General features: G+C 44.3%; 117 protein-coding genes and 11 pseudogenes (1 of these 128 cut by a window edge). 117 read left to right on the forward strand and 11 right to left on the reverse strand.

Annotation, left to right across the window (positions count from 1 at the left end; genetic code table 11):
* The first annotated feature begins 43 nt into the window (after positions 1-43).
* The 25 genes and pseudogenes from ACYQ2D_RS16505 to ACYQ2D_RS16625 all read left to right on the forward strand — a co-directional run bounded on the left by ACYQ2D_RS16505 (position 44) and on the right by ACYQ2D_RS16625 (position 24,553).
* Positions 44-511, forward strand: coding sequence for a DUF6075 family protein (locus ACYQ2D_RS16505; protein ID WP_459786274.1), 468 nt, complete (start codon positions 44-46; stop codon positions 509-511).
* On the forward strand, positions 498-662 hold the full coding sequence (locus tag ACYQ2D_RS16510; RefSeq protein WP_459786276.1) for a hypothetical protein: 165 nt from the start codon (positions 498-500) through the stop codon (positions 660-662). Before ACYQ2D_RS16505 ends, ACYQ2D_RS16510 begins: the two co-directional genes overlap by 14 nt.
* 17 nt (positions 663-679) lie before the next feature.
* Complete coding sequence (locus ACYQ2D_RS16515) at positions 680-1,456, forward strand: ParA family protein (RefSeq protein ID WP_459786277.1); 777 nt, start codon at positions 680-682, stop codon at positions 1,454-1,456.
* On the forward strand, positions 1,449-2,354 hold the full coding sequence (locus tag ACYQ2D_RS16520) for a ParB/RepB/Spo0J family partition protein (protein ID WP_459786278.1): 906 nt from the start codon (positions 1,449-1,451) through the stop codon (positions 2,352-2,354). Before ACYQ2D_RS16515 ends, ACYQ2D_RS16520 begins: the two co-directional genes overlap by 8 nt.
* Complete coding sequence (locus ACYQ2D_RS16525; protein WP_459786279.1) at positions 2,335-3,510, forward strand: replication initiator protein A; 1,176 nt, start codon at positions 2,335-2,337, stop codon at positions 3,508-3,510. The genes ACYQ2D_RS16520 and ACYQ2D_RS16525 overlap by 20 nt, the downstream gene beginning before the upstream one ends.
* 6 nt (positions 3,511-3,516) lie before the next feature.
* Positions 3,517-3,855 carry a DUF6050 family protein gene (locus ACYQ2D_RS16530; RefSeq protein WP_119201738.1) on the forward strand — a complete coding sequence of 113 codons (339 nt, stop codon included), beginning with the start codon at positions 3,517-3,519 and terminating at the stop codon, positions 3,853-3,855.
* A 110-nt stretch (positions 3,856-3,965) separates the two neighbouring features.
* Positions 3,966-4,322, forward strand: a complete 357-nt coding sequence (locus ACYQ2D_RS16535) for a helix-turn-helix domain-containing protein (protein ID WP_083864366.1) — start codon at positions 3,966-3,968, stop codon at positions 4,320-4,322.
* Between the two features lie 126 nt (positions 4,323-4,448).
* The gene (locus tag ACYQ2D_RS16540) at positions 4,449-4,598 is read left to right on the forward strand and encodes a hypothetical protein (RefSeq protein ID WP_004612798.1); all 150 of its coding nucleotides are present in this window, start codon (positions 4,449-4,451) and stop codon (positions 4,596-4,598) included.
* Between the two features lie 169 nt (positions 4,599-4,767).
* Positions 4,768-5,403 carry a sigma-70 family RNA polymerase sigma factor gene (locus ACYQ2D_RS16545; protein WP_459786280.1) on the forward strand — a complete coding sequence of 212 codons (636 nt, stop codon included), beginning with the start codon at positions 4,768-4,770 and terminating at the stop codon, positions 5,401-5,403.
* A gap of 3 nt (positions 5,404-5,406) precedes the next feature.
* Complete coding sequence (locus tag ACYQ2D_RS16550; protein ID WP_459786281.1) at positions 5,407-5,829, forward strand: sigma-70 family RNA polymerase sigma factor; 423 nt, start codon at positions 5,407-5,409, stop codon at positions 5,827-5,829.
* A 404-nt stretch (positions 5,830-6,233) separates the two neighbouring features.
* Positions 6,234-12,215 (forward strand): SpaA isopeptide-forming pilin-related protein, encoded by a 5,982-nt coding sequence (locus tag ACYQ2D_RS16555; RefSeq protein ID WP_459786282.1) that lies wholly within the window; start codon positions 6,234-6,236, stop codon positions 12,213-12,215.
* A gap of 102 nt (positions 12,216-12,317) precedes the next feature.
* Entirely contained in the window at positions 12,318-12,470 is a 153-nt protein-coding gene (locus ACYQ2D_RS16560; RefSeq protein ID WP_459786283.1) for a hypothetical protein, read from the forward strand.
* Positions 12,471-12,509: 39 nt separating this feature from the next.
* Positions 12,510-13,037, forward strand: a complete 528-nt coding sequence (locus ACYQ2D_RS16565; RefSeq protein ID WP_118049622.1) for a PcfB family protein — start codon at positions 12,510-12,512, stop codon at positions 13,035-13,037.
* Entirely contained in the window at positions 13,034-13,402 is a 369-nt protein-coding gene (locus ACYQ2D_RS16570; RefSeq protein WP_459786284.1) for a conjugal transfer protein TraG, read from the forward strand. The genes ACYQ2D_RS16565 and ACYQ2D_RS16570 overlap by 4 nt, the downstream gene beginning before the upstream one ends.
* A 47-nt stretch (positions 13,403-13,449) precedes the next feature.
* Positions 13,450-15,300 (forward strand): recombinase family protein, encoded by a 1,851-nt coding sequence (locus tag ACYQ2D_RS16575; protein WP_459786286.1) that lies wholly within the window; start codon positions 13,450-13,452, stop codon positions 15,298-15,300.
* A 79-nt stretch (positions 15,301-15,379) separates the two neighbouring features.
* Positions 15,380-15,571: a transposon-encoded TnpW family protein gene (locus ACYQ2D_RS16580; protein ID WP_006060444.1), complete on the forward strand. Its 192-nt coding sequence runs from the start codon at positions 15,380-15,382 to the stop codon at positions 15,569-15,571.
* A gap of 133 nt (positions 15,572-15,704) precedes the next feature.
* The gene (locus ACYQ2D_RS16585) at positions 15,705-16,001 is read left to right on the forward strand and encodes a hypothetical protein (RefSeq protein ID WP_008982217.1); all 297 of its coding nucleotides are present in this window, start codon (positions 15,705-15,707) and stop codon (positions 15,999-16,001) included.
* 79 nt (positions 16,002-16,080) lie between these two features.
* A complete protein-coding gene (locus ACYQ2D_RS16590; RefSeq protein WP_040219241.1) occupies positions 16,081-17,019 on the forward strand; it encodes a serine hydrolase in 939 nt (312 codons plus the stop codon).
* 150 nt (positions 17,020-17,169) lie between these two features.
* A complete protein-coding gene (locus ACYQ2D_RS16595; protein ID WP_008982219.1) occupies positions 17,170-17,463 on the forward strand; it encodes a DUF3847 domain-containing protein in 294 nt (97 codons plus the stop codon).
* Between the two features lie 233 nt (positions 17,464-17,696).
* Positions 17,697-19,211: a MobQ family relaxase gene (gene mobQ, locus ACYQ2D_RS16600; RefSeq protein WP_117579807.1), complete on the forward strand. Its 1,515-nt coding sequence runs from the start codon at positions 17,697-17,699 to the stop codon at positions 19,209-19,211.
* Between the two features lie 16 nt (positions 19,212-19,227).
* On the forward strand, positions 19,228-21,126 hold the full coding sequence (locus tag ACYQ2D_RS16605; protein WP_117579762.1) for an AAA family ATPase: 1,899 nt from the start codon (positions 19,228-19,230) through the stop codon (positions 21,124-21,126).
* Between the two features lie 85 nt (positions 21,127-21,211).
* Positions 21,212-21,886, forward strand: a pseudogene (locus ACYQ2D_RS16610) (type IV secretory system conjugative DNA transfer family protein); the annotation flags it as partial.
* Between the two features lie 90 nt (positions 21,887-21,976).
* A complete protein-coding gene (locus ACYQ2D_RS16615) occupies positions 21,977-23,857 on the forward strand; it encodes a recombinase family protein (RefSeq protein ID WP_195484142.1) in 1,881 nt (626 codons plus the stop codon).
* 26 nt (positions 23,858-23,883) lie between these two features.
* Positions 23,884-24,237 (forward strand): TnpV protein, encoded by a 354-nt coding sequence (locus ACYQ2D_RS16620; RefSeq protein ID WP_118004255.1) that lies wholly within the window; start codon positions 23,884-23,886, stop codon positions 24,235-24,237.
* Between the two features lie 16 nt (positions 24,238-24,253).
* Entirely contained in the window at positions 24,254-24,553 is a 300-nt protein-coding gene (locus ACYQ2D_RS16625) for a hypothetical protein (RefSeq protein WP_002596315.1), read from the forward strand.
* 27 nt (positions 24,554-24,580) lie between these two features.
* On the opposite strand, the gene ACYQ2D_RS16630 is transcribed toward ACYQ2D_RS16625, so the two are convergent.
* Positions 24,581-24,949 (reverse strand): helix-turn-helix transcriptional regulator, encoded by a 369-nt coding sequence (locus tag ACYQ2D_RS16630; RefSeq protein WP_005933665.1) that lies wholly within the window; start codon positions 24,947-24,949, stop codon positions 24,581-24,583.
* Positions 24,950-25,211: 262 nt separating this feature from the next.
* Between ACYQ2D_RS16630 and ACYQ2D_RS16635 the strand changes: the two genes are divergently transcribed.
* The 10 genes from ACYQ2D_RS16635 (at position 25,212) to mobQ (ACYQ2D_RS16680) (ending at position 32,561) form a co-directional block, all read left to right on the forward strand.
* On the forward strand, positions 25,212-25,733 hold the full coding sequence (locus ACYQ2D_RS16635) for an RNA polymerase sigma factor (protein ID WP_227219014.1): 522 nt from the start codon (positions 25,212-25,214) through the stop codon (positions 25,731-25,733).
* Positions 25,730-26,503, forward strand: a complete 774-nt coding sequence (locus ACYQ2D_RS16640) for a hypothetical protein (protein WP_016300379.1) — start codon at positions 25,730-25,732, stop codon at positions 26,501-26,503. Before ACYQ2D_RS16635 ends, ACYQ2D_RS16640 begins: the two co-directional genes overlap by 4 nt.
* Positions 26,488-27,363, forward strand: a complete 876-nt coding sequence (locus ACYQ2D_RS16645; RefSeq protein WP_117505414.1) for an ABC transporter ATP-binding protein — start codon at positions 26,488-26,490, stop codon at positions 27,361-27,363. The genes ACYQ2D_RS16640 and ACYQ2D_RS16645 overlap by 16 nt, the downstream gene beginning before the upstream one ends.
* Positions 27,356-28,462 carry a hypothetical protein gene (locus ACYQ2D_RS16650; protein WP_459786292.1) on the forward strand — a complete coding sequence of 369 codons (1,107 nt, stop codon included), beginning with the start codon at positions 27,356-27,358 and terminating at the stop codon, positions 28,460-28,462. The genes ACYQ2D_RS16645 and ACYQ2D_RS16650 overlap by 8 nt, the downstream gene beginning before the upstream one ends.
* Positions 28,463-28,467: 5 nt before the next feature.
* The gene (locus ACYQ2D_RS16655) at positions 28,468-28,641 is read left to right on the forward strand and encodes a cysteine-rich KTR domain-containing protein (RefSeq protein ID WP_081026450.1); all 174 of its coding nucleotides are present in this window, start codon (positions 28,468-28,470) and stop codon (positions 28,639-28,641) included.
* Between the two features lie 527 nt (positions 28,642-29,168).
* Positions 29,169-29,582 (forward strand): RNA polymerase sigma factor, encoded by a 414-nt coding sequence (locus ACYQ2D_RS16660; protein ID WP_007860240.1) that lies wholly within the window; start codon positions 29,169-29,171, stop codon positions 29,580-29,582.
* Between the two features lie 103 nt (positions 29,583-29,685).
* Positions 29,686-30,138, forward strand: coding sequence for an RNA polymerase subunit sigma-24 (locus ACYQ2D_RS16665; protein WP_117531886.1), 453 nt, complete (start codon positions 29,686-29,688; stop codon positions 30,136-30,138).
* 10 nt (positions 30,139-30,148) lie between these two features.
* The gene (locus ACYQ2D_RS16670; protein ID WP_117505410.1) at positions 30,149-30,610 is read left to right on the forward strand and encodes an RNA polymerase sigma factor; all 462 of its coding nucleotides are present in this window, start codon (positions 30,149-30,151) and stop codon (positions 30,608-30,610) included.
* A 28-nt stretch (positions 30,611-30,638) separates the two neighbouring features.
* Complete coding sequence (locus tag ACYQ2D_RS16675; RefSeq protein WP_014081144.1) at positions 30,639-30,929, forward strand: DUF3847 domain-containing protein; 291 nt, start codon at positions 30,639-30,641, stop codon at positions 30,927-30,929.
* Between the two features lie 186 nt (positions 30,930-31,115).
* Positions 31,116-32,561 (forward strand): MobQ family relaxase, encoded by a 1,446-nt coding sequence (mobQ, locus tag ACYQ2D_RS16680; RefSeq protein ID WP_459786294.1) that lies wholly within the window; start codon positions 31,116-31,118, stop codon positions 32,559-32,561.
* Positions 32,562-32,667: 106 nt separating this feature from the next.
* Here mobQ (ACYQ2D_RS16680) and ACYQ2D_RS16685 read toward each other — a convergent pair whose 3' ends face one another.
* Both ACYQ2D_RS16685 and ACYQ2D_RS16690 read right to left on the reverse strand, forming a co-directional pair.
* Entirely contained in the window at positions 32,668-32,958 is a 291-nt protein-coding gene (locus ACYQ2D_RS16685; protein ID WP_003509355.1) for a type II toxin-antitoxin system YafQ family toxin, read from the reverse strand.
* A complete protein-coding gene (locus tag ACYQ2D_RS16690) occupies positions 32,955-33,233 on the reverse strand; it encodes a type II toxin-antitoxin system RelB/DinJ family antitoxin (protein ID WP_117505406.1) in 279 nt (92 codons plus the stop codon). Before ACYQ2D_RS16690 ends, ACYQ2D_RS16685 begins: the two co-directional genes overlap by 4 nt.
* A gap of 126 nt (positions 33,234-33,359) precedes the next feature.
* Between ACYQ2D_RS16690 and ACYQ2D_RS16695 the strand changes: the two genes are divergently transcribed.
* The 24 genes and pseudogenes from ACYQ2D_RS16695 (at position 33,360) to ACYQ2D_RS16810 (ending at position 47,966) form a co-directional block, all read left to right on the forward strand.
* Positions 33,360-33,758: a cysteine-rich VLP domain-containing protein gene (locus ACYQ2D_RS16695; protein ID WP_117505404.1), complete on the forward strand. Its 399-nt coding sequence runs from the start codon at positions 33,360-33,362 to the stop codon at positions 33,756-33,758.
* Between the two features lie 113 nt (positions 33,759-33,871).
* Positions 33,872-34,606, forward strand: coding sequence for a phage replisome organizer N-terminal domain-containing protein (locus tag ACYQ2D_RS16700; protein ID WP_015528455.1), 735 nt, complete (start codon positions 33,872-33,874; stop codon positions 34,604-34,606).
* Positions 34,603-35,466 (forward strand): ATP-binding protein, encoded by an 864-nt coding sequence (locus ACYQ2D_RS16705; RefSeq protein WP_117531885.1) that lies wholly within the window; start codon positions 34,603-34,605, stop codon positions 35,464-35,466. The genes ACYQ2D_RS16700 and ACYQ2D_RS16705 overlap by 4 nt, the downstream gene beginning before the upstream one ends.
* Positions 35,467-35,529: 63 nt before the next feature.
* The gene (locus ACYQ2D_RS16710; RefSeq protein ID WP_425463782.1) at positions 35,530-35,703 is read left to right on the forward strand and encodes a transposon-encoded TnpW family protein; all 174 of its coding nucleotides are present in this window, start codon (positions 35,530-35,532) and stop codon (positions 35,701-35,703) included.
* A 77-nt stretch (positions 35,704-35,780) separates the two neighbouring features.
* Positions 35,781-36,146: a hypothetical protein gene (locus ACYQ2D_RS16715; RefSeq protein ID WP_050004289.1), complete on the forward strand. Its 366-nt coding sequence runs from the start codon at positions 35,781-35,783 to the stop codon at positions 36,144-36,146.
* An 86-nt stretch (positions 36,147-36,232) separates the two neighbouring features.
* Positions 36,233-37,120: pseudogene (locus ACYQ2D_RS16720) on the forward strand (VirD4-like conjugal transfer protein, CD1115 family); the annotation flags it as partial.
* Positions 37,121-37,255: 135 nt separating this feature from the next.
* Positions 37,256-37,396 carry a Maff2 family mobile element protein gene (locus ACYQ2D_RS16725; RefSeq protein WP_118031705.1) on the forward strand — a complete coding sequence of 47 codons (141 nt, stop codon included), beginning with the start codon at positions 37,256-37,258 and terminating at the stop codon, positions 37,394-37,396.
* A 214-nt stretch (positions 37,397-37,610) separates the two neighbouring features.
* On the forward strand, positions 37,611-38,276 hold the full coding sequence (locus tag ACYQ2D_RS16730; RefSeq protein ID WP_050540877.1) for a DUF2178 domain-containing protein: 666 nt from the start codon (positions 37,611-37,613) through the stop codon (positions 38,274-38,276).
* A gap of 2 nt (positions 38,277-38,278) precedes the next feature.
* Complete coding sequence (locus ACYQ2D_RS16735; RefSeq protein WP_032747079.1) at positions 38,279-38,479, forward strand: helix-turn-helix transcriptional regulator; 201 nt, start codon at positions 38,279-38,281, stop codon at positions 38,477-38,479.
* Between the two features lie 142 nt (positions 38,480-38,621).
* Positions 38,622-39,026: pseudogene (locus ACYQ2D_RS16740) on the forward strand (helix-turn-helix domain-containing protein); the annotation flags it as partial.
* A gap of 160 nt (positions 39,027-39,186) precedes the next feature.
* The gene (locus ACYQ2D_RS16745; protein WP_007054578.1) at positions 39,187-39,630 is read left to right on the forward strand and encodes an RNA polymerase sigma factor; all 444 of its coding nucleotides are present in this window, start codon (positions 39,187-39,189) and stop codon (positions 39,628-39,630) included.
* Complete coding sequence (locus ACYQ2D_RS16750) at positions 39,623-39,823, forward strand: helix-turn-helix domain-containing protein (protein WP_118300895.1); 201 nt, start codon at positions 39,623-39,625, stop codon at positions 39,821-39,823. Before ACYQ2D_RS16745 ends, ACYQ2D_RS16750 begins: the two co-directional genes overlap by 8 nt.
* A gap of 516 nt (positions 39,824-40,339) precedes the next feature.
* A complete protein-coding gene (locus ACYQ2D_RS16755; protein ID WP_459786298.1) occupies positions 40,340-40,738 on the forward strand; it encodes a plasmid mobilization protein in 399 nt (132 codons plus the stop codon).
* The gene (locus ACYQ2D_RS16760) at positions 40,710-42,332 is read left to right on the forward strand and encodes a relaxase/mobilization nuclease domain-containing protein (RefSeq protein WP_459786299.1); all 1,623 of its coding nucleotides are present in this window, start codon (positions 40,710-40,712) and stop codon (positions 42,330-42,332) included. The genes ACYQ2D_RS16755 and ACYQ2D_RS16760 overlap by 29 nt, the downstream gene beginning before the upstream one ends.
* Positions 42,333-42,516: 184 nt before the next feature.
* Positions 42,517-42,732, forward strand: a complete 216-nt coding sequence (locus tag ACYQ2D_RS16765; RefSeq protein ID WP_270249281.1) for a hypothetical protein — start codon at positions 42,517-42,519, stop codon at positions 42,730-42,732.
* Positions 42,722-43,462 carry a phage replisome organizer N-terminal domain-containing protein gene (locus tag ACYQ2D_RS16770; RefSeq protein ID WP_270249279.1) on the forward strand — a complete coding sequence of 247 codons (741 nt, stop codon included), beginning with the start codon at positions 42,722-42,724 and terminating at the stop codon, positions 43,460-43,462. Before ACYQ2D_RS16765 ends, ACYQ2D_RS16770 begins: the two co-directional genes overlap by 11 nt.
* Positions 43,459-44,298 carry an ATP-binding protein gene (locus ACYQ2D_RS16775; RefSeq protein ID WP_270249276.1) on the forward strand — a complete coding sequence of 280 codons (840 nt, stop codon included), beginning with the start codon at positions 43,459-43,461 and terminating at the stop codon, positions 44,296-44,298. The genes ACYQ2D_RS16770 and ACYQ2D_RS16775 overlap by 4 nt, the downstream gene beginning before the upstream one ends.
* A gap of 12 nt (positions 44,299-44,310) precedes the next feature.
* Complete coding sequence (locus ACYQ2D_RS16780; RefSeq protein ID WP_005946147.1) at positions 44,311-44,502, forward strand: transposon-encoded TnpW family protein; 192 nt, start codon at positions 44,311-44,313, stop codon at positions 44,500-44,502.
* 134 nt (positions 44,503-44,636) lie between these two features.
* A complete protein-coding gene (locus ACYQ2D_RS16785) occupies positions 44,637-46,247 on the forward strand; it encodes a recombinase family protein (protein ID WP_459786301.1) in 1,611 nt (536 codons plus the stop codon).
* A 21-nt stretch (positions 46,248-46,268) separates the two neighbouring features.
* Positions 46,269-46,367 (forward strand): annotated as a pseudogene (locus tag ACYQ2D_RS16790) (Maff2 family mobile element protein); the annotation flags it as partial.
* Between the two features lie 161 nt (positions 46,368-46,528).
* Complete coding sequence (locus ACYQ2D_RS16795) at positions 46,529-46,801, forward strand: helix-turn-helix domain-containing protein (protein ID WP_009274451.1); 273 nt, start codon at positions 46,529-46,531, stop codon at positions 46,799-46,801.
* On the forward strand, positions 46,761-47,138 hold the full coding sequence (locus ACYQ2D_RS16800) for a TnpV protein (RefSeq protein ID WP_009274452.1): 378 nt from the start codon (positions 46,761-46,763) through the stop codon (positions 47,136-47,138). The genes ACYQ2D_RS16795 and ACYQ2D_RS16800 overlap by 41 nt, the downstream gene beginning before the upstream one ends.
* A 55-nt stretch (positions 47,139-47,193) precedes the next feature.
* A complete protein-coding gene (locus ACYQ2D_RS16805; protein ID WP_117505909.1) occupies positions 47,194-47,607 on the forward strand; it encodes a DUF3795 domain-containing protein in 414 nt (137 codons plus the stop codon).
* Between the two features lie 53 nt (positions 47,608-47,660).
* Complete coding sequence (locus tag ACYQ2D_RS16810; RefSeq protein ID WP_021425049.1) at positions 47,661-47,966, forward strand: hypothetical protein; 306 nt, start codon at positions 47,661-47,663, stop codon at positions 47,964-47,966.
* Positions 47,967-48,059: 93 nt separating this feature from the next.
* Here the strand turns inward: ACYQ2D_RS16810 and ACYQ2D_RS16815 are convergent, their stop codons facing one another.
* Positions 48,060-48,866 (reverse strand): helix-turn-helix domain-containing protein, encoded by an 807-nt coding sequence (locus tag ACYQ2D_RS16815; protein WP_117534455.1) that lies wholly within the window; start codon positions 48,864-48,866, stop codon positions 48,060-48,062.
* 483 nt (positions 48,867-49,349) lie between these two features.
* On the opposite strand from ACYQ2D_RS16815, the gene ACYQ2D_RS16820 reads away from it, so the two are divergent.
* The 8 genes and pseudogenes from ACYQ2D_RS16820 to ACYQ2D_RS16855 all read left to right on the forward strand — a co-directional run.
* A complete protein-coding gene (locus tag ACYQ2D_RS16820) occupies positions 49,350-49,538 on the forward strand; it encodes a hypothetical protein (protein ID WP_003020302.1) in 189 nt (62 codons plus the stop codon).
* Positions 49,535-49,876, forward strand: coding sequence for a replication initiator protein A (locus ACYQ2D_RS16825; RefSeq protein WP_006873175.1), 342 nt, complete (start codon positions 49,535-49,537; stop codon positions 49,874-49,876). The genes ACYQ2D_RS16820 and ACYQ2D_RS16825 overlap by 4 nt, the downstream gene beginning before the upstream one ends.
* Positions 49,869-50,165 (forward strand): DUF3847 domain-containing protein, encoded by a 297-nt coding sequence (locus tag ACYQ2D_RS16830; protein WP_009323503.1) that lies wholly within the window; start codon positions 49,869-49,871, stop codon positions 50,163-50,165. The genes ACYQ2D_RS16825 and ACYQ2D_RS16830 overlap by 8 nt, the downstream gene beginning before the upstream one ends.
* 294 nt (positions 50,166-50,459) lie before the next feature.
* The gene (locus ACYQ2D_RS16835; protein ID WP_109258346.1) at positions 50,460-50,780 is read left to right on the forward strand and encodes a TfoX/Sxy family protein; all 321 of its coding nucleotides are present in this window, start codon (positions 50,460-50,462) and stop codon (positions 50,778-50,780) included.
* A gap of 31 nt (positions 50,781-50,811) precedes the next feature.
* On the forward strand, positions 50,812-51,330 hold the full coding sequence (locus tag ACYQ2D_RS16840) for a signal peptidase II (protein ID WP_109258347.1): 519 nt from the start codon (positions 50,812-50,814) through the stop codon (positions 51,328-51,330).
* A gap of 186 nt (positions 51,331-51,516) precedes the next feature.
* Positions 51,517-53,097 carry a MobQ family relaxase gene (mobQ, locus tag ACYQ2D_RS16845; protein WP_118392446.1) on the forward strand — a complete coding sequence of 527 codons (1,581 nt, stop codon included), beginning with the start codon at positions 51,517-51,519 and terminating at the stop codon, positions 53,095-53,097.
* Positions 53,098-53,162: 65 nt separating this feature from the next.
* The gene (locus ACYQ2D_RS16850) at positions 53,163-53,807 is read left to right on the forward strand and encodes a CHC2 zinc finger domain-containing protein (RefSeq protein ID WP_459786303.1); all 645 of its coding nucleotides are present in this window, start codon (positions 53,163-53,165) and stop codon (positions 53,805-53,807) included.
* Positions 53,776-54,477: pseudogene (locus ACYQ2D_RS16855) on the forward strand (VapE domain-containing protein); the annotation flags it as partial. The gene ACYQ2D_RS16850 and the pseudogene ACYQ2D_RS16855, both read left to right, overlap by 32 nt.
* A gap of 206 nt (positions 54,478-54,683) precedes the next feature.
* Here the strand turns inward: ACYQ2D_RS16855 and ACYQ2D_RS16860 are convergent.
* Positions 54,684-55,907 carry an IS256 family transposase gene (locus ACYQ2D_RS16860; protein ID WP_459785290.1) on the reverse strand — a complete coding sequence of 408 codons (1,224 nt, stop codon included), beginning with the start codon at positions 55,905-55,907 and terminating at the stop codon, positions 54,684-54,686.
* A 112-nt stretch (positions 55,908-56,019) separates the two neighbouring features.
* Between ACYQ2D_RS16860 and ACYQ2D_RS16865 the strand changes: the two are divergent.
* A pseudogene (locus ACYQ2D_RS16865) lies at positions 56,020-56,661 on the forward strand (VapE domain-containing protein); the annotation flags it as partial.
* Between the two features lie 28 nt (positions 56,662-56,689).
* Here ACYQ2D_RS16865 and ACYQ2D_RS16870 read toward each other — a convergent pair.
* On the reverse strand, positions 56,690-56,929 hold the full coding sequence (locus ACYQ2D_RS16870) for a hypothetical protein (RefSeq protein ID WP_021682886.1): 240 nt from the start codon (positions 56,927-56,929) through the stop codon (positions 56,690-56,692).
* Here ACYQ2D_RS16870 and ACYQ2D_RS16875 point away from each other — a divergent pair.
* The 37 genes and pseudogenes from ACYQ2D_RS16875 to ACYQ2D_RS17055 all read left to right on the forward strand — a co-directional run bounded on the left by ACYQ2D_RS16875 (position 56,903) and on the right by ACYQ2D_RS17055 (position 102,213).
* Positions 56,903-57,100: a hypothetical protein gene (locus ACYQ2D_RS16875; protein ID WP_054328110.1), complete on the forward strand. Its 198-nt coding sequence runs from the start codon at positions 56,903-56,905 to the stop codon at positions 57,098-57,100. The genes ACYQ2D_RS16870 and ACYQ2D_RS16875 overlap by 27 nt on opposite strands.
* Positions 57,101-58,771, forward strand: a complete 1,671-nt coding sequence (locus ACYQ2D_RS16880) for a recombinase family protein (RefSeq protein WP_459786304.1) — start codon at positions 57,101-57,103, stop codon at positions 58,769-58,771.
* Positions 58,772-58,860: 89 nt separating this feature from the next.
* Positions 58,861-58,944: pseudogene (locus ACYQ2D_RS16885) on the forward strand (Maff2 family mobile element protein); the annotation flags it as partial.
* Between the two features lie 23 nt (positions 58,945-58,967).
* Positions 58,968-59,837 (forward strand): VirB6/TrbL-like conjugal transfer protein, CD1112 family, encoded by an 870-nt coding sequence (locus tag ACYQ2D_RS16890; protein ID WP_004612759.1) that lies wholly within the window; start codon positions 58,968-58,970, stop codon positions 59,835-59,837.
* Between the two features lie 17 nt (positions 59,838-59,854).
* Positions 59,855-60,226 (forward strand): PrgI family protein, encoded by a 372-nt coding sequence (locus ACYQ2D_RS16895; RefSeq protein ID WP_459786306.1) that lies wholly within the window; start codon positions 59,855-59,857, stop codon positions 60,224-60,226.
* Positions 60,207-62,726: pseudogene (locus ACYQ2D_RS16900) on the forward strand (VirB4-like conjugal transfer ATPase, CD1110 family); the annotation flags it as partial. The gene ACYQ2D_RS16895 and the pseudogene ACYQ2D_RS16900, both read left to right, overlap by 20 nt.
* A 564-nt stretch (positions 62,727-63,290) precedes the next feature.
* Positions 63,291-65,081: a reverse transcriptase domain-containing protein gene (locus ACYQ2D_RS16905; RefSeq protein ID WP_009296951.1), complete on the forward strand. Its 1,791-nt coding sequence runs from the start codon at positions 63,291-63,293 to the stop codon at positions 65,079-65,081.
* A gap of 117 nt (positions 65,082-65,198) precedes the next feature.
* Positions 65,199-65,495, forward strand: a pseudogene (locus ACYQ2D_RS16910) (VirB4-like conjugal transfer ATPase, CD1110 family); the annotation flags it as partial.
* A gap of 94 nt (positions 65,496-65,589) precedes the next feature.
* Positions 65,590-65,901, forward strand: coding sequence for a hypothetical protein (locus tag ACYQ2D_RS16915; RefSeq protein WP_459786307.1), 312 nt, complete (start codon positions 65,590-65,592; stop codon positions 65,899-65,901).
* A gap of 32 nt (positions 65,902-65,933) precedes the next feature.
* Entirely contained in the window at positions 65,934-68,405 is a 2,472-nt protein-coding gene (locus ACYQ2D_RS16920) for a C40 family peptidase (protein ID WP_459786309.1), read from the forward strand.
* 17 nt (positions 68,406-68,422) lie between these two features.
* Positions 68,423-68,761 (forward strand): DUF4315 family protein, encoded by a 339-nt coding sequence (locus ACYQ2D_RS16925; RefSeq protein WP_117944175.1) that lies wholly within the window; start codon positions 68,423-68,425, stop codon positions 68,759-68,761.
* On the forward strand, positions 68,751-69,458 hold the full coding sequence (locus ACYQ2D_RS16930) for a CD1107 family mobile element protein (protein ID WP_118408428.1): 708 nt from the start codon (positions 68,751-68,753) through the stop codon (positions 69,456-69,458). The genes ACYQ2D_RS16925 and ACYQ2D_RS16930 overlap by 11 nt, the downstream gene beginning before the upstream one ends.
* Before the next feature lie 90 nt (positions 69,459-69,548).
* On the forward strand, positions 69,549-71,645 hold the full coding sequence (locus ACYQ2D_RS16935; protein ID WP_459786310.1) for a DNA topoisomerase 3: 2,097 nt from the start codon (positions 69,549-69,551) through the stop codon (positions 71,643-71,645).
* Positions 71,646-71,663: 18 nt separating this feature from the next.
* Positions 71,664-78,074, forward strand: coding sequence for a DEAD/DEAH box helicase family protein (locus tag ACYQ2D_RS16940; RefSeq protein ID WP_459786312.1), 6,411 nt, complete (start codon positions 71,664-71,666; stop codon positions 78,072-78,074).
* A 327-nt stretch (positions 78,075-78,401) separates the two neighbouring features.
* Positions 78,402-79,079 carry a response regulator transcription factor gene (locus tag ACYQ2D_RS16945; protein WP_055056588.1) on the forward strand — a complete coding sequence of 226 codons (678 nt, stop codon included), beginning with the start codon at positions 78,402-78,404 and terminating at the stop codon, positions 79,077-79,079.
* Positions 79,063-80,484 carry a HAMP domain-containing sensor histidine kinase gene (locus ACYQ2D_RS16950; RefSeq protein WP_118012914.1) on the forward strand — a complete coding sequence of 474 codons (1,422 nt, stop codon included), beginning with the start codon at positions 79,063-79,065 and terminating at the stop codon, positions 80,482-80,484. Before ACYQ2D_RS16945 ends, ACYQ2D_RS16950 begins: the two co-directional genes overlap by 17 nt.
* Positions 80,485-80,598: 114 nt before the next feature.
* On the forward strand, positions 80,599-81,159 hold the full coding sequence (locus ACYQ2D_RS16955) for a hypothetical protein (protein WP_055056590.1): 561 nt from the start codon (positions 80,599-80,601) through the stop codon (positions 81,157-81,159).
* Positions 81,156-82,370 carry an FtsX-like permease family protein gene (locus ACYQ2D_RS16960; RefSeq protein WP_055056591.1) on the forward strand — a complete coding sequence of 405 codons (1,215 nt, stop codon included), beginning with the start codon at positions 81,156-81,158 and terminating at the stop codon, positions 82,368-82,370. Before ACYQ2D_RS16955 ends, ACYQ2D_RS16960 begins: the two co-directional genes overlap by 4 nt.
* A 1-nt stretch (position 82,371) precedes the next feature.
* Positions 82,372-83,811, forward strand: coding sequence for an ABC transporter permease (locus tag ACYQ2D_RS16965; protein WP_055056592.1), 1,440 nt, complete (start codon positions 82,372-82,374; stop codon positions 83,809-83,811).
* A 45-nt stretch (positions 83,812-83,856) separates the two neighbouring features.
* Entirely contained in the window at positions 83,857-84,492 is a 636-nt protein-coding gene (locus tag ACYQ2D_RS16970; RefSeq protein WP_055056639.1) for an ABC transporter ATP-binding protein, read from the forward strand.
* A gap of 68 nt (positions 84,493-84,560) precedes the next feature.
* Complete coding sequence (locus tag ACYQ2D_RS16975) at positions 84,561-84,974, forward strand: winged helix-turn-helix domain-containing protein (protein WP_179979061.1); 414 nt, start codon at positions 84,561-84,563, stop codon at positions 84,972-84,974.
* 111 nt (positions 84,975-85,085) lie between these two features.
* Complete coding sequence (locus ACYQ2D_RS16980) at positions 85,086-85,244, forward strand: hypothetical protein (RefSeq protein ID WP_154108127.1); 159 nt, start codon at positions 85,086-85,088, stop codon at positions 85,242-85,244.
* Positions 85,245-85,253: 9 nt separating this feature from the next.
* The gene (locus tag ACYQ2D_RS16985; RefSeq protein ID WP_459786314.1) at positions 85,254-85,595 is read left to right on the forward strand and encodes a type II toxin-antitoxin system RelE/ParE family toxin; all 342 of its coding nucleotides are present in this window, start codon (positions 85,254-85,256) and stop codon (positions 85,593-85,595) included.
* Between the two features lie 219 nt (positions 85,596-85,814).
* A complete protein-coding gene (locus ACYQ2D_RS16990) occupies positions 85,815-86,771 on the forward strand; it encodes a hypothetical protein (RefSeq protein WP_055056594.1) in 957 nt (318 codons plus the stop codon).
* A 75-nt stretch (positions 86,772-86,846) separates the two neighbouring features.
* Complete coding sequence (locus tag ACYQ2D_RS16995) at positions 86,847-87,095, forward strand: hypothetical protein (protein ID WP_055056595.1); 249 nt, start codon at positions 86,847-86,849, stop codon at positions 87,093-87,095.
* Positions 87,076-87,366: a hypothetical protein gene (locus tag ACYQ2D_RS17000; RefSeq protein WP_055056596.1), complete on the forward strand. Its 291-nt coding sequence runs from the start codon at positions 87,076-87,078 to the stop codon at positions 87,364-87,366. The genes ACYQ2D_RS16995 and ACYQ2D_RS17000 overlap by 20 nt, the downstream gene beginning before the upstream one ends.
* A gap of 186 nt (positions 87,367-87,552) precedes the next feature.
* A complete protein-coding gene (locus ACYQ2D_RS17005; protein ID WP_070102271.1) occupies positions 87,553-87,960 on the forward strand; it encodes a hypothetical protein in 408 nt (135 codons plus the stop codon).
* A gap of 283 nt (positions 87,961-88,243) precedes the next feature.
* Positions 88,244-89,941, forward strand: a complete 1,698-nt coding sequence (locus tag ACYQ2D_RS17010) for a MobA/MobL family protein (protein ID WP_070102272.1) — start codon at positions 88,244-88,246, stop codon at positions 89,939-89,941.
* Positions 89,942-90,108: 167 nt separating this feature from the next.
* Entirely contained in the window at positions 90,109-90,273 is a 165-nt protein-coding gene (locus ACYQ2D_RS17015) for a hypothetical protein (RefSeq protein WP_155512691.1), read from the forward strand.
* Positions 90,270-90,455: a hypothetical protein gene (locus ACYQ2D_RS17020; RefSeq protein WP_055056597.1), complete on the forward strand. Its 186-nt coding sequence runs from the start codon at positions 90,270-90,272 to the stop codon at positions 90,453-90,455. Before ACYQ2D_RS17015 ends, ACYQ2D_RS17020 begins: the two co-directional genes overlap by 4 nt.
* Positions 90,394-92,019: a recombinase family protein gene (locus tag ACYQ2D_RS17025; protein ID WP_055056598.1), complete on the forward strand. Its 1,626-nt coding sequence runs from the start codon at positions 90,394-90,396 to the stop codon at positions 92,017-92,019. The genes ACYQ2D_RS17020 and ACYQ2D_RS17025 overlap by 62 nt, the downstream gene beginning before the upstream one ends.
* Positions 92,020-92,167: 148 nt before the next feature.
* The gene (locus tag ACYQ2D_RS17030; RefSeq protein ID WP_459786316.1) at positions 92,168-93,823 is read left to right on the forward strand and encodes a hypothetical protein; all 1,656 of its coding nucleotides are present in this window, start codon (positions 92,168-92,170) and stop codon (positions 93,821-93,823) included.
* Positions 93,824-93,880: 57 nt separating this feature from the next.
* The gene (locus ACYQ2D_RS17035; RefSeq protein WP_459786317.1) at positions 93,881-99,241 is read left to right on the forward strand and encodes a DUF3849 domain-containing protein; all 5,361 of its coding nucleotides are present in this window, start codon (positions 93,881-93,883) and stop codon (positions 99,239-99,241) included.
* Entirely contained in the window at positions 99,238-99,489 is a 252-nt protein-coding gene (locus tag ACYQ2D_RS17040) for a transposon-transfer assisting family protein (protein WP_459786318.1), read from the forward strand. The genes ACYQ2D_RS17035 and ACYQ2D_RS17040 overlap by 4 nt, the downstream gene beginning before the upstream one ends.
* Positions 99,486-100,406, forward strand: coding sequence for a YodL domain-containing protein (locus ACYQ2D_RS17045; protein WP_459786319.1), 921 nt, complete (start codon positions 99,486-99,488; stop codon positions 100,404-100,406). The genes ACYQ2D_RS17040 and ACYQ2D_RS17045 overlap by 4 nt, the downstream gene beginning before the upstream one ends.
* A gap of 147 nt (positions 100,407-100,553) precedes the next feature.
* On the forward strand, positions 100,554-101,912 hold the full coding sequence (locus ACYQ2D_RS17050) for a hypothetical protein (protein ID WP_459786320.1): 1,359 nt from the start codon (positions 100,554-100,556) through the stop codon (positions 101,910-101,912).
* Between the two features lie 106 nt (positions 101,913-102,018).
* Positions 102,019-102,213 (forward strand): hypothetical protein, encoded by a 195-nt coding sequence (locus ACYQ2D_RS17055; protein WP_459786322.1) that lies wholly within the window; start codon positions 102,019-102,021, stop codon positions 102,211-102,213.
* A gap of 104 nt (positions 102,214-102,317) precedes the next feature.
* On the opposite strand, the gene ACYQ2D_RS17060 is transcribed toward ACYQ2D_RS17055, so the two are convergent.
* Together ACYQ2D_RS17060 and ACYQ2D_RS17065 are read right to left on the reverse strand one after the other, a co-directional pair.
* Positions 102,318-103,226, reverse strand: coding sequence for a nucleotidyl transferase AbiEii/AbiGii toxin family protein (locus ACYQ2D_RS17060; protein ID WP_459786323.1), 909 nt, complete (start codon positions 103,224-103,226; stop codon positions 102,318-102,320).
* Positions 103,210-103,845, reverse strand: a complete 636-nt coding sequence (locus tag ACYQ2D_RS17065) for a DUF6088 family protein (RefSeq protein ID WP_118511700.1) — start codon at positions 103,843-103,845, stop codon at positions 103,210-103,212. Before ACYQ2D_RS17065 ends, ACYQ2D_RS17060 begins: the two co-directional genes overlap by 17 nt.
* A 250-nt stretch (positions 103,846-104,095) precedes the next feature.
* On the opposite strand from ACYQ2D_RS17065, the gene ACYQ2D_RS17070 reads away from it, so the two are divergent.
* Positions 104,096-105,052, forward strand: a complete 957-nt coding sequence (locus ACYQ2D_RS17070; RefSeq protein ID WP_459786324.1) for a hypothetical protein — start codon at positions 104,096-104,098, stop codon at positions 105,050-105,052.
* Positions 105,053-105,122: 70 nt separating this feature from the next.
* Positions 105,123-105,977 (forward strand): hypothetical protein, encoded by an 855-nt coding sequence (locus tag ACYQ2D_RS17075; RefSeq protein ID WP_459786325.1) that lies wholly within the window; start codon positions 105,123-105,125, stop codon positions 105,975-105,977.
* Between the two features lie 168 nt (positions 105,978-106,145).
* Here ACYQ2D_RS17075 and ACYQ2D_RS17080 read toward each other — a convergent pair whose 3' ends face one another.
* The 3 genes from ACYQ2D_RS17080 to ACYQ2D_RS17090 form a co-directional block, all read right to left on the reverse strand.
* Positions 106,146-106,355 (reverse strand): DUF6219 family protein, encoded by a 210-nt coding sequence (locus ACYQ2D_RS17080; RefSeq protein WP_459786326.1) that lies wholly within the window; start codon positions 106,353-106,355, stop codon positions 106,146-106,148.
* Positions 106,356-106,418: 63 nt separating this feature from the next.
* Positions 106,419-108,068, reverse strand: a complete 1,650-nt coding sequence (locus ACYQ2D_RS17085) for a relaxase/mobilization nuclease domain-containing protein (protein WP_459786327.1) — start codon at positions 108,066-108,068, stop codon at positions 106,419-106,421.
* Positions 108,055-108,432, reverse strand: a complete 378-nt coding sequence (locus ACYQ2D_RS17090) for a plasmid mobilization protein (protein WP_459786329.1) — start codon at positions 108,430-108,432, stop codon at positions 108,055-108,057. Before ACYQ2D_RS17090 ends, ACYQ2D_RS17085 begins: the two co-directional genes overlap by 14 nt.
* 600 nt (positions 108,433-109,032) lie before the next feature.
* On the opposite strand from ACYQ2D_RS17090, the gene ACYQ2D_RS17095 reads away from it, so the two are divergent.
* The 10 genes and pseudogenes from ACYQ2D_RS17095 to ACYQ2D_RS17140 all read left to right on the forward strand — a co-directional run.
* The gene (locus ACYQ2D_RS17095; protein WP_187558427.1) at positions 109,033-109,878 is read left to right on the forward strand and encodes a helix-turn-helix domain-containing protein; all 846 of its coding nucleotides are present in this window, start codon (positions 109,033-109,035) and stop codon (positions 109,876-109,878) included.
* A complete protein-coding gene (locus tag ACYQ2D_RS17100; protein ID WP_187558428.1) occupies positions 109,868-110,782 on the forward strand; it encodes a DMT family transporter in 915 nt (304 codons plus the stop codon). The genes ACYQ2D_RS17095 and ACYQ2D_RS17100 overlap by 11 nt, the downstream gene beginning before the upstream one ends.
* Positions 110,766-111,188, forward strand: coding sequence for a DUF2000 domain-containing protein (locus ACYQ2D_RS17105; RefSeq protein ID WP_118699244.1), 423 nt, complete (start codon positions 110,766-110,768; stop codon positions 111,186-111,188). Before ACYQ2D_RS17100 ends, ACYQ2D_RS17105 begins: the two co-directional genes overlap by 17 nt.
* Before the next feature lie 346 nt (positions 111,189-111,534).
* Positions 111,535-112,227, forward strand: coding sequence for a response regulator transcription factor (locus ACYQ2D_RS17110; protein ID WP_187558429.1), 693 nt, complete (start codon positions 111,535-111,537; stop codon positions 112,225-112,227).
* Positions 112,224-113,255, forward strand: coding sequence for a sensor histidine kinase (locus ACYQ2D_RS17115; RefSeq protein WP_459786330.1), 1,032 nt, complete (start codon positions 112,224-112,226; stop codon positions 113,253-113,255). Before ACYQ2D_RS17110 ends, ACYQ2D_RS17115 begins: the two co-directional genes overlap by 4 nt.
* Positions 113,256-113,267: 12 nt before the next feature.
* Positions 113,268-113,495 (forward strand): annotated as a pseudogene (locus ACYQ2D_RS17120) (ABC transporter ATP-binding protein); the annotation flags it as partial.
* A gap of 326 nt (positions 113,496-113,821) precedes the next feature.
* Positions 113,822-113,959: a hypothetical protein gene (locus ACYQ2D_RS17125; RefSeq protein WP_155512674.1), complete on the forward strand. Its 138-nt coding sequence runs from the start codon at positions 113,822-113,824 to the stop codon at positions 113,957-113,959.
* A gap of 4 nt (positions 113,960-113,963) precedes the next feature.
* A complete protein-coding gene (locus tag ACYQ2D_RS17130; protein WP_055056112.1) occupies positions 113,964-115,079 on the forward strand; it encodes a DUF6017 domain-containing protein in 1,116 nt (371 codons plus the stop codon).
* Between the two features lie 33 nt (positions 115,080-115,112).
* Positions 115,113-115,289: pseudogene (locus ACYQ2D_RS17135) on the forward strand (helix-turn-helix transcriptional regulator); the annotation flags it as partial.
* Positions 115,286-115,343 carry the start of a hypothetical protein gene (locus tag ACYQ2D_RS17140; protein ID WP_117689839.1) on the forward strand. It continues 485 nt past the right edge of the window, so 58 of the gene's 543 nt are visible here — the first part of the coding sequence; it begins with the start codon at positions 115,286-115,288; the stop codon falls past the right edge of the window. The pseudogene ACYQ2D_RS17135 and the gene ACYQ2D_RS17140, both read left to right, overlap by 4 nt.

The following is a 115,343-nucleotide window of genomic DNA, read 5'->3' on the forward strand; positions in this document are numbered from 1 at the left end:
ATCACTTTCAATCAAACATTTTATAATTAGGAGGTTTTGGTTTATGAAGAACACAGCGTTAAGAGCAGGAAATAGCAATTCCCGCACAATTACTTTCAAGAACAAGGAACACGAAAAATTTTATACGGAATATTTGGAGAAATGCAGATATCAGGATGTTTATCATAAGGCTTTGGTTTATTGCCTGGGTATCGACAGAGATACAAGAAACAATGTAGATAAGATTTATAATTTTAAAACTGGATGTGCGAAAACGGAATGCTTGCAGGAAGGATGGCAGACCAGTGGAAGTTTACGAATCGTCCGTATGGCATTTAATCTTTACTGCAATGGGACACCAAGTGTCGGAGATTATGAAGCAGCGGAAGAACAGTTAAAAGAGTGTCAGTATTATACCGTAGAAGATTTGTTTTGCTGCGGATATGCCCGGTATTTTTGGGAAGCCATTAAAATCCGTTATCCAGAGTATTGTTTTTACAAAGACTGGGAGGATATGTATGCTGAAAATTAGATTACAGGGTACTTTAAAGGATATTCAATGGTTCCGCAGTATTTTAGAAAAGCATAAGGAACTGGATGTCCTGGAAGTATCAGAGGCTTATGCAAATAAAGGAACAAGCAAATATTTTCGTGTTTATGTTGAAGTAGAAGAAAAAGAATAAATTGGAGGAAAGTATATATGTGTAAAGTAATTGCTATTGCAAATCAGAAAGGCGGAGTAGCCAAAACAACGACAACAATCAATCTGGGAGCCGGACTGGTGAAGTCAGGGAAAAAGGTAGTTCTGGTAGACGCAGATCCGCAGGGGCATTTGACAATGGGATTGGGATTTCCAAAGAATCTCAAGGTAACATTAAAGAGCATGATGGAAAACATCATCATGGGGCTGGAATTTGATCCGAAAGAAGCAGTTCTCCACCATGAAGAAGGTGTTGACCTGATTCCGTCCAATAAATTGCTTGCCGGAATGGATATGTCCTTATTTACAGTAGAGGACAGAGAAAAGGTATTGAAAGAGTATCTGGAACTGCTGAAGGATGAGTATGATTATATTCTGATTGACTGTATGCCATCACTGGGAATGTTGACGATCAATGCTTTAAGTGCAGCGGACAGTGTTCTGATTCCGGTGCAGCCACAATATTATGCGGCAGATGGACTCATGGAATTACTGAAAGTAGTTAAGGGAATCCATCAGAGGTTCAATCCAGATTTACAGATAGAAGGCATTTTATTTACAATGGATAATTGCCGTTACAATAATGCCAAGAGAAACAAACAGGCAATCAAAACTACATATGGAAATGATATTAAGATTTTTGAGCAGACGATTCCGAGAACAGAAAGCCTTGCAGAAACAGCATCGGAGGGTGTAAGTATCTTTGCTTATGATGGAAAAAGCAAAGGGGCAGACAGTTATCTGGAACTGGTTCAGGAGGTGTTGAAACATGCGTAGACCGAAAAAAGATATTCAGCTTACCTCTTATGATGAATTACTTGGATTAGACGAAACACCGGAAAAGAGTATGAACCAGGTTGTGGAAATAGATCTGGAAAAACTCTATCCCTTTAAAAATCATCCGTTTCATGTAAACGATGATGAAAAAATGGCTGAAACCGTAGAGAGTATTAAAACATACGGTGTTTTGACTCCGGCATTGGTAAGACCTCGATCAGAGGGCGGCTATGAAATGATTTCCGGGCATAGAAGGAAAAGGGGCTGTGAACTGTGTGGAAAGACTACATTGCCAGCTCTTGTCCGAAATTATACGGATGATGAAGCAGTCATTATTATGGTTGATTCCAATATTCAGCGTGAAAATCTACTGCCAAGTGAAAAAGCCCATGCCTATAAGATGAAATATGATGCAATGAAGCATCAGGGAAGTAAAGGCGAAAAATATACAGCAGATATGGTTGGGGAAGCTGCCGGGGACAGTGGAAGAACTGTACAGAGATATATCCGTCTGGCGGCATTATCCGATGCTCTGCTGGAATATGTGGACAATAATAAAATTCCTATGATTGTAGGAGAAAAGCTGTCTTATCTGAAACCAGAGGAACAGGAGTGGCTTCTGGAAGTGATTGCCAACAGCAGTATCTTTCCGACAAAGCAACAGGCAGAACAGTTGAAAGAATGCAGTGCAAACGGAAAATTAAACCAGAGTTATATCTATGCTGTTTTATTAAAAAAGGAAAGCAGTAAAATTAATGTGACGATCCCGGCAAAGAAAATCGGCAATTATTTTCCGGAGACATATTCTAAAGAACAGATAGAAGAAGTCATTTTCATGCTTTTGGATAGATGGAAAGAAAACAAAGAAGGAGTAGCAGATGCAGAAGATACAGTTTGATTATTTTACAGGGATGGAAGCAGAACAATACAGCTTTTATCGTGTCCCTAAAGTGCTGTTTACAGAATCCTGCTTTAAAACTCTTTCTTGTGAAGCAAAGGTATTATACGGTCTGATGCTGGACCGTATGAGCCTGAGCATTAAGAACAGGTGGCTGGATTCAGAGGACAGAGTATACATTATCTTCACTGTGGAAGAAATTGCAGAGCTGATGAACTGTGGAACCCAAAAGGCAGTGAAGCTGGTAAAAGAGCTGGACAGCAGTAATGGGATTGGACTGATTGAGAAGAAACGTCTGGGACTGGGAAAGCCTAATGTTATTTATGTGAAAAATTTTATGATCAGAGAAGTGCCAGACCAAAAGCCGACGGATAGCTGTGCAGATTTGCAATCTGAGCAGAAAAATCATAGAAAATGTGCAGATCTGCAATCTGAGCAGGGAAACCATGAAGAATGTGAAAATCTGCAATCAGAAGCTGAGAACAGGGAAAAAACAGGCACTTTTCTGAATTGTGAAAATCATCATTCAGGAGTAGTGAAATCCACAATTCAGGATTGTGTGGAATCACAATTACAGAATGGTGAAAATCACAATTCAGGAATGATGAAAACCACAAATCAAGAATTTCCAGAATCACAATTCCAAAATGGTGAAAATCATCATTCAAGAATAGTGGAAATCACAAAACCAGAATATCCGAAATCACAATCTAATAATACTGATATTAACAATACTGATATTAGTGAAACTGAGATAAATCAATCCTATCCAATCATATCAGGCAATCTGAAAAAGAAAAGGGATGTGATGGAGGAGATGCGGGCATATCGTGAAGTGATTCATGAAAACATAGATTATCAATATCATGCAAAAGAAGATGTGGATGAACTGGTAGAACTGATGATTGAAGTTATGATGATGCCGGAGGACAGTATGATTCGGATTGCAGGGACAGAAAAGCCAGTTGCTTTGGTGAAAAGCAGGTTTATGAAGCTGAACTATTCACATATCGAATATGTGCTGTTTTGCCTGAATCGAAATACAACCAAGGTTGGAAACATTAAAGCATATCTTCTGACTGCCCTGTATAATGCCCCGGCAACGATAAACAGCTATTATCAGGCAGAGGTTAATCACGATATGTATGGAGGATAAAGGAACATGAGAAATATGATAAAAAAAGTTATTGTGCCAACACTGGTGATTACTGTTTTGTTTGCAGTGCTGAGACCGCTTTGTATCCAGGATGGGAAGTGCAATTATTTATTGCTGTTGCTTCTGATGGGGATACCATTCGGAATTGGAAAAATGTGTGTCTGGATGGTTCCAAGAGGTTTTGATCTTGGAGGAACACTGGCAGTATGGACAATGAATTTTCTGATCGGAGGATTGATAGGAAGTGTCGTTCTTTTGGCAATGATTGGACAGGCAATCATTTATCTTAGTGTTTTCCTGCTCACAGTTATTACAGGAATACATAAAATACCGAGAATAAAATGAAATAGATCTTTTGAAAAGCAGCTAAGACAAAATTAGCTGCTTTTTTTTCTGGAAACTTTGCGACAAAATGTCGTAAAGTCGGGATAAATTGCAGGAAAGGAGACACCGTATTGAGCAATCGTGCAATTTCCACAGAACTTATTGAATTGGGAGAACGGATCAGAAAACGCAGGCAGGAAATGAAGTTGTCACAGGAATCTTTTGCGGAAAAAGCAGGTATCAGTGTCAATACGGTCAGCAGGATAGAAGGAGGGCAAACGGCAATGTCTGTTGAGATTTTCAGGAAGATGATTGAGATCCTGGAAACAGATGCCAATATCCTGATGGGAAAAGAGAGGGACGATGCAGAAAAAAGAAAGCAGTTTGAGGAAGTATTTTATCGTATTCAGAAGATGGAATGGAAAGAGCAGAAAATTATCATGCAGACAATAGATTCACTGATAGAAAGTTTTAATGAGTACAGGTGAAATTTCACCATATATGGGGTGTAAAACAAAAAAACTCCCCATATATGCTAAGGATAATAGTTTTTTGTGCTGTTAAAATAGCAAACAGAGAGAAAGAGACAGAAATAAGGAAGGGAGATAGGATTGATGACCAGACAAGAAAATTTAATCTATCGGAAGCAGTGTCCCTATGATGCAATGGGAGACTATTCTGTTTTAATGGAAAATGAAAAGAACATAAAAACGGAAAGAAATGCAAAGAAGTCTGACCGGGACATCAGACGGAAAATAAAATAGAGGATGCTGTAAATTAGCAGAAAGGGCAGTAAGGAAGTTTCAGGCTCTCGTTAAAAAAAACGGGTGTGCCGGAAGCTGTTTTTTACTGCCCTTTTGCCAGTAGATCAGTAATAATCCTATCTTTTCTGCTGATGGGCACCTGTTGCCAGCAGGCAGAAGGGTGGTAATTATGCTGACATTGCAGGAATTGAAACAGGTTGTAGGTAACAGGAAAGAAAAAAGAAAGGTTCCGTCCGCCAGGTATTTGAGAGAAAACGATGTGGCAGTTGTAAAGCATAGACTGATAGATGGTGCGGAAATTATTGCATATCAGACAGGATATGTTTTCTATTGTGCAGGTGATTATGGAACGGTTTTTCCTTTATTTACCTGTCGAGATTATGTATATGAAGCAGGAAGAAAAATAACAGTTGTTAAGGAAGATTTTTTTGATAATCAGCCCTGGTATGTGCGGTTGATATTAGAAGGTGAAGATCGGCTGTGCAGGAACAGGGAGGTACGAGAACATAATAATTGCATTTCATATAGCCATATTTCAGAAGGCTGGTGCGAATTGGTGGATAAAAGGCAGAATGTACTCGAAAAACTGATCATAGAAGAAGCTATTGGAGAATTCATGGATCTGCTGACTGACCGGCAGAGACAGGTGATCCATCAAATTTATTTTCAGCAGCGGACACAAAGAGAAGTGTCACGGGTGTTTGGAATTACAGAACCGGCAGTATCAAAATGTATTTCACAGGCAAAGCAGAAAATGAGAAGAAATGCAGGCAGACTGATCGGAGTGCTTCAGAAGGGAGAATAAAAGATGCGTGGTAAAAAACCAAAGGAAAGACAACGGTATGTGCTGCGTGTAAATGAAACTCTCATAGAAGTTACCAGAGACGTATATCTGGCATGGTACCAGTCAAGAAGAAAAGAAAGATACCAGCTTGAAAAAATGCAGAAAAATGGTGTGTGCGGAATAGAAAAAGTAGGGGAAACGAGTTACAACAGTTATTTGCATATATTATCACCAGAAGAAATAGTCATCAGGGTGTCAGAAATACAAGAGCTGCAGGAAGCACTGAAATATTTGTCTGAAGAAGAAATGGAATTGATAAGACTATTATTTTTTGAAGAGTACACAGTTAAAAAAACAGCACAGTATTTCGGGTGTTGTACAAAGACAATCAGAAACAGGAAAAACAAAGTATTGCAGAAACTAAAAAACAGGCTGGAAACTTTGTAAGTTTTTGCTGTTTCAAAAAAATTTCTAAAAAAATTTCAAACAGGTTAATTTTTGCCCTTTCACACATGCGGTTAGTGGAGGGGCAAATGTCTATTTTATCAAAATAATAAATTCCCTCTAAAAGTGAACCTTGACAATTTCATATCAGCAGCAAGAGGATACCTGAATTTCCCAGCTACGCATTTGGCGGCGGGTATTCGGTGGCAACGTGAAGGGCAATGGATGAGAGGCACCCTTGGCAGGAATGATTACGAATTACCTCTTGCGGCTTAATAGCTCAATCCTGTTTTTATTTAAAAGTCAATCTAAGACACAAGGGAGGTGGTTCCTATGATTGATTCATGCAGGTGTAAGCCTGAACGAAAGTGGAGTAAATTATCGAAGAAAGAGAGGACTCAGTCAAAATGAAAATGCGATTTAAAAGATTCTTGTCGGGATTTATGGCAGTTGCAACTTTGGCGTCTGTTATCGTTCAACCAGTCACGGTTTCTGCTTCTGAATTAGAACCAGAACCAATTTCATTTGAACAGCAATATCCGGAACTGCAGGATGTGCAGGATACTCTTGATAAAGATGAAATTGTGGAAGCAAAGGATATTGAGATTCCCTATGGAGAAGAATTTGAGGTGGAAGTCGATCTGTCCGGTATAGAGGGCGTGAATGAAAAAAAGGTGAAAGTTTTATTCCATGAAGCAAAGAGTGAAGCCGGTACAGATTTTGACGCACATACACAGGATACCTACAAAGCTGTCTATGCAGTAGAGCCAGTCAGCGGTCACCCAGCTTACAGAGTAAGCAGAAACATTACGGTAAAAGAGCCGGAAACAGAAGCACAGACAAAGAGTTCTTCTGAAAATACAGTTGGTGAAGGAAATGCCGGTGAAACAGAAGATTCCGGTAATGCGGAGGAAGATGCTGATTCGGACAGGGCAAAAGAGATTGTAACTGATCTTACAGGTGGACAGGAAGTAACAACAGATGAAGAATCTGGTCTGACTGTTTCAGAAGTAATGGATCAGGCAGAAAATGAAGGAATTGACTTGTATGAGATGGAGCCGGGTGAAACAGTGACATTTATGGCGGCAACAGGAAATGCAAGAAGTTCACAACAGGTTTCAGTGACAAGAGGTGCCGAATACCGATATGCGGATTATGGTTATGGAACTTATCTGACTTATCAGTATACCGTAAAATTTGGTAATGTGTCCGCCACAGCTTATTGTGTACAGCCGTCAAAACCGGGACCTGGCACAGGAACATATACAATCAATAAGGTTGGGGATGGTAAAGCACTGGCTAAAGTATGCTACTATGGCACAAAGGCTTCTGGCGATGATGGATTTTTTACAGAAGAAAATGGCTATGGAAACCTGAGTGCAGGAGCCAGATTTATTCTGCTACATCTTGCTGCGTCGTATGCGAATGGCAGTTCAGATGCTTTTTCTGGTGCAAACACTACTGCACAGAATCTTGCGAAAAAACTTTATAATTATTGTATTTCTCAGCCAGATATTCCGGATGTGGCAATGTCTTTTTCTGATGCGGATGTGACAGCCTATGTAGATGGCAACAGCCAGAGAACAAAAGAGATCACCTTTAAAGCAGATGAACTTCAGAGTATCACAATGAAACTCCCAAGTGGTGTGAAACTTCATAACGTGACAACCGGAAAGACAAGCAAAGCTGGTGAAGCAGTGGAAATCAGTGGTGGAACCAAGTTTTACTTATCTGCACCTCTTACACAGGTACAGGATGTCGCAGGAAGCTGGTCTGCAACGATGAAAGGCAGTGTAACAAAAGATTATTCTGCGTATAAGATCAGTACCGGATCTGGTTCACAGGACCTGGCACTGGTATTTGGTGAAGGTGTTGATGATGAAAAATATGTGGACTTCAAAGTAACATGGGTACAGTACGCAAGTGTTAAGGTGATTAAAAAAGATGCAAAAGCAGACGCAAAGCTGGCAGGTGCCGTGTTTGGTTTATACAGTGATGCAAACTGTACAAAGCTGATCACAAAGTTACCGGCAACCGATGCGAACGGAGAAGCGTCTGTACAGATCATTAAGACACAGGATACCGTATATCTGAAAGAGATTACAGCTCCGACAGGATACCGTATCAATGCAACGGCCTACAATGTAAAACTGGAAGTCAGCAAAACAACAACTGTGACTGTTCCGGATGAAGAACAGATGGGACAGCTGACTGTTTATAAAGAAGGTCAGGTTCTGACAGGTGCGGATGTCACCGAGAATGGAACAACATTCAAGTATGAGAAACGCAGACAGAAAGGTGCGATTTATGATGTGTATGCCGGGGCAGATATTAAAACTGCTTATGGTGCCAAGGTTTACAGCAAGGGTGAGCTGGTCAAAGAGAATCTGACAACAGACTCGAATGGGGCAGTCATTCTGAAAAACCTGCATCTTGGTACATATATCGTCAAAGAAAAACAGGCTCCGACAGGATTTTATAATGCCGGGGAAGAAAAGTCTGTCACTCTCTCTTATGCAGGACAGAATGTAGATGTTGTTTTTTCTGAGACAACCTTTACGAATGACAGACAGAAAGCAGAAGTGATTGTGACAAAGCAGGATAAGGATACAGAAAATCCTCTGGATGGAGGGATTTTTGGACTTTATGCAGCCAGTGACATTAAAAATGCAGATGGAACGGTTGTCGTAAAGAAAGGCACTCTGATTGAGAAAGTGACAACTGGCAATGATGGAACGGCGAAGTTTACCGCAGACCTTCCGCTGGGATTTTCCTATGATGTAAAGGAAGTACAGGCTCCGGAAGGCTATCTGAGAAATGCGGATGATGTGTATGCGTTTGCTTTTTCTTATACAAATGATAAGGAAGCAAAACTGACATTTAAGCATACCTTCAAAAACGAGCGTGTGACAGCAAAGATTTCCTTACAGAAACAGGACAAAGAAACAAAGAAGGCAGTTCCACAGGGAGATGCTACTTTAGAAAAGGCAGTCTATGGACTGTATGCCCGTGAAGATATTGTTCATCCGGATGGAGCAACTGGTGTGATCTACAAAGCAGGCGAGCAGGTTGCCACTCTCACAACAGATAAGAATGGACAGGCTTCCATAGATGGATTATACCTTGGTAATTACTATGTAAAAGAGATTACTCCGCCAACGGGTTACCTGGCAGATGAAGAAGAACATGATCTGGTCTGCAACTACGAGGGTGATCTTGTAGCGGAAGTGAAGCGTGACTGTCTGTCTCTGGAACAGGTGATAAAGCAGCCATTTGAGATTATCAAGGCAGCGAACAACGGAAAGACAGATGCCGATTTACTGAAAGGTGCAGGATTTACCGCTTATCTGGTATCATCCCTGACAGTAAAAGAAGATGGCAGTTATGACTTTGATTCTGCCAAGCCGGTAGTAATCGGAGAAAATGGTGTAACAGAGATCTTTACAGATGAGAAAGGGTATGCCCGCAGTATTGCGATTCCTTATGGAACCTACATCGTCCGTGAAACAACCACACCACATAATTATACTCCGGTCAATGATTTCATCGTACAGATTACAGAGAATCATCCGACTACACCGCAGGTATGGAGAGTGCTGCTTGACAAAGAGTTTGAAGCAAAGCTGAAGATCATCAAACAGGACGATGAGACAAAGAAAGCAGTGCTTCAGAAGAATACAGAGTTTAAGATTTTTAACCTGGATACAGAAAAGTATGTGGAACAGGTAACAACCTATCCGACGACGGTAAAACACAAATCTTATTTTACAGATGAGCAGGGATACTTAATCCTTCCACAGAATCTGAAAATTGGACATTACCGTATTGAGGAAGTGAACGCACCTTATGGATATACGCTCAATGAGAATTACTATGAGGTGAATGTAGATTCCAATACAGCATATCAGATGGACGGAACTTCCGGCGATGTGATCATCGAGATTGCATACGAGAATCATCCGGTTAAGGGAGAACTGAACATCGTAAAACAGGGTGAAGTCTTAAATGGTTACAAAGATGACTTTACTTATCAGAAAGAAACTCTGGAGGGAGCAGTCTTTGGGGTGTATGCTGCAGAAGATATTTATACAGCAGACTTCCAGAAAGATGATAACGGAAACCGTATCCTGGAGTATGCTTCCGGGACACTGGTAGGAACTGTTACCACGGATAAGGATGGAAAGGCACAGATCACAGACCTTCCACTTGGAACCTATAAGATTGTTGAAAAGACAGCACCAGAGGGCTTTGTGTTAAACGAAGAAGCACAGACAGTAACATTTGAATACAAAGACCAGAAAACACCAGTTATTGAGCATACAGCAACCTTTGAGAACGACCGTCAGAAAGTGAAAGTGTCCGTAGTAAAACAGGATGCAGAGACAGAAACGGTTGTGGCAGGTGCAGAGTTTGGCATCTATGCAAAAGAAGATATTCGGGCACATGAGGAAGTGATTGTGAAAGCAGATACCTTACTTGGAAAAGCAGTCAGTGGAGAAGATGGAAAGGCAGTGTTTGACATTGACCTTTCATTTGGTACTTACTATATCAAAGAACTTGCAGCTCCGGCAGGGTATGTCTCTTCTTTTGAGACTTTGGAAGTGACTGCCAAATATCAGGGACAGGATGTGAAAGTGGTAGAGCTGGAATCTGTATTTAAGAACCAGCCGACAAAAGTAACCTTTACGAAGTCCGATATTACGACAGGCGTGGAACTTTCCGGGGCAACGCTTACGGTGCTTGATAAGGATGGAAATGTGGTAGATACATGGAAGTCTGTAAAGGGTGAGGAACACTTGATTGAAAGACTCACAGCCGGGGAGACATATACTCTTCGTGAAGAAATGGCTCCTTATGGCTATCTGATGGCGGAAGAAGTTTCCTTTACGGTGGACGATACTGCCGAGATCCAGAAGGTAGAGATGAAAGATGCAGTGCCAACCGGAACACTTATCATCAATAAAAAAGGTGAGTTCTTGGAGAAAGTATCTGCACTGGATTCCATTGGCGGATGGATGAAGCATCTGTTTGAATATCTTTCCGGTTCCCTGAAAGAGGTAACTTTTGAGGTTTATGCCTTAGAAGATATAAAAGCAGCGGATGGCGAGAGTGAAGATTACTACAAGAAGGATACACTGGTAGCAACGATCACGACGGATGAAACAGGCGTGGCAAAACTGCCAGACCTTTCTCTTGGCAAATACTATGTCAAAGAGAAAGAGACAGCAAGTGGGTATGTCCTGGATGGAGAAACCCGTGAAGTGGATCTGACTTACCGTGACCAGAATACCGCAGTTGTTACTTATTCCGCTGACTGGCAGAACAAACGTCAGAGGGCAGAAGTGAACGTGTTAAAGAAAGAAAAAGATTCCGACCGTGTACTGGAAGGGGCTGTATTTGCCCTGTGCAATAAAGAAGATATTGTCAATGCAAAAGGCGATGTAATCCTGAAAGCGGATACGGTTATTGAGGAGCAGGCTACGGATAAGGAAGGAAAACTGACCTTTACGGCAGATCTGCCACTTGGCTATACCTACTATGTGAAAGAAACTTCCCCGGCACCGGGATTTGCGACAACAGACCAGGTACAGGAATTTACTTTTGAATATGGTGGTGCAGATAAGGAAACACTGTCTTATGCGTTTACTTTTGAAGATGAGCCGACAACCGTAGAGTTTACCAAAACATCTCTGACAGACGGAAAGGAGATTGAGGGAGCAAAACTAAAAGTCACAGATGAGAGTGGAAACACTGTGGATGAATGGACTTCCGGTAAAGAAGCACATATCATCAAAGAACTGACCGCTGGCAAGAAGTATACCATGACAGAAACACTTCCTGCGGACGGTTATGTGACAGCAGAGAGCATCACTTTTACGGTGGAAGATACCAGTGAAGTACAGAAAGTGGAAATGAAGGATGATGTGACAAAAGTGCAGATCTCCAAGACTGATATTTCCGGTAAGGAGCTGCCAGGAGCGAAACTGACAATTCTTGATAAAGATGGAAAGACCGTAGAAAGCTGGACATCTGAAGAAAAACCACACTACATTGAGATGCTTCCAATCGGGGAATATACTCTCCGTGAAGAAACTGCACCGAACGGTTATCTGGTTGCAGAGGATGTGAAGTTTACGGTCAAAGATACTGGAGAAATCCAGAAGGTTGTGATGAAGGATGAGGTGAAACCGGAGGAAACTCCAATAGAGACACCAACGGAAACACCAGAAACCACACCAACACCGGAGACGAAAACCACAGAAGAAACAAAGAAATCGACTTCACCAAAGACAGGAGATAATACTCCGATTCTGTTCTGGATTCTGCTTGCAGGGGCTGGAATGGCTGGTCTTGGTGGAACAGTGATTCTTCGCAAAAAGAAAAAATAAGAGATCATAGGATTTTTCAGTAATGGATGAGGGCATTTATGGACACAGGATTCATAGATGCCCTTTTGAAAAATTTCAAGAGATGTGAAGGGAGAAAAGAAGATGACAAAAACAGTATTGATCGTTGCTGCGGCTGCAGTATTTCTGGTATATGGATTTGTCCTTTGGTGCTGTATCAAAGTGGGGGCAGAATCAGAAAAAGGATATATGAAACTGGCAGAAAAGAGAGGAAAGGAGCAGCAATGTGATAAATGAGGATAAGACAGCAGTGAGAAAAGAAAGGGCGTGGTGTGATTGCAGGATGAAGTGAATGAGAAAACAGTCTCACTTTGTATCCGCTGTGGCAAGGTCACTGCCAACCTGCTGAAATCTGCCATGGTAAAGGCTCTTGCAAAGATGGAGCAGGAGAAAAAACAGCAGGGACAGAAAACAAACCAGAAACAGCTCCAGAAGGAAAAGGAGGATAAGACCTACAAGGGAAAACAGAGTCTTGATAAGCTGATGAAGCAGAATGTACAGCTGTCCAACATTGAAATCACAGATGGAAATATCAAGTCTTTTGAACAGGTAGCAAAGAAGTACAGCATTGATTTCAGTCTGAAAAAAGATGTGACTGCTGACCCGCCAAGATATTATGTGTTCTTTAAGGCAAGGGATGCCGATGTGATGACTGCCGCTTTTAAGGAATACACGGGCAAGTCTCTGAATAAGGACAAAAAACCATCTGTGAGGAAGAAGTTACAGCAGGCAATCACCAAATCGCTTGCAAAGCACAGAGAGCTGGAGAAAACAAAAGGAAAGGAGAAGGAGCCGTCATTATGAGCAGATTACAGAAGTTGCTTGGTGTAGGAAAAGGATACCTGGAGAGATTACCGCCGGTGGATGTACATAAGCTGCTTCGGATTGTTCTGATGAATCTTCCGTATATCGTGATCTTTTATGTGGGAAATAAGCTGGCATGGTTATATCAATACTGTGTGGGTGATTCCATGATAGAAAGACTGATGGTACTGGTCTTAAATTTCCAGATGGCATTTAGCAGGATTCTCCCAAGTATGCATAAAAATGAATTGCTGGTTGGGATTACTGGAGCCGTGGCAGTGAAGCTCATGGTCTACATGAAAGGAAAAAATGCCAAAAAGTTCCGGCAGGGAGTGGAGTATGGTTCGGCAAGATGGAGTGCATAATTTTAAGTGTAAATGACACATACATGGACGCACAGGAGGTTATGCACATGACTGATTATAGCAAAATTACAGCCCTTTACTCCCGCCTTTCCGTAGGCGACGAGGACAGGGACGGCGGCGAAAGCAACAGCATACAGAACCAAAAAATATTTTTGGAGAACTATGCCAGAGGGCAGCACCTGACCAATATCCGGCACTACATCGACGATGACGAAAGCGGCAGGTTTTTTGACCGTTCCGCCTACTCCCGCATGATGGACGATGTGGAAACCGGGAAAATCGGTGTCTGCATTATGAAAGACCTTACCCGCTGGGGGCGCGACTATCTCCAAGTCGGCAACGCGATGGAGATATTCAGACGGAACAATGTGCGTTTTATCGCGGTCAACAACGGCATTGACAGCGAGAAACCCGACACATTGGAGTTTGCGCCCTTTATCAATATCATGTCGGAGTGGTATGCAAAGGACATCAGCAAGAAAGTGAAAACGGGCATTAAGACCAAAGGCATGAGTGGAAAGCCGATTGTCACCGAAGCCCCTTACGGCTATATGAAAGACCCGGACAACAAGGATTTTTGGATAATCGACGAAGAAGCCGCCGAGGTTGTCCGTTTGATTTTCCGTCTGTTTATCGGCGGGAAGAACCGCAATCAAATCGCCGTATATCTGACACAGGAGCAAATCCCTACCCCCACTTTCTACATGAAAGACCGCGGGCGGGGAACCTGTAAAAATAAGACACTCAACGAGGATAACCGCTGCAAGTGGAACAAAGCCACCTTGACCCATATCCTCACACGGCAGGAGTATTGCGGCGATGTAGTCAACTTCAAGACTACAAAGCATTTCCGGGATAAACATAACCACTATGTAGACCGGAGCCAGTGGCACATCACAGAAAATGTGCATGAGCCGATTATCAGCCGCAGCGATTTTGAAACCGTACAGCGGATTTTGGAAAACGCACCCGTCAAACGCCCCAACGGGGACGGGGAAATCCACCCTCTGTCCGGCTTGCTTTTCTGTAAAGACTGCGGTTCAAAAATGCACATTCGCATAGATTACCGAAACGGCGGCAAGCGGCACGTTGCCTATTGCAGCGAGTACCACAAGGGGAAAGCCAAGAACCCCAAATGCCATTCCCCGCACATCATGGACGCGGACTTGCTCATGCAGACCATCGCGGAAGTGCTGAAGAAAATCGAGGACTATTCTATCAGCAACCGGGCGGAGTTTGAAGCCTTAGTGAAAAAGAACCTTGTCATGCAGCAGACCGACCAGACCAAGAAACAGCAGAAGCGTATTCCGCAAATCACGACGCGCCTTGAACAGATTGACAAGGTGCTGAATAAGCTCTATGAGGACAACGCCCTCGGCACGATCCCACAAGACCGTTATGAGCAGATGTCGCAGAAGTATTCGGAAGAATACTATGCGCTGAAAGCGGAGCTTGCCACGCTCCAAGAGCAGCTGTCCGCTTATGAGAACGCGGGAGGACGGGCGCAGAAGTTTTTGAAGCTGACGGAACGCCATGCTGCCTTTACCGAACTTACCCCCGCCATTCTCAACGAGTTTATCAGCCGGATTGAAGTGCATGAGCGCGACCAGAAAAGGGCGAGATACGCAATCCAGCACATCAGCATATATTTCAATTATATCGGCAAGTTTGAGAATGAAGTGACACAGCTTGCGGAACCGACCGAGCAGGAAATCCGGCAAATGCGGGAGGAAATCGAAGAAGCCAAAAAGGAAAAGAGCCGCGCATACCACCGGCAGTATTCAAGGGAGTACCGGGCGCGAAACCTTGAAAAGCAGCGGGAGTATGACCGCATGAAAGCGCGGGAATACCGGGCAAGGAGAAAGGCGCAGGCAGCCGCCGCACAGCCCACACAGTAAAACAGAATAACCGTCAACCAAGAGGGATTTTCCGAGTTATGGGAAATCCCTCTTTTACGCCCAAAGAAAGGAGCCGCCTATGGCAGAACAGACCCCCGACAGTATCATCACGACCCAGAGGAACGGGCAGACCATTGTTGCGGAGTTATTTTTCAATCACAGCAGCACAGAAACATTCCGCGACAAGCTGCTCAAACTGGTGCTTGCCGACAGTTCGCGTTTATCCGCGTCTGACGGTCAAGAGCCGGAAAAAACAGAAATCTTGCGATAACAGCCGCCCCGACGAACCATTCCCTGTCCGGGCGATTTCTATTTGAAAATCCTCATTTTCCCCAAGTCAAGAGCCGGGAAAAACACCCGAAAAATGCCCCTACTGCGTAACAGGGGCGCAGAAAGGAGAGTTTATGAGAACAGGGCTTACGAAGCAGGAAAAGACCACCGATATTTGGTTTGACGAGAAAGACCCGCTAATCCATATCCGCACCCACAACACCGACTTGAAGAAACGGCTTGCCGCCTACGCCAGACAGCACCCCGACCAGTGCCGCCAGACCGACGCAGACCCCGAAACGGGCTGCATGGAGTTTGAAATCCGCAAGGGGCGCTTCTCTTTCCGTCTGACCGCCCCATACAGCGAGGAACGACGGGAAGCAACGCGGCGATATGCCAGAGAAAACAGCACTACAAACTTGTTGAAATAATGTGGATTTGTTCATATTCTTGTGCTATACTTTTCTCAAAGGCACAGAATGGCAGATATAAATTCGTGGGAGAAAAAATATGAAGAAGCATAGAAAATGTAAAAAGATAATAGCTTTTGTAACAGTGTTGTTTATAGCATTTGTTGCAGTAATTGGGCTACACAAAACAGGGATTTATCGTTTTGATTTCTTAAAGGACATCTATAAAAAAATTGATTTTCAACTAAGTACGAACGAGCTTAACATTCCGCAGGACGCTCTTTCATTTTCTGTTTATGATATTGAACAGGAGGAATATTTATTTTACGAGGGCGATAGCCAACTTCCCACAGTAGCAAGTTTGGCAAAACTATTTGCCATTGATTATGCTTTGGGAAAAGTAGATTTGGAAGATATTGTTGAAGTAAATCAAGAGGTATTAGAACTTGTTCCGGCGGGTTCATCTTTAGCAAATCTGTATGCTGGGGAATACACAGTTAAACAAATCATGGAGGCTATGCTTGTTCCTTCCGGAAATGACGCAGCCTATGCGTTGGCATATCATATCGCTAAAAACGAATTAGGCGAAGGTTATACAGCAACGGAATATATAGATTATTTCATGACAGAACTTAGTGAGTATTTAATCGAAGCAGGCTATTCCAAAACAAATTTATATAATGACCCAAGTGGCGCGTCTATGCAAGCTGACTCTCATTTAGATGACATTAACCGCGTAGCGTTGAAGCTCCTTAACTACGATTTTGTTAAAGAATGTATTGGAAAAAGCGAATTTTCAATTCAAACTCCGCAAGGTGAATTTACATGGAAAAATACAAATGAATTTTTAGATGAAAATTCACCGTACTATAATGCAAATGTTAAAGGAATGAAAACAGGAACAATGGCATCTTCCTATAACATTGTTGTTCTGTATGAAAAAGATGGAAAAGCATATTTAATTACCTGTTTAGCGGCACACTCAAATGAGGGGAGATATAAAGCGGTACAGTCTGCTATCAACACGATTATTGAATAATGATGATGAAATATCCCGTTTAAGTAAAGTGTCAAAACAATAAGGGTAAGATAAAACAGCACACAATAAAACTTAATACCCATCCAAAAGGGCAGCCGAGAAATCGACTGTCCTTTTTCTACGCCGACAGGCAGAAAGGAGCGACCAACTATGACAAAACCGAGAGAGAAAACCCGTGAGGAGCTGCAAGCCGAGATTGAGGACGGAAAGAAGAAAATCCGGCAGTTTGAGAACCGGGAAAAGATGTTGCGTCAGAAGCTATCCAAAGAAGAACGCAGAACGCGCAGCCACCGCCTTATCGTCCGGGGCGCAGTCTTTGAAAGCATTGTGCCGGAAGCAAAGAACATGACTGACGAGGAAGCCGCCGCGCTTCTCCGGCTTGCCTTGACGAGTGAACCAGCGCGGGAATATCTGAAAAAACGAGCAGAGGGAGCGACAAGCTGAAAATCCCTTAGGAACTAAGGGCGCACTTATACACCCTTACGGGCGTATGCGCTCTGCCGAGGGCTTGTCTCCGCACAGGGATTTTATCCCGCGCTCCGATATGGCGGCTTTGCCGCAACAAGGGGCTGCACCCCTTGCGCCGCTTCGCGGCTATCCCTGCACACCCACAAAAACAGTACACCCGCCGTTGGCGTCTGTACCATTTTTGCGGGTTTTATTATCCTATCCGGGAGGTGATACCCATAGCCATTTACCATTGGAACATCGGCATTGTGAGCCGAGGAAAAGGCAAATCAGCCGTTGCCGCAGCCGCCTACCGAAGCGGCGAAAAGCTGACAAACGAGTGGGACGGAATGACCCACGACTACACCCGCAAAGGCGGTGTTGTCCATACAGAAATCATGCTGCCGCCCCATGCCCCGCCCTCTTTCTCTGACCGTTCAACCTTGTGGAACAGCGTGGAGCTTTACGAGAAAGCCGGGAACGCCCAGCTTGCCAGAGAGATTGACGCGGCGCTCCCCATAGAATTATCCAGAGAGGAACAGATCCGGCTTGTCCGGGAATACTGTTCCTCTCAATTTGTTTCCAGAGGAATGTGCGTTGATTATGCCATTCACGACACCGACAGCGGCAACCCCCATTGTCATATTATGCTTACCATGCGCCCCCTTGACGAGCGCGGCGCATGGGCAGCGAAATCCAAAAAGGAATATGACATTGACGAGAACGGCGAGCGTATCCGCTTGCCAAGTGGCAGATACAAAACCCACAAAGTTGACCTTACAGGCTGGAACGACAAGGACAACACCCTCTTGTGGCGCAAGGCATGGGCTGACTTTACCAACGACTTTTTGGAGAGGAACGGAAGCCCGGAGCGTATCGACCACCGCAGCAACGCCGAGAGAGGAATTGACGAGCTGCCCACCGTCCACATGGGCGTGGCGGCTTGCCAGATGGAGAAGAAAGGTATCGCCACCGAGAAAGGCGAACTGAACCGAAATATCCAAAAGACAAACCGCCTTATCCAGGAAATCCGGGCGCAGATTGGGAAGCTCAAAGAATGGATTGCCGACCTGTTCAAAGCGCGGGAAACCGCCCCGAAGCAGCCGTCGCAATCTCCCAACCTTGCAAATCTGCTGATGAAGTATTTGAGCGTTCAGAGAGAAAAGAGCCGGAAGTATTCGCAGCGTTGGCAACAACAGCACACAGCCGATGAACTGAAAACCATAGCGGCAGCGGTCAACTATCTTTCCGAGCATGGTATCTCTAATCTTGATGAACTGGACGCTTCCCTTTCCTCTGTCAGCGATAGAGCCTATTCAATCCGGGAGGGAATGAAAACCGCCGAGGAACGCATGAAGAAGCTGCAAAAGCTAATTGAATACGGGAAGAACTATACAGAGTACAAGCCCATTCACGATGAGCTGAAAAAGCTGCAAAACGGCTGGACAAACAAGCGCGACAAGTACGAGGAAGCCCACCGCGCCGAGCTTGCCCTATGGGACGCAGCAAACCGCTATCTCCATGCAAATCTGCCGAAAGGAACAAAGACCTTGCCTATTGCGGAATGGGAACAGGAATATGCTGACCTCAAAACACAGAGGGACAGCGATTATACCAAACTGAAAGATACCCGCACCAATGTTTCAGAGCTTCAAAAAATCCGCAAATGCGTGGATATTGCACTCCGCGCCGACCAACCGGAGCAGACGCAGAGCCGCACCAAGCGGCATGATATAGACCGCTGAAAGGAGTTGAACTTTTATGTATTACACCCAAGAACAGATAGACCGCGCCAACCAAGCCGACATTGTTTCTTTCCTGCAATCACAGGGCGAGCAGCTTACCCACGCCGGACAGGAATACCGCTGGAAACGGCACGACAGCTTGACCGTCCGGGGAAACAAATGGTATCGCCACAGCCAGAGCAAAGGCGGCGGCCCCGTTGATTTTGTCATGGAGTTTTTCGGCAAGAGCTTCACCGAAGCCGTTGAACTTCTCACAGGGGAACAGGGAGCAGCCGCGCCGGACAGACCAAGCCCCGCGCCCCTCTCTGATTTTCGATTGCCGCCCCGCAGCGATACCGCCGGACAAGTGAAAAGCTACCTTACCGAAGCCCGCCGCATTGATGAAGATGTGATGGGCTTTTTCTTTGCCAGCGGCGATATTTACGAGGAAGCCGCCCACCACAACGCCGTATTCGTCGGCAGAGATGAAAGCGGCATACCGAGATACGCCCACCAGCGCGGCACAGCCGGGAACTTCCGGCTTGATGTGAAAGGCAGCGACAAAACCTTTAATTTCTCCTATCGGGGCGCGGGCGAGCGGTTATTTGTCTTTGAAGCCCCGATTGACCTGTTATCTTTCCTCTGCCTGTTCAAAAAGGAATGGCAGAAACAAAGCTACCTTGCACTGGGCGGCGTGGGAGAAAAAGCCCTGCTGCGTTTCCTCTCTGACCGTCCGAACATCAAGACCGTTTTTCTCTGCCTTGATAGCGACGAAGCCGGAAACGACGCTTGCAGCCGCCTTGCAGAGCTTGTGCCGGAGGGGTTGACCGTCCACCGGCTTATCCCTCTTTTCAAGGACTGGAACGAGGTATTGCAGCACCGGGCAGAAATCACAGACGGGAAGTATTTGCGGGAAGCAATCTACGGCTTGAAAGAGCCGCCGCAGGAAGAAACCGTTGAGATTATCCGCATGAGCGAGGTTGACACACAGACCGTTGAATGGCTATGGGAGCCGTATATTCCCTTTGGGAAAGTAACCATTGTGCAGGGCAATCCCGGCGAGGGCAAGACCACTTTTGCCCTACGCCTTGCCGCCGCCTGCACCACCGGGGGAACGCTGCCGGGAATGAAGCCCTTGCCGCCGTTCCAAGTAATTTACCAGACCGCCGAGGACGGGCTGGGCGATACCGTCAAGCCCCGCTTGATGGAAGCAGAAGCCGACCTTGACCGCGTACTTGTGATTGATGAAGCCAAGCGGGAGCTTACCTTCTCCGACGAGCGCATAGAAAAGGCAATCACGCAGAACGGAGCGCGGCTGATTATCCTTGACCCCATACAGGCGTACATGGGCGAAAAAACCGACATGAACCGGGCAAACGAAGTGCGCCCCATGTTCCGCCGCCTTGCCGATGTTGCCGAGCGTACCGGGTGCGCCGTTATCCTTATCGGACATCTCAACAAAGCTGCTGGAGGGCAGAGCGCATACCGGGGCTTAGGTTCTATCGACTTCCGCGCCGCAGCAAGGAGCGTCCTGCTGATCGGGCGCGTGAAGCGAGAACCGAATGTGCGCGTTATCGTCCATGACAAATCTTCCCTTGCGCCGGAGGGCAAGCCCGTTGCCTTTTGCCTTGACCCGGAAACGGGCTTTTCGTGGATAGGCGAATACGACATCACCGCTGACGAGCTGCTGTCCGGCGCGGGCGGGAACACCGCCACCAAGACCGAGCAAGCCGAAAGGCTGATACTTGACCTGCTTGCAGACGGGAAAGAGCTTGCCAGTGAGGACATTGTAAAAGCCGCAGCCGAAGCCGGAATATCCGAAAGGACGGTACAGAATGCCAAGCGCAACATGGGCGGCATTTTAGGCGCAAGGCGTGTCGGCGGTCAATGGTACAACTTCATCAAGAAGAAGCAGCCACCCGAACCCGCAAGCTGAAAGTGCAAAACGCAGACCCTTTGCGCTTTGCACTTTCGCACTTTCACGATAATTTGCGTCAATAACTCAAAAAAGCACTTGACAAAACGCTTCATGGGGGACGGCAAAAGACATTGCACCCTTTATCGACCCGGTATTTGAGAACAATATTCTGCTGACTATGACAGAACGGCTGACCATGAATGGCAGACCAAAGAATCCGAAATTTGCGAGGAACAAGAACGTGATCGTGATTGGCGGATCTGGCTCAGGAAAGACACGTTTTTATGTAAAGCCCAACTTGATGCAGATGGGAAAATACATCAGTTATGTGGTCACGGACCCGAAAGGGACGATCATCATTGAGTGCGGAAAGATGCTGGTACGGCATGGATATAAAGTGAAAGTATTGAATACGATCAATTTTTCCAAGAGTATGCACTATAACCCCTTCCACTACATCCATTCAGAAAAGGATATTTTGAAACTGGTAAATACGATCATGGTGAACACGAAAGGGGAAGGTGAGAAGTCCAGTGAGGATTTCTGGACGAAAGCAGAGAGGCTTCTGTACTGTGCCCTGATCGGCTATATCTGGTATGAAGCACCGGAAGAAGAACAGAACTTTGCGACCCTGCTTGAGTTTATCAACGCTTCGGAAACAAGGGAAGATGATGAGACATTTAAAAATGCAGTAGATATGCTGTTTGAGGAACTGGAAAAGGAAGAACCGGAGCATTTTGCAGTGCGTCAGTATAAAAAATATAAGCTGGCGGCAGGTGATATATGCTCTAAGTGACTTCTTAATCATGATTTTGTCATGGTTAGTGAAGCAATCACTTAGAGCATTTTTGTTTCAGGAGGTACAGCCATGAGAAATGAAAAAATCACCCCACTGTACGAGCGCCTGAGCCGGGACGATGAGCTACAGGGCGAGAGCAACTCCATATCCAACCAAAAACAGATGTTAGAGGATTTTGCCCGCCGGAATGGGCTGCCCAACCCTACGCACTTTACCGATGATGGTATCTCAGGCACCCGTTTTGACCGCCCCGGATTTTTGGCGATGATGGAGGAAGTGGAGGCAGGGCGTGTAGAGGCAATCGTCATCAAGGACATGAGCCGGTTAGGGCGTGACTATCTGAAAGTCGGCCAGGTCATGGAGATTTTGCGGCAGCGCGGCGTCCGGTTAATTGCCATCAATGACGGTGTGGACAGTCTGAAAGGCGACGATGATTTTACGCCCTTCCGCAATATCATGAATGAGTTTTACGCCCGCGACACCAGCCGGAAAATCCGCTCTGTGTTTAAGTCAAAAGGCATGAGTGGCAAGCACCTGACCGGCACGGTGATTTACGGCTACTTGTGGGATGAAAAGCGGGAGCATTGGTTGGTAGATGAGGAAGCTTCCGAAGTGGTACGCCGTATCTTCTCCCTCACGCTGGAGGGATATGGGCCTTATCAGATCGCCTGCAAATTATCCATAGACCGGATTGAAATTCCTGTCGTACACCTTGCCCGCTTCAACGAGGGTGTGAACCGTTCAAAGCCGGTCAAAGACCCCTATGGATGGGGATCATCTACCATCGTGAACATTTTGAAAAAACGAGAGTATTTAGGGCATACCATCAATTTCAAGACCCGCAAGCACTTTAAGGACAAGAAAAGCCACTATGTTTCTGAGGACGAATGGACGATCTTTGAGAATACCCATGAAGCCATTATCGACCAGCAGACCTTTGATTTGGCGCAGAAAATCCGCAGCAATGTACGGCGTTATCCAAACGGCTGGGGCGAAGCGGCTCCCCTCACAGGCTTGCTCTATTGTGCCGATTGCGGCGGCAAGATGTATGTCCACCGCACCAACAATGGCAGGCGGATTTCTCAATATACCTGTTCCAATTATACCAAAGTTCCGTGTGGGACACTATGCCCTACACAACACCGTATCAATGAGAGTGCTGTCCTGACATTGGTTTCCGACACGCTCCGGGCTATCGCTGAATATTCGAGAAATGACCGGACGGAATTTATTCACACTGTTCAGGAGACGCAGGTTGCTCAACAGAGTGCCGATATAGCGAAAAAGCGCAGGCGTCTGGCTGCTGCCCAAAAGAGAGCCGGAGAACTGGAAAAACTGATTTGCAAAATCTATGAGGACAATGCCCTCGGCAAGCTGCCGGATGCACGATATAGGGCGCTTGATGCACAGTATGCCAAAGAGCAGGACGCACTTGAGATTGAAATTGCGGAGCTGGAAAAGGCTGTTACCGGCTATGAGCAGAGCCAGAAATCCGCAGAGAAATTTATAGCCCTAATTGATAAGTACGAGAATTTTGACACTCTGACAAACACCATGCTCAACGAGTTTGTAGAGAAAATCCTTGTCCACGAACGCGCCCGAAAAGGCAGTCAGGACACCACGCAGGAAATTGAAATCTACTTCAATTTTTTAGGACGCTATATCCCACCATCCTTACAGCCGGTTCCTTTAACCCCGGAGGAACAGGAAGAACTGCGGAAAAAAGAAGAACGCAAGGACAGGCTTCATCAGAATTATTTGAAGCGGAAAGCCAGCGGCGCACAGAAACGGTATGAGGACAAAATCAAGGCGAAGAAAAAAGCGGAAATGGACGCTAAGAAAGCCATGATCCGGGCTGAGGATATGAAAAAAGGTGTTTTTTCTACTATCGGGCAGCTACCAAAAGAAGAACCGCGCAAAGGCAGCATAGCAGCCAGCGCAGCAGTCTAATCATCACGGAGCAAAGGAGCATGAATATGAGTAAGTTGACTTACATTCGTTGTGGAGATTATGATATACCCAACCTAAAACTTTCTGAACAGCCGGAAACTTCTATCGGCAAGTACGGCAGAATGCGAAAATCCTACCTAAAGGAACATCGCCCCATTCTCTACAACCAACTGCTGATGAGCGAGAAGCTGTATCCGCACCTGATAGAGATTGACCGGACAGCGCAGGAGCGTGTGGACACCATGTTGCCTCACATGATGGAGACTGCGGGTGTCACGGAAGAACTGAAAGCCTGTGATCCTATGCGTTGGGTGGGGCTGATGAACACATTAACGGCACAGATTGAGGAAATTTTAATCAGGGAACTGATTTGCAGCTGAATGGGAGGTGCGGGAAATGCTGACCTTTGAAAAGGTTTTGAAAGTGTTTCAGGCATATCTGGAGGATGACCCTCTGTATGAGGTGGTTCAGACCAGTCATGGTTATACATTGATGGCATGGGAACCCCACCGGAATGACTGGTACAGCGCTGAAATACAGAAAACCCCGGAGGATTTACGGAACGCTTTGTTGGGTACATACGCCAACTTTCTGGAAGATAAGATTACTGGAAATGACCGTGACCTGACTGTGACAGAAACCGGAGAAATCCAGCAGAGGTGTCGGGAACTTTTGGAAAAGTGCCGGGAACCTTGATATAGAAATGCCAGAAGGAGGCCGCGATTATGCGTCCTCCTTCTGCTTCGCAGTCTGTTCCATTTTGAGCGCCCCGTCTATGGCACCTTCGATAATCGGCAGGTATTCTTCAGGGCAGAGTTTCAGCTTGTGGCTGACCCGCTGCCGCTGTTCGCTTTCTTCTCGCATAATCTCCGGGTTAAAATACCGTTCCACGGGAAGTCCGCAGACCTTAATCAACTGGATCATCACAGGCAGGCTCGGAATCGCACCTTGATTCTCAATGTTGGCAAGATACCGCCATTCAATCCCAACCATTTCTGCCAATGTTTTTCGTGCCAGACGCTTTGCCTCTCGTGCAGCTTTGACATCTGCGCCGAAGGTTTCAAAACCGGGACAATCTTCAACTTTCGCCATATAACATCACCCAGTTACATTGTATAATTCATACTTTGCCCGTGGAATGTTGCTATATGCAGGTTGGTTGAAGTTTATAATTCATATATTACATCTTATATTTTTCAAGAACAGGAATTACAATAGAAGGGAAATGAAAAAAGTAAAAGAAAAATTTCTAAAGTTAAATCCTTTTGGGTTACTCAGTTGTATATTAAGTGTAAGGCGTTTTACACATGGAAGGCGGTGACACGGTATCGAAGATTTCATACTAATTAAAAAAATCCAGTCGGGTGACACAGATGCATTTGAGATAATTGTCCGAAAATATTATCAGTCAATTTATCTATTTTGTTGTCGGCGATTGAACGGCAATCCAGATACCGCCGCAGATATTACACAAGATGTTTTCTTGAAATTGTTGGAGAATATTCAATCAGTACGAAAGATCGGGAAATTTCAAAACTACCTGCTAACGATTGCTGTTAATACCTGTAACAATTATACTAAGAAAGCAAAACCCCTGTATATGGATTTAGAAACTCTTGAAGATATAGAAGATACTGATAATGCCTTTGAAAAAATTGAGCTTAACGAACTTAAAGCGCAAATTCAATATGCAATCAACACATTACCGGACTATCAAAAAGAGGTCATCATTTTACGATTTTATTATGATTTGAAAATCCGAGAGATTGCAACCATTACAAAAGCTAGTGTTTCTACTGTAAAATCTAGGCTCCAACAGGGGATTAAAAAACTGGAACGATATTTGGCTGATTTTAGAGGAGGCGATAATGTATGACCCAAAAACAAAATGGTGTATTAGAATGGTTGCAGAGTTGTGAAACGCCTGCTCCATCTGAACCTAAAATTAAAGCAGTAATCGTAGCTGGAAAAAGTTACATGAATAGTTCTGAATTCAATAAAAATTCAATGCGAGATATTATATTGAACCAACTTCAATTTCTGCCGCTTTCTTTCTGGATTGTTCAAATAATACTCACTATATGTGCAGTATTATTAGCATGTATCCTGGGCCAATGGAGGGTTCCATTTTATTATCCATTGACAATCCTTGCAGTTATGGTTCCATTCCTTGCGTTATTAGGTGCAATAGAAATATCTAAAAGCAACATCTATGGTATGTGGGAAATTGAACAGTCTAGTAGAACAACGCTGGTAAAAATTGTAGCAGGTCGTATGCTGATTATTGGAGTAATCAACCTTTTCCTAATAACAGTCATTTTAATTTCAATGGCATATATTTACCAGAAATCAATGATTGAAATGGTGTTGTATGGTTTGATTCCATTTAATATTTCTTGCACTTGTTATCTTTTTATATGTGCGAAAAGCAGGACAAACGATAGCTTGTATCATTTAATCGCTTGTATGATTTTTCTTTCTGGAACATTTTCTCTTGTACTCCATCAGCGATTTATATTTGAAGCGTCTATGTTCTGGGGATGGATTGGATTTTATGTGTTATCTATTATCCTATTAGGGAAAACACTTCAACTGTACTTGAAAAAAGAAAAAATGATTGGAGAATTGATATGGAACTTACAATAAATGATCTTTCAAAAGAATATGGAAGAAAAAAAGCTGTAAATCATTTCAGCGCAAAATTAACAAATGGTGTTTATGGTCTACTCGGGGCAAATGGTGCGGGCAAGACAACTTTGATGCGAATTATTTGCGATGTCCAAACTGAAACGAAAGGAGCCATTTTTTTTAACGGGAAAAACATTCATGATTTGGGCGAGAAATATCGTAATATCTTAGGCTACCTGCCACAAAATTTTGGCTATTATCCTAACTTTACAGCGTATAAATTTTTGATGTATATCTCTGCAATAAAGGGGCTGCCGCCTAAAAAAGCCCATAATCGCACAATGGAGCTGTTGCAGGTTGTTGATCTGCTCACACAGAAAAACGAAAAAATCAAAACTTTTTCCGGCGGTATGAAACAACGCTTGGGAATTGCTCAAGCATTACTAAACGATCCCCGTATTTTGATTTTGGATGAACCTACAGCTGGACTTGACCCGAAAGAGCGGGTGCGGTTTAGGAATCTGATTAGTTCTTTGGCAGAAAATAGAATTGTAATTTTGTCCACTCACATTGTTTCTGATGTTGAATATATCGCAAATGAGATTCTGATTATGAAAAATGGCGAGTTAATTCAACATGGTTCTCCAGAAGAAATTTTGAAGCCGATTGAAAAATGTGTTTGGGAATGTGATGTATCTCGAAAAGAGGCCGAAGAATTAGAATTGAACTATGTAACAGCAAATCTGAAACATAATAATGGTGCAGAACGGCTGAGGATTATTTCTCAAGAAGCACCATGCAGAACCGCTTGGAATGTTGATCCAACATTGGAAGATTTGTATTTATACTATTTTGCGGAGGTATCCGAGCATGAATGAAATGATAAAAGCAGAACGAAATAAAATATGTTCGAGAAAGCAAACACGAATGTTGTTTTTAGTTGGTGTGGTTCTTATCGTTGCCTATTTTTTCTTTTTTCAATTTAATTATCAAAATGTTTTCTATGATTATGACCTTGAAAAAATGGCATTAGCAAGCGGTTTTACAGCCATTGAACAACGGAAGGAAGTAGCAGAAATATTTGAAGGAAAACTCTCTCAAAATACATTACTTACTATGCAAGAAAAAATCGACCAAGCAAAACAAGCAACTGTTGGACAAGATGAAAATTCTGCTTTTTCTGCTGTTCATGTTTATCGTGACCAAGCGGCGATTCTGGAATATTTGACAAATTCTGATGGTAGTTTTAAGTCACTCGAAACAGCATATCCAAATAGTCCAACTGTGACTTTAGGATATTGTGATGGCTGGGATAAGCTATTATCTGGAATGGGGAGCATCTTGTCCATAATGATATGTTTAATTGTTGTAATCACTCTATCTCCTGTTTTCTCAGAAGAGTATGCACTTCATACAGATAGCATTATTTATTCGGCTCGGTATGGCCGAACCAAACTCACAACTTCAAAAATTATAGCGGCCTTGGAAGTTGTAATTGGCACATACCTCTTGTATTTACTGCTAAATTTAGTTCTGTATGGCTGTACCTATGGGTTACAGGGGTGGAATGTAAGCATTCAATCTTCATTACATTATGCTTCTTCAATATATAATTTGACCTTTTTGCAAATGTTCTTTATCTCTGTAATATTGAATATTTTTGGGATTGTAGCCTTGACAACTATTACATTGTTTTTAAGTGCTCAAATGAGTTCTCCTGTTACAGCGCTTATTACTTCTTGCGTCATCTGCTTCTTGCCAGTTGTGTTTGATTTTAATGATAGCCTTCCTGTTTTACAAAAAATGCAGGAAATTTGCCCGATTTTTATGCTTCATACAAACGGTATATTTTCTGATATGAAAACATATTTCGGTATGAGCCAGCCGGTCTTTATGATCATCCTTAATGTTGGATTGATATTCGTATTTTATAGACTAACAAAAAATATATCAAAGAAACATCAAGTTACGGGGTAATTTTGATGAAAGAGACAAGTTGGGTTAGTTGTCCTATATGCCATAATAAAACCCGAATAAAAATACGAATTGACACGGAATTAAGGAATTTCCCCTTGTTCTGTCCAAAATGTAAACAGGAAACGCTCATTCATGTAAAGCAACTGAATATATCCGTTATTAGAGAGCCAGACGCATAGACGCAGAGCCGATAACACGCAGGCTAACATGACTGCTGTTATCGGCTTTTCATATTCTTTTAAACCTGCCCCGCCTAATGGGGAAAGAAAAAAAAACCGTAGCTGGGCAGGTTGATTTTGTGCGCTTACTCTAGATACCCTGGCGGCGGTTTTGAGAAATCAGAGCCGCCGTTTCTTTTCGTCTACCCTAAACCAACGACGACCCAACACCGTGTAAATCCACGGCGGCATATAGGAGGATGCCGCCGTGTCTATGTTTGCGTCTTTTCACAGTACCCATGATCTGCACCAGCTAAAAAAAGCCTGCTCCCGGCAGCGGAGCAATGTGGTCAGCAGTATGCACTATACCATGTAACTAAACAGCAAAATATTCTCTATTACGCTCGTATGGCTTTATGCCGTCCGGGCGCTTTTTTGTCCCTATGGAGCCGGAACATCGGGTCAGCATGGCCCGAACTTTATCTCCGGTGCCGTTCTCCGCCGCCCCATTCAGATTTACCCAAAAAATCTGAATGGAGGAAAGGCAGATGGAAGTTACCATCAATTATAACGGACAAGCTGTGGCCGTGGAGGTTACGCTGGAAGTCTATGAATTTCTTGACCGGGCCGATCATAAAACGGAGAACCTGTTCCATGAACAGCGGCGGCATTGGGATGGCCGGGAGTTTGACGAGTACATCATTACCACCGAGGGTGTAGGGGTCTACGGCGAAACGCCGGAGGAATACCTTTGCCGCATGGAAACGCTGCATGAGCTGATGGCTGTTCTGGACACCTGTACCGAGGCCCAGCGCCGCCGGTTCCTGCTCTATGCGCTTGACGGGCTGAGCCTTGCAGAGATCGGTGTGCTGTGCGGCTGCTCCAAAGTGGCTGTGTATCAAAGTGTGGAGGCGGTCAGAAAAAAATTTATAAATTTCTTTGAGAACAGGCTTAACGAATGACCTGTTTTCTGGCTACCAAGTGAAAGGGATCATTTCCCTTATCTCAGCGAGGGGCGGACAGCGGACGAGCTGTCCGCCTCTCCCATTTTCAGGAGGTAAGCCTATGAAAACAATCAATCTGCGGTGGATTTATACCCACTACCGGCACGACGAGTTTGTAGAGGTCAGCGACGAGGTCTGGGAGGCCATGCGGCAGGCCCAGCGCGAGATGAACAACTATGAGCGCCGGAAGGTCTACCACCGCGCCTGGTACTCCCTGGACGCATATAGCTGGACGGAGAACTACGCGCTGGAACACGGCAGATCGCCGGAGGATATTCTGGTGGAACGAGAAGAAATGACCACCCGTCTGCGCCTGATTGCAGCTCTGCCTGCGGCTCTGGCTCATGCCACTCCGACACAGGCCCGCCGTGTTCACGCCTACTACATTGCTGGTATCAAGCAGCCGGAAATCTCTCGGATAGAGGGCGTCCACAGCAGCAAGGTTAGCGTTGCCATCCGCCGGGGTCTGCGGAATATGCGCCGCTGCTATGATGGCCTTTTCCAAACAGAGTGAGGGCATGCCTATGCAGACCATCAATCTCAAACAATATTATCCATTTTGCAAAGAGGACATTTGTGTGGAGGTGTCCGATGAGATCGTCGAAGCGTTTCTTCTGGATAAGAGAGCCGAGGCCGCCAGAGAGCGCAAGATGTTCCGGTATAAGGCATTTTATTCCCTCGACTGTAACGATGGAATCGAAAATGCCGCCATCGGCTGGGCGCAGCCATCGCCGGAGGACTACCTGATAGAAAAAGAAGAATTAGCCGAATACGAAGAACTGATACGGCGATTGTACGAAGCCATTTCTTCCCTGCCGCCTATGCAGGCTCGCCGTGTTCACGCCCGCTATATGCTGGGTATGAAAGTGAAAGATATTGCCGCAATGGAGGGTATCACGCCATCACAGGCGGGAAAATCCATCCATGCCGCACTGCGGAGACTGCGCCGGTACTTTGCGCGTCAGAAATGGACGGTCAATCTATGAGTATTTCCAAAGAAAAGAGGTGCCTGACATGAACGAAAAAATTACAGCCCACCCCCAAAAAGAAGAACGGGAGAAAGTCCTGAAGGAGATTCGGCAGCTTGAAAACCGAAAGAAGATTTTGGAGAACAAGCAGCGGAACGAAGAACGCAGGGGTCGCACCCGCCGCCTGATTGAGCGCGGAGCCGTTTTGGAGGGGATTTTCCCGCTGGCTCCCGACCTTTCCGGCGCGGAGGTCAAAACATTTCTGATTGCCCTGTCCCATCTTCCGGGGGCTGCGGAATTGACTGCAAACCTGCCAAAATCCGGGGACACGCCATAAGTCCCTTGTTTACAAGGGCGCACTTATACACCGTTGCCGGTGCTGTGCGCCCTGCCGGGGGCGTTGCGTACTTCGTCCGCGATGGGGCGCTACACTCCCCAAACCCCTTGTGCGCCCCGCGCAGCCAAACACCCGCTTCGCGTTTGTTCGGCTCCACGGAGCCTGAAATATCCCCGCCGAAAGGAGGTGCCACCCATAGATTTTTGCCATATTCCCGTCAGTATCATCAAGCGCAGCGAGGGCCGTTCCGCTGTTGCCGCAGTCGCCTACCGAAGCGGAACCAAGCTGACAAATGAATGGGACGGCCTGACCCATGACTACACCCGGAAAGGCGGCATTGTCCATGCGGAGATCATGCTGCCCGCCCACGCCCCGCCGGAATTTGCAGACCGCTCCACCCTCTGGAACAGCGTGGAGCAAATCGAGAAAGCAAGGGACAGCCAGCTTGCCCGCGAGATCGAAGCAGCTCTGCCTCGCGAACTGTCCGGCGAACAGCAGCTCGCTCTTGTGCGTGCCTATGTGAAGGACAACTTTGTGGACAAGGGGATGTGCGCCGACTTCGCCATCCATGACAAGGGAACCGGCAACCCTCATGTCCATATCATGCTGACGCTCCGACCTCTGAAAGAAAATGGACAGTGGGGCGCAAAGTGCCGCAAGGCATACGACCTGGACGAGAATGGACAGCGTATCCCGGATGGGAAAGGCGGCTGGAAAAATCATCGTGAGGATACAACCGATTGGAACGATAAAGGAAATGTGGAGATTTGGCGGGCAGCGTGGGCGGCCTACACCAATCGGGTGTTGGAGGCAGCCGGTCAGCCTGCCCTGGTAGACCACCGCAGCTACAAGCGACAGGGCATTGATAAAATCCCCTCTGTCCACCTGGGGCCAGCGGCCAGCCAGATGGAGAAGCGCGGCATCCGCACCGACAAGGGGGAAGTAAACCGGCAGATCGCTGCCGACAACAAGCTGCTGAAAGAAATCAAAGCCCGCATTACCCGGCTTTATCGTTGGTCGAAAGACGAAGCGGAAAAACCACAAACACAGCAAAGCAGCTTGACTGCTTTGTGGGAGGCCCAGCAGCAGTTGAACACTCCCCGCACCCGCACCGGTAAAATCCGGGCTTTGCAGGAAAGCGCTGCACTATTTAGCTTTTTACAGGCAAACGGCATCCAGTCTATGCAGCAGCTTCATGAAAAAATCGCTGATATGAACAGCCGTTACTATGACCTGCGGGGAAAGATCGTCAAGGCTGAGCGCCGGATCGCTGTCCTCACCGAGCACGGGGAGATGTGGGCGCAGTACAACGAGTATAAGACTGTCCACAAGCAGCTTGCCAGGGTAAAGCCGGAGAAGCGGGAACTGTTCGAGCAGCGCCACAGCCGGGAACTGATCCTCTATGACGCGGCGGCCCGGTATCTGAAAGAACTGAAAGACAGCGGCGAGGCAATCACCCCGAAGGAATGGCGGCGTGAGATCGACCTGTTGACCGCCCAGAAACAGGTGGACAGCATCGACATGAAAGCTATGCGGGAGGAGCTAAAAGCTGTGGAACGGCTCCGCAAGGCCGCCGACCAACTGGCCCGACAGGAACGGGACAAGCCCCGCGACCGGGGGCCGGAGCGGTAAAGGGTACGGCGCTTTGCCGACCCCTTTCAGGTGCGTCGCGTTTCACGACACCCTTTTGCACACAGAAAAACCGCCGTACAGGTTTCCCCATACGGCGGCAGATGGTTTATTTGCCGAACAAGTCGCTGTGCGACCCGGTGCGGGCAAGCGTCAGCACCAGCACATCATCCTCGATACGGTAAATGAGCAGCCAGTCCGGGAGAATGTGACATTCCCGATGGCCCACCCAATCGCCGGACAAATCGTGATCGCGGTTTTTATCCGGCAGCGGTTCGCCCATCGACAGCAGCGCCACGACCTGTTCCAGCAATTCGATTTTCAGGCCGCGCTTGATTGCCCGCTTGTAGTCCTTTTTGAAAGCGGTCGTGTACTTGACGGTGTACTTTGTTTTCCTCATTTTTTCAGGTCGGCAAACAACTCGTCAAGGTCATTGTATCCCTTTACAGACGGGTCTTTTGCAATCCTTTCCGCTTCCAGCATGGCAGCAACCGTTTCCTTGTTGGGCTGTTCCAGCTTCACCTCAAAGGGAATGCCGCCTTCACGAAGCGACTGGCGCACAAAGATGTTAAACGCCGTAGTCAGGTTCATGCCAAGTTCAGTAAACAGTGCGTCCGCTTGCGCTTTCAAATCTGCGTCCATGCGGATACTGATGTTTGTGGTATTTCCAGCCATACGATCAACCCCTTTCTGCTGGCAATTATAGTATATGCCATTTGCACGAAGAAAACAATACTTTGCACGAATATTTAACAATAAATTCATTCAAGGAGGTTACTGGCTTTATGAAAGAAATCATTTATGAAGAACAATAAGTCTGAACCTATCCCCGTCATGGATTACCGCCAGTACCGCAGAGTGCGGAGGCTAGTGCATGAGTGCTGTAACTACATCGACGGAAACTGTATCGCCCTGGACGATGGGGAGGAATGTGTCTGTGTCCAGTCCATTTCCTATTCCCTGTTGTGCAGGTGGTTTCGGACGGCGGTATTGCCGCAGGATAAGGAACTGGAAACGGCGCTGTTCCACCGGCTGAATGCAAAGAAATGCGCCGTATGTGGGGCGCTGTTTACCCCCGGTTCCAACCGGGCCAAATACTGCCCGGAATGTGCCGCACGCATGAAGCGGATCAACGCCGCAAAGCGCAAGCGGAAACAACGGAAGAAATGTCACGCTTTAGGGGCTGAAAAACCCTTGTAAATCAAGGCTTTTTTTGAGGGTGTCAAAGGCAGGCTGATAGATTTATCCTCCGACCCCTAAAACGGCCTTAAAATGCGTACAGAATCCCAAGAGAAACCCCAAGGAGGAACCCTATGTCAGACAACCGAAAATATTATTACCTGAAACTCAAAGAAAACTATTTTGACGATGATTCCATCGTGCTGCTGGAAAGTATGCAGGATGGTGTGCTGTATTCCAACATTCTGCTCAAGCTGTATCTGAAATCGCTGAAACATGGCGGGCGGCTCCAGCTTGACGAGGACATCCCCTACACGGCGCAGATGATCGCCACCATCACCCGCCAGCAGATCGGCACTGTGGAGAGAGCCTTGCAGATCTTTTTGAAGCTGGGCCTTGTGGAAGTGCTGGACAGCGGCACATTCTACATGAGCAACATCGAACTTTTAATCGGCCAGTCCTCTACCGAGGCTGAGCGAAAGCGGGCTGCGAGGCTCCAAAATAAGGCTCTTTCTGCGCCCCGGACAAACGGCGGACATTTGTCCGACATTCGTCCACCAGAGATAGAGATAGAGTTAGAGAAAGAGATAGAGATAAAGAGAGAGATAGAGAAGGGACACCCCGCCCACGCCTATGGCCGTTACCAGAATGTTTTCCTGACGGACGGGGAACTGGCAGACTTACAGGCCAGCTTTCCCACTGTATGGGGCCAGTACATCGAAAAGCTGTCCGAGTACATGGCTTCTACCGGCAAGCGGTATCAGAGCCATGCTGCCACCATCCGGCGCTGGGCCGGTGAGGATGCTAAAAAAACGATCACACCCTCACGCAACCGGGATTACAGCGTAAAGGAGGATGAAACTGTATGATTGAGATTACCGCAGAAATCCGGGCGCTGATCGACAAGGCAGCTGCCAGTGTGGAACTGGCTGAGGACGAGTATATAGATCCGTCAGACGGTCTCATCCACTGTAAGAAATGCGGCGGCCAGAGGCAGACCGTTGTGCCATGCTTTGGGAAACCTGGCTACTTCATGCCCCGCTGTATCTGCCAGTGTCAGCGGGAGGCCGAGGAACGGCGCAAGGCCGCCGAGGAACGGCAGCGCCGCATGGAGCGTATCAAACGCCGGAAGGCCCAGGGCCTGCAAGACCGCTATCTGTACGACTACACCTTTGCCAACGACAACGGCCAAAACCCATTGATGGACAAGGCCCGCGCCTATGTGGAGAACTGGAAGGAGGCATATAAAAACAACACCGGCCTGCTGTTGTTCGGGGATGTGGGAACCGGCAAGTCCTTTTTCGCCGGTTGTATTGCCAACGCCCTGCTTGACCGGGATGTGCCGGTGCTGATGACAAACTTCCCCACCATTCTGAACCGCCTGACCGGGATGTTCTCTGAGGACAGGTCGGAGTTTATTGCCAGCTTTGACGAGTATGACCTGCTTATCATTGACGATTTGGGTGTAGAGCGCAGTACCGAATATGCTATGGAGCAGATGTTTTTCGTCATCGACAGCCGCTATCGCAGCCGCAGGCCCATGATTATCACAACAAACTTGAAACTGTCCGAGTTGAAAAACCCACCTGATCTGGCTCACGCCCGTATCTATGACCGTATTCTGGAACGGTGTGCGCCGATTCTCTTTGACGGGAAGAATTTCCGGGAAGAAAATGCCGGTGCTACCCGACAGACAGCAAAAGACATTGTAAACAGTAAGCACGACTGATTTTTTACCGGCGGCACAGACCCGTTCGGAGAAAGGAGCGCCATGAACAAAGAACCCCATGCTATGCAGGTGGCAGACGCCGTTACTGCGTCCAGAGCGCCGGAAAACACGCCAGCGATGGTAAAGAAAATTGGCAAGACAACCTACAAGGTTCATGTCCATTTCAGCCAGACCAGCACAGAAACCATGAGCGATAAAATCAAGCGTATGCTCAAAAATGAAATTCAGCAGATGTGACAGACTGATAAACGAAGCCGCCTTGTGCTAAACTGATAATGGTACGCACCAAAATTTTTGTCAAGGAGGACACGAAAATGCTTTACACAGAAAAAGAGAAGCATGAAATTGAACGAGTAAAGGAGGTCTTTGCGGAACATCTGCGGCAAAGCCCTGATTTTGAACTGCTCTGGTCGGACAAGGTAGGCTATGTCTGGCTGGCGATTGGCGTCAATCCGCTTTATGTGGATACTGGCATTAGGATAGAATCAGCTGCTGATCTCTGCGGCAGGTGTTTGGATGATGTTGCTACGGATGTTTTATATATGACAGGCAACGATCATGCACTGGAGAAAGCCGATCCGCTGGAATTGGCGGAAATCAAGCGGCGCTGGGAGCCATATATCAACCAGCTGCCAGACTATGCGTATCTCTGCAAAGACCTGCTGAACGGAAAAATGTAATCTATCAAACGAGGTGTCAGGAGCCATACAATGCTTCTGGCACCTTTTTTGTAGATTTTTTGTGAATTTGATTAAAAAGTCCTTGACAATTTGTCTCTGGAAAGACAGCAAAGAGTATTTTGATTTCCTGTGGTGCAAGGCTTGCACCGTTCGACATTGCAGAACTTCGTGAGATCATGAGCTATGATGAGATGGAACTGGATATGGTAGGTGACCAGAGGACAGCACTGTTTATTATCATTTCCGATACGGATGATACCTTTAACTTTGTTGTGGCGATGATGTACAGCCAGTTATTCAACCTGTTATGTGACAGGGCGGATGATGTACACCATGGAAGATTACCATACCACGTCAGAATTCTCTGTGACGAGTTCGCAAATATCGGTCAGATTCCAAAGTTTGACAAGCTGATCGCCACCATTCGTAGCCGAGAAATCTCCGCATCTATTATCCTTCAGTCGCAGTCCCAGTTAAAGACAATCTATAAAGATGCAGCTGAGACAATTTTAGGCAACTGCGATACGATGTTATTCCTTGGCGGTAAGGAAAGTTCGACCTTAAAGGAGATTTCCGAGACGCTGGGAAAAGAAACGATTGATTTATATAACACTTCGGACACCCGTGGACAGAGCCGTTCTTACGGGATGAACTATCAGAAAACAGGAAAGGAATTGATGAGTCGGGACGAACTTGCGGTCATGGATGGCAGCAAATGTATCTTGCAGCTTCGAGGTGTAAGACCATTTTTCAGTGACAAGTTTGATATTACCAGACACAAACGGTATAAGGAACTGTCAGACTACGATAAGAAAAATGAGTTTGATGTGGAAGCGTATATGCGGCATCGGATGGAAGTGAAACTGACGAGGACACAAGAATTTGACCTGTATGAGTTTTCGGAAGAGAGTCTGGCAGAAGAATTAAATACAGAAAACAAGGAAGCAGAGCATGTGAAAGATTCGGACACATAGCTCTTTTTTCTTTGCCCTTTTGGGAGGTGATGGATTTGAGAGATCATGAAAGGCCGCCCGTAAGGGCAGAGCCGGAAAAGACTTCTTAAAGATAGAAACCAGAGAAATACAGAGATTTGAAAGGAGACAACGAATATGGCGTTTTTTAATCAGGCAATCAATATTTTACAGACACTTGTGGTGGCAATCGGAGCCGGACTTGCAGTATGGGGCGTTATCAACCTGTTGGAAGGATATGGAAACGATAACCCAGGTGCAAATGCTCATGTGCGGTAAAGTAACAAATGATAATTTGATAGACAGCAGCCACTATTTCCGAAACACAGACCAATACGAAAAGCTGATGTGGGGATTTTCCTATATCAGCTTTTGTCTTTCTAAGCATTTTGGGGAAAGTGATGTATTTGTATCTTTCCTATTGACAGCCAGTCTTTGAAGTGATATATTTATCTCGACAAGCGACAAATACATCTCATCGGAGGACACCATTATGAAAAAAAGAACGAAACTCACAATTTGCCTGGGCGTGATATGCGCTTTGCTGGTAGCAATATCTTCATGGTACACGATAGCATTTAACAATTCAAGGTTTATTGTGCCTATGGATTTATCTGAATATGTTTTCAGAGTGCAAGACCTGCCTATGATTATTTCCGGCGTACTTCTTACCTTGTATATTGTGAATATTGTTGTGTTGTTTTTGGAATCTATTAAAACAAACAGGCGTAGGGAATTAACCTTGCAATCCACCAGAACAATAAATCCAAAACTGGGTTTTTTAGGTTTATTAGGATTTGCCGGATTTTTGGGATTTTGGACTTACAGCGTTGACAAGACAATTTTTCCTTTTGTGTTTTTCCTGTTTTTCGGCTTTTTCGGATTTTTCTATGAGGGAAAAATGTCAAATACTCTTATAGATGAACGATACAAAGAAAACAAAATGAAAGCGCAAAGTGTAGCGAACAAAACTTCTCTGTCCATTATTTTTCTTGCAATACTCATTTTGGGACAGGGAAAGCTCATGGATAACCTTGAATATACCTTAATTGCTCTTGTTATTGTTATAGCTCTCTCCATAGCACTTGAAATATTCCTTAGCGAATATCTGCTATATCATTATGATAACGATGAACAGTTTGATGAAAGCGAGGAATAAGCGTGCCGGATTTTGAATGTAGATTAAAAAAGTACAGGCTATTAAAGGATTTGACACAAGAGCAGTTAGCGGCACAGGTAGGCGTGCGGCGAGAAACAATTATGCGGCTGGAAAAGGCACAATACAATCCCTCACTTAAACTGGCGATTGATATTTCAAGAGTTGTTGAAGCACCGATTGAAGAAATATTCGTTTTCAAGTGATTTGTGCGGAATTATGCTTATTTTATAGGCAGTTGCGCTAATGTTAATCTGCATTGCTTGCCGCATAGCAGCTATCATGCTATTTTTGATTTACCAAGACAAAGGAGTGGAACGCATCATGTTTCTATGAAATCTAAAAACTCTCAGAAAACAGAAAGGCTTTTCACAGGAAGAATTAGCAACCAGACTTCATGTAGTCAGACAGACTATCTCCAAATGGGAGAAAAATTTGTCCGTTCCCGACGCTGATACTCTTATTCGTCTGGCTGAAATATTAGAGGTATCTGTCAGTGAATTGCTGGGTACGAAAATTGAAAATGAAAATGTCGCCAGTGATGTTGCCGAACAACTATCCAGAATAAACGAGCAACTGGCAATCAAGAACCGCCGCTCACGTCGTATCTGGAAAATTGTTGCCATTATATTAGCAGTAATCGTTCTTGTGAATATTTTTATTGCTGTCTTTTTCAGCGTTCCAGACCTCAACAGCAATACCCAGAATAACCCGCTAGCAATAAGTGATGAAACGATAAGCATAGATGAATGAAGTCGCTAAAAATAGCAAAACCAGCCGAGCCAGTCAACGGCAAGTAAATGGGCTGCACCCACCGTTGACAGCCCCGCCTGTCCTTGCCGGTGGGTAATCAAGGGGCGACAGCAGAAAATGCTGCCGCCCTTTCCCATAATTGAAGAAAGGGGGATTTTCCATGACCGAACAGGAAGCCTATCAAGAACATATCCGCTATACCCATGATACCTATTGCCGGATTGTTATTCGCCATGCGTCCTTTGACGCTGCCCGTATGCTGGCGGCGAGGTGGAGACGGGAAATCTCTCTTGAATATTTGACCGAAGAAAAGTTTGTCCCACTAAGCACCACAGACGAGTATTTTCAAGTGCCGGACTATGGCGAAACTTATCTGTTTTCTGTCCGGGGGCAGACGATATTTTTAGATAGCTGTTCCCTTGCGGCGGCTCTTGCCGGGCTGCCGGAACAGACACAAGAGGAAATCTTTTTATATTACTTCCAGCACTTGACACAGAAAGAAATCGGAGAACAAAGCGGCTGGACACGCAGCACAATCGGGCGGCATATTCAGCTTGCCTTGAAGCGGCTGAAAGAGGAAATGGAGGTGTTGTCCCATGAGTAACCGACTTCTCCCCTATGACACTATCATAAAGGCACATGAGGGCGACCCCATAGCGATACAAGCCGTCCTTGACCGATACGCTGGATATATCCGCTACTTCTCCAACATGAACGGTTATTATAACTCTGATATGGAGGACTACATCAGAACAAAGCTGATTGAAAGCCTGTTCAAGTTTCGGCTTGACCGATAACATAAAAACTGAATATCCCGCCGCCCCGCAGCGGCACATGAAGCAGTAAATCCGAAAAAGATTTGCTGCTTTTTTTGCGCCCATTTTTGGCAAATTTCCAAATGTTCCGTATTAGACAGTGAAGCCAAAAAAGATTGCCGTTTTTTTCAGACGGCGAGCAAAACACAGTTTCCAAAACGCCTTATTGTCGGGAAAGACCACGCCGCAGGAAAAGTTCTTGCCGGAAAGTCCGTCATTTTTGCTTTTTGCGGTGTTGTAGGGAGTAAGGGGAGAACGCCGCCCGCAGCCTTTTATAAAAAAGCTGGTTATAGATTTCCCGAAAAAGTGGCAGTAGCAAGTGAACGGCAGTCCGGCAGTTTCTTAGAGCAAGATTCTACCGAGGTGCCAAAATTCGCTTTTCGCTCATTTTGCCCCTGCGGGAATCTTGTTGGGGAGTGCCTTCCCCAAACCCTGCTTATGCGGCTTACGCCGCTTATCCCGCCGCAGCCATGCGGCAGCCGAAAGGAGGTTTTTACCATGCAAAAACGATATAACACGCCCCACCGCAGCCGGGTAGTCAAGACACGCATGACCGAGGAAGAATACACCGAGTTTGCGGAAAGGATTTCTGCCTACCACATGAGCCAAGCCGAGTTTATCCGGCAAGCCATAACCGGGGCAGCCATACGCCCCATCATAACCGTTTCTCCTGTCAATGATGAGCTGCTTGCCGCTGTTGGGAAGCTGACCGCCGAATACGGCAGGATCGGCGGCAACTTAAACCAGATAGCCTGGACGCTGAACGAGTGGCACAGCCCCTACCCGCAGCTTGCCGGGGAGGTACGGGCGGCGGTTTCCGACCTTGCTGCCCTAAAGTTTGAAGTCTTGCAGAAAGTGGGTGACGCTGTTGGCAACATTCAAACATATCAGCTCTAAAAATGCTGACTATGGCACAGCGGAAGCCTATCTCACATTTGAGCATGACGAGTTTACCATGAAGCCCACCCTTGATGAAAACGGGCGGCTGATACCGAGGGAGGATTACCGCATTTCTTCCCTCAACTGCGGGGGCGAGGATTTCGCTGTTGCCTGTATGCGAGCCAATCTCCGCTATGAGAAAAACCAAAAACGGGAAGATGTGAAAAGCCACCACTATATCATCAGCTTTGACCCACGGGACGGGACAGACAACGGCTTGACCGTAGACCGGGCGCAGGAGCTGGGCGAGCAGTTCTGCAAGGAGCATTTTCCCGGACACCAAGCCCTAATCTGCACCCACCCGGATGGGCATAACCACAGCGGCAATATCCATGTGCATATCGTCATCAACTCCCTGCGGATTTATGAAGTCCCGCTTCTGCCCTACATGGACAGACCAGCCGACACAAGGGAGGGCTGCAAGCACCGCTGCACCAACGCCGCTATGGAATATTTCAAGAGTGAAGTCATGGAGATGTGCCACCGGGAGGGGCTTTACCAAATCGACCTCTTGAACGGCAGCAAGGAACGGATAACCGAACGGGAATACTGGGCGGCAAAGAAAGGGCAGCTTGCCCTTGATAAAGAGAACGCCGCCAGAGAAGCCGCAGGACAGCCGACCAAGCCCACCAAGTTTGAAACGGACAAGGCGAAGCTGCGCCGGACGATACGGCAGGCACTTTCCCAAGCCGCCAGCTTTGACGAGTTTTCTTCTCTTTTGCTGCGGGAGGGCGTGACCGTCAAGGAGAGCCGGGGGCGTCTTTCCTACCTCACGCCAGACAGGACAAAGCCTATCACAGCCCGGAAGCTGGGGGACGATTTTGACAAGGCTACTGTCCTTGCCCTGCTCACGCAGAACGCCCGCAGAGCCGCCGAACAGACCAAAGCCATACCCGAATACCCTGCCGCAGTTAAAAAGCTGTCACAAGGGGAAAAAGCTGCAAAAACCACCCCGGCAGACAACACCTTGCAGCGCATGGTTGACCGGGAAGCCAAGCGAGCCGAGGGCAAGGGCGTGGGCTATGACCGCTGGGCGGCAAAGCACAACCTAAAGCAAATGGCAGCTACCGTTACCGCCTACCAGCAGTACGGCTTTTCTTCCCCGGAGGAACTGGACGAAGCCTGTTCTGCCGCCTATGCCGCTATGCAGGAAAGCCTTACAGAGCTGAAGCAGGTGGAAAAGACGCTGAACGGGAAAAAGGAGCTGCAACGGCAGGTGCTTGCCTATTCCAAGACCCGCCCTGTCCGGGACGGGCTGAAACAGCAGAAAAACGCCAAAGCAAAAGCAGCCTACCGTCAGAAGCACGAAAGCGACTTTATCATAGCAGACGCAGCCGCCCGTTATTTTAGGGAGAACGGCATTTCCAAGCTGCCAAGCTATAAAGCCCTGCAAGCAGAGATTGAAACCCTTATCAAAGAGAAAAACAGCGGCTACAACGATTACCGGACAAAACGGGAGGAATACCGCCGCTTACAGACCGTCAAGGGCAATATCGACCAGATTTTACGCCGGGAGCGCAAGCCTGTGAAAAGGCAGGAACAGGAGCGATAAAAACCACCCCCAAATGTACCCGAACCCATACAGAACAAGGGGGCTGCCCCGTACCCTATCCCCAATACCAAAGGATTTTTTAACGGGCTTACAGGGCAGAAAAACCCCGAAAATGATACCGAGATGATACAGAATTACCGCCGATACCGCCACACCAGCGGAAACGGCAGAAAGGAGCGCACCCATGCCAAGAATGAACAAGAAACGGCGGCTGGAATGGTCTTTTTTCCTGCGGCAAGTGAAAGTCGGGAATACCACCTGCGACCGTATCACATACAACGACCTTTGCCGGGGCTGCACACACGGCTGCAAGCAGAGCTTCCGGGCGATTATCGTCCTCTGCCCCCGGTATTTCTCTAAGAGATGGAAACACAGGGAGGACACCGCCAATGGCAGATAACCGCAAATATTACTACCTCAAACTGAAAGAAAACTTCTTCGACAGCGATTCCATTGTGCTGTTGGAGGACATGAAAGACGGGATTTTGTATTCCAATATCCTCTTGAAGCTGTACTTAAAATCGCTGAAAAATGGCGGCAGATTGCAGCTTGACGAGCATATCCCCTATACCGCCCAGATGATAGCCACGCTGACCCGTCACCAAATCGGGACGGTGGAACGGGCATTAGCCATCTTCCAGCAGTTAGGGCTTGTGGAGCAGCTTGACTGCGGGCTGCTTTATATGACCGACATCGAGCTGATGATCGGTCAATCCTCTACCGAAGCGGAACGGAAACGCGCCGCAAGGCTTGAAAATAAGGCACTTTTGCCGCCGCGGACAAATGGCGGACATTTGTCCGACATTCGTCCACCAGAGATAGAGATAAAGAAAGAGATAGATATAGAGTTAGAAAAAGAGGGAGAGTTAAAGGGACAAGCCCCCGCCCACAGCTACGGCAGATATGAGAATGTATTTCTGACCGATACGGAGCTTTCCGAACTGCAAGCGGAGCTGCCCGAAAAATGGGCGTACTACATTGAGCGGCTTTCCGGCTATATTGCGTCCACAGGCAAGAAATACAAAAACCACGCCGCCACTATCCACAGATGGGCGGCAGACGATACCGCAAAGGCTGCCCCGAAACAGGGCATACCCGAATATACCTGCAAGGAGGGCGAGAGCTTATGAGCAATCTGTTTACGGAACGAGTTTTGAATATGGCGGCTGATACCCCGCACCCGGAGGACTACACGGGCGAGGACGGGCTGCTTTACTGTGGCAAGTGCCACACCCCGAAAGAAGCCTACTTCCCGGAAAAGCAAGCCGCCCTGTTTGGGCGTGACCGCCACTCGGCAGAATGTGACTGCCAGAAAGCCCAGCGTTTGGAGCGTGAAGCCGCCGAACAGCGCAGAAAGCACCTTGACACCGTGGAGGACTTGAAACACCGGGGATTTACCAATCCTACCATGCAGGAATGGACTTTCGCCAACGACAACGGGAAATGCCCGCAAATGGAGATTGCACACTTCTATGTGGATCATTGGGAAATCATGCGCGAGGAAAATATCGGCTATCTGCTATGGGGCAAGGTCGGCACAGGAAAAAGCTATTTTGCCGGGTGTATCGCTAATGCCCTCATGGAGCAGGAAGTCGCTGTCCGCATGACGAACTTCTCTGCGATTTTGAATGACCTGACCGCCAGCTTTGAGGGGCGCAACGAGTATATCGAGCGTCTTTGCCGTTTTCCTCTGCTTATCATTGATGATTTTGGAATGGAGCGCGGCACAGAGTACGGTTTAGAACAGGTCTACAATGTGATTGACAGCCGCTGCCGCAGCCGCAAGCCCTTAATCGTTACCACCAATCTGACATTGGACAGCCTGCAAAATCCGCTGGACACCGCCCATGCCCGGATTTATGACCGCCTTTTGGAAATGTGCGCCCCTATCCTCTTTACGGGAGAGAACTTCCGCCGTGAAACGGCGCAAGCCAAGCTGAACAGACTAAAAGAATTGATGAAATGAAAGGAGTTGCCTATGGCAGAGAACAAGCAGAACACCACCCCGGAACGCCGCCCGGACTGCGTGACAGAGATCCGCATGGGCAACACCGTCCTTGTCGTTTCCGGCTTTTTCAAAAAAGATACCACCGACACCGCAGCCGATAAGATGATGAAAGTGCTGGAGGCGGAAGCCGCCGCAGGACACAAAGCCCAGCTTTCGCCCTAACGCTACAAGCCGCACAGAAAAATCGTCATTTTACCGGGCGGTAAAGAAGCAGAAGCCGCTATACAGACAGCCGCCCCATGTGGTATAATCGAAATACGGAATAGTGGGGCTGGCTGTCGGAAACGGAGGATTTTATGTTAAGACAGACCACCCAACAACCAATTACCGCCCTTTACCCAAGACTTTCCCATGAGGACGAGCTGCAAGGCGAAAGCAATTCCATTTCCAATCAGAAGCGTATCCTTGAAACCTATGCAAAGCAGAACGGCTTTTCCAATCTGCGCTGGTACACGGACGACGGTTATTCTGGTGCGAACTTTCAAAGACCCGGTTTTCAAGCCATGCTTGCGGACATTGAAGCCGGAAAAGTCGGGACAGTTATCGTAAAGGATATGTCGAGGTTAGGGCGAAACTACCTGCAAGTGGGAATGTACACGGAAATGATTTTCCCACAGAAAGGTGTCCGCTTCATCGCTATCAATGACGGAGTGGACAGCGCACAGGGCGACAATGATTTTGCCCCGCTGCGGAATATCTTTAACGAATGGCTGGTGAGAGATACGAGCAAGAAAATCAAAGCAGTAAAACGCTCAAAAGGCATGAGTGGCAAGCCCATCACAAGCAAGCCTGTGTATGGTTACCTCATGGACGAGGACGAAAATTTCATTATTGACGAGGAAGCTGCACCCGTAGTCAAGCAGATATACAACCTCTGCCTTGCCGGGAATGGTCCGACCAAGATAGCCCGTATGCTCACAGAGCAGCAGATCCCCACGCCGGGGACGCTGGAATACCGCAGGACGGGCAGCACCCGCCGCTACCACCCCGGCTATGAGTGCAAGTGGGCGACTAATACCGTAGTGCATATCCTTGAAAACCGGGAATACACAGGCTGTCTGGTAAATTTCAAGACAGAAAAACTTTCTTACAAAGTCAAGCACAGTGTAGAAAATCCCCCGGAAAAGCAAGTGATTTTTGAGAACCACCACGAGCCTATCATAGACACTCAGACATGGGAACGGGTGCAGGAGCTACGCAAGCAGCGTAAACGCCCCAACCGCTATGATGAAGTGGGCTTGTTCTCCGGTATACTGTTCTGTGCAGACTGCGGCAGCGTCATGTATCAGCAGCGATACCAGACGGACAAGCGCAAGCAGGACTGTTATATCTGCGGCAACTACAAGAAACGCACCCATGACTGTACGGCGCACTTTATCCGCACCGACCTTTTGACCGCTGGTGTACTCTCCAATCTGCGGAAAGTGACCAGCTATGCGGCAAAGCATGAAGCCCGGTTTATGAAGCTCTTGATTGAGCAGAACGAGGACGGGGGCAAGCGCAGGAACGCCGCCAAGAAAAAGGAGCTGGAAGCCGCCGAGAAACGCATAGCCGAGTTATCCGCTATCTTCAAGCGGCTGTATGAGGACAGCGTGACCGGGCGCATATCAGACGAGCGTTTCACAGAACTGTCGGCAGACTATGAAGCAGAACAACGGGAGCTGAAAGAAAGAGCCGCTGCTATCCAAGCGGAGCTTTCCAAAGCACAGGAAGCCACCGTGAACGCAGAAAAGTTTATGAATGTTGTCCGGCGGCATACCAGCTTTGAAGAACTTACCCCTACTCTGCTGCGGGAGTTTGTAGAGAAAATCGTTGTGCATGAGTGCAGCTATGACGAGAACAAGACCCGCAGACAGGACATTGAGATTTATTATTCTTTTGTTGGCAAGGTGGACTTGCCCGAATAACCGCCCGACCTATCCGACACAATGCGCAAGTGCCGGATAGGAACGGCAAAATTTTTTACACTTCTATTACTTCTTTACCACACATCAGCAAAGTCCCAGGGAATCAAGCAGTTCATGGCTAATTAAAGGGAACAAAAAGAAAGGAAAAGCACAATCCAGACGGTATCAGCGGCAGTCCACAAGAATAAATTGTGATTTCACAAGATTAGTGCTATAATAAGAGAAAAGTTCCTGCCGGGGCAGCCGCCCCGGTGGTATGGATAGGAAGGCGGGAAAGCAATATGCACATCAGCTATAAACCACTCTGGCATACACTGTTAGAGCGTGATATGAGAAAAGAAGATTTAAGGCTTGCTGCTGGTATGACAACGAATATGATTGCCAACATGAGCAAAGAGGGAAAGCACATCAGCATGGATACATTAGCCCGTATCTGCGAAACGCTGAATTGTGAGATTACCGATGTGATTGAGTTAGTATCAGACGAGCCTGCTTCCACAGGAGGTAAGGAGCATGAGCGAATTGAAACCAAGAATAACGGAAAACGGAATTGATTATATCCTTGTCGGAGATTACTATATCCCAGATTTGAAGCTGCCGGAGGAACACCGCCCTATCGGAAAGTACGGACGGATGCACCGGGAGTATTTAAGAGAAGTCCACCCAGCCAAATTGAACACCTTGACCTTGACAGGGGAGTTATGGACATACCTTGCAGACCTGAACGAACAGGCACAGGAACGGTTAGACACCATCATGGAGCAGATGAAAGATGCCGAGGGCGTGACCGAGGAATTGAAACGAACCCAACAAATGGAATGGGTGCGGCGTTGCAATAACATTCACAACCGGGCAGAAGAAATTATTTTGCAAGAGATGATTTATTCATAACGGTATGGTAGAATGATTATGACAAATAAGAATTTGTTGAAAGGAGTAAACAACTATGAAAATGTCAAAAGAAAAAATTGATATAAGCATGTTTGCCCCATGCGGAATGAATTGTAAGGTTTGTTATAAGCACTGTTACAATAAAAAAACTTGTTCTGGGTGCTTGAATAGTGATAAAGGGAAACCAGAACATTGTCGTAAATGCAAAATAAAGGATTGCATCAAAGGAAAATCGTTATCCTATTGTTTTGAATGTGCTGAATATCCATGTAAGTTGATTAAAAATCTTGAAAAAAGCTATAATAAACGGTATCAAGCAAGTCTTATAGAAAATAGCCGTTTTGTTCAAGGACATGGTTTGGAACATTTCATGGAACAGCAGAAAATAAAATATACTTGTCCTAAATGCGGTGGCATTATTTCTATTCACGATAAAGAATGTAGCGAGTGTCAAGAAAAAATGAAATAACAAAATTTCAGTTTATAGAACTAAGAAAATTAGAATTGATGGAGGGATATATTATGATAGGCTTTAGTATAATGATGTGGTTCTGTTCTGCTCTTCTCATATTTGTTAGTTTTTCTCTATTAAAAGGAAATTATTCTTCTGTTCATGGCAAAGTATTTGAAACCACAAACGACAGAAAAGGATATGCAAAAGCATTAGGAAAGCCTGTTTTATTGATAGGAATTTGTCTTTTGTTCTCTGGAGTGATTGCAGTTATATTACCGAAAGATTATGCTATTTCTATTGCAGTTATATTTATATTATTTATAGCTGTTATTTGTAGTATATGGCTGTATAAGATTCAAAAAAGATTTTCGTAAATCCCAGTTTATCGTTCTGATTTTCAACTGAATAACCACAGTAAAAACCGCTGCTACATGGAAGCTAACAAACCATGCAACAGCGGTTTTTCTTTACCGTTTTTTCCTTTGGCTGATAGGCGTTCCCATTTTCTTTGATTTTTTGAGAATCCGAATGAGCCAGCGAAATTCTTCATCTGACAGATTTTTATAGTTGATACCAAGTTGCTTGCAGTAAAGGACAACCAGCTTTTCATCCCGGCTGCCCTTGAAATTTTCGACCGCTTCCAGATTTTCTTTCAGTTCATCGGCAACGGTGGTCTGGGGTGCACTCTCACTGTCCTTTTTGTGGGCTTCCCGAATATCCCGGATAATGAGGTTGAGGTCATCCAGAACCATGTGACTAAAATACTCATCATCGCTGATATGGGCGGCTTGCAGCACTTTCAAATGCGGGTCATCTTCGCCGGGGCGATACCGTTCAATGATTTCATGCCGGACGGTATCGACAAGTGCATTGAGATTTTGAATCTGCATGGTGGCAATCCCGTCCACATAAATCTCAATGTCTGCAAGAAACTTGATAAAATCTTTATGTGTGGCAAGCTCACAGAGCAGACGGTTGTTAATCCGACTGCTTTTCAGAAGTGCTACCATCTCATCATTCAAATGCAGCTCCGTCAATGACGTGTTGATCTGCTCCCTGTTCTCTGTCCGGCACAGTAGATAATCAACGGAAACCCCATAGAAGTCTGCCAGCGTGATAAGGTTGCCATGATTGATTTCCTTAAAATCCTCTTTTTCATAACTTCCGAGAGCAGATTTGGAAATACCCGTCAGCTTTGATAGTTCTTCCAGATTTAAGCCTTTGTCCTTGCGGAGTTCCCAAAGGCGTTCCTGTATGCTTGTTGCTCCTTTCATGGGCGCACACTCCTTTCCGGCGGTTTCATTGCTGCCGCTTAACTGGATTATATCACACTTTCCGCAATCGTGGAAATTTCTGATTTTTACTCCTAATTCCTACTTTGTGGACATACGGCACAGGGCACAAAAATGTTCTATGATACAGGTAGTTCATCGATGGATTATTCCAATCGAATGACCAGCCTGTGTGGGATATGCTTCCCCGGCGATGTAGTGCCATGACTTTTGGCAGGGATGTGGAGGAACCCTGACCGAAACGAGCGTACCAAAGGGAGCGATACGCCGCTGTGAGATTCAGGGGAGGAACGACACCGGGGAGAACTGGCGAACTGACACCGAAATGATACCGAAACACGACAATCTGATAGGGGGATAGTCTACCCTATCGCTGATACTTCGGGAGATTTTAGGCGGCTCTATGGCTGTAATTTTTCCGAAAATCGCCCCGAAACCATACACAAAAACGGGAGGAAGCGCAATATGCCGAGAATGAGCAAAAAGAGGAAACAGGAGCTTTCCTTTTACCTCAATGACCGGGGGCGTGTCACTTACAACGAATTATGCCGGAAATGCCAGCATGGGTGCAAGCAGAGCTTCCGGGCGGTTGTGATTGACTGCCCCCGTTATTTATCCAAACGAGCAAAGAAAAAGGAGGAACACACCGAATGAATTTTGAATTTATGACGATAGACACACCACTGCCGCCCTGTATGCCATTTCCCAGAGCGTTGACAGGATTTCCAGTCAGCAGCACCGCAAAGGTCATGTACTGCCGGATGCTGGACGCTATGCTATCCAAAGGGCAGGAGGACGAGAACGGAATCCTGTTTGTCTGCTTCCCTGTCACAGCCATTGCCGCAGTCCTGTCCCGCAGTCCTATGACGGTCAAGCGTTCTTTGAATGAACTGGAAAACGCAGGACTTATCATGCGGGTGCGTCAGGGCGTTGGAGAGCCGAACAGGATTTATGTGCTGATACCGGGAAAGGAGGACGCTGCCCTTGCCTGATAGCTCAAAACTTGAAAAGCTCAACCGGGAGCTGGAGAAAAGCGAAAAGAAACTGCGGAAAGCTATCAATGATGAAAAGGCATTGCAGCATCAGTTGAAGCAGCTTACCCGAAAGGAACGGACGCACCGGCTCTGTACTCGTGGCGGTATGCTGGAAAGTTTTCTGCAAGAGCCGGAACGCCTGACAGATGATGATATCATGCTGTTGTTGAAACTCATTTTTCACAGACAGGACACGCAGGAACTATTGAAAAAACTGCTGGAACGGAAGAAGCCGGAAACCCCTTAGTTTACTAAGGGCGCAATTATACACCACCCAGAGGTTGGTGCATTGCGTTCTCCGAAGGCTCCTCGCCGGAGGGCTGTGATTTTCCGCAGTCATGGTCTGCTCCAAATCAAACAGGGGACGCTACGCTTCCCCTGCGCTGGCTGCCGCCAGCTACCCTTTTGTGGACTTGCCATCTGGGGACACCTTGCGTTGCAAGCTGTTCCCAGCCGACAAGTTTCATAAAATATGCTATCTTTTCGATAAGCAATAAAGTATAATGAAGTCAGTAATAAATTTAGAAATTGAGGTAAAGTTATGGCATCCAGCAAAGAATATTTAGAATTTATTTTAGGTCAGTTATCTGACTTGAATGAAATTACCTATCGAGCTATGATGGGCGAATTTGTCATTTATTATTGTGGTAAGATTGTAGGCGGTATCTATGATGATAGATTACTTGTCAAACCAGTAAAATCAGCAATAAGTTATATGCCAACGGTTTCGTATGAGTTACCTTACGAGGGAGCAAAAGAAATGTTGTTGGTAGATGAAGTTGATAATAAAGAGTTTTTGACAGGATTGTTTAATGCTATGTATGAAGAATTGCCTACCCCTAAATCGAAAAAGAAGAAATAATAAAATAATAATTTGAGAGGAAGTATTACTGATGGAAAAGTTTAAGCCGTTTATTATACCTGTGGCATTATTGGTTCTAATTGACCAGATGGTTAAAATAGTAATTTCAAAAGTATTTATGAAATACGAATTTGATATAATAGCCAAAGTTTTAAGATTTAATCCAGAACTAAATACTCGTTTATCTTATGCTGGCAATTTCTTCGAATTATTATCAAGTCCGTTTGTTACCATTTTATTGAATGTGTTTGTTTTGTTCCTCTTTTTATCAGGATATATGCTATATCAGGCAAAAAGAGCACATACAAGTTTTTGGGTAAAAATGATAATGATTTGTGGCATATCGGGATGTTTATGTAGCTTGATTGATAAGGTGTTTTGGGGTGGAAGTTTAGATTTTTTGCAGATACCTACCCTTTTTATTTTTGATTTGAAAGACTGCTATCTTACAGTTGCAGAAGTTATATTTGTTGTTATTGGAATTTTGAATAGCAAAGAAATATCGGTTAAAGAGTATTTACATTTTTGTTGTAACAAATTTAGCTTGTAAACTTCTGGTTTATTATTTCTTATACATCGGGTCAACTTGTCCCGAACTTTCACAACTAAATACCCGCCACCTACAAAGCGGCACACCGAGCAGGAAATCTAAAAAAGATCTCCTGCTTTTTTTCTGCCAAAAATGAGGTGGTAAAACTCCACCCCATCCACCAAGCATAGAAAGGAGGGACACAAAATGCCATGTCCACACAACGAAATTTCTATTGTACAGCGAAGCCAACAGCAGTCTGCGGTTGCCGCCGCTGCCTACCAGAGCGGCGAAAAGCTGTTCTGTGAATACGACCAGGAAGTGAAGCACTACCCGGAAAAGCGTGGTATCGTCCACAATGAAATCCTTCTTCCGGCAAATGCCCCACAGAAATATGCAGACCGCAATACCCTATGGAACGCCGCCGAAGCGGTGGAGAAACAATGGAACTCCCAGCTTGCAAGGCGGTGGGTGCTTACCATCCCCAGAGAGATACCGCCTGACCAGTACGCTGTCCTTGTACGGGAGTTTTGTGAGCAGCAGTTTGTTTCCAAAGGCATGATTGCTGATTTTGCAATCCATGACCCCCATCCGCCGGGACACAATCCCCACGCCCATGTCCTGCTCACTATGAGGGCAATGGACGAACATGGGAAATGGCTTCCCAAGAGCCGCAAGGTTTATGACCTTGACGAGAATGGGGAACGGATCAAACTTCCGTCCGGCAGATGGAAAAGCCACAAGGAGGATACGGTTGACTGGAACGACCAGAAGTATTGTGAAATCTGGCGGCATGAATGGGAGGTCATCCAGAACCGCTATCTGGAAGCCAATGACCGCCCGGAGCGTGTGGACTTGCGTTCCTATGCCAGACAGGGGCTTGATATAGTCCCTACTGTCCATGAGGGAGCTGCTGTCCGGCAGATGGAAAAGCGGGGTATCCAGACGAATATCGGAAACCTGAACCGGGAAATCAGAGCTGCCAACAATCTGATGAAGTCCATCCGGCAGCTTATCCAAAACCTCAAAGGCTGGATTACCGAGCTGGGCGAAAAACGGAAAGAGCTGCTTGCACAAAAGGCGGCGGAGGAAGCAACACTTCTTCCCAATCTGCTGATGAAGTATATGGCGATACGAAAGGAAGAACGGAAGGACTGGACAAGGGCTGGACAGAACCGGGGGACTTCACAGGACTTAAAGGCAGTCAGCGAAGCCCTGTCCTATCTCCGGCAAAAGGGGCTTTCCACTGTGGAGGACTTAGAAGCATTTCTGGAATCCTCCGGGAAATCAGCCGCAGATTACCGCAATCAGATGAAGCCAAAGGAAGCCCGAAGCAAAGTGATTGACGGGATTCTTGCCAGCCGGACAGACTGCAAAGAATGTAAGGCTGTCTATGAGAAGTACCAGAAGATATTTTTTAAGAAAACAAAGGAAAAATTCAAACAGGAACACCCGGAGGTTGCCCGGTATGCGAAAGCCACCGCCTACCTTGCCAAGCACCCGGACGATAAGGACAGCACCCAAAAGGAACTGCAAGAGGAGCAGGAAACGCTTCTGGAAGAAATTGCAGCCCTGAAAATACCGTTGACCGAGGTACAGGAGGATTTGAAGAAGCTGCGGGACATCCGCTACTGGGTACGGAAAGCCACCCCCGGCACAGAAGAAAGCAAAGAGCCGCCCAAGAAGCAGCCCCTCAAAGAAGTCTTGCAGGATAAGGCGGACGAGAAAAAAGCACAAAGAACTGCCCCGGTGCAGACAAAACACAAACAACAGGATATGGAACTTTAACAGGCACTTGCCATTTTCAGATTGAGAATGTCAGGTGCTTTTCTTTTTTTCAAGGAGGGATAGATTTGAATGTATTTGAAGCTGTGAAGCAGTCCGTCACAACAAGACAGGCTGCGGAGCATTATGGAATCCGTGTAGGCCGGAACGGGATGGCTTGTTGCCCGTTCCATAACGATAAAACCCCAAGCATGAAGCTGGATCGGCGTTACCACTGCTTCGGCTGCGGTGCGGATGGGGATGTGATTGATTTTGCCGCCGCCCTGTATGGGCTGGGAAAGAAAGAAGCCGCCGTACAGCTGGCACAGGACTTCGGGCTTTCCTATGAGGACTGGAAACCGCCGGGGAAGGTAAAAAAGCCCAAGCCCCGGCAGAAATCCCAGGAGGAACAGTTTCAGGAAGCAAAGAGCCGCTGCTTCCGTATTCTTGCCGATTATCTTCACTTGCTTCGGGCATGGAGAAAGGATTATGCCCCGCACTCCCCGGAGGAAGCCTTTCATCCACGGTTTGTGGAAGCCTTACAGAAGCAAGACCAAGTGGAATATCTGCTGGATGTGCTGCTCTTTGGGGAGACAGAGGAAAAAGCAGCTTTGATTACGGACTACGGGAAGGATGTGATACAGCTTGAAAAGCGAATGGCAGAGCTTGCCGCCGCAAACGCAGCAAGAACTAAAAAACACCATGAACGCCATGCAGCCGTCCCAGAGCATTGAGGAAATCAAGGCGGGGCTGGAAACTACCGAGAAAGGCGGTGTCCGTCAGAGCATACGGAACTGCCTGACCGTATTCCAGCGTGACCCGCTGCTTTCCGGGGCTATCGCATACAACATCCTGACCGACCGCAAGGACATCATAAAGCCCATCGGCTTCCACAGGGAAAGCACCGCCCTGAACGATACGGACATGAAGTATCTGCTTCTCTATCTGGAAGAAACCTACGGGCTTACCAATGAGAAGAAGATTGATAACGCCATCGGGATTGTGGCGAATGAAAACAAGTACCATCCCATCCGGGACTATCTCAATACCCTTGTGTGGGACGGGACAGAGCGAATCCGTTTCTGCCTGCGGCACTTTCTGGGGGCTGACGCAGACGATTACACCTATGAAGCGTTGAAGCTGTTCCTGCTGGGCGCAATCTCACGAGCCTTTCAGCCGGGGTGCAAATTTGAAATCATGCTCTGTCTGGTAGGCGGTCAGGGGGCTGGCAAGTCCACCTTCTTCCGTCTGCTGGCAGTCCGGGACGAGTGGTTCTCCGATGATTTGCGGAAGCTGGACGATGACAATGTGTACCGCAAGCTGCAAGGTCACTGGATTATCGAAATGTCGGAAATGATGGCAACCGCCAACGCCAAGAGCATTGAGGAAATCAAGTCGTTTTTAAGGGTAGTGTAAATTATTTTGTGTAAACCTCTTGAATTGATGAAAAAATCATTGATTTAAGATATTAAATTTATTATGTGACTGGGCTGAATGGCAGCATTTGCTATTCAGCTCTTGTCTATTTATTAGCATGAATACAGAGACATGTCAAGGGCACCCAATAAAATTGGGTGTATTTTTCCCTTTACAGGTTTCTGTATTTGTGCTTATTCAATGTCTATCGGCTGGATTCTATCTCCAAAATAGATACATAACTGATCAAGGGTAAGGCCCCAATCGCATGATTTTCCAGTCCATTTTTTAGTCGCATCTGTCATAGCAAGATACAGCATCTTAAACAGTGCATCATCTGTCGGAAAAATGGTTTTTGATTTTGTCACCTTTCGTAACTGTCGATTGAAATTTTCAATCGAATTTGTAGTATAAATCAACTTTCTGATTTCACAAGGATATTTGAAATAGGTTGACAACTGAGGCCAGTTATTTCTCCAGGATGCTATGGATGCCGGATATTTCTTTCCCCATTTTTCTTCTAAATCGTCTAGTGCTACAAGCGCTAAATCTTCCGTATCTGCTTTATACACCAGTTTTAAGTCGGTCATAAAAGGTCTTACATCTTTATAAGAGATAAATTTTGTAGAGTATCGGATTTGATGGACTATGCATCTTTGAATTTCTGCCTGCGGAAAAACAGCTTGAATTGCATCTCCAAAACCGGTCAAACCATCAACCGATACAATCATAATGTCTTCTACTCCTCTATTCTTAATCTCGTTAAGTACAGAAAGCCAGTACTTTGCACTTTCATTTCCACCAATCCACATACCAAGAACTTCTCGTTTTCCGTTTAATTTTACACCAATCGCAACATATACGGCTTTTTTTACCGTACGATTGTCTTCTCGAACATGAAAATGAACGGCATCCATAAATACAATCGCATACTTCCGTTCTAATGGACGGTTTTGCCATTCTTTTGCAATCGGCAGAATTCTGTCTGTCATGTGTGAAATCATTTCTGCGGATGCTTCTACACCGTAAACATCTCTCAAATGGGAAGAAATATCCCTCGTTGTCATTCCTTTTGCATACATAGACAAAACTTGGTCTTCGATATTTGAGATATCGGTCTGGTTCTTTTTTACAATCTCTGGCTGAAACGTACTTTGACGATCTCTGGGAATCTCTAAATTTATTGTTCCCATAGTTGATGTTACTGTTTTGGGACTATATCCATTTCTGCTGTCATCTGTTTCTTTGTTTTGGTAGTCATACTTAGAGTAACCAAGATGCTCATCCATTTCCGCTTCCAACATACTTTGTAAAGTGTCTCCCAATAAATCTTTCAACATTTCCTGAATATCTTGAGCATCTTTCGGCTGATAGTGCTCCAATAAACTACTGATAAATGCTTTACGTTCTGGGTCCATTTTTCTTCTTCGTGCCATAAAAAAATCCTCCTGAATTGATATTTATTTTAACATCAATCCAAGAGGATATAGAACTCTTTTTTGGAGTTTACACAGAATTATTTACAGTCTCTTTTTAAGCCGACAGAAAGAGGTTTACAAGATACCCTATGAAACCCACCCGGCAGACCGCCCCCGTCAGTGCGTGTTTGGCGGCACTTCCAATGCCCTTGACTTCCTGCCCCTTGACCGTTCCGGCAACCGCCGCTTTATCCCCGTCATGGTGTACCCGGAGCAAGCCGAGGTTCACGTTTTGGAGGACGAAGCTGCTTCCAGAGCCTATATCGAGCAGATGTGGGCGGAAGCGATGGAGATTTACCGAAGCGGCAGGTTCAAGCTGGCTTTCAGCCCCGCCATGCAGCGGTATCTCAAAGAATACCAGCGGGATTTTATGCCGGAGGACACCAAAGCCGGAATGATACAGGCGTATCTTGATAAGTACACCGGGAGCATGGTCTGTTCCAAGCAGCTCTATAAGGAAGCCTTGAACCATGCTTTTGACGAGCCGAAGCAATGGGAAATCCGGGAAATCAACGAGATTATGAACCAGTGCATTTCCGGCTGGCGGTACTTCCAAAACCCAAGAATGTTTTCCGAATATGGCAGGCAAAAGGGCTGGGAGCGTGAAAACCCGGCAACGGACTCCGGCAATCCGTCTGAAAAAACAATGGACGGTTTTGTGGAGGTCACAGAACAGATGGAGCTTCCATTCTGAAAATGACAGCCCGTTGCACCCCCTGTTGCTATCCCGTTGCCGAGCCGGTTGCCGGGGAAAAACCCTTATTTCCGGGCTTTTCTCCCTTATAACAACCAAAACAACAGAAAAATAAAAGAAAAGTATAAATAGTAACCATCGCCAGATTGAGATTGTTTGCAAGGTCTTTTGAAGCCCGTTGCCGGACTTCGTTGCCGACACCCTCTGTCTGGCTATTTTCATGTATGGAGGATAACTGCCTATGGCAAAAAACAAAACAGAGATTCATGTGACTACTGTGTTTGACGGGGAGCTTGACGCAACCGATGTATTCGTCAGCCTGATTTCCCAGAAATACGGAAAAACAAATACAAAAGAATATCTTGCTAAAAAGAAAGATATGAAGTATAATGAAGATGAGGTTCAAAAGAGCCAGATACCGTCTGGATTGTGTGGGTAAATGGCTATGATGAACGAAATGGAATACAGAACAATCGGAAAGGCACTTGCCGGGGGCTATCGTGCGGCGGTCTATTGCAGGCTGTCAAAGGACGATGACCTGCAAGGCGAAAGTGCCAGTATCGCAAACCAGCGTGATATGCTGGAAAAATACTGCGAAAAGCAGGGATGGGAGGTTGTGGCAGTCTATCAGGACGATGGCTTCACAGGTCTTAATATGGAGCGTCCTGATTTACAGAGAATGTTGAGAGCCATTGAGCGCAGGCAGATCAACCTTGTCATCACGAAAGACCTCAGCCGACTGGGGCGTAACTATCTGCAAACCGGGCATTTGATTGAGGACTTTTTCCCAAGAAACGGTGTCCGCTATATCGCCATGAATGACGGTATCGACACCCTGCGAGATAACAACGACATTGCCCCGTTCAAGAATATCCTGAATGAGATGTACAGCAAGGATATTTCCAAGAAAGTCCATTCCTCTTATCTTCTGAAAGCGCAGAAAGGACAGTTTACCGGGTGTCTTGCCCCGTTTGGGTATCGGAAAGACCCGGAGGACAAAAACCATCTGCTCATTGACGAGGAAACCGCCCCGATTGTGCGGCTGATTTTCGGATATGCCCTGAACGGTCATGGTCCGAACTATATCCGCAGACGGCTGGAAGAAGAAAAAATCCCCTGTCCCACATGGTGGAACCGGGAACGGGGACTTCGCAATACCCGCACCAAATGGGAAAAGAAAGACCCGGAAAACGGGCGGTATATGTGGGACTTCTCCGTTATCAAAGACCTTTTGATGAATCCCGTCTACACCGGGGCGATTGCTTCTCAGAAAAAAGACTACCGTTTCAAAATCGGCACGATTGGGGAAAAGAAGCCGGAGGACTGGATTGTGGTGGAGGGACAGCATGAACCGCTGATTGACAGCATGAGCTTTGACATTGTGCAGAATAAGTTGAAATCCCGCCAGCGTCCGGGACAGACCAATGAAATCAGCCTGTTTGCCGGACTGGTAAAATGCGGCGAGTGTGGGAAGTCGCTGACGATACGCTACACAAACGCAAAACATCCCCAGCGGATTTATTCCTGCAAGACCTACAACGCCTTTGGAAAGAACCACTGCACCCAGCACCGGATTGATTATGACACCCTTTACAGCCATGTGCTGCGGAAAATCCGGGAATGTGCCAGAACTGCCCTGATGGACGGGGAAGCGGTTGCCGACCGCCTGACCAATACCTGTGAAGCAGAGCAGCGGGAACAGCGAGAAGCAATGGAACGCTCCCTTACAAGGGACGAGGAACGGATTGAGGTTCTGGACAAAATGGTAATGCGGCTTTATGAGGATATGATTGCAGGGCGTATCAGTGAGCAGAATTTCAACACCATGCTGGAAAAGACACAGACCGAGCAGACGGAGCTTAAAACAAAAGTGTCAGAGGGCAGGAAGCGGCTGTCCGATGAAGTCCAGCTTGCCAATAACGCAAAACAATGGGTGGAAGCCATTCAGGAATACGCCAACATCACAGAGCTGGACGCAGCCACCCTTAACCGCTTAATCAAAGAAATCGTCGTGCATGAGCGCATTGACGAAGATAAAATAAGACACATTTCTATCGAAATTCATTTTAATCTCAAACCCATCCCGGAGGTGGAACAGGTCACTGCCTGACCTGTCCTGCCGGGACGGTTCTCTTAAAAACACCATATAGATTTTTGTACGCCGCCGCCCGCCATCGAGCAGAGTTTTACACCTAATTGGGGATAAAACAGCTGATGGCAGGAGGCGGTGTTGTTCTGATCGGCACCCAGCTGGTACCGTTACTGTCCGGATTGTTCAGCTGAGAGAAGCAGGAGGGAGATGACTCATGGATCGGATATTTGAAGCGATTGAAGAATGGATGAGGAATCTTCTGACAGGCATGGTAAGTTCCAACCTGACAACAATGTATACCGATGTCAATGAAAAGACCGGTCAGATTGCTGCTCAGGTTGGGCAGACACCGCAGGGCTGGAATGGCAGCATTTACAGCATGATACAGAATCTTTCCGAGTCGGTCATTGTACCGATTGCCGGTATGATTATCACATTTGTACTTTGTTATGAGCTGATCTCCATGTTGACGGAAAAGAACAACATGCATGACATCGACACCTGGATGTTCTTTAAATACTTTTTCAAGATGTGGGTGGCAGTCTGGATCGTCAGCCATACCTTTACGATCACGATGGCGGTATTTGATGTCGGGCAGTCCGTAGTCAGCCGGGCAGCTGGGGTTATCAGTTCTGATACAGCGATTAATATAGATACGATGATCTCCACGATGGAGACGGCGATGGAATCTATGGAGATTGGTGAACTTGTCATACTGGCACTGGAAACGATGCTTGTAAGCCTGTGTATGAAGATTATCTCAGTCTTTATTACAGTGATTTTGTATGGGCGTATGATTGAGATTTATCTCTATTCGTCCGTTGGAGCGATCCCGTTTGCAACCATGTCCAACCGGGAATGGGGGCAGATCGGGAACAACTATCTTCGTGGATTGTTTGCACTGGCATTCCAGGGATTTTTTATGATGGTCTGCGTGGGAATCTATGCGGTTCTGGTCGCAAACATCCAGATGTCAGATAACATACATTCTGCATTGTTCGGCGTGATGGCATACACGGTGATCCTGTGTTTCAGTCTGATGAAAACAGGAAACTTTGCCCGCAGTATCTTTAACGCCCATTAAGAAAGGAGGAACTGGCAATGGCATTTGTATCTGTGCCTAAAGACTTAACCAAGGTCAAGAATAAGATCATTTTCAACCTGACGAAACGGCAGCTGATCTGTTTTGGGATTGCGGCGGCAGTAGGGCTTCCGTTTTATTTCTTAAGCAGGGGAATCATTGGTTCCAGTAACGCAGCGACCGGGATGTGCCTTCTGATGCTTCCGGCATTTTTGTTTGCCATGTATGAGAAGGATGGACTCCCGTTAGAAAAGGTCTTAAAAAATATGATCACCGTAAAATTTATCCGTCCTCCGGTACGCAAGTACCAGATGGAAAATATGTATGAGAAAAAGTATACCGTGGTCAGAAAGAAGAAAGGGGGAACGAAGGGTGTTAAAAAGAAAAAATGATAGACAGCCGCAGAGCATGGACGAATTGTATCCGGATGATTACTGGCTGGATGAGGAGGATGGAGAAGAAGAACTTCCAGACCCCGCAATGAAAAGAAAACCAGTAAGTGGCAGGCTGCACGATGAGCCGATGGTGACAGGGTATGAAGCACTGGAACGCCAAAGAGGTGTCCGCAGACCGAACCGGAAACTGACACGCAGGGAAAAGAAGGCCCTCAAAAGGGCACAGAAATATGAAGAAAAACTGCATAAGGAACATGAAAAAGCGGATAAGAAAAATGCGAAAAAGGAAGCAAAACTGGCAGCCAAAGCAGAAAAGCAGGCAGTGCGTGACGCAAAGAAAAATGCGAAGAAGAAAAAGAACAGACCTGCCGCAGCACCGCCGGGGCAGCGTCCGGCAGGAAAAGCGGTTTCCGGAACGAAAAGCAGTGGGACAGGAAAGAAAACACCGGATAGTGCCAGAGATAAGAGGATCACTGCACAGCAGTCGATTCCATACCATGAGATGGGAAGGGACGGTATCTGCCGGGTGCAGGACAAGTTTTATTCCAAGACGATCCGTTTTTATGACATCAACTATCAGCTGGCACAGAATGAAGATAAGAACGCCATCTTTGAAAACTGGTGTGATTTCCTGAATTACTTTGACAGCACGATTCATTTTCAGTTGTCCTTTATCAACCAGCACAGCAACATGGCGGAGTATGAGAAGGTCATCCATATTAATCCGCAGGAGGATGAATTTGATGACCTGCGTATGGAGTTTGCCCAGATGCTCAATAACCAGCTGGCAAAAGGAAATAACGGGCTGATGCGTACCAAATATATCACGTTCGGGATTGAAGCGGAGAATATACGGGAAGCACGACCAAAACTGGAACGTATCGAGTCAGATATTCTGAATAACTTTAAGATCCTTGGGGTATCTGCCTATCCGCTGAATGGGGAGGAACGGTTACAGATCATGTATGAAACCTTTAACCAGGACAGCAAAGTTCCGTTCCATTTCTCTTATGACGATGTACTTCGGACAGGGCTTAGCACCAAGGATTATGTCGCACCGACCAGTTTTGTATTTAAGAATGGAAAAGATTTTGAGATGGGTGGCACGATGGGAGCTGTTTCCTATTTACAGATTCTTGCACCGGAACTTACCGACAAGATGCTGGCAGAGTTTTTGGAGATGGACAGCAACCTGATGGTGAATTTTCATATCCAGTCCATCGACCAGATGAAGGCGATCAAACTGGTAAAAAGCAAGGTGACGGATATTAACCGTATGAAGATCGAAGAACAGAAAAAAGCGGTCCGGGCAGGTTATGACATGGACATTATCCCTTCGGACTTAAATACATACGGTGGGGAGGCAAAAAGGCTTCTGGAAGATCTGCAGTCCAGAAATGAGCGAATGTTCCTTGTGACAGCGTTGTTCTTAAATACTGCACCGACCAAACAGGAACTGGAAAATGTGGTGTTCCAGACTGCCGGTATCGCACAGAAATATAACTGTGCATTGAAACGGCTGGATTACCAGCAGGAGCCGGGACTGATGAGCTGTCTGCCGCTTGCGATGAATTTTGTACCGATCAAGCGGGCACTGACAACGACATCCACGGCAATCTTTGTCCCGTTCACCACACAGGAATTATTTATGGCTGGGGAGTCCATTTATTATGGATTAAATGCCCTGTCCAATAACCTTATCATGGCAGACAGGAAGAAGCTGAAGAACCCGAACGGACTGATTCTTGGTACACCGGGTTCCGGTAAGTCGTTTGCGGCAAAACGAGAGATTGCAAACGCATTTATCGTGACGAAAGATGACATTATCGTCTGTGATCCGGAAGGGGAGTATTATCCGTTAGTCCGGGCATTTCATGGACAGGTGATCCGTATTTTCCCGACCAGCCACGATTATATCAATCCGATGGATATTAACCTGGATTACGCTGACGATGATGACCCGCTTTCCTTAAAATCGGACTTCATCCTGTCTCTTTGTGAGCTGGTAGTTGGCGGAAAGAACGGGCTGGAGCCGGTTGAAAAGACCGTCATTGACCGATGCGTAAGGCTGGTCTATCAGGATTTCCTTTCTGACCCGGTACCGGAAAAAATGCCGATCTTAGAGGATTTGTATAATCTTCTCCGTAATCAGAAAGAGCAGGAAGCACAGCGTCTGGCAACGGCACTTGAGATTTACGTCAATGGTTCCTTAAAAGTGTTTAACCATAGAACCAACGTGGAACTGAGTAATCGTATCGTATGCTTTGACATTAAGGATCTGGGAAAACAGCTGAAAAAACTGGGGATGCTGATCGTACAGGACCAAGTGTGGAACAGGGTAACGATCAACCGTTCTGCGAATAAGAGTACCAGATATTACATTGATGAGTTCCATCTGCTCTTAAAAGAGGAGCAGACAGCAGCATACAGCGTGGAGATCTGGAAGCGATTCCGTAAATGGGGTGGTATCCCTACGGGTATCACACAGAACGTAAAAGTGCGCCCAGATAGGGCGCTGTGCAAAGCAGTTTAAGGTACTGCCGCACACGGCAGTGTGCGAAACAATCTGCCTTACCGACTAAGGAGAAATCCTTTACGGGAACAGCGCATGGCAGAAAAAGGAATAGTCACCAAAGGACTTAGGTGCGACTGTTTCCTAATGTTAAGAAGATATGAGGATAAGATTGGGTTTATCGAATGCAAGGTTCCAGTTCCTGTTTTTTGCAGGTGTGGGAAAAGTCCTGAAACCCATGTCATAACGCTGTCACGTCATCTTTCACGGCGGGACAACTGCCAACACGTTATGAAACAGGCGTGAGAACACGTCACAAAGAACCGAAAGCATATCCGACAATCTTCATTAACCTATGCACAGTGCTAACTGGGGATTGCCTAAGTTCGGCTCATTTGCCGGATATGGTAACGGAGGCTCCATAGTAGTTTGAGAACCCTGAATTGACAGGGAATGCCGTAAATTCGGATGCGGGAAAGCCGCTTACATGGCGAAGGGAGCCAGTTAGTAACATCTAAAATGTAGGAATGAAAGGGAGGAGAAACCTCAATGAAACCAACATCTGAAATTTTAGAGCGTATTGAAAAGTGTTCCAGCGAACACAAAGACGGCGTGTTCACAAGGCTTTACAGATATTTGCTTCGTGAAGATATTTACTACGCCGCCTACCAGAAACTTTATGCAAACAAAGGCGCAACAACACAGGGTATCGACGACGATACCGCAGACGGTTTCAGTGACTTCTATGTAAAAGAGTTAATCCAGTCATTAAAGGATGGAACCTACAAGGCTAATCCTGTAAGGCGTGAGTATATTCCAAAGAAAAATGGAAAACTCCGCCCTCTGGGTATCCCGTCTTTCCGTGACAAACTCCTGCAAGAAGTTGTCAGAATGATTTTGGAAGCTATCTATGAACCTGTCTTTGACAGTCATTCCCACGGTTTCAGACCGGGCAAAAGCTGTCATACCGCACTCCGTCAGATTTCTTCTGACTTCACGGGCGTGGTTTGGTTTATCGAGGGCGATATTCAAGGTTGTTTTGATAACATCAATCACGAAAAACTGATTGAAATTTTGAGCAGGAAAATCAAAGACAGTCGTTTTCTGAACATCATTCGCCAGTTTTTGAAAGCTGGGTATATCGAGAATTGGAAGTACAACGCCACTTACAGCGGTTCTCCGCAGGGTGGTATCTGCTCTCCAATACTTGCAAATATCTATCTGAATGAGCTGGACAAGAAGTTTCGGGAAATCGCAGAACGCTTTGATAAACCGAGGTCTGCATATCAGACACCGGAATATCATGCGGCAAGCAAAGAATTAAAAAGACTGTCCTATTGGATTGACCATACCGCTGATGAAGCGGCAAGACAAGAACTGATTGACCAACATAGGGCGCAGAAGAAAGCTATGAGAAATCTGCCCTGCAAACCTGCCGACAACAAGAAGTTTACTTTTGTCCGTTATGCGGACGATTGGCTGGCAGGCGTGTGCGGCACAAAAACGGAATGTGAGGAATTGAAAGCCGAAATCGCTGAATTTCTAAGCACAGAGCTGAAATTAACTCTAAGCGAGGAAAAGACGCTGATAACGCACAGCTCCGAAAAAGTCCGCTTCATTGGCTATGATATTTGTGTCCGCAGAAATCAGGAAGTCAAAGGTCACAGAATGAAAAACGGAACGTGGAGAAAATCCCGTACCCTGCACATGAAAGTCGCCTTGTCTATTCCCCATACGGAAAAGATTGAAAAATTCATGTTTGCAAAGAAAGTCATTCGCCAGCAGGAAAACGGGGAGTTTCAGCCGATACACAGAGCCGGACTTCTCAACCTTGCGGATTACGAGATTGTGGAACAGTACAATGCCGAAGCAAAAGGATTATGCAACTATTACAATCTGGCTTGTGATTATCACACGCTGGACTACTTCTGCTATCTCATGGAGTACAGTTGCTTAAAGACGATTGCCAATAAGCATAAAACCAGTATCCGCAAAATCATTCGCCAGTATAAAGACGGGAAAACATGGTCTGTCCCTTATGAAACTAAAGCAGGGACTAAACGTGTTCGCCCTGTTAAAATCGCAGACTGCAAGCGTGGCGAAGCGAGTGACATTATTTATCAGAGAAAGAAATTTAGCTGGAAAACCACTATCAGACAACGGCTCAATGCCAGAGTTTGTGAATTATGTGGGTGTAAAGAAGCCGATTTGTATGAAGTTCACGTCATACGGAACTTAAACGAGTTGGGTAATTCTGATTGGGAAACCGTGATGAAAAAGAAGCGGAGAAAAACGCTTGTTGTTTGCAGCAAGTGCCATGAAAGAATACACAGACACTAATCAATACGTCAATTACTAATGGGGAGCCGGATACTTCGAGAGGAGTAAGTCCGGTTCCGAGGGAGGGTGTAGGAAACCTGCCGCCAGCGGCGGCAAGGCGCCTTTACCCTACCCTACGACCTGTTAGCCAGCCGGGAGATTGAGAACATCTTTGAAAACTCTGACTTTATCCTGATGCTCAACCAGGCATCCGGTGACAGACAGATCCTTGCAAAACAGCTCAACATTTCCCCACACCAGCTTTCTTATGTAACAAACAGCGGGGAAGGTGAGGGACTGGTCTTTTATGGCAGTACCATTATCCCATTCAAGGATAAGTTTGATAATTCCCTGATGCTGTATGCCCTGATGACTTCTAAGCCGGATGAGGTGGAAAAGCGTAAGAAACTTGGTATCGGAGAACGGGACGATTAAAGAAATAACAGAAACAAAATAAAACAGAGTAGAGGATGAGCCGGGGGAATACTTCCGGCAATTTTTCTGCCCGGAAATCATGGAGGATTACAAGATGGAAGATTACAGAAACATGGAGAGATGCAGCGGCAAGCCTTGCTGCATATTTGCAGAAAGAATCTGTGCAGACAATGAAAAGGAGATTTTGAAAATGGAAAAGGACACAAAGGAAAAAGTAACGGCTGATGAAATGATGGATGACCTTATCTATCTGGCGGAACTGATTGATTTCATGGGAATTACATCTTGTCTGGCTGTAAGGGGAACTTTAAGTGAGCGAATGACAGACAAGCTGACGGATTCCATTGCAGGGATGGCAGATGAAGTGTTGGAGAAATGGGAGGACTATCAGGATAAGACAGAATAACCGGGACAAAGCAGTAAAGGGGATGGTCAAAGTTGCAGGAGCATGAGTATAAGGCGAGAGATAAAACCGTCCAGAAGATGAGCCGGGATGGACTGCGGGAAGAAAACCTCCGGAACAAGGAAGAAAAAAGGATCACCGGACGGGATACGGATACCGAGATTTCCCGCAGTGAGAAGAAAGAGGAACTGGATTTCAGTAAACGCAGACAGGAACGGCGGAAAGAAGAACGGGAGATGGAACAGCCAGAGCAGAGTTCCAGAAAACCCAGATATAGCAGGGAACATGTATCCGACCAGGATATAAAACCAGATATGGATGAAGAGGTGGAAACAGAGGGAGATGTTTCCGTTGAAAATGGAGAAAATCCCAAATCTGCCTTTCGCACAGAGAGTATCCGTGGACAGCCAAGAGAGGAACGGGCATATCTGGAGACAGTTGCAGACAGCCGGGATCTTCGGAAGAAAAAGATGGTCATGGATTATGCTGCAAAGGAAAGAAGGAAGGAGAAGGAGACTTCCAGAGAAGAAAAAGCAGCAAAAAGAGAATCTGTCCGTTATAGGGAAACTTCCGAAGTGATGGAAGATTCTCTGGACGAGTTCCAGGAGGAGATCAAAGGCAAGTCCAAAAGGGAACGGGTGCTGAAGGAACAGCGGAAAAAAGTCTCCCGTCTGTCTTTTGGTGATGAGGGTGACGGTATGGTGCATGGTGCCGGGATCGGTATCCGGAATCCGGCATCGGCAGTCAAAGATGCGGCAGTCACGGCAGCACACTGGAAAACGCATGAAGAAGAGGATGAAAATGCGGCAGTGGAAGGGGCACACCGGGCAGAGCTTGCCGGGGAAAGCCTTGCAAGGAAATCCATCTACATGAGGGAACGGCTGAAAGGGCGGAGGGAAGAATCCCGGAGATTAAAAGAAAGCGTCCTGGATGAAGCAGAAAGGAGCAGGCTGATATTTGAGACTGCCTATGGAAATGAAGCGAAGGACGCAGTGAAAAGAGAAGCAGAGAAGAAAAAGAAATCTGCCCTGCAGAAACTCTTTCAGAAGAAGCGTTACCAGAAGCAGTATCAGGCAGCCAGACAGAGTAAAAAAGTAAAGGATGCAGCGATCACTTCCGCACAGAAGTTTACGGAAAAAGCGAAAGATGCCGTCAAGATGGTGGCGGCACAGAACCGGGGGATTTTTGCCACGGTAGCTGTCTTTGCTCTGATCTTTGTGCTGATCGCAGCCAGTTTTACCAGCTGTACGGCATCTTTGCAGGGAGCTTCTTCAGCAATCATCTCTACCAGCTATTCCAGTACGGATGAAGATATTTATGCCGCTGAAAATGCGTACTGTGCCTTGGAAGAAGCACTGAATACACAGATTAATCAGATGGAATCCACCCATCCGGATTATGACGAATACCGGTACCAGATTGATGAGATCGGTCATAACCCATATCAGTTGATCTCTTATCTTACGGTAAAATACGGCGGCTTCACTTACGATGAAGTGGCAGATGAGATTAAGGAGATCTTCCGACAGCAGTATGGAATCACCACAGACTCTACCAGAGAAACAGTTACAGAAACCAAGACTGTCCGGGTAGGGGAGTCCTTGGGACTGGTTGTGACAAGTGGGTACTGTAACTGCCCGATCTGCTGTGGCCAGTGGAGTGGCGGACCGACAGCCAGTGGGGCAATGCCGACAGCAAACCATACGATTGCCGTGGATGCGGCGAATCCATTTGTGCCGATCGGGACCCATGTCGTCATGAACGGTGTGGAATATGTAGTAGAAGATACCGGAGCGTTCGCAAGATATGGGGTACAGTTCGATGTTTACTATGACAATCATGCGGCGGCATCCGCACATGGACACCAGACATGGGAAGCCTACATAGCAGACAGCAATGGAAACCAGGAAGTGCAGGTCACGACTACAAAAGAGGTGAACCGTCTGGATGTGACGATGACAAACCACAGCCTGGATGCCGTGTTAAGGAGCCGTATGACAGAGGAAGAACAGGAACGCTACGATGCGTATAACAAATATTACGGCAACCGTGATTATCTGTTTGATCTAAACAGCATACCCACCGGAAGCAGTGGATTTGGTTATGACATACCGGCAGATGCTTTATCTGATCCACAGTTTGCAAAAATGATACAGGAAGCAGAAAAATATCTGGGTGTTCCATATGTATGGGGCGGTTATTCCCCAAGTGGTTTTGACTGTTCCGGTTTTGTGAGCTGGGTTATCAATAACTGTGGAAATGGATGGAATGTCGGAAGATGTACTGCAGATGAGCTGCGGTCACACTGTTCGCAGGTATCTCCATCGGAGGCAAAACCGGGAGATCTGATCTTCTTCCAGGGAACCTATGACACACCGGGAGCAAGCCATGTGGGAATCTATGTCGGCAATAACATGATGATCCACTGTGGCAAGCCTGTCCAGTATACCAGCATTGCAAGTGCTTACTGGCAGGAACATTTTATGGCGTTTGGTCGTCTGCATTAAAGGAGGTGACAGGGCAGATGAACATGAAATTAAAAAAACTTCTGAATGATATTCAGAAAACGGAGGATAAGATTGCTGAATTACAGGAACACCTGAAGCGGCAGAATACATTGAGACAGCAGATGGAAGATATAGAGATCGTTAAGTCGTTCCGTTCCATGAAGCTGGACAGCCGCAGCCTGCTTGTCCTGCTTGACGGGATTCAGAAAGGAACCGTTACGATCCAGATGGATGAGGACGGTGGTATCACGGTGGAGGATGCAAAAGCTCCGCAGAAAAAGGAAAACAACACAGAAGTTCACAGACCACCTGTTGGTCAGATGACAGAAAGAGAGGTTTTAGACGATGAGGAATAAAGTGGTAAAGAAACTGCTTATGATTGCCATGGCAGTCACCATGATCTCCGGGACATCCATTGCTACGGTTTATGCAAATGCAAACCCACCGGCAGAGGAGACAACGACACAGGTAGTAGAAGAAACGGCAACAGAATCAACAGAAGATACGGAGAAGAAAGAGGATACCGGAAGGGTCACCGGGGAAGGGGATAATTCTGCTTTTTCTACTCCGGGAAATGCCCAGCTGGTGGATGATAAGGAAAATGATGATACGAAACAGTTCCTTACCATCCAGACCAAGAAGGGAAATACATTTTACATGGTCATTGACCGTTCCAGCAATACAGAAAATGTATATATGATGTCCCTGGTCGATGAGAATGACCTGGCAGAATTTCTGGATGAGACAGAAAAGAGCAAAGAAACCGAAGAATCAACCGTAGTGATCCCGGAAACCACACCGGAAACTACCCCGGTAGCAGAGGAGGAAACCGAAGTGAAGAAAGAAGAAAAGACAGAAGAAAAGACAGAAGAAAAGACAGGAATGAATGTAAAAGGACTTGGAGCAATCGTACTTGCAGCGATTCTTGGAGTGGCAGGTATCGCCGTTTATAAAAAGCATGGACGTGGCAAAGAGGATGACTATGTAAGCGAACAGCTGGAGTTCTCTGACGGACCGTATGTAAATGAAGAAGAGGATGAGGAAGAAGAATAAACTTCCATCTCCAAAGAAGCAACCAAAATAAGGACAGGGGCAGCCAGAGCAGTTTGGCTGCCCTTTTTTCAGAAAGGACAAAAAAAGCGTATGTCAAAATTTTTAGTGATCGCAGAGAAACCAAGTGTGGCACAGAGTTATGCCAAAAATCTGTCAGCTTATAAAAAAGAGGACGGATATTTAGAAGGGGAGAGCTGTATTGTTAGCTGGTGCCTTGGGCATCTGGCAGAGTATGCACAGCCGGAGGAATATGACCCGAAATATGAGAAATGGCAGTTTGATGACCTTCCGATTCTCCCGCAGGTCTGGAAGTTGAAAGTTTCCAGAGATAAAAAGAAACAGTTTGATGTGTTAAAAAGCCTGATGAACCGGGCAGATGTGGACTATCTGGTAAATGGCTGTGATGCAGGAAGGGAAGGGGAACTGATCTTCCAGAGAGTGTATGACCTTGCCGGATGCAGGAAACCGGTGAAGCGTTTATGGATTAGTTCCATGGAAGATACGGCAATCCGGACAGGTTTTCAGACAATGAAAGGAGCAGAGGAATACCGGAATATCTGCATGGCTGCGGTATGCAGGGCACAGGCAGACTGGCTGATCGGAATGAACGGAACTAGGGCATATACGACCTGTTATTTTAAACGTCTGGTTGTGGGCAGGGTGCAGACGCCAACGCTTGCCATGCTTGCGGAACGTCAGGATAAGATTGAGCATTTTCAGAAAGAAGCCTTTTATAAAGTAGCACTGACAGACGGAAGGCTTACGGTAGTTTCTGAAAATATTGCAAATGAGGAAGCAGCCGATCTCCTTGCTTCCTTATGTATGGATTCGGAAGCAGTGATTACACAGATAAAGAGGGAACAAAAGAAAGCGTTTCCTCCCAAACTTTATGATCTGACCAGTCTGCAAAGGGAAGCAAACCGTTACTTTGGCTATACGGCAAAGAAAACACTGGATATGCTGCAGGAATTATATGAAGAAAAGCTGGTCACTTATCCAAGAACGGACAGCCAGTTCGTGACGGAGGATATGAGGGATACCGTAGAGGAACTGGTAGGGAAAATGCCAGTCTTACTTCCGTTCTTGGATTATGGACAGCTGGGACATAACATCACCAGAGTGATTAACAATGCAAAAGTATCCGACCATCATGCGATTCTTCCAACAAAAGAAGCCGTAGAAAAAGGAATCTCTGATCTGACAGCGGACAAAAAGAACCTGATGATGCTGGTCTGCCAGCAGCTGGTGCAGGCAACAGGGGAAGAGTATCAGTATGAGCAGACGGATATTATGGTCAAATGTCAGGGACATGATTTTACCGCCAGAGGAAAAGTGCCGGTGCAGATGGGATTTAAAGCGGCGGGGAATGCCTTTAAGAACCAGTGCGTGAAAGCCAAGCCGGAAGAAGAAACGGAAAAAGAAACTTCCATCCCATATGGATATGAAGAAGGAATGACGCTTTCTCCGGTAAAGGCAGAAAAGACAGTGCATTTTACTTCCCCGCCAAAACCATTCAATGAAGATACCCTGCTTGCCGCCATGGAAACCGCAGGAAATAAAGACTTTGATTCGGAGACAGAGAAGAAAGGACTGGGGACTCCGGCAACCAGGGCAGGCATCATTGAAAAACTGGTTTCTTCCGGCTATGCGGTAAGAAAAGGAAAGCAGATTGTGCCAAGCACAGAGGGCAGGGAACTGGTGAATGTCATGCCGGCTTATCTGAAATCTGCCGCAATGACTGCCGAGTGGGAAAACCAGCTTTTAATGATGGAAAAAGGGCAGATCACCGATACACAGTTTATGGGTGAGATCACTTCTTTAGTCGGCAAGATTCTTTCTGTGTGCAGGGAGATACCGGAAACAGAAAGGAGAAGATTCCAGAAAGCAAGGGAAGTGATCGGGAAGTGTCCGGTCTGCGGTTCGGATGTCTACGAAGGAAAACAGAATTTTTACTGTTCCAAGCGGCAGTGTGATTTTGCCCTCTGGAAAGAAAACCGTTTCTTAGGAAGCATGGAGAAAACTTTGGATAAAAAGATGGCAGTGGAGCTTCTTGATAAAGCCTGCACGCATGTAAGAGGGCTGTATTCCAGAAAAAAAGATATAAAGTTTGACGCAGACCTTTTACTGACACTGGAGGACGGAAAGCCGAGGTTCCATCTGGAATTTCCAAAGAAGAAAAAGAAATAAGGCAAGGAGGTAGGCAGTATGTCGAAATTACAGGACATCCGGGAACTGGCACAGGAACATGCGACATCGGTGAGCAGTTCGCCAAGGGACTGGATGGGTTATATGGATACCGCAGCGAGACTGTACCGGTATCCTTTTACAGACCAGTTACTGATCCATGCACAGCATCCACAGGCAACCGCCTGTGCGTCCCTGGAACTGTGGAATGAAAAGATGTTCCGCTGGGTAAACCGGGGAGCAAGGGGAATTGCCCTGCTTAATGAGAATGGTCATAATACCAGACTCCGGTATGTGTTTGATATTTCAGATACGCACATGGTGGCAGGCGGAAGAAGCCCCTATCTGTGGCAGATGCAGGAACATCAGCAGGAAGAGATCCTTACCCATTTAGCAGAAGCGTATGGTCTGGAAGAAAAAGATACCGGGACTTTATCGGATGCGTTGATGGCGGTTGCAAGGGAAATGGTCGCAGACAGTCTGGAAGAATATCTGGACGGTTTGGAGTATGCAGCGGAAGGAACGTATCTGGAAGATCTGGATGAAGTTACGATCCGCAGTGATTTCCGCCAGCTTGCAACGGACAGCGTATATTACATGCTTTGCAGACGGTGTGGTCTGGAACCGATGGAGCTTCTGGAAGAAGAGGATTTTATGCACATCACCGATTATAACCGGCTGTCTGTACTGACCTTTCTTGGAAATGCAGCAAGCCAGATCAGTGAGAGTGTTCTGATTGACATTGGAAGGACAGTACATAAAATTTCTCTGGAAGAAGCCAGAAAAGAGGTTGAAATTTCCAGTGAAAGGAATTATAATAACTTTAGCACGTTAATGCGTGAAAATAAAAATCAGGACGTAGAAAACAACAAAGAAGAAAATATCGAGAATGAAGGAGGAACCGACTATGGAACTGACATATCATCGCAAGGGGGATTACCTGTTTCCGAACCTGACCGTAGAGGAGGAAGAAGTGACGATAGGGAAATATGGGATGCTTCGGAGAACCTTCCTGAAGGAACACAAGAACAGCCTGTATCAGAGCCTGTTCCTGACAGGAAAGCTGAACAGCCATCTGGCAGAGATCGAGAAGGCGGCACAGGAGAGGATGGACAGCCAGATGGAGAAACTGCTGAAGAACCATCCGGCACCGGACAAGGAAGCAGATCCGATGGCCTGGACAGCACATATGAACGCACTGATGGCAACAGCAGAAGAGAGCATCTTAACGGAATTGGTATACAGCTAGTTGAAGATACAAGAGAAGATGGACTGAGTAAAGCAGAGGAAGAAATCGCCTCTGCTTTATCTTTGCCCGAATATCCCACAGCAAATGAACAGAAAAGGCAGATTGGAGAAAGGGTAGCTGCTTTATATGCCGGGGAGATCCCCATCCCGGAAAGTGTGGTGGATGATATTTTACGGACGGGAGGAAACCGGACAGGAAGCCAGCTGCGTATCATCTATAACTTTATGAGTGAACAGTCACCGGGAGAATACACGGAGTTTGTAAAGCGTGAGTATGGAAAAGGCGGCAAAGGTTTTCAGATGGATGGAAGGGAATATTCCGTCTGGTTTGATGAAACTGGGATGCAGATCGCAGTCGGGCATACGGTGGCAGACCAGATTCTGGATAAAGCCTTTTTATCCTGGAAAGATGTCAGCAGACGTATCCATCAGCTTTTAAATCAGGGAGAATATGCCCCGCAGTCGGTATTGGATGCGGCAAGGGACAATGCACTGAAGGAACACGCACAGGCACTTGCTTATATGAAAGGGGATATGGCAGAAGGTGTGGCGGAGATTGTCTTTGATGAAGAAGATCTGCCGCATCTTCGCAGTATTTATCCGGAAATCACGGATTATCTTACTGAAAAACTGCAAGATCCAGAGTGGCTTTCGGATTTGAATGAAAGACTGGAAGCACTGGCAGAAGCCTACGAGATGGACAATTCTCTTATGCGTTTCCATCATTATAATCCGGTCAATATCTCCAGACAGTTCCAGAAGTTTGCAGATGAGGTGATCCCATACCAGGCAAGAGATGGATTTGCATGGAAAGAACAGCAGATGTTTATCACACAGGATGAGATTGACGCATTTCTTGCCAGAGGCGGTGCATACTCCGAAGGCAGGCTCAGGACGTATTCCTTTTATCTGTTACATACGGATGAAAAAGCAAGAGCTGACTTTATAAAAGAGCAGTATGGCATCGGCGGATGCAGCCACGCACTTTCCGGGGCGGATGATTCCCATGCAGACTATGACGGGAAAGGCTTGGTTCTTGCCAGAGGAAATTTTGGAAATCCGCATACTTCCATTATCTTACCGTGGAATAAGGTGGCAAGACGGGTGGAATACCTGATAAAGAATGACCAGTTTTTACAGGCAGAAGATTATGTCCATATGCCAGAGTATGAACGGGAACAGATGGCAACGAAGGTACTCAGTTTTTATAACCGTCTGCCGGAAGAGATTGACCGTCCTTTTACAAATGACTTCTTCTGGGAAGTACCCAGAAAGGAGATTATGGAGATGCTGAATAATCTGGAAAGCACAGAGGAACTGCTTGAAAAGATGGATGCGGCATTGGCAGCTCTGCCATTAGATTTTGAAGCCTATGGGACAGATTATCAACAGAAAGCAGGGATTCTTTCAGAACTTCATCAGTATGCAGAAGGGACGTATACGATTTTCCCAACTCCGGAAGTAGAAGCATCCTTTACAGAAGCAGGACTGTCCGGGCATCAGATGTCGATGTTTGATTATCTGGATACAAGGGCGTTGTCTGAACCGGCAGAGATAGATATGTCGGATGTAGTTGAAGAACCCGAAGAATCGGAAGAACTTCCAGAAGAAGAGGACATTGTAGAGGTATCAGAAGAAATTGAAGTGGAGCAGTCAGAAAGCGACACAGATAGAAAGACTGCAGAACAGCTTGCAGATTCCTGGGACGAAGGTGTTTTCGAGTATCAGGGCTATCATTTTGAAGCCGTTGGAGTGTTACCGGAAGGACTGGAAGGAAAAGAACTGGTAGCTCAGACCCGTTCCAATACAGAACTGCATTTATCTACCTATCATACCGAAGATTTTCCGAAGTATTCTTACGAGGAGTTTTATGCAGTCTGTAATGCACCGACCGCAGATATATTCCGGTGCCTGGAAACCGGACGCAACTATATTCCGGGAGAAAATGAACTGTTTGGCTATGAGGGAGAGTTTCAGCCGTATGTAAAGCAGGAACAGGAAAAAACAGTTGTTGAACCGCATAACTTCCGCATCCAGGATCATGACCTTGGTGCGGGTGGACCGAAAGCAAAGTACCAGGCAAATATGGAAGCTATCCATTTATTGCAGACTCTGGAGCAGGAAGAACGACTGGCAACGCCACAGGAACAGGAAATCTTATCCCACTATGTCGGATGGGGTGGTATCCCGCAGGCGTTTGAGGAAAACAACAGCAGCTGGGCAGAGGAATATCTGGAATTAAAGAACAGCTTGTCACCGGAAGAATACAGTGCGGCAAGGGCATCGACCTTAAATGCCTTTTATACCTCGCCAACGGTGATCCAGAGTATGTATGAAGCATTGGAGAACATGGGACTGAAGCAGGGAAATATTCTGGAGCCATCATGTGGTGTCGGCAACTTTATGGGTTTGATCCCGGAGAGTATGAACAAGGCAAAGATGTATGGTGTGGAGCTTGACCCGGTTTCCGGCAGGATTGCAAGGCAGCTATACCAGAAAAATAAGATTGCCATACAGGGATTTGAGGAAACAGATTACCCGGACAGCTTTTTTGACTGCGTGATCGGGAATGTGCCATTTGGGGCGTATCAGGTCAGTGACCGCAGATATGACCGCCACCATTTTCTGATCCATGATTACTTTATCGCAAAATCCCTTGACCTGGTTCGTCCCGGCGGCGTAGTAGCCGTGGTGACTTCCAGTGGGACGATGGATAAACAAAATCCAGCAGTCCGACAGTACCTTGCAAACCGGGCAGAGTTATTAGGGGCAATCCGTCTTCCAAATAATGCGTTCCAGAGAAATGCCAATACAGGTGTTGTCTCCGATATTTTATTTTTCCAGAAAAGAGACAGGGCTTCTATCGAGGAACCGGACTGGATACATCTGAAGGAAACTGCCGAAGGATATTCGGTTAATGCGTATTTTGCAAATCATCCGGAAATGGTGCTTGGGGAGTTTACAACGGAGAGTACCCAGTATGGAAAACAGGAAGTAACCGTAAGACCAAAAGAGGGAGTCACCTTAGAGGAGCAGTTAAAGGAAGCAGTAAAGCATATCCACGGCACCATTACAGAACTGGAACTTTCCGATACCGAACTGGAAGAAGATGTGGTGTCCATTCCGGCAGATCCGGAAGTAAAGAATTTCAGCTTTACGGTGGTCAACGAGGAAGTGTATTACCGGGAAAACTCTGTGATGAACCGGATAGAACTTCCAGCGGCAACAACTGAGCGTGTAAAAGGCATGGTAAAGATCCGTGATGCGACGAATGCACTGATCCAGTGTCAGATGACTGAGGGAAGCGATGAGCAGATCACACAGCTTCAGGGGAAACTCAATGAAGAATACGATACGTTCACAGCAAAGTATGGTCTGCTCAGCAGCAATGCCAATAAAAGGGCATTCAGCCAGGACAGTAGCTATTGTCTTTTAACATCCCTGGAATTTCTGGATGATAAGGGAGAATTGAAACGGAAGGCAGATATTTTTACGAAGAGAACGATACGCCGGGCAGAAACCGTGACTTCCGTCGATACAGCCAGTGAAGCACTTGCCGTATCCATCGGGGAGAGGGCAGGGGTTGACCTTGCATATATGTCACAGCTTTCCGGAAAAACGGAAGGAGAACTGACCGAGGAACTTGCAGGAGTTATCTTTAAGAATCCAATCGGTGAAAAATGGGAGCCATCGGATGAGTACCTTTCCGGAAATGTAAGGGAAAAGCTGCGGATCGCAAAACAGTTTGCCGAGAAACATCCGGAATACATTGCAAATGTGCAGTATTTAGAGCAGGTACAGCCAAAAGACCTGGATGCGTCAGAGATTGAAGCAAGGCTTGGAGCAACCTGGATTTCTGAGGACTATATCACACAGTTCATGGCAGAGACATTCCATACACCGAGATATTATGTCGGGGACCGGATCAAAGTCCAGTATGCCGAAGTGACCGGGCAGTGGAATGTCACAGGAAAAAGCGTGGACAGCTATGGAAATGCTCTTGTTACTTCTACTTATGGAACGCAGAGAGCAAATGCGTACCGTCTTTTAGAGGATGCCTTAAATCTTAGGGATACCAAGATTTATGATACCGTGCAGGATGCAGACGGAGAACACCGGGAATTGAACCGAAAAGAAACGATGCTTGCACAGCAGAAACAGGAATTGATCAGGGAGGAATTTAAGTCTTGGATATTCAAAGACATGCACCGCAGGGAAGATTTATGCCAGATCTATAATGAACGATTTAACAGTATCCGTCCAAGAGAATACGATGGAAGCCATATCCAGTTTGTCGGTATGAATCCGGAGATCACCCTGATGCCGCACCAGAAAAATGCAGTGGCTCATGTGCTGTATGGAAATAACACTTTGCTGGCCCACTGTGTAGGAGCCGGAAAGACGTTCCAGATGATCGCAGCCGGTATGGAAGCGAAGCGTCTGGGACTGTCACAAAAGAACCTTTATGTTGTGCCGAACCATTTAACGGAACAGTGGGGAAGTGACTTCTTACGACTTTATCCGGGAGCAAATATCCTGGTTGCTACAAAGAAGGACTTTGAACCGGCAAATCGAAAACGATTCTGTTCCCGTATTGCGACAGGGGATTACGATGCCGTGATTATCGGGCACACACAGTTTGAGAAAATCCCTCTTTCCAAAGAACGGCAGATTGCCATGCTGGAACAGCAGATTGCAGATATTACGTTCTCTATCGAGGAAGCAGGGAGACAGGCAGGGCAGAATTATACTGTCAAACAGCTGGAAAAAACAAAAAAGAGCTTACAGGCAAAGATGAAAAAACTCAATGACCAGACCAGAAAGGATGATGTCGTGACATTTGAACAGCTTGGAGTAGACAGGCTGTTTGTGGATGAAAGCCATTCATTTAAGAACCTTTTTCTATATACAAAGATGCGGAATGTGGCAGGAATCTCCCAGACCGATGCACAGAAAAGTTCGGATATGTTTATGAAGTGCAGATATATGGATGAACTGACCGGCGGCAGGGGAATCACCTTTGCGACAGGTACTCCCGTATCAAACAGTATGACGGAGCTTTACACCATCATGCGTTATCTCCAGTATGACACACTCATGCGTATGGGCATGGGACATTTTGATTCCTGGGCGGCAACGTTCGGGGAGACAGTGACCGCAATCGAGTTCGCTCAAGTATTATAGGCATATGGAAGCAATTTTAATTCCATACAGAAATACGCTAAAAAACAAAGAAAAAGGAAATGTTGGAACAGACAGGAAGCAAGGAAGCCAGAAATAGATATGGATTAGCAAAGAAAAAAGGCAATAAATGAAGCATAAGTGAAAAGCGACAGAAGGTGCGAAAAGCATTTTCTGCTACCTCTTTCAACATTTAAAATGATAATGTAAAAGTAAGTGTTTGTTTAAGATAGTAATTTGAAAAAAGTTGATACTAAAAAAACGAAATACACAAAAACTACAAGAAAAACTGATAAAATAAAAAAAACGGAAAATAAGAGGTAGCTAAGAATGAAAAAAATTTTAATTATAGAAGATGATTTGGATATTCAAGAGCTGATACAGTTTTTTTTAGAGGATCAAGGGTATGAAGTGATTACGGCATCTGATGGAATAGATGGTATTGCGGTTTTTCTGAAAGAACAAATTGACTTGATACTGCTCGATATTTTACTTCCTAAAATGGATGGGTATGCAGTTTGTGAACTAATACGAAAAGAATCGGAAGTACCAATCATTATGATAAGTGCATTGGGAAGAGAAGAAGACCAGATAAAGGGATTTGAAATGCAAATAGATGACTATATCCCCAAGCCGATTTCTCTTCCAATTATGATAAAAAAAATAGAAGCTGTTCTGCGTAGATATGAAGGAGTAGATATAACAAAAGATCACGAGTTAAAATACAGAGAGATAATATTGATTGTAGGAAATTATCAAGTGAAAATAGGGAAAAAGTTAATTGATTTGACACAGAAAGAATATGAAATTTTGAAAGAATTGATTGAAAATCAGGGATGCGTGATAACAAGAGAGAGCTTTTTAAATCGTCTATGGAAATATGAATTTGAAGGTGAAGAACGTGCAGTTGACAATCATATCAAAAATTTGCGGAGAAAATTGGGAAAAGCAGGGGATTATATAAAAACGGTAAGAGGGGTGGGGTATCGAATTGATAAAGCTAATTAGAGAACATTTGTCTACAAAAATATTTATAATTACAGTATGCTTATTGATTACTGTTGGTAGTGCGATTTATGGAATGGTTGCATTGGGGATGTCACGGAGCTATTTTTTAGAGTTGGATAGAAGTTTGAGTAATCAGACGGAAAAAATGGTACTTCAATTATCGAATACTTCAGTGCAGGAAATAGATGGAATATTAAAAATGTTTGCATTGGAGCATGGGATTTCTATTGTCTTAAAAGATAGTGACGAAAAGGTACTTGGTATATATGGAGATATGGAATATTCACTGGCTCCTGGAACAGATGTAGAAGATATTCTGTTAGGCAGTGGGATAACGGAATCTTATTCCTGTAAGTTAACGAATGGAAAAACATATTGGATTCAAGTGTTTGGAAACAAGGAGAAAGTAAATATTGAACTGGAATCATTAAAAAGAATTTTACCTATGTTGGGGGCTATTACTTTTTTGGCAGCATTAGCTATTGCTGCTTTATACACAAAATATATTACGCGTTCAATTTTAAAGGTGAGTGAAGTTTCAAAAAAAATGGCAAATCTTGATTTTCGAGTTCGATATACAGAAGACCGGAGGGACGAGATTGGAATTTTGGGAGAAAATCTGAACGAACTTTCGGAAAAATTAGAGAGTGCTTTGGATGAATTGAAAGAAAAAAATACTGATTTAGAGAAAAGCATCAAACTTGAGCAGCAACTGGAACAACAACAAATGGCTTTTTTTTCAGCTGTTTCGCATGAATTAAAAACTCCGATTACAATTCTAAAAGGACAAATTCAGGGAATGTTATTAGAAGTAGGGGGATATAAAGACCGAGATAGATATTTAAAACGTTCTTTTGAAGTAGCTAATTCCATGGAGAATATGGTGCAGGAAATTCTGTATGTTTCAAAAATTAGAACATCGGGATTTGAGTTGAAATTGATAGATATACCACTTCACCAACTTGTTGAGAATGTGATTAAGGAACAGGAAGATATGGCTATTGATAGGGGATTACAGTTTCATATACGAATAGAAGAATCAACTTGGATACGGGCAGATGAAGCTCTTTTCACGAAGGTCATAAGTAATGTGGTAGGAAATGCAATTAAATATACGAATGAGGATGGAAATATATGGGTTGGAGTGTATAAAAGAGGTGAAGAAATAATTTTTTGGATTGAAAATGAAACGGAATCTATTGATGAGAAAGAAATTCCAAAATTATGTGATGCATTTTATCGTATTGATAAATCCAGAAATAAAAGAACTGGTGGAAGCGGCTTGGGATTATATATTACAAAAATGATTTTAGAACAGCATCAGTTTCCTTATTGTATTGAAAATACAGAAAAAGGCATAAAAGTGGAAATAAGATGTTATGAACCAACCAGAAGGCTGTTGTGACGGAAAATCACAACAGCCTTTTTATACATATAAAATACATAAAAAAAACGGGAAAATCATACATTCAATTTTTATAATATAAAGAAAAAATATGTAATGGAGGATTTTTTATAAATGAAGAAAAAAATATGTATAGTATTATGTTTGGGTTGTATAGGAACCGTATCAGTTGTTGGGTGCAGCAATAAAAATTTTGATTCAAAAGTAACAGGGGATAATCAGACAACTACCGAGAATGTATCTGATATACTGAATGATCAAGAGAAAAAAGAAGGCGGTTACGAGAACGAGTCAAGTAGTAATGCTGATGACAAAGAGAACTCAGCGGACGATTCAGAAGTGTTGGCAAATGCAGATTTGCGTGGAGCTGTTTTGGAATTTTCAGACACAGGATGTAATATCAGCATAGGGACGCAGACGGATGATGCAGAAATGGTTCCTGCTCCGGGAGCGGTTGTTGAAGAAATGAATCAGGTGAAAATAGTATATGGAGAAAATACCTATTTTCAGATTTCTCATTCAACGATGACGGGTATTACGCTTGAGGATTGCCGGAAAGAAGAAGTGAAAAAGCAGTCAATGCTCTATCTGTATGGGGATTACCAGGAGGATGGTACGTTTTTGGCTAAAAGGGTAATTATTGACCGATTTGAAAAGGAAGGAGAATGGGAATGAATTTTGCAGAAAGAGCATTCCGCTACCTTTTCAGGAAAAAAGGAAAAGCGATTATCTTGTTTTGGGTATTGCTTATTACCGAAACAATGATTTTATCTACTGTCACTATATTACGGGCATCCGAAGTAGCAAGAATTGAACTATTAGGGAAATCAAAAGCGAAATTGTTGATCGAACGGGAAAAAGCGGAGGAATTGTTTACGGATGATGAATACAAAAAACTTGAGAAACTGGAAAATGTGAAGGCGGTAAATCGAGTAGCAGAAGTGCAGTTATATCCAATGGATTTTAAAATTATAACGAAAAGTGAGAGTGTTGATGCAGACAACCAAAAATTGCGCATAATGGCCTACGATAGCCTTGAAGATGATGGCCCATTTGCTGACGGGCAAATTCATCTGACGAAAGGAAAATATCCTCGCAAAGAAGGTGAAATAGTAGTAAATCAGTTTCTTGCAGAAGTAAATCAATGGGAAATAGGGGAAACTGTTTGTTTCAAATCTCATTCAGGTGAACAATCACAGGCAAGCATATCAGGAATCTATATTTCGGGTATAGAAGAAAAGCAAGGGAAGGAACCATTAGCAGTAAACAGAATTGAAAATACAATTTATGGAAAACCCGAGTTCGTATGTCATTTACAAGAAACGTGCGGATATGAAAACTTAATCGTATATGTAGATAATCCAGAGCAGTTGAGCAGAACACAGCTAGAAGTAACACGCATTTTGAAAAACTATAGAGTGATGAAAGCAGATAACCTGTTTCAGAAAATGGAAATTCCGCTCTTACAAGTTGTTAGGGTTGTAAAAATGATGTTGGGATTATCGGTTGTATCGTCTGTACTTGTAATAACATTGCTTTTGTCTATGTGGATGAGAGCCAGAAAGAAAGAAATAGCAATTTATGTGAGTCTTGGAAAAACAAAAGTAGATTTGTTTATGCAGATTATTTTGGAATGCTTTTCAGTATTTGGATTTTCTACAATAATAGCTCTTTATACTGGAGATAAGATGCTGATAGTATTGGAAAAGTTTTTAGATTGGAAAAGTATTGGGGCTTTTACATCTATGCAAATATATGCACAAAATAAAGATATATGTTATCTCATATTATCAGGAACAATAATTTTATTGCTTTCTATTTCTATTTCACTTTTTCCAATATTATGTACAAAGCCAAAAAAAATTTTAGCAGAAATGGAGGGATAACATGAATGTTTTACAAAGAGGAGTACGTTCAGTGTTAAGAAAACCGATAAAAAGTATTATTCTATTGTTTATTGTAATTGTTATGAGTGGCCTATTTTTAGGTGCTATGGCAAGCCGTTCAGCAAGTATTTATACACAAGACGCTACAAGACAGGCAATAGGGGCTACCTTTCGCATAGAAGGAAATGAGGAGAATAGGAGAAAGCGATTAGATCAGGCAATGGATGTACTGGGTGATCGGGAGGGCAGTTATGGAGGAGTTACTCATAAATGGTTAGAAAATGGGGCGGATATGGTAGTTACAGATAACTCATTTGAGACGGTTAAGGAAGATGATGTAAAAAAAATAGCTCAGGTGGAGGGGATTGAGGAATATAATTTGATAACAATAGCAACTGTTGTGAATCCGGTCAATTTTTCGAGAATAGAAGATTCAGATATGGATCAAAGTACGGATGTAGGCGGTGTCAACCTACGAGGTAATCGCATAATGGAAATGGATATGGACGTATCTGCAGGTAAGATTTCACTGATTGAAGGAAGAATGATTGAAAAAGATGACAGGGATGTTTGTGTCATCTCGAAAGAATTGGCAGAACTAAACCATTTAAAAACTGGGAACTTATTAAAGTTTAATGATTACCATGACAAAGAACATTCCACAATATACAGTGCCGAGATTATCGGAATTTATGAAACAAAGCAAGAACGAAAATCTATTATGTATGGGGATTCTTATCGTCCAGAAAATACAATATTTACGGATATGAGTTTCCCGGAAAAACCATCCGGAAATGAAGGAAATCCTTTCTATCAGTATGCTATATTCAAAGTCCAAAATGCAGGGAAGTACGATCAAGTTAAAAAGTCTGTACAGAAAGCGAATATAGATTGGTCACGATATGACTTAATTGATAATAATGGAAATATTAAAAATATGACAGAAAATTTTGGGCAGATGGATCAGATGAGTATGGGATTATTACTAATAGTTTCAGTGTCAGGTCTTGTGATTTTAGTTTTAGTTTTTCTGTTTTGGATAAAAAATCGTACGCAAGAAATAGGAATTATGATGTCACTTGGAAAGTGCAAATTTGAAATATGGGTACAGTTTTTATGGGAAGCAGTAATGATAAGTATTATAGGGATGTTGTTATCCTTTGCAATTTCCCCAATTATTGCAGAGACTTCAGCTTCATATTTAGCGAAAGAAACGCAGACCTTAAGGTTAGAACAGCAGGAACAGGAAAATACTGGTACCTATATAGATGGATATATTGCACCGGATTTAAAAATACAAGATGTGGAGGTTCATATAACGAAAGAAATGGTTCTGATGGATATTGGGATGATATCAGGTATTTTGATTATTGCAGTATTAGTAGCAGGAATCACGATAATGAAGAAAAGGCCGAAGCAGATATTAAGTGAAATGAGCTGAATAACGGGGTAGGAGGTTATAGAAATGAGTAAAAATGCAGGAAACATTGTTCTTGAGGCAAAGAATGTTGTCTATTACTATAAGGCGAATAAAGGCAAAAAAGTTTTAGATGATATATCATATGGCTTTGAGATAGGAAAAATGTATGCCATTTTGGGACCAAGTGGTTCCGGTAAGACAACTTTTTTATCGCTTTTGGCAGGTTTGGATTCTCCGACGGATGGGGGAATTTATTATGAAGGGGTAAATATAAGAAAAAAAGGACTACACAACTATCGAAAGAAAAATATGTCATTGGTTTTTCAGAATTATAATCTGATAGATTATTTGACTCCAGAAGAAAATGTGATGCTGGGTGGAAAGAAAGACATAGAGAAAATTTTGGAAGCGGTTGGAATACCGAGGGAAGACTGGAAACGGCAGGTCTTACAGTTATCAGGAGGACAGCAGCAGCGAGTGGCTATTGCAAGAGCATTAGCAAGTCCTGCGAAGGTATTGCTTGCAGATGAACCTACAGGAAATCTGGATGAAGAAATTGCAGACGAAATTATTAAGATATTGATGAAAAGTGCGCATGAAATGGGAAAAAGTGTAATTGTCGTAACACATAGCAAAAAAATAGCTGATGCTGCAGATGTGGTACTTAAAATCCATGAGGGGAAATTGTATCATTTGGTTTAAGTGAATGTAAAGTTATAGTGTTTTATAGCATGAAATAATATGAGGTGAGCTGTATAGGAAAAATTTTATTGCTATCTTTTGATGGAGATGAAGAAAATTTAATAGAATCTGTTATTTCCATTTTGGATGCTGGTAGAGAAAAATTTATATTTCAAAAAATGAATCTAAAATCGAACTTACAACACAAGGGAATAATGCTTGACTTAGAGCGACGAGAGGTTATGCGGAATAATGATAAAATTGCCTTGACTTATACAGAGTTTGAAATCCTCCAGCTTCTCGCTCAAAATCCCGGCAGGGTATTCAGTAAAGAACAGATTTATGATATGGTCTGGCAGGAACCGTATTCCGGTGATTACAACATTGTGATGAGCCATATCAGCCATATTCGGGAAAAAATAGAGGATGATCCGAGTCATCCGGTCTATATTCAGACTGTGTGGGGAGTTGGTTATAAGTTTAATGAAAAAATGTGTGAATAATTAAATCAGATCCAGTGTTGTGTGACTGTCAAAAAATGATAGATATTTCTGATGGTTCGTGGTATGATAAAGACAGAAACATGAGTGCTATTTTAAGAAAGGGTGATGGTTATGGCATTGGCACAGGCAACGAAATCCCGTGAAACAACTTATACGATCAACGATGCAATGGATGTCCTTCTGTCAAAGCTGGATGAAGCCATTGACGATATGGAAAATGGCAGAGTGCAGACAGTGGAAGAAGCATGGGCAGAAATTGATGCAGTATAAGGGGTACGGATGGAAAACAAAAAATACAAAGTTGTCATTGCCCAGAGCGGCAAGCTGGATGTGAAAGAAAAAAAGAAATATATCCTTCAGCAATTTAAGTACCGGGAATATGCAGAAAACTTTTCCAAAAAGATTAAAAAAGCGGTTCTTGCACTTGATACATTTCCGACCGGGTATAATACAACAGGCTTCCGGTATCGTGGTTATGATATTTACATGAAACCGTGTGAATCCTATCTGCTGTTTTATACTGTGGATGAAGCAGTGAAAACAGTTACAGTTCTGCGTGTCATGCAGGATGGAATGGACTGGCAGTATATCATCAATCGGTGGCTGCGGGAAAACGCATAGGATATACAAAAAGATTATAGTGACAGGCAGTATTCAAACAGATTGGGTACCGCCTGTTTTTATGTCCGCTGAAAACAGATGGACAGCAGAAGAAAAATATTAGAAAATAACGGACAGATTGTGAAATTTAAAAGAGAAAAAACTTTTTCAAAAATATTCAAAAATATTGGAACATTTTAATGGGACTTCTGCCATGTATCAGTAGGGGGGTGATTTTGGATGAAAGATGTAAAAGAACAGAAGCAGAATGACAATGGAGAAATCATTGAAATGAAGCAGGGACAGGTGATAAAAATTCCAAAGAACAGCGGCAAAGCATGGCTGACATTATTTTATAGTCTGCCGCAGGAGTTTGTCAGCAAACGTCCCGTTTATCTGAACTTCCCACGCTGCCCTTATGAGGTGCTGCGGACGGATAAATATGACAGTATGATAAACAATGATACATTTCTGGAACTGGTATGGGATTGTGTGGCATGGAGCGCATGGCAGTATTTTGAAGTTCCATATCAAAAAGGCGGCTACCGGGAGATACCCGGCAGTGCGGCGCAGTATTCCGGGGACTTTCCGTTGTGGCGGCTCTCTTACTCTATGCTTCCGCTCCTGCGTGACAAATTTGAGGTCAGCGGATTTTCTTTCCAGCAGCTTTACAACGTGCCGGAGGGAACGGAACTTCCGTGGCTTACTTATCAGCAGTTTGGCAACCTGATCGGTACCCTCGTGCCGGAAATTATACAGGAACAGAACTGGCAGCCTATGATCGATGAAATCTGGAACAACCGAACCATTGAGGACTTCGATAAAAGGGGAAGTCAGGTAAAACTGGACTTCATGCGTTCGTGGGAACACAGCCGTTCCAGGAAAAAGGCGGTATCCATAGAGCAGCTTGCAGAGGATGCAGAAGAAAATAGCATAGACTTTGATATTCCGGATACAAGGAGTGCGTTTGAAAATTCGGTGTTGTCAGAGCTTCAGATTGCGGAGTTTGCTGCAGGGCTTTCCGAACGTGATAAAAAGATTCTGGAAATGAAAATGAAGGGGCATAGGTTACAGGAGATTGCGGAAGCTGTAGGCTATAAGACACACGGTGCGGTGCTGAAAAGAATCCGCCATATTGCAGACTGTTATGAGGATTTTATCTCGGAAGAATATCAAAAATATCTGGAAACATTCTAATCCATCCATCCCATCGGCGGCTATCCTTACGATAGCTGCTTTCTTTTACCCATTTCCGGACAGGGGGTGATTTTTGTGGGGAAAGAATTATTTGAAACGCTGCCGGACGTGCTGGATGCAAAACTGCTGGCATCGGCCCTTTCTATTTCAAAGGCAGGAGCGTATCAGCTATTAAACCGTCCGGATTTTCCAACCTTGCAGGTGGGAGGGCGGAAACTTGTCACAAAGCAGAAGCTGGCTTTGTGGATGGAACAGCATACAAATAAAGCAAAACAGGCGGGAGCCGGAAAGGAGAAAAAAGCAGATGAAACTGACAAAGTATGAGCAGGAAACGATTATCAATTTTAATAATGATGAACAGGAAGCCAGTATTTATACAGCCAGCCCGCAGATGATGCGAAAACTGGATGCACTGGCTGCAGCTTATCCGGAGCATTACCAGGTGGTAGAGCAGACCGAAGTGAGTAAAACCTATTCCTGTGAAAAACACCTCATCAATCTTCGGAAACCGAGAAAGGTAAACGAGGAGCACAGCCAATGGGCAAGGCAGAGGATGCAGGAAATGAACCGCCATAAAAATGCGGGAAATTTATGAAAGAACCGCACACAGAGGTGACAGCTCTGTGTCAGGAAGAAAGCTGTCCGTGAAAATACGGAAATTAAGAAAAATAGAAAACCAAATGGCAGGAGAGCGGCTATGGACATGGAAAAGGTTCAGGCTGTTTTTTTATGCCATAAAATAAAAAATCAAACAGAAAAATGAGAAAAGGAGTATAAACACATGATAAAAAACAGGAATGAAACCAGTGCTGCAATGGATAAGGCACTGAAAAATCTGGAACAGGCAAAGGCAAGATATGAGGCAGAGCGCAAAAAGGAGAATGAGAAACGCAGGAAAGCACAGAACCATCATAAATATCTGATGGGCGGCATTGTTGCAAAGTATTTCCCGGAATGTTATCAGTATGAAGAAAAAGAACTGAATGTGATCTTGTCAGCGGCTCTTGCTTCGGCAGAGTGCAGGCAGGCGGTGGAAAACGTAAAAAGGATGGAGAAAAATGCGGATGAGATGGAAGATGAAAAAGACAGAAACGGCGGTCACGCCGATGAAACGAAGACAAAAGAAAACAGCGGCGGATACGCCAATTCAAAAGATTTTGCGGGTGGCAGTTTTTCGCAGGGAGTGTAAGCAGTATCTCCGGGAGTATGGGTTCACCCCAGTTATGGGGTGCGCACAGATAGACCACACTCCGTATGGTCTTGTGCGCTCTCCGAGGGCACCTGCGGTGGGCGTTGCCTGCCTTGCACCAGTCAAGAGGGGAAATAACCTTTCCCCTCCGTCCGCTGCGCTTCCTACCCCCTTGTATCCTTTGCATCTGCCCGTAACCCGGAAAACACACCCGGCTTTCGTCCATCTGCAAAGGCTTTTCTTGCAGCCCTCTATTTTACGGTAAGGGAGGAACTTTGTGAGTATGCGCACGAAATATGCCAGCACAAGGTTCAGCATTGTAAAGCGGAGCAAAGGGCAGTCGGCGGTAGATGCAGCTTCTTACATCAGCAGGAGTGTTCTTGTCAGCGAGTATGACGGGAAAACGTATCGCCCGAAATACCATGAAGATTTGGTGCATTGTGAAATCAATCTCCCGGAATATGCACCGGAGGAATGGCTGGACAGGGCAGTGCTGTGGAACTCTGTGGAGCTGAATGAGAAACAGAAAAATGCCCAGCTTTGCCGGACACTGAAAGCAGCACTTCCAAATGACTGGAGCTATGAGCTGGCAGAAGAAACGGTGCGGGATTATGTGCAGCGGAATTTTGTTTCCAAAGGGATGTGTGCGGACTGGGCAATCCATGATTCTGTTAATCAAAATGGCATCCATAACCTGCATTTCCATCTTATGCTCACCCTGCGCCCGGTGGAAGAAAACGGGAAGTGGGGAGCCAAGCAGAGAAAGGAATATATCCTTGATAAAGACGGCAATAAAATCCGCAATAAGTCCGGACGGGGATTTAAGAGCAGGGCGGTAGATGTGAATGACTGGAATGAAAAAGGTAATTCCCGGAAATGGAGAAAGGATTTGACGGACACCATCAATGTGGTGAATGACCGGATCGGACTGCCGGAGTACTGGGAACACCGTTCTTTTAAAGAGCTGGGACTGGAGCAGGAGCCGACCAGGCACTTAGGTCCGATTGCCAGTGCATTGGAGAGGAAAGGCATCCGTACCGAAAAAGGGGATGCGAACCGGGCAATCATGGAGCATAACCAGACGCTGCAAAGGGCAAGGATGTTCTATGATATTGCATGGAACAGTGTGAAAAATTTGGAGAAATGGGAACAGGAAAAAGCTGCGGAAGCTGCAAAGAATGCCGCAGAAAAGAAAGCAGGAAAAATGGCAGGAGACATCCCTGCGGCACAGGAAGGTGAAGCAGAACAGACGGCAGTTGGTTCGATACAGAAAGAAACTTCCGGTACAAAGGAAGTCAGCGTATTTGCAGCGATGAAAAATGAGGTTCTGGAAATGCTGGAATGTATTCTTGCAGCATTTGGAAGGCTTCATCTGCCGCTGATACAGGCACCGAATTTAAAAAAGGTAAGTAATCGTGCAGCACTGATGGATATTGAAAACGTGCGGAGGTTCGTGGAAGAAAAAGGCATTGACAGCTTTGAAGCACTGGAAACCTTTGCAGTACAGCAAGAAGCTTCCAAGAAAGAAGCAGAGGAAATCTGCAACAGAGATGGAAGGGAAATCCGGCGGTTAAAGGAACTGTCAGAGGCTTATGCCGCCTATGCTCCATACATTCCCATCCGTAATGAATATCTGCAGAAGAAAGGAATCGCACAGGCAGTTTATCACAGCCAGCATAAGAAAGAACTGGAAACGGCGAAAGAACTCCGTATTCCGGTCTATGAACTTCTTCGGGAAGGAGAAAAATTCACACCGAAAAAGTGGGAAGCACAGATCAAAGAGCTGACACAGGAATACGAGAAACAGTCCAGACGTTACGGCAGGAGTACCGTCAATCTTGCCTATGTGGAGTTGCTTCGTCATAACCGGAAGATAGATGAGCGGGAGCAGAAGAACAAAGACCAGTCCCAGAGCCGACAGCATGAAAAGATGGACAGGGGGCAGGAGCAAAAGAAGAAACGTCAGGAAATGGGACTTTAGATTTATACATCGTTAAGGAAAATCTGCCGGGATGTCCCCCGGCAGGCAGAAAGGAGATTGCAATGAGTAAAGATTGCAGGACTACGAAAAACAGAAACAATAGTTTGACATTTGGTGTGCTGGCAGGGATAATCCTCTGCCAGCATTGGTATTTATGGAGGGATTTTATGCAGAGAAAAGCAGGGAACCGCCGGAGAGAACCGATCCGCTATGTGGTGGAACATGTTTATTCCGGCAAGGAGAGCATGGAAAAGGTACTGACTGCCGTTAGTGAAGAAGCGGCGAAACAGAATGTAAAGGAGAAGCTGGAAAATCAGAAAAAGGTGGGATGAGAAAAGATGCAGATTTCACCGGAAAAATAAAATCAGCAGTTGCAGGAGGTGGCAGGAATCGCTATAATAAAGACAGCGTATTTCTGTCACTGGATATTGAAGAAACCACAGGAGGTCAATATGCAGACAACAGAAATCAGAGAAACATGGACAGCACTTTATGCAAGATTATCATTGGATGACGGCAACGTGGGCGAGAGCATGAGCATCCAGAGCCAGAAAGCGATCCTGACAAGAAAAGCAGAGGAACTGGGGATTTATAATTATCAGTTTTATGTAGACGATGGTTATTCCGGTACGAATTTCAACCGTCCGTCCTTTCAGCAGATGATAGCGGACATTGAAGCAGGAAAAGTTACCTGTGTGATCACGAAAGATCTTTCAAGGCTAGGTAGGAACTATCTGGAGAGTGGCGCTTATATCGAGGTATTTTTCCCAAAACATCAGGTACGGTATATCGCCGTCAATGACGGTGTGGATTCTGCAAACAGCGGGGAGATGGATATTACCCCGTTTAAGAACATTCTTAATGAGTTTTATTCAAGGGATGTTTCCAAAAAGGTGAAGTCAGGTAAATACATCCGGGCAAGCCAGGGAAAATTCATGGGAACACACGCACCATTCGGGTATCAGAAAGACCCGGAGGACAAAAACCACCTGATTGCCGATGAGGAAACCGCACCAACCGTCCGTTATATTTTCCAGCTTGCACTTCAGGGAATGGGAAACAATAAAATCGGGAAAATCCTTTATGAACAGAAAATCCCAAAGCCGGCATATTATAAGCCGGAATACTTCGGAAAGTTTCTGGTAAAAGAAGATGATGCCTATAACTGGAAACAGGAGACCATCATCCGGATTTTACGAAACCCGCTTTACAAAGGCTATTTCTGGGTGCAGAAATATGATAAGAAGCATTTCAAGCAGGAAACAAGGGGGTATATCCCCATGAGTGAGCGTACCATTATTCCCAGTGACCATGATGCACTTGTTGATGAACACACATGGGATACGGTGCAGGAAATCCTTGACCGTCATACGAAAGTCAAGCCCTGTACTTCCGGGTATGAGAATAAGTTCCGGGGCATTTTAAAATGTGCCGACTGCGGAAGTACCCTGATGGTGCATACCGATGGCAGGAATAAGGAGAAGCCAGTCATTGAACGGACTTTTTACCAGTGCCGCATTTACCGTGTGAGGGGAACCGGGTTCTGCAGCCAGCACCGCATCAATGCGGACGATCTGGAGGAACTTGTACTTGCGGACATCCAGACCCATGCAAAAAGGGTCATAAAAAACAGGGAGAAATTCATGCGGAAGGTATTGGGGCAGATGGATACGACAGCGGCGAATAACCGGGAAAATATCCAGAAAAAGCTGGAGAAACTGGAGAAAAAGCTCCTCGAATCGGACAGACAGTTCATCAAGCTGTATGAGGATTTTACAAAGCAGCTTGTGTCAGAACAGCAGTTCCGGATGTTGTCCACTCATTTTGAACAGGAAAAGAAAGAAACAACCGAAGAAATTGAAAAACTGAAAACTACGGCTGACAATCTGAAGGACAGCACCTGCAAAGCGGAACAGCTTGCCAATGAAATGGTGGAATGTGCAGAGATCAAAGAGCTGACCACAGCCATAGTAAATCGTCTTATCGAAAAGATTGAGGTATCTGAACCTCAGACCATCGACGGAGAGAAAGTCCAGAATATCAGGATTTTCTACAAGTTCGTTGGAGAAATCAATTAAATTTCCATAATGTACCTATAATTCAAGAGCCATTGAGTTATCACCGGAAGGAACGGGCTATCGTGCGAAAACACGGTTTGCCCGTTTTTTTAATCTTCCGGAGCTGATCTCCATATTTAAGGAAGCTGCGGACATCCAGACATCGGATATGCTGAACCTTCCTGTACCGGAAGCAGAGTTTATCAATGAAGTCTTAAAACCAAGCGAGGAACAGCAGGAAATGGTCGGGGCATTTTCGGAACGTGCAGAGAGCGTAAGGGCAGGCTTAGTGAATCCAACCGAGGATAACATGTTGAAAATCACGAACGATGGAAGAAAATGTGCCCTTGACCAGAGACTATTAAATGAACTTCTTCCGGACGATGAAACAAGCAAGGTCAATACCTGCGTAAAAAATGCGTATCAGGTATGGGAGGAAGGAAAAGCAGACCGGACAACACAGCTGATATTCTGTGACCTGTCCACACCGAAAGGGGATGGCAGTTTCAATGTGTACGATGATGTACGGGAGAAGCTGGTTGCCAGAGGAGTCCCGAAAGAGGAGGTTGCTTTTATCCATGAATATAACACGGAAGCAAAAAAAGCAGACCTTTTTGCAAAGGTAAGAGCCGGGCAGGTGAGAATCCTGATGGGTTCCACTCCGAAACTTGGTGCCGGTACCAATGTGCAGGACCGCTTGATTGCCTTACACCATCTGGACTGTCCGTGGAAGCCGTCCAATCTGGAACAGCAGGAAGGTCGAATCTTACGACAGGGAAACCAGAACGAGAAGGTAAAGATTTTCCGGTACGTTACGGAAAATACATTTGATGCGTACATGTGGCAGATTTTAGAGAACAAGCAGAAGTTCATCAGCCAGATCATGACCAGTAAATCCCCAGTCAGGGCCTGTGAGGATGTGGATGATACGGCACTTTCCTATGCCGAGATTAAAGCACTTGCCACAGGAAATCCGTATATCAAGGAAAAGATGGATCTGGATGTGCAGGTCAGTAAATTAAAGCTCTTAAAGGCGAACCATACCAGTCAGATCTACCGCTTGGAATCCGATATTGCAAAGAATTTCCCAGTACAGATCAGTGCATTGAAGGAACGGATTGCCGGGATGCAGGCAGACTTGCAGGTCATAAAAAGCGTGGATTTACAGGATAATGACGCCTTTGTTATGAACGTAGGGAATGTCAATTATGCAGATAAAAAGGAGGCTGGGGAAGCCTTGCTTGCAGCCTGTGCAGGATTAAAGACAGTCAGTACCGGCGGTAAAGTCGGGGAATATCATGGATTTCGTTTATCTGCAACCTTTAATGCGTTTACCCATACGTTTGAACTGACAGTCAAAGGAAAATGTTCTTACAAGTTGGAGATTGGAAAAGACCCGGCAGGAAATATCCAGCGTATTCACAATGCTTTTTCTTCTATCGAGAAAAAGCTGGCAGAGAGTGAACAGAAACTGGAAACGGTACAACAGCAGCTTGCGACGGCACAGGAAGAAGTAAAGAAGCCGTTTCCAAAAGAAGCAGAGCTGAATGAAAAGATGGAGCGGCTGTCCGAATTAAATGCCCTGTTAAATATGGATGAGAAGGGAAATGAAACCATCATGGCAGATGAGGATATTGGCAGGGAAGCGAGTTCGGAAAGCAATAAAAGAGAATCTGTGGAGAAACGGGAACTGCCGGAAATCGCAGATAAACCCCATAAGCCTTCCATTGTAGACCGTCTGAAACAGGAAAAAGCACAGCAAAATGCACCACAGCAGCCGACTATGCAGAAATCAGCAAAGAAGAAACACGAACAGGAGTTATAAAAAGTTTCCCGTCAGGATATTTTCTGGCGGGAGAAATCCAAAAGGAGGATTTTTTATATGGCAAATAATATAGAGAAACAGTTAAAGGAAATATCGGAACGGCTGGAACAGGGCGTAAAGGAGATTTTTACTTCGGAACGGTATACGGAATATTTGAATACCATGTCCAAGTTCCATAATTACAGTTTTAATAACACCCTTCTGATCACCATGCAGAAACCGGAGGCTACTCTGGTGGCAGGGTATCAGGCGTGGCAGAAGAAGTTTAACCGCCATGTAAAGAGAGGGGAAAAAGGAATCCAGATCATCGCACCGGCACCCATCCGTGAGAAACAGGAGATTGAAAAGATTGACCCTGTAACAAAAGAGCCAGTGATCGGGGATGACGGTCAGCCGGAAACCGAGATCGTGGAGATGGTCATTCCAAGGTTCCGTGTGACAACGGTATTTGATGTCAGCCAGACAGAGGGAGAGCCGATTGCAGAACTGGAAGTACCGGAACTTACCGGGAGTGTACAGTTTTATGACACGTTCATGGAAGCATTGCAGAACATTTCCCCTGTTCCAATCCGCATAATGGAGATAGAAGGGGAAACAAAAGGCTATTATCATCAGACGGAAAAGTATATCGCAATTCAGGAAAATATGAGTAATCTCCAGACCATGAAAACCGGAGTCCATGAAGTAAGCCACGCATTGCTGCATGACCGGGAAGTAATGGATGCGGAAGGGATTTTAAAAGACCGGACAACCAAAGAAGTAGAAGCAGAAAGTATTGCCTATATTGTCTGCAACCACTTTGGTCTGGATACTTCCGAATACTCTTTTACCTATATCGCCAGCTGGTGTGAAAGCAAGGATATGAAAGCACTCCGGGCATCTATGGATACCATCCGGAAAACGTCTGCGGAAGTCATTGAGAATATCGAGACACAGATGCACGAGCTGGAAATGGAAAGACCAGTTCGGGATACTTTTCATAAGGAAGATTTAATTCTGCATCTTTCAGGCAGTATGGGTTCCGAGTTTACTTATGATCTGATCGAAAACATGAGCAGGGAACAATTAGAGCAGTATGTGGGTGAATACGTCCGCCTTCTGGAAAGTGGTGAGATAGAGGAAAATGAGAAACCACTGGAAAGTTTTCTGGAAGAAAAAGGTGCTGCCGTCACACCACTCTATGACAGCAGTGGACACGGAGAAAATTATCCGATTGATTTTTATGATGTGGAATATGATGCGGACACAGGCGTTACTTATTTTTCTGACCTTTCTCCGAAAGAGCAGGCAGAGATGTTGGTGCAAAAAGCAGAGTTTCCAAGAAATATTTTTTCAGAAGAAGAAAAGGCATTTGTAAATGAATATGCAGAAACCTTCCCCGGACAGGTGGAAAGACTGAATGACCTGGTATGGGATATGAGGGAATCTTACGATGAAGCCGGTTCAAAGCTGGTGTATGAAGTGATCCAGGCAGCAAGGGCGAACTTCCCAGTGAAAGAACCGGAAATTGAAGAAGAAACAGCCATGCAGTATGCCCACCGTCTGATTGAAACGGCAGAAGCTGCCAATACAGGAAATTTCACAGATTCCCAGAGAAATCTTATTGTGAATTTTGCATATAAGATGGATGACAAAGACGAAGTGCTTGGACTGGTGAACCGTATGATGACCGCAATCCGCAGGCCGGGAAGTGAATATACGAGAAGCCTTATGAATGAAACACAGGCACAGATCGACAATTTTCCGGATGGCATGATCGGTTTTACCGAAATGCACGAGGCAGGAATCCAGTTAGACCATATGCTCCCGCTTACGAAAGACCGGGCATATGAACTGTACCGTGGAGGGGCAGAAATTTATATCTTACACGGAAATCCAGAGAATCCACAACGGGCAGAACAGATGCTTGTGGAGACGGAAAGTGAGATCCTTGGATATGACGGTATCTTTGGAATCACAGAAACAGAATGGGAAGTCCAGAAAGAAAGAGAAGCCTCTGCCACAAAACAGGAAGCACTGGAACAGCAGAGTGCAGAAAAGATTGATGAGACACTTCTTCTGCGTGGAGAAAGCGGAAGGTTTGCCATTTATCAGATGGATAGCGGAGATGAGCATACCTATCAGTTTATGGGAATGGAATCCGCAAAGAGTCTGGGCTATACCATTGACGGAAAGGATTACCGGATGGTTTATGCAGCACCGTGGATGCCAACGATCACATTAGACAATATTTTTGAACGCTTTAACATTGACCGACCGGAAGATTTCCGTGGTCATTCTTTATCGGTAAGTGATGTGATTGTGATAAACAGGGGTGCAGAGATCACAGCCTATTATGTAGATTCTTTTGGATTTCAGGAACTTCCGGAGTTTGTCCAGCAGAGAATGAACATGCTGGAACATAATTCCGTTAGGGCATATCCGTCAGTTTATAAAGGAACATTGGAACAGGCAATGGGAGAACGGGATGTGGATGCTTATCTGGATTCCAGAAAGTTAAACCTGGACTGTAAGAAAGCAATCGAAGAAGCCATCCGGGAGAATTTTGACGGGCTGCACTTAAAGCAGGATGCGGCAAAAGAAGTCGTGGAACGCTTTGGGGAAGAACGTATGAACTTTGTTATGGCAAATACCATCCGGGAACTTTCCCATGATGGAAGATTTTCCAGACAGAATAAAGACTGGGCGGAGCATATCGAAGTCCCGGAAAATATCAGCCGGGGCAGAAATCTGAACCTGGATTATGTGATCGAAAGCCACCCGGCAGTTTTAGATGGGTTTATCGACATGGCAAGAGCTGAGATCCGGATGCAGAGGATAGAACAGGCGATAGGAGAAAACGAAGTGACGATCACAGCAGAGACAAGAGGATATGAAGCAGAAGGACATAACGGGACATGGCATACGGTTGAGGAAAAGGAATATGTCGGGGAGAAGTTTTTCTTAATGGAACATGATGAATTTGGCTCCGATGTGGCAGGCATTATCGTAGCAGAAAATGGACAGCTTGTAGCGGAGGACTTATGGAACGGGTTTGACGCAGGAGCATTGGAAGCAGTTTCAGAATATTTGCAGGAAAATGGAACAACACTTTATGACTTGACGGAATTTCCGAAAGATTCTGTTGTAACCCTGCGGAGTGGACAGACACTTACAATCGAAGAAATACAGGCAGTACAGAAAGATACCTGGGAAGAAACGATAGCAGGAAAAAATGAATCTGGAACGGATGTCCGGTTTAATTTCTATGCAGTCAGTGAGGTGAAGCTGCCGGAAGGCATAAAGTTAAAAATGCCAGAGATCCATTACGTTGATAATTTTTATGTGATGGAAGATGTAAATGCAGAAGGTGTAGTAAAAGTAAACCGGTATGAATCACTGGATGAAGCGATGCAGGAGTATTTACGTTTGCCCAACCATCAGGAAAAAGTGCTTGGTATTCAGAATACGGAAACGATGCAGGAAAGCATGGATTTTATCCGATGTGAAAACGGAATAGATCGGCTTACCCATGCGTATGAACAGATCGGAGGGTGGCTGAATCCGGAAATATATGAAGCGGTAAATAAAATGGAAAACATGCTGGACTGGAATGAGGTACAGATTGCATATCAGATTGGAAAACAATACTTTACAATCCAGACCGCAGAAGATGGCTATGATTATACATTTTACAATGAAGATTATCAGGAGGATGATGGAGGAATCTATGACAATCCGACAATCTATGTAGATGAAGCTGCCAGTGATATTTTAGAAGATAAAGGGTACTCACTGGAAGATGCAAAAGTAGTGGATTATGAAGAACTGATGGCAGATGTGGAAGAAGTTCAGGAAGAACAGATGCAGCGGATACAATTAGAAAAGAATTGCCCGGCAAGTATTTTTGAAGGATTTCGCAGGGAAGAAGCAATGCAAACCTATGAAGGAATCGCAATGCAGTTTACCAGGAGTAAAGGGTATCTGACCATACAGGCAACAGAAGAAGGATATTCGTTTATTTTTTATGACTCTGATCTGCATGAAATCCAGGGTGATGATTACGATAATCCAGACGCATCCATTCAGGAAGCTGCTTATGAAATCCTTAAAAGTGAAAGAATGGATGACATGGAATGTGTCAAAGTGGATTATAAAGAATTTGAAGAAATGACGATCCAGCACTCTAAAGATTTATTGCAGGAGGGGGAACTTCGTGCGACTTCTGAGATTGGAAGAAATGAACTGGCATTAAATAGTCTGAGCAGGGCAGAAGTAGAAAGAGGTGTCCTGTATCATGCACAGGCAGTATTAGAAGATATGGGAATGGAACAGGAGGTAGAGCTGCTCGCTGCAAGAGTGTATGGTTCCAGAAGCAGACAAGACCTTTACCGGGAAGATTCTGACCTTGATGTGGTTCTTTCTTATAAAGGTGATATTCGAGAAGATAGCTTTTTCAATGCCTTAAATGAATCCGGCATAGCGATGGCAGGAATCCGGGTGGACATTAACCCGATTGCAGAGGAGCGAATCACTCTGGCAGAGTATATAAAAGAATCTGAAAAGTATCTTGACCAGCAGGAGATTAAAAAGCTCGCTGCGGACCTGGATAATTTTAGTTATGACGTTGATACCTATGAGTATAACGATACAGTTGAAAATAGAGAAGAACAGGTGGAAAAACTCACGGAGGATATTTTGAATAAGAAAACAGAAACTATCAAGGACTGGCTGCTTGAGGTATCCGAGGAATCCGATATAGACAGCGATGTTATAACTGCCCGTTCTTTACTTTCCCGTCTGGAAGATACAGAGCGATTTTCTATCTTTGACAAACAGCCGGAGCAGGAACAGCCAGAAGCCACAATCAGTTTTTATGTCGCAGAGTGCATGGAGTTTCCGGTCATGGGAGAGTACCATAACAACCTCACTTTAGAAGAAGCCATTAAAATATATGAGAGTATCCCAGCGGAACGGATGCATGGAATCAAAGGAATCGGATTTGATCTGCAAGATGGTGATGAAGATTATTCCGGGGAATATGAGTTGATGAGTGCAGACCGGATACGGCGTGATCTGATAGATATGATTCCACACTATAAAGAAAGCCCTCTGGTGCAGAAAGCAATCACAGACATGGAAAAGTATCTGGATGAAAAGCATGGAAGGGTGCAGGAAACGGAACATGCGGCAGAAACAGCAATAGGAAGTGAACAGAAACCTTCTGCGGTTTCGGCAGACAGAAGGTCAGAGCAGGAACCGGTATCTGTAAGTCAGAGCCAGCCACAAAAGGCGGAACCTGCAAGCAGAGCAAAAGGTGAAGTGAAGAAATCTGTGCTGCAGTCTTTAAAAGATTTTCAGGCAAGGGCAAAAGCACAGGAGCAGAATAAGACAACAGAGAAATCCAAGACACATAAGAAGGGAGAAGTGGAATTATGATGGATCTGGCGATGAACTTTGATGCGGATGAATGTTTAGTAACCGCAATGTTTGATAAAGGAAACAGAGATGACACGATGGAGGCAATCGACCATATCATTCCTTTTCTGAAAGGCGATGCAGAGATGATCGGGCTTGTCTGCAATACCATAAGAAAATTGTTCTGCATGAGTGATGAAGGCTATGAGGTTTTTCTTATGGATCTGGAAGAATATAAAATGGAACTGGAAGAGGAGGAAGAAGAATGAGTACAAGTCAGTGTGCGGTATATCAAGTAAAAGATACCCCAGAGTACCGGGATGTCCGTTTCCGTTCTTACGAGAAACTGAAAAGCGAAGGAAGAACAGTCCAGATAGAAAACTATCAGCAGGTGTATATTGGAAGAATCCAGCCGGGGGAAACTCCGGCTGACATTAAAACACGCTTGCAGAAGCAACGACCGAAGAACTTCAAAGGTCATTCCATCGGTTGCAGTGATGTGATCGTCATTACCGATGATGGAAAAACCACAGCTTACTATGTCAACAAAGATGGTTTTATCATCATTCCGGAATTTCTCGCAATCAAAAGTTCTTCCGATACCAGACTTTCCATTGATACGACCGGATATGAAATCGAAGGAAAGAAAGGGACATGGCTTGCACAGGATTACATCCTGATGAACGAGAAGAAATGGTTTCTGATGGAGCATGAGGAGTATGGAACAAGAGCAGCCTATGTGATTCTCAGTGAGGAAGGTGCCGTAGTCATGAATGACTGTTACAATGGCTTTGATGAAGAAGCCAGACGGAACATCCAGAACTTCATGCAGCAACAGGCAGCAAAAGAACAGGAACAGCAAAGACAACAGCAGGTGCAATCGCAAATGCAGTCTAATCAGATACAGCAGTCACCAGAACAGCAGAAAAAGAAACCAGAGCTGGCAAACTGGCAGAAGGTCATGGACAATGGAGAATATCTTCGCAGTGCGGAGATGGCAGAAGAAGCCAATTACAATATGATTGATGGACTGATGAACAATGTTCGTAAGAAAAAAGATAAAGATAAACCAAGAGAATCCGTACTTGCCAGGCTCCGGCTCAATCAGAAGAAAGTTGCAAAACAAGGGAAGAAACAGACACAGCAGAAAACTATGGCGGATGATATGGAGAGGAAGAAGAAATAGTATGTGACAAAAGTGGTCTTGCTACACATGTGGCAGGGCCATTTTTGTTGAAAAGAATATCTATGATAGATATAATGAAAGATAAAATACAGAGGCTATCATGTAGGAAAACTATTAATATAATAACTTGGATAGGAGATGGTAAAGATGAATAATATAATAAGAGAATATATAGACAAATATGGAATACGAGATAATGAAAGTGAGGAAAAACGAGTACGAAACTTAGTAAGCAAAATTCATGAAACAAAATCTGTGTTTTCTAATTTCCCATTTGATTATATGGTTAAAGAAGAACAACTTACTCTTTTAAATTTCATAATGACATCATTACCTGAACGCCAAATTATGGCAAATATGAAGAAAACAGATGTTGATAGATGCTATATGAATTTTGTATACAGAAATGATGATATTTTGAATAACGAAATGTTTAAAGCAGAATTTGATGGGTATTCTCCAATTGATTTATCAAATGAAATAATACAATCTCGTTATATAATCAGATTTTCTCCAGAGAGTGAAAAGAAAATTTTAGAGGATTTATTACAGATGAATGAAAACATTCTTGAGCTATATTATCGAGAAAGAGCATTATTTAAAATGCTGGGATTGCAAATAGACAATGAGCAATATATAAAAGAATACATAGATTATGTTGCAAATGTAATTTTACAGTTTATGGTGTATAAAATAATTCGTAACTGTAATATAGAAGATAAAGTAGCAATTAAAAAAATATCAGACAAAATAAAAGAATTAAATATATTGATAAATAAACAATTGGAAAGACAAAAGAGTAAGTGGATAACAGAAAAAGAAGCAAATAATATTCAACTTAATGCAGAAGGAGTTACAAGCTGTTTTTCAATGTATGTTACTCATCGTAGTAAATTTTATGAAGAATATGAAATTAAACAAATTCTAAAACAAGAAATGGATGAAAATTCCTCACTATTTGGAACGGTTCCTCAAAAATGGAAAGCACCTAAAGTTTTTATAAAAGAAGAAGACATTAAAAAAGTTCAAAATATTATTACAGAAGGATACAAAGTAGACCAATATAACAAAAAAATAGAAGTAGTAAGAAAATTTATTGATATTATGAATATATATGGAATGAGGGATAACTATTCACTTTGCTTACAAGATCTAAAGGTTTATTTTAGAGAAATATTTATTAGTAAATCCTCTTATAAAAAAAGGAAAGCTTCTCGTATAGTGAAAGATTATTTAAATAAATTTGAAGAAGCAAAAAATAATGGGGATTCTATTCCAGATTTTTCAAAGCAAAGTCAATACATGTTCATTAGGGAAAAAATAAGTAGAGGATATTTTCGAGAAGTAGGTTTATCGAAGGGATATATTGAAAAAATAGAACTTGAAAAAAAGTTGTATGAATTGTTGCTAAAATTATATTTGTTTTATGATGTTCAAACAAGTTTGGAATTTATATATGATATAAACAGAGAGTTGCTTAACACATATGGAATATTGTTTTCATGAGATTTTTTAAAAAACTCATTCCCTGATATGAAAAATAAAAAATGCTATAATAAAGAAGCAGAATGTAAGTAGTTCTGAAAATAAAAATTAAGGGAGGTGGCACTATATGTCACAAAAAAATTTATGTGTATACGGAAAAAACGGAAAGCGTTTAGGAGGAGGTGCAGCTCAGCTAAAAAGAATAAAAGACTGTGGTGGATGGGATGCTTATCATAAAGAATTAATTAGCCGAGTAACAGAAAAAGTCTATGAAGAAGTTATGGAAGAAATGAATAAACCTAGACTGAGACGAGTAAAATGATTTAGCATCTTGTGAGTGATGTAGAAACACAAAAGTAAAAGCCCTCTTCAAATGAAAAGGAGAGGGCTTTGCATTTGTTAGAACGGATATTTTATGATAGTGCGTTATCTAAAGATTTCGCTGTGGGCAATATCTTTTAAGGAATTGATTACCACCTCGTAAGAGAGATGTTCCTCTAAAAGCCGAGTAGTTAAATTATCATAATCGTTCTTGTAGGCTTTTTCTTCAATAATCTGTTCAAGTAATTGCGGAACATTTACATCTGGAAGAGCTGATGGACAGATTGGAGATTGTGCCCTGATACTTCTTACTTCATGTACAAGATTTTTGAAAGTTTCATCTTGAGGAACAAGCGGAAGAAGTTTGTAAATATCATATATGTGTCTGGAATGCTTCTGAACTTTGCCTTGTAAATAATAATCACAGATGGCAAAAACCTTATCAGCCAGTGTTCTGTCGATGCCCTGTACTTTCATGGAGAATGGCAGCAACATAAATTCTTCGATAGAATCAGGAGCTTCTTTATCCATCATATCACCAATATAGCTGTGAACAGGTAATATTACTGTTGGAAAAGAAACCGCAGTATAAGATGTTTCTAATAATACAGCAGGATTTAAAGCATCACTGGCTAAAGGAAGTACGGAGTCATAACTGATAATGTAGCGGTTGTAATCCCGACGGCTTCTCGTTTCATCAAGATTTTCAATATTCATACCTAGTTCATCTGCAGAAGAAACGATTGCCTGTTTTATTTTTTTCTTCTGTCCCTGTGAAATCTGGGTATCTATTGTAATATCTATATCTTCCGAGAAACGCTTTATAACTTTATGGCATTTGCTTAAAGAGGTACCACCCTTGAAGACGATGTAAGGCATCTTTTCAGATAGCAGGCGAAGGAGCATGGTGACGTAATAATCCTTTTCTATTGCCTGTGCAATTATGCCGGTCTGTTCATAAGCCAGTTCGATTGCATCCTGGAACTGGTCTTTATTGTTATGCAAGTATGCCATTATAGATCACCCTCGTTTCTATTAGATTTTTGTAAAGTTTATCGGGATAATATGAAAAATAAGATTCCAGATCAGAAATTTCCAAACCAGCATCACGCATATACTGATAAAGACGTTTTTGCAAATCAGTTCCAGACATTTCTGAATAAACATCCACGTCTTTTAACATATCGAGAAACTGTAAAGCCATGTAATTTTTTTCTGTTACAGGGACTTTTGGTTTTCTGATAATGATACGGGACTTTGCCAGAGAAGTTTCCCGGTATTCATTGGTTGCCTTGTTTGATACGATTTCATATTGCATAGGAACCTGTGTAGTAAGTCCCATTTGGTTGAAAAATAATAATCCACTGATGTAACCGCACCGTCTGTCGTTGTCACGCAGATATTTATATTCCAGAACTTTTTCCAATGTAGGTTTTGAACCAGATTTGAAAATACTTTTCTTGGGAAGATAATAGATACCTTTGTCAAAACGTTTTACCTTTTCAGCATCTGTCAATTTTTTTAGCTGCTGACGGATATTATTGCCCGTCATTCCTTCAATCTGTATATCAGAAAGAAAAAAAGGCTCATTTTCTTTATAGTTTTCTGTAAGGTACTGATATAAGTTAGACATATTACACCTCCATTAACAAAATAGTAATAATACGCTTCTTTTCTGTTATTATATCCATTAATGAAAGAAATATCAAGATTTTGAGCAGAAAGAAAAATAATTTTTATAAAGGTATGCAGGATAGTATTTTCTTTTGGGATAGCTTTATAAAATGGAAAAGGTATGGTAAGCTGTTAAGTAGTGAGTGGTAGGCATCATAAAGTATATATGGAGTCTGAATTGAACTTTTTGTAAGAGTGGAGGTAAAGAGATGGCTTCAGTTTTATTTTCTAATATTGAAGATGGTATGTGTTCTTTGATTATAGACGGAGAAGAATTTATTGAAGAAGAAGGAAGAGCAGTTATTCCGAAGGCTGTATTGAAGCAGTTGCAGATTGAGGACATACCAGATGATTTAGAAATTGAGGTATGTGAGTCAAAAGATTCGTCAATGATAACGGTATCTGTCCCTATGAGTTTTATAAAAATTGGTAGGAATGAATTTCAGGTTATTTATGATGAACTTATAACCAGAAAATATTGGGATGGCTCAATAGGTCTTAAATTATATATGGAGACAAAAAAGGAGATTATCGAAGAACGTTCAAGAGAAGTAGGAGATGTTTTGCTGGAAAGTTATGATGATGATGGGGCTTATATACATTTAGTTTATAGTACGAAAATATATGTCGATGATATAGACGAATTATTGAGTGATATGGAGCAAGTATACGGTGAAATAGAAGGGGCAACTGATATTACGCTAGGATCTCCATTTGAGAAAATAGAAAATTGTGAAAAAGAAAATGAGTTTACTGTTAAGATATTACTTCCATTACTTAGAAAACTGGGGTTTGTAAACGTAAAATACAATCATGGAAACAAAGAATTTGGAAAGGATATTACATTTGCACGACGAACAGAGTTTGATGATTACGAGTATTATGGTGTTCAGGTAAAATATGGAGATGTTTCTGGTGGGGCACAGGGGCAGATTAACGAATTGATTCAACAAGCGAAGGATTCATTTTCAATGCCATATTATGATGTATATTCAAGAGCAAAGGTAAGAGTATCTAAAGTTATTATTGCTATTTCCGGAAAGTTTACACAAAATGCAGTGGAAAAGATAATTGAAGGTATAACGGAATATCCAATGAAGAATAATTTGATTTTTCTTGATGGGGAAAAGATTGAAGGTTTAATGAGTAAATACAATAGATTTTGATAATTATTTGAAGTTGTTATTATATATAATGCACAGATGATATACAAAAGGCAAATAAGGAGCATATTTAATGAGAAGAGTAGAACTTGATTTTTGGAATCCTGGATTATTACTTAAAGGCATATCGCAGGTATATAAGGTGTCAGAAACTAGCATTATTCAGTTGATGACGGAATTTGGTGATCAACAGGATTTCCTGTCAGCTTTTTTTGAAAGATATAATATTTATCCAGATGTTCATAGCCTTGATGGAGTGTTTGTTAAGTGCAAATTGATAGGCAAATATCCAGACAAAAAATTGTTAGAAACAATGGGCTTAATGTCTCTTAAGGAGTTACTTAAAAGGGAAGAATCTTTTTTGGTACGTTTCTTGAAAAGAGAAGGTATTCACATAGATGTAGATAAATTGACATTTCAGTTACATGAAAAGGTAATTAAAATTGATTCTACAAGTAATTTAGGAAACAAGTTATGTCATGATAACGGAGAGATTGAAGCGTTTTATTATGCAGCGTCAGAAAATGATATGATTGATTATTCAGTTGTTAAGCAATATCCAGAAATCTTGTATACAATAGACTCGTTTGTAAGAAAAAATTTTGGAGAGCATAGTTGCCTTGGAAATAAGTGGAGTGAGCTGGTAACCGGATTTGATATGATTTCTTTTTATGTCAATTTGAATGACATTACATATATTAATGGATATTCAGAAGAGTGGCGAGAAGTTTTGCCATATGAAGAATTTTATAAAGGTATATATCCAGACACAGATTCGTATCCTAAATTATTATATATGAACCTATGGCTGCTGAATATTGGAATGGAATGTTTGCGTGGTGAGTTGTATAGCGAATTTTGTTTAGGCATTCGCAATGATGTTGTGATACCGTATAAAGAATTACAAATTACACACTATGAAAAATAAACAAGATGAAATTAGGTTAAAGTAAGATTAGAGAATAAGAATGTTTTTTGAAAAAGAGGCTCCTGTATGATTTATCTATTTTATAGAAGGAGTCTCTTTTAATGTATACAGTATATAGCTATTAAGTGTATGAATAGAAAAGAGAGTTCATAGAGAGAATTTCTCTGATTATTCAGAAAATTTCTCAGAAACAGGCTCTTTCTTTTTTCTGGATTTACCAGAAATCATTTTATGACCGGAGTAGATAGCCATAATCATACAGAGGAGAGAGCTGCAAGCAAAATATTTGTGAGCTGATTTCATGTTTTTATAGCCGGTATAAAAGGTTCCAATCATGGCTGCCAATGCACCAAGTGACCAATATTTATGTGCTTTCATTTGAATATACCTCCTGCGTTTTTTATATAATACCTCTTTTTAGAAAGCATGAAAACAGGAAATTTATAAATTCTGCTCTTTCTCAATTTGCTGTTCCTGCTCGTGATTCTTCCCAAGGATCATATCAATATTGGCAGACACGGTACGAAACTCCCGTTCATAATTCCGGCGGTTAGAAAAATCTTCCCGTTGCATATTTCGCAATTCAATAAGTCGGTCTTTTTCAGCATAGAGGGCTTTCATGGAAGGCAGCTTATTTCCGACAGATTTTTCTTTCAGTGTTCGGAGAGCTGTATCATAAAGAGAAAGCTCTGCTCGGTGTTCTTCGTAGAATTTATCCTTATTGCGGCTCTTGCGGTAGTCGGCATATACGTTTTTGTATGCAAGGTACTGTCCAGTAAAATGTATTTGCTCGTTCACATCTTTAAGTTGCTGTTCTGTATCCCTTAAAGATTTTCTGGCGGCACTGGTCTGATCGGATGCCTGGTCAAGTGCAATATGGAAATCTTCAAGAGAGTCATATCCATGTTCCTGTATGTAGGCAACAGTCTGAGCCATCTGCTTCAAATTGGTGAGCTTTACTTTTTGAGCATAGGCTTCACTCTGCTGTGCTTTGATACAGGTCTGCAAATCTATCACAAGTCGGAGATTTGATTTTATGAAAATGAACGGTACAGGAATATCGGGAACATCAGGAGAAAGTGTCGTCTGCAAATCTTTTGTAGTATTTGGAATTTGCGGTTCTTTAATTTCCATTTTCCTATCAGAGAGCGATTTTGAATTTTCCTTAAATGCCTGTAATAGAAAATCCTCTTCATATCGTGTTCCGAGATTTCGTCCAGTGATATATTTTTTTCTGCTTGGATGAAGATAGCTGTATCGGTTACGGCTGATCTTGAAGATGATATGATATTTTTCATCAAGGATTTTTGCAAACTCTTCTGGTGATTTGGCGGTGCTTGCAACATCGTCAATAGCATCCCGGAGAAACTGTTTCTCTGTCTGGTAACGAGTTTCTTTTGGTGTGATTCCATCTTCTTTCATTTGCTGATTCAGCTTATCTAATTTTTCCTGTCCCCGGCGTTGTGCCCAGTATTCTTTTTCGGTGATTTTTCTTTCAGCAGGAGTGAGCAGATCAACTTGGTGCAACCCTTCTTTTTTGCACATATCCATGACTTCCTGTTTTAGATGGGCAAGATAGGCAGTACTTAGATGATGCTTATATCCGGCTTTTGATTCACAGTCAAATTCCATATAGGGTTCTTGTGGTATATCATATTTACGGAGACTGTTAATTACGATATGCACATGGATGTTTCCACTTTCGTTATGACCGTCGGTATGAGTGCAGACTAAAGCCTGATGACCGGGAAAGTTTTTCTTTGCAAAAGTCAATCCGAGTTGCTGGGCACGTTCACCGGTCAATCCACATGCATCCCTGTCTTTTGGGTCGAAGCTGATGATATAGTGATGGGATTTTATTTCATTGAAGTTTTTGTTCTTGTGATAGTAGCTGTTCAGTTCCTGACATTCAGATGCAAAAGAGAATGGATTACAGTTCAGACCGTCCAGATAATATTCTTCTCTCAATATCATATGCCCTTCTTCATCAAGAATCGGTTTTTGTGTATACTCGTTGTGTTGGAAGATAAGATACCGTTCCGATTCTCCATAGTCAGAGTTTTTGCTTGCGATGTGTTTAATTACTGCCACGAAAATCACCTGCCATTTTCATTACTTCATATTTCATTTCATAAATATCCCGGAGAGACTTTCGGATTTCATTTCTCATTTCCGAAGAGAGGATTCCACCCTGATTAAAATATCGGGCAATCTGATTTAGGTTGCTGCCGATCTTACCAAACTCACCGATTAGTTTTTTAATCTGATCGACATCAGCAACAATTTCAAATCGTGCATTTACCTTTCCTTCCATGGTTTGAGTTCTCATGTATTCTGAAATATTCATTTCTGCCTGTGCTGCTACATTTTCTATGATAGAAAACTCTGTATCTGTCAGGCGGATGGTTACCCGGTGTTCTCGTTTCATGTCTGTTTCTTTTTGTGGTCGTGTCATTCAATGCTCCTTTCTGGTATAAAGGTTCCGTAGGAAAAATAGAAAATTCACAGTAAGCTGTGAAAGCAAGTGATGAAAAAGCATCACGCTGTGACCATGCAAATGGGAACCAATACACATATCTTTGGTTGTGGTCGAGGGTATGGGGAAACGAAATCCCCATCAAGTTGCAAGGCAGAAAAAATCCCGTAGGGGTTTTTGTCTGACATTGCGAAACTTGCTCTAAAAATGATTGCTTTATATATAAGCCAATTTACACAAAAAAAGGAAAAGAGTAGTTCAAATATAGAATGTTTTTTGAATAAAATTTGATTATACTTGATATTATGCTTACTGGCTCCGAAAGTCCCGCAAAGAGGCGTATGGGCAAATGCAGATGCCGCCAGCCGCCTCATCTTCAGAAATCACGTATACTGAGAACCATGTTCCGTTAAACAAACAGGAAGAACTGCTACATCCCTTACAGGAATGCTCATATGCCATAAAGTAACAACAAGAATTTGATAGATAGCATCCCTGCAATTCCGAATTTTGAAGATATTTTACAAGCCTTATGAAAATCCAAATGATACAATGAGTGTTGGAAAGGAGGAATAGCACATGAGAAAAGAAATAAAGACGGTAGTCTATGATGATGAACTTCGTTTGGAAGCCTACCGTTTTGAAGGTGTTGTGCAGCCGTTTCCCAACCATTTCCACGAATATTATGTGATAGGTTTTGTAGAAGGCGGAGAACGCTGTTTATCGTGCAGAAACCAAGAATACACAATCGGCAAAGGCAATGTCATTCTGTTCAATCCGGGCGATAGCCATGCGTGCATTCAGACAGATGACGGTACATTGGATTACCGGGGATTTAATATCACAAAAGAAGTCATACTGGATTTGGCAGAAGAAGTCACAGGGAAACGGGAACTGCCGGGATTTTCGCAAAATGTAATTTGTGATGAAGAAATCACTTGCTATTTGCGACCACTCCATGAACTTGTAATGAACGGTTCGCTTGAATTTGGAAAAGAAGAAAGTCTGCTTTTCATGTTGTCGCTGCTTATTCAACGATACGGACAGCCTTTTGAAGAGTGTATTCCCGAATGTCGGGAAGAAATCGAACAAGCCTGTGCTTTTATGGAGGAACACTTTACAGAACGCATTTATTTAGACCAGATATGTTGCCATGCTGGATTAAGCAAATCTACCTTGTTACGGGCTTTCACCAAATCAAAAGGAGTCACTCCTTATTGCTATTTGGAAAATATCCGTATTGGAGCAGCAAAAAAATTGTTAGAGCAAGGAGTGGCTCCTATTGAAGCAGCTTTGCAGACGGGATTTTCCGACCAAAGCCACTTCACAAATTACTTTAATCGTTTTATTGGTTTAGCTCCCGGTGTTTACAGGGAAATATTTCTGAAAGGCGATGGGACGGGAGGTGAACAACATGGCGAATAGTACAGCGAAAGGTCATTTGGCGGCCTTGATTACTATTCTGATTTGGGGAACAACATTTATCTCCACAAAAGTGCTATTAGTAGATTTTCAACCGATAGAAATATTGTTTTTCCGATTTTTGATGGGATTGTTGGCTTTGTTGATTGTCTATCCCCACCGATTGAAAGGAACGACAATTAAGCAAGAGAGTGTTTTTGTCGCAGCGGGCTTATGTGGAGTGTGCCTATACTATTTGCTGGAAAATATCGCCCTTACATACACAATGGCTTCAAATGTAGGCGTGATTATTTCAGTTGCGCCCTTTTTTACAGCCATCCTGTCTCACTTATTTTTGAAGCAAGACGAAAAGCTGCGAGCAAATTTCTTCATTGGATTTATTGTTGCAATGCTGGGAATTGGGTTAATCAGCTTTAATGGTGCTTCCTTGCAGCTTAATCCTATCGGTGATTTATTAGCGTTGCTGGCTGCATTTCTATGGGCGTGCTATTCTATTCTCACAAGGAAGATCAGCAGCTTTGGCTACAATACGATTTTGACAACCCGGCGAGTGTTCTTTTATGGCATCCTGTTTATGATACCGACGTTGTTTCTGTTTGACTTCAAATTGGATTTGAGCCGGTTCGCAAACATGACCTATCTGCTGAACATTCTGTTTTTGGGATTAGGAGCGTCTGCGCTTTGTTTTGTTACATGGAATTTTGCTGTAAAAATATTAGGAGCAGTTAAGACGAGCATTTGCATTTATCTAGTTCCTGTTATAACCGTAGCAGCTTCGGTTCTGATTATTCACGAACCCTTTACATGGATAACAGGGATTGGAACTATTTTGACATTAGCAGGGCTGCTTATTTCCGAAAAAAAGCATATAAGAAAAGAGGTTGAAAGTAATGGATTTACAGAATGAAAAATGCGTTATGGTAATTGATGAACACTTGCCATTGGGGATTATAGCAAATACGGCAGCAATTATGGGAATTACATTAGGAAAGAAAATGCCGGAAGTAGTTGGTGCAGATGTTACCGACAAAACAGGAAATGATCATTTAGGCATTATTGAATTTCCTGTTCCTATTTTAAAAGGTAATGCCGAAAGCATAAAGGCAATCCGTGAAAGACTTTATGAACCAGATTTTTCCGATTTAACAGTAGTTGATTTTTCCGATTTGGCACAAGGCTGTAAAACCTATGATGAATTTATAGAGAAAATGAAAGAAGTATCTGAAATTGATTTGAACTATTTAGGAATCGCAATTTGCGGTTCAAAAAAGAAAGTAAACAAATTAACAGGTAGTATGCCACTACTGCGATAGTTTGGATAGCAAAGCCAGTTGAGCCAGTCAACAGTCAAGAATTATAGATGAAGTCAGAGAATAAAAGTATACATTTCGTTTCATCGTATAGAGAATGAAATCAAAAAAGAATGTAATTATTAAAACAAAACACCGTCAGTAATTACGAGCTGGCGGTGTTTCCTTTATCGGCTGTCTCTGTTAAAGGATTTCTTTCTCTGCCTGAGAGCAGACGGGGCGTATGAAGCACCGAGTACGGCAGGGATTCTATGCAGGGTGGCAAAAAATCATTAAATCTACGGAGATGTAACATTCTGCGGACATTTTCCTGTTATACTATTTGTAAAAAAGCGAAGGAAGTGAGGATATGAAGCAGATTTTAATTGTCGAGGACGACAGTTTTTTAAATAAGATGTTGACCTATAACCTGACCGCAGACGGCTACGAGGTGACTTCTGTTCTAAACACCAGAACCGCAGCCGATGCCATCCGCCAGCGGGAATTTGATTTAGTGCTGCTGGACATCAACCTGCCGGACGGTAACGGGTTTGAACTGTGCAAGTTAATCAAGCCTCAGTACCCGGACACCATTGTGATTTTTCTGACTGCCAACGATCAGGAGAGCGACCAGATACGGGGCTATGAGATGGGCGCAGTGGACTACATCACAAAGCCTTTTGTGATCGGGGCATTGCAGCGGAAAATCAAAGCCATGTTCGCTATGCTGGAACACCATAGACCGGCAAAAGATATTTACAACGACGGACGGCTGTTTCTGGACTTTTCGGAGCAGACGGCTTCTTTGAATGGAAATCCCCTGATTTTATCTCCAATGGAGTACAAAATGCTGAACCTGTTCCGTAAAAATCCTAGGCAGGTACTGACTCGTGGACAGCTTTTGGAAAAACTGTGGGATATAGATGAGAAATATGTGGATGAACATACTTTGACAACCGCCATTAGCCGACTTCGCAGCAAAATCGAATCCGATTGCGGAGCACCTTATATCAAGACCGTGTATGGTATGGGATATCAATGGACGGGAGGTGAGATAAAATGAAGTATAAGAACCTCTCGGTAAAGAAAATGTTTGGGTGGGTGGCACTGGGGCTTATCCTCTCCATGTCCGGAATCACCATAACCATGTTCCTTGTGACAAAACAGACGATAGTTCTGCTGACAGGTGGGGCATTGCTGCTGTGTGCATTTGCAGGAATTTTCGTATTGACGCAGGCGTTTGGAAAGCGGCTATCACAGTTTACCGCTGAGCTGTGCCAGACCTTAGACCACATGATTGCCGGGAATGAAGCACCAAAACGCCCAGAGGACAGCGAAACCCAGCTTGCAAGGATTGGACACCGGCTTGCAAGGCTTTATCAGATTATGCAGGAAAACCGCCGTCTTGTGGACGAAGAACGGCAGGAGTTACAGGCTCTTGTATCAGATATTTCCCATCAGGTGAAAACACCGGTAAGCAATCTGAAAATGGCGACGGATACTTTGCTGGAGAGGCCCATGCCTGAGTCAGAGCGTATGGACTTTATCAGGGGAATTCGCAACCAGACGGATAAGCTGGACTTTCTCCTTCAGGCTTTGGTGAAAACTTCACGGCTGGAAACAGGTGTAATTCAGTTGGACAAGAAACCGGGCCGACTTTTTGACACCGTGGCACAGGCTATGAGTGGAATCGTGTATGCGGCGGAGAAAAAGAAAATTGCCGTGTCAGTGGACTGCCCGGAGAATTTGACTATTTCCCATGACAGCAAGTGGACGTCCGAAGCTCTTTTTAATTTGCTGGACAATGCGGTGAAGTATACTCCGGCAGGTGGGAAAATTACGGTATCAGTGGTACTGTGGGAAATGTATGTGGAGATCAAAGTAGCCGACACTGGAAAGGGTATTTCTGAAAGCAATCAGGCGGCTATTTTCCGGCGATTCTATCGTGAAGAAGAAGTACATGAACAGCAGGGCGTGGGCATTGGTCTGTATCTGACCCGGGAGATTGTAACGAGGCAGGGCGGCTATATCAAAGTAGTTTCAGAGCCGGGCAAGGGTTCAGAATTTTCCATTATGCTGCCGACAAAATAGAATGAGGTTTCAATGAAATTTTTTGACAGCTGTAACATTTTGCGGACATTTGGACTTTACAATACCCTTATCAACAGGCCGAAAGCCTTGAAAGGAGTTTTGAATATGAGCGTTTTACAAACCATTGACCTGAAAAAGTATTACGGCACAGAGCCAAACATTACCCGCGCCTTGGACGGTGTAAACTTCTCCGTAGAAGACGGCGAGTTTGTGGCTGTTGTGGGAACATCCGGCAGCGGTGATTATGTTAAAATAAGACTAAGTTAGCAGATTCCTTATAAAATAAGGGCTCACGCCAATTTAGTTTTTTTTCTATTATACCATAAAAGGTAGAAAATTCATAGACCGGGAATGAATTTTTCATAGTAAAAATCAAATGGCAGGGGCTCTTAAAGATAGAAACCTATTGCTACTGGTCCTGTCAAAATTATATCCATTCTCACAGGCGGTCAAGTTTGTGAAAAACCATTCGGTTACAATATATTGAAAAAAATATGTTAAGGACTAGGTTAGTTAAAAGATTCTGTTAGCTGGCTTAGTCCTTTTTTTCTTGGGAGGACAGAGCAATGATAAAGGTGATTATGATTGTTGGAATAATTTTTTTCCTCGTTTCGTTGTATGCGTGTCTGGTGGCAGGCAAAAGAGCAGATGAAGAAATAAGTGCTTTATTTGAAAAAGAAAAGAAGCAGGGGAGTGAGGAATAAACGTATGAATGGAGGTATTTATAGCACTGGAAATGAAATTGTAGATGAAAATGCAAAACTGAATATATCTGGAAATATCATTCCGCAGGTGTGGTATCGGACAATCATCAGAGAAAGTGGAAAGCCAAATCTAACAGCTATTATTATACTGGCAGATATTGTGTACTGGTATAAGCCTACAGAAATCAGAGATGAAGGAACCGGACAGGTCATTGGGGTAAGAAAGAAATTTAAGTCAGACCTTCTTCAGAGAAGTTACCAGCAGATCAGCGAACAGTTTGGGATTTCCAAAAAAGAAGCGACAAATGCAGTGGTATTTTTAGAGAAGCTGGGTGTGGTAAAACGGGTATTTAGAACCATTTCCATGAATGGGATTGTTGTAAATAATGTTCTGTATCTGGAATTGATCGTAGACCGGTTAAAAGAATTGACTTATCCAGAAGAAACAGGAGCAGATCCGGTTTCCTTTGAAAAAAGAAGAGAGAAATCCAAAGCAGAGAAAATCAGTTCCCATACAGCCATAGAGGAAGAGATACATTTTGTAGAAGAGAGGGCTGTCCCTTTCCAAAGGAAGAGGGTGTCACCATTCAAAGAGGGAGCATACCCCGACAGGGAAACAGAGCCCTGGATACCCAAAGAGGTACCTCAGACTGATAGCGGGCAGACAAATACAGAGATTACTACAAAGACTACAGCAGAAAGTACCCAAAAGAATACAACAGAAATAGGGAATGGGTATAGAGATAATCCTATCTTATCCTATCAGGCAGCAGAAGAACAGTTCAAAGATCAGATTGATTATGATGCGATATGGATAGACAGACCTTTTGACAGAAAACTGCTCAATGAGATTGTAGGGCTTGCAGTAGATGTTTTGACGTCCAATGCAAAGACCATAAGGGTAAATCAGGAAGAACGACCTCTTGGCATTGTACAGGGAATGTATAAAAAGCTGGATAAGTTTACCGTAGAGTATGTGATAGACTCAATTAAGCAGTGTACAAGGAAAGCCAATAATATCCGGGCAGTGCTGCTTACCGCTTTATACAATGCCACATTGACAGCAAACAGCTATATATCCAATCTGTTTGCTTATCAGGAAGCTATCCCTCAGACGTAAGGAGCGTGATAGAAAGTAACAAAATTAAGAAAATTCAGGACAGCTCATGGATATACACAGATAGAACTTGCGGCTGTCTTGGGTATCAGTCTTCGGACGTATCAGAGGATTGAATACGGACAGCAAAAGCCCAATGTCTATGTAGTTGTCCGACTTCAGCGGTTATTTCAAAAAGATATTAGTGAGATTATGGAGGAATATACAGAATGAGGGAAGAAAGGTTTCGTATTCAGTGCCCCAAACATTTTCTGGTTGGAGATTCAG

This window comes from Blautia stercoris (genome assembly GCF_054657695.1).

Bases quoted from the DNA above. Each gene is read 5' to 3' on its own strand.
- ACYQ2D_RS16505 (WP_459786274.1), top strand. From the start codon at position 44: ATGAAGAACACAGCGTTAAGAGCAGGAAATAGCAATTCCCGCACAATT.
- ACYQ2D_RS16510 (WP_459786276.1), top strand. From the start codon at position 498: ATGCTGAAAATTAGATTACAGGGTACTTTAAAGGATATTCAATGGTTC.
- ACYQ2D_RS16515 (WP_459786277.1), top strand. From the start codon at position 680: ATGTGTAAAGTAATTGCTATTGCAAATCAGAAAGGCGGAGTAGCCAAA.
- ACYQ2D_RS16520 (WP_459786278.1), top strand. From the start codon at position 1,449: ATGCGTAGACCGAAAAAAGATATTCAGCTTACCTCTTATGATGAATTA.
- ACYQ2D_RS16525 (WP_459786279.1), top strand. From the start codon at position 2,335: ATGCAGAAGATACAGTTTGATTATTTTACAGGGATGGAAGCAGAACAA.
- ACYQ2D_RS16530 (WP_119201738.1), top strand. From the start codon at position 3,517: ATGAGAAATATGATAAAAAAAGTTATTGTGCCAACACTGGTGATTACT.
- ACYQ2D_RS16540 (WP_004612798.1), top strand. From the start codon at position 4,449: ATGACCAGACAAGAAAATTTAATCTATCGGAAGCAGTGTCCCTATGAT.
- ACYQ2D_RS16545 (WP_459786280.1), top strand. From the start codon at position 4,768: ATGCTGACATTGCAGGAATTGAAACAGGTTGTAGGTAACAGGAAAGAA.
- ACYQ2D_RS16550 (WP_459786281.1), top strand. From the start codon at position 5,407: ATGCGTGGTAAAAAACCAAAGGAAAGACAACGGTATGTGCTGCGTGTA.
- ACYQ2D_RS16555 (WP_459786282.1), top strand. From the start codon at position 6,234: ATGAAAATGCGATTTAAAAGATTCTTGTCGGGATTTATGGCAGTTGCA.
- ACYQ2D_RS16560 (WP_459786283.1), top strand. From the start codon at position 12,318: ATGACAAAAACAGTATTGATCGTTGCTGCGGCTGCAGTATTTCTGGTA.
- ACYQ2D_RS16570 (WP_459786284.1), top strand. From the start codon at position 13,034: ATGAGCAGATTACAGAAGTTGCTTGGTGTAGGAAAAGGATACCTGGAG.
- ACYQ2D_RS16575 (WP_459786286.1), top strand. From the start codon at position 13,450: ATGACTGATTATAGCAAAATTACAGCCCTTTACTCCCGCCTTTCCGTA.
- ACYQ2D_RS16580 (WP_006060444.1), top strand. From the start codon at position 15,380: ATGGCAGAACAGACCCCCGACAGTATCATCACGACCCAGAGGAACGGG.
- ACYQ2D_RS16585 (WP_008982217.1), top strand. From the start codon at position 15,705: ATGAGAACAGGGCTTACGAAGCAGGAAAAGACCACCGATATTTGGTTT.
- ACYQ2D_RS16590 (WP_040219241.1), top strand. From the start codon at position 16,081: ATGAAGAAGCATAGAAAATGTAAAAAGATAATAGCTTTTGTAACAGTG.
- ACYQ2D_RS16595 (WP_008982219.1), top strand. From the start codon at position 17,170: ATGACAAAACCGAGAGAGAAAACCCGTGAGGAGCTGCAAGCCGAGATT.
- ACYQ2D_RS16605 (WP_117579762.1), top strand. From the start codon at position 19,228: ATGTATTACACCCAAGAACAGATAGACCGCGCCAACCAAGCCGACATT.
- ACYQ2D_RS16615 (WP_195484142.1), top strand. From the start codon at position 21,977: ATGAGAAATGAAAAAATCACCCCACTGTACGAGCGCCTGAGCCGGGAC.
- ACYQ2D_RS16620 (WP_118004255.1), top strand. From the start codon at position 23,884: ATGAGTAAGTTGACTTACATTCGTTGTGGAGATTATGATATACCCAAC.
- ACYQ2D_RS16625 (WP_002596315.1), top strand. From the start codon at position 24,254: ATGCTGACCTTTGAAAAGGTTTTGAAAGTGTTTCAGGCATATCTGGAG.
- ACYQ2D_RS16630 (WP_005933665.1), bottom strand. From the start codon at position 24,949: ATGGCGAAAGTTGAAGATTGTCCCGGTTTTGAAACCTTCGGCGCAGAT.
- ACYQ2D_RS16640 (WP_016300379.1), top strand. From the start codon at position 25,730: ATGACCCAAAAACAAAATGGTGTATTAGAATGGTTGCAGAGTTGTGAA.
- ACYQ2D_RS16645 (WP_117505414.1), top strand. From the start codon at position 26,488: ATGGAACTTACAATAAATGATCTTTCAAAAGAATATGGAAGAAAAAAA.
- ACYQ2D_RS16650 (WP_459786292.1), top strand. From the start codon at position 27,356: ATGAATGAAATGATAAAAGCAGAACGAAATAAAATATGTTCGAGAAAG.
- ACYQ2D_RS16655 (WP_081026450.1), top strand. From the start codon at position 28,468: ATGAAAGAGACAAGTTGGGTTAGTTGTCCTATATGCCATAATAAAACC.
- ACYQ2D_RS16660 (WP_007860240.1), top strand. From the start codon at position 29,169: ATGGAAGTTACCATCAATTATAACGGACAAGCTGTGGCCGTGGAGGTT.
- ACYQ2D_RS16665 (WP_117531886.1), top strand. From the start codon at position 29,686: ATGAAAACAATCAATCTGCGGTGGATTTATACCCACTACCGGCACGAC.
- ACYQ2D_RS16670 (WP_117505410.1), top strand. From the start codon at position 30,149: ATGCAGACCATCAATCTCAAACAATATTATCCATTTTGCAAAGAGGAC.
- ACYQ2D_RS16675 (WP_014081144.1), top strand. From the start codon at position 30,639: ATGAACGAAAAAATTACAGCCCACCCCCAAAAAGAAGAACGGGAGAAA.
- ACYQ2D_RS16685 (WP_003509355.1), bottom strand. From the start codon at position 32,958: ATGAGGAAAACAAAGTACACCGTCAAGTACACGACCGCTTTCAAAAAG.
- ACYQ2D_RS16690 (WP_117505406.1), bottom strand. From the start codon at position 33,233: ATGGCTGGAAATACCACAAACATCAGTATCCGCATGGACGCAGATTTG.
- ACYQ2D_RS16695 (WP_117505404.1), top strand. From the start codon at position 33,360: ATGAAGAACAATAAGTCTGAACCTATCCCCGTCATGGATTACCGCCAG.
- ACYQ2D_RS16700 (WP_015528455.1), top strand. From the start codon at position 33,872: ATGTCAGACAACCGAAAATATTATTACCTGAAACTCAAAGAAAACTAT.
- ACYQ2D_RS16705 (WP_117531885.1), top strand. From the start codon at position 34,603: ATGATTGAGATTACCGCAGAAATCCGGGCGCTGATCGACAAGGCAGCT.
- ACYQ2D_RS16710 (WP_425463782.1), top strand. From the start codon at position 35,530: ATGCAGGTGGCAGACGCCGTTACTGCGTCCAGAGCGCCGGAAAACACG.
- ACYQ2D_RS16715 (WP_050004289.1), top strand. From the start codon at position 35,781: ATGCTTTACACAGAAAAAGAGAAGCATGAAATTGAACGAGTAAAGGAG.
- ACYQ2D_RS16725 (WP_118031705.1), top strand. From the start codon at position 37,256: ATGGCGTTTTTTAATCAGGCAATCAATATTTTACAGACACTTGTGGTG.
- ACYQ2D_RS16730 (WP_050540877.1), top strand. From the start codon at position 37,611: ATGAAAAAAAGAACGAAACTCACAATTTGCCTGGGCGTGATATGCGCT.
- ACYQ2D_RS16745 (WP_007054578.1), top strand. From the start codon at position 39,187: ATGACCGAACAGGAAGCCTATCAAGAACATATCCGCTATACCCATGAT.
- ACYQ2D_RS16750 (WP_118300895.1), top strand. From the start codon at position 39,623: ATGAGTAACCGACTTCTCCCCTATGACACTATCATAAAGGCACATGAG.
- ACYQ2D_RS16755 (WP_459786298.1), top strand. From the start codon at position 40,340: ATGCAAAAACGATATAACACGCCCCACCGCAGCCGGGTAGTCAAGACA.
- ACYQ2D_RS16765 (WP_270249281.1), top strand. From the start codon at position 42,517: ATGCCAAGAATGAACAAGAAACGGCGGCTGGAATGGTCTTTTTTCCTG.
- ACYQ2D_RS16770 (WP_270249279.1), top strand. From the start codon at position 42,722: ATGGCAGATAACCGCAAATATTACTACCTCAAACTGAAAGAAAACTTC.
- ACYQ2D_RS16775 (WP_270249276.1), top strand. From the start codon at position 43,459: ATGAGCAATCTGTTTACGGAACGAGTTTTGAATATGGCGGCTGATACC.
- ACYQ2D_RS16780 (WP_005946147.1), top strand. From the start codon at position 44,311: ATGGCAGAGAACAAGCAGAACACCACCCCGGAACGCCGCCCGGACTGC.
- ACYQ2D_RS16785 (WP_459786301.1), top strand. From the start codon at position 44,637: ATGTTAAGACAGACCACCCAACAACCAATTACCGCCCTTTACCCAAGA.
- ACYQ2D_RS16795 (WP_009274451.1), top strand. From the start codon at position 46,529: ATGCACATCAGCTATAAACCACTCTGGCATACACTGTTAGAGCGTGAT.
- ACYQ2D_RS16800 (WP_009274452.1), top strand. From the start codon at position 46,761: ATGAGCGAATTGAAACCAAGAATAACGGAAAACGGAATTGATTATATC.
- ACYQ2D_RS16805 (WP_117505909.1), top strand. From the start codon at position 47,194: ATGAAAATGTCAAAAGAAAAAATTGATATAAGCATGTTTGCCCCATGC.
- ACYQ2D_RS16810 (WP_021425049.1), top strand. From the start codon at position 47,661: ATGATAGGCTTTAGTATAATGATGTGGTTCTGTTCTGCTCTTCTCATA.
- ACYQ2D_RS16815 (WP_117534455.1), bottom strand. From the start codon at position 48,866: ATGAAAGGAGCAACAAGCATACAGGAACGCCTTTGGGAACTCCGCAAG.
- ACYQ2D_RS16820 (WP_003020302.1), top strand. From the start codon at position 49,350: ATGCCGAGAATGAGCAAAAAGAGGAAACAGGAGCTTTCCTTTTACCTC.
- ACYQ2D_RS16825 (WP_006873175.1), top strand. From the start codon at position 49,535: ATGAATTTTGAATTTATGACGATAGACACACCACTGCCGCCCTGTATG.
- ACYQ2D_RS16835 (WP_109258346.1), top strand. From the start codon at position 50,460: ATGGCATCCAGCAAAGAATATTTAGAATTTATTTTAGGTCAGTTATCT.
- ACYQ2D_RS16840 (WP_109258347.1), top strand. From the start codon at position 50,812: ATGGAAAAGTTTAAGCCGTTTATTATACCTGTGGCATTATTGGTTCTA.
- mobQ (WP_118392446.1), top strand. From the start codon at position 51,517: ATGCCATGTCCACACAACGAAATTTCTATTGTACAGCGAAGCCAACAG.
- ACYQ2D_RS16860 (WP_459785290.1), bottom strand. From the start codon at position 55,907: ATGGACCCAGAACGTAAAGCATTTATCAGTAGTTTATTGGAGCACTAT.
- ACYQ2D_RS16875 (WP_054328110.1), top strand. From the start codon at position 56,903: ATGGCAAAAAACAAAACAGAGATTCATGTGACTACTGTGTTTGACGGG.
- ACYQ2D_RS16870 (WP_021682886.1), bottom strand. From the start codon at position 56,929: ATGAATCTCTGTTTTGTTTTTTGCCATAGGCAGTTATCCTCCATACAT.
- ACYQ2D_RS16880 (WP_459786304.1), top strand. From the start codon at position 57,101: ATGGCTATGATGAACGAAATGGAATACAGAACAATCGGAAAGGCACTT.
- ACYQ2D_RS16890 (WP_004612759.1), top strand. From the start codon at position 58,968: ATGGATCGGATATTTGAAGCGATTGAAGAATGGATGAGGAATCTTCTG.
- ACYQ2D_RS16895 (WP_459786306.1), top strand. From the start codon at position 59,855: ATGGCATTTGTATCTGTGCCTAAAGACTTAACCAAGGTCAAGAATAAG.
- ACYQ2D_RS16905 (WP_009296951.1), top strand. From the start codon at position 63,291: ATGAAACCAACATCTGAAATTTTAGAGCGTATTGAAAAGTGTTCCAGC.
- ACYQ2D_RS16915 (WP_459786307.1), top strand. From the start codon at position 65,590: ATGGAAGATTACAGAAACATGGAGAGATGCAGCGGCAAGCCTTGCTGC.
- ACYQ2D_RS16925 (WP_117944175.1), top strand. From the start codon at position 68,423: ATGAACATGAAATTAAAAAAACTTCTGAATGATATTCAGAAAACGGAG.
- ACYQ2D_RS16930 (WP_118408428.1), top strand. From the start codon at position 68,751: ATGAGGAATAAAGTGGTAAAGAAACTGCTTATGATTGCCATGGCAGTC.
- ACYQ2D_RS16935 (WP_459786310.1), top strand. From the start codon at position 69,549: ATGTCAAAATTTTTAGTGATCGCAGAGAAACCAAGTGTGGCACAGAGT.
- ACYQ2D_RS16940 (WP_459786312.1), top strand. From the start codon at position 71,664: ATGTCGAAATTACAGGACATCCGGGAACTGGCACAGGAACATGCGACA.
- ACYQ2D_RS16945 (WP_055056588.1), top strand. From the start codon at position 78,402: ATGAAAAAAATTTTAATTATAGAAGATGATTTGGATATTCAAGAGCTG.
- ACYQ2D_RS16955 (WP_055056590.1), top strand. From the start codon at position 80,599: ATGAAGAAAAAAATATGTATAGTATTATGTTTGGGTTGTATAGGAACC.
- ACYQ2D_RS16960 (WP_055056591.1), top strand. From the start codon at position 81,156: ATGAATTTTGCAGAAAGAGCATTCCGCTACCTTTTCAGGAAAAAAGGA.
- ACYQ2D_RS16965 (WP_055056592.1), top strand. From the start codon at position 82,372: ATGAATGTTTTACAAAGAGGAGTACGTTCAGTGTTAAGAAAACCGATA.
- ACYQ2D_RS16980 (WP_154108127.1), top strand. From the start codon at position 85,086: ATGGCATTGGCACAGGCAACGAAATCCCGTGAAACAACTTATACGATC.
- ACYQ2D_RS16985 (WP_459786314.1), top strand. From the start codon at position 85,254: ATGGAAAACAAAAAATACAAAGTTGTCATTGCCCAGAGCGGCAAGCTG.
- ACYQ2D_RS16990 (WP_055056594.1), top strand. From the start codon at position 85,815: ATGAAAGATGTAAAAGAACAGAAGCAGAATGACAATGGAGAAATCATT.
- ACYQ2D_RS17000 (WP_055056596.1), top strand. From the start codon at position 87,076: ATGAAACTGACAAAGTATGAGCAGGAAACGATTATCAATTTTAATAAT.
- ACYQ2D_RS17005 (WP_070102271.1), top strand. From the start codon at position 87,553: ATGATAAAAAACAGGAATGAAACCAGTGCTGCAATGGATAAGGCACTG.
- ACYQ2D_RS17010 (WP_070102272.1), top strand. From the start codon at position 88,244: ATGCGCACGAAATATGCCAGCACAAGGTTCAGCATTGTAAAGCGGAGC.
- ACYQ2D_RS17015 (WP_155512691.1), top strand. From the start codon at position 90,109: ATGCAGAGAAAAGCAGGGAACCGCCGGAGAGAACCGATCCGCTATGTG.
- ACYQ2D_RS17020 (WP_055056597.1), top strand. From the start codon at position 90,270: ATGAGAAAAGATGCAGATTTCACCGGAAAAATAAAATCAGCAGTTGCA.
- ACYQ2D_RS17025 (WP_055056598.1), top strand. From the start codon at position 90,394: ATGCAGACAACAGAAATCAGAGAAACATGGACAGCACTTTATGCAAGA.
- ACYQ2D_RS17030 (WP_459786316.1), top strand. From the start codon at position 92,168: ATGCTGAACCTTCCTGTACCGGAAGCAGAGTTTATCAATGAAGTCTTA.
- ACYQ2D_RS17035 (WP_459786317.1), top strand. From the start codon at position 93,881: ATGGCAAATAATATAGAGAAACAGTTAAAGGAAATATCGGAACGGCTG.
- ACYQ2D_RS17040 (WP_459786318.1), top strand. From the start codon at position 99,238: ATGATGGATCTGGCGATGAACTTTGATGCGGATGAATGTTTAGTAACC.
- ACYQ2D_RS17045 (WP_459786319.1), top strand. From the start codon at position 99,486: ATGAGTACAAGTCAGTGTGCGGTATATCAAGTAAAAGATACCCCAGAG.
- ACYQ2D_RS17050 (WP_459786320.1), top strand. From the start codon at position 100,554: ATGAATAATATAATAAGAGAATATATAGACAAATATGGAATACGAGAT.
- ACYQ2D_RS17055 (WP_459786322.1), top strand. From the start codon at position 102,019: ATGTCACAAAAAAATTTATGTGTATACGGAAAAAACGGAAAGCGTTTA.
- ACYQ2D_RS17060 (WP_459786323.1), bottom strand. From the start codon at position 103,226: ATGGCATACTTGCATAACAATAAAGACCAGTTCCAGGATGCAATCGAA.
- ACYQ2D_RS17065 (WP_118511700.1), bottom strand. From the start codon at position 103,845: ATGTCTAACTTATATCAGTACCTTACAGAAAACTATAAAGAAAATGAG.
- ACYQ2D_RS17070 (WP_459786324.1), top strand. From the start codon at position 104,096: ATGGCTTCAGTTTTATTTTCTAATATTGAAGATGGTATGTGTTCTTTG.
- ACYQ2D_RS17075 (WP_459786325.1), top strand. From the start codon at position 105,123: ATGAGAAGAGTAGAACTTGATTTTTGGAATCCTGGATTATTACTTAAA.
- ACYQ2D_RS17080 (WP_459786326.1), bottom strand. From the start codon at position 106,355: ATGAAAGCACATAAATATTGGTCACTTGGTGCATTGGCAGCCATGATT.
- ACYQ2D_RS17090 (WP_459786329.1), bottom strand. From the start codon at position 108,432: ATGACACGACCACAAAAAGAAACAGACATGAAACGAGAACACCGGGTA.
- ACYQ2D_RS17095 (WP_187558427.1), top strand. From the start codon at position 109,033: ATGAGAAAAGAAATAAAGACGGTAGTCTATGATGATGAACTTCGTTTG.
- ACYQ2D_RS17100 (WP_187558428.1), top strand. From the start codon at position 109,868: ATGGCGAATAGTACAGCGAAAGGTCATTTGGCGGCCTTGATTACTATT.
- ACYQ2D_RS17105 (WP_118699244.1), top strand. From the start codon at position 110,766: ATGGATTTACAGAATGAAAAATGCGTTATGGTAATTGATGAACACTTG.
- ACYQ2D_RS17110 (WP_187558429.1), top strand. From the start codon at position 111,535: ATGAAGCAGATTTTAATTGTCGAGGACGACAGTTTTTTAAATAAGATG.
- ACYQ2D_RS17115 (WP_459786330.1), top strand. From the start codon at position 112,224: ATGAAGTATAAGAACCTCTCGGTAAAGAAAATGTTTGGGTGGGTGGCA.
- ACYQ2D_RS17125 (WP_155512674.1), top strand. From the start codon at position 113,822: ATGATAAAGGTGATTATGATTGTTGGAATAATTTTTTTCCTCGTTTCG.
- ACYQ2D_RS17130 (WP_055056112.1), top strand. From the start codon at position 113,964: ATGAATGGAGGTATTTATAGCACTGGAAATGAAATTGTAGATGAAAAT.